Raw genomic sequence first — 106,404 nt, 5'->3', positions numbered from 1 at the left:
ACCACCTGGATCGAAACCGACTTCGACAACCAGATCACCCCCTACGCCGGCGGTCTGGGCGAGGCCGAAGAGGCCCTCGAGCGGCAGACCGTGGTGGTCGAGGTCGGCGGCAAACGCCTCAACGTCTCCCTGCCCGCCGGACTCGGCGGCCTCACGGTCGGCGGCGGCGGTGGCGGGGCCGGTGCTGCGAAGAAGCCCAAGCGGTCGGCGAAGAAGGCCGGAGCGGCCGCCTCCGGCGACTCCGTCACCTCCCCGATGCAGGGCACCATCGTCAAGATCGCCGTCGAAGAAGGCCAAGACGTCACCGAAGGCGACGTCGTCGTGGTCATCGAAGCCATGAAGATGGAACAACCCCTCAAAGCCCACAAGACCGGCACCATCACCGGCCTCAACGCCACCATCGGCGAAACCGTCGCCAACGGCGCGGTCATCGCCGAGATCAAGTAGCCGAAGGGATCCGTGATGACACCAGCGCCTGCAACTCTCCCGAGGCCTCAGTCACGTGGCAAAGTCGGCATGCAGTGGCTCGCGACGGCGCCTCAGACACAGCCGCGGCACTCTCGCGACCGACTGCCGTGGGGCACCGTCCACATCCGAAGGAACGGGTCCCAACGAACGGCCTGCGGAGAACCGACCGCGCTCTGGTTCACCTTCTGGGACCTGCCCGTCGACATGACGTCTGCAGAGATGTGCCGGTCCTGCGCTCAGCATGCCGCCGGCGATCACAGGAGCGTGGGGGCCGTCTGATGCGGATCATCATCATGGGCCCGCCGGGCGCGGGCAAGGGCACCCAGGCCAAGCACATCGCCCGGCACTACGGCATCCCGGCCATCTCCACCGGCGACATCTTCCGAGCCAACGTATCGCTGGCCACTCCGCTCGGTCTGGAGGCCAAGCGCTATCTGGACGCCGGCGAGTACGTCCCGGACGAGATCACCAACAACATGGTTCGCGACCGGATCGGTGAGCCCGATGCGGCCGGCGGATTCCTTCTCGACGGCTATCCCCGAACGCTCGCCCAGGTCGAGGAGCTCGACGGGATGCTCGAGCCCACCGGCCACGAGCTCGACGCCGTCATCAGCCTCGTCGTCGACGAGGACGAGGTCGTCACACGGCTGCTGCAGCGTGCCCAGATCGAGGGCCGCGCCGATGACACCGAGGACATCATCCGCCGCCGTCAAGAGATCTACCTCGAGCAGACCGCGCCGCTCATCGGCGCCTATCGCGAGCGGGGTCTCATCGTCGAGGTCGACGGCCTCGGCGAGGTCGACGAGGTCACCAAGCGGATTCTCAGCGCCTGCGACTCATCCGCAGACGCCATCTGCTGATACGCGAACAGCAACAGCGGTTGCCGCACACCGTGCCCATACCGGGCCGGGTGTGCGGCAACCGCTGAATCGCGTGGTGCGGGTTGGGCGACCAGGCAGAGTGGTTCGTAGCACTTGGCGTACCCTACCCTCCGACAGGAGACGTGAGATGGACACGACCACCGCGATCGCCCGCTTCGACGAAGTCCGAGCAGACACCGAACGACTAGCAGCACCTCTCTCCCCCGAGGACCAGACGGTCCAGTCGATGCCGGATGTCTCCCCCACCAAATGGCATCGCGCGCACGTGACCTGGTTCTTCGAGACCTTCGTGCTGGCGGAGAACGAGCCCGGCTTCACACCGTTCCAGGACAAGTACTGGTTCCTCTTCAACAGCTACTACGAGCAGGTCGGGCCGAGGTACGCGCGGCCGATGCGTGGCGTGATCAGCCGCCCCGGCGCGTACGAGGTCGGCGACTACCGACGCAACGTCGACGACCGGGTGCGGGACCTGCTCGACCGCGTGGACGAGGGCACCTTCGCCAAGCTCGCCCCGACCATCGAGCTCGGCTTCCACCACGAGCAGCAGCACCAGGAGCTGCTGCTGATGGACATCAAGCACGTGCTCTCGCTCAACCCGCTGCAGCCGACCTACGCCGGGCGTCCGGTCGCGGGTGCCGGGACCGACCGGCTGGGCTGGGTCGACGTCGACGGCGGTCTGGTCGAGATCGGGTCCGAGGGCGGTGGGTTCTGCTTCGACAACGAGCTGCCACGGCACCAGCAGTGGCTGGAGCCGTACCGGCTCGCCGACCGGCTGATCACCAACGGCGAGTGGCTGGAGTTCATCGCCGACGGTGGCTACCGACGCCCCGAGCTGTGGCTCTCGGACGGGTGGGCGCGGGTCAACGCCGAGGGCTGGGAGGCGCCCTTCTACTGGCGCGAGGCCGACGGAGAGTGGTTCGAGCACACCCTGCACGGCACCTCACCGCTCGACCCGGGGCTGCCGGTCTGCCACCTGAGCCACTACGAGGCCGATGCGTACGCCACCTGGGCCGGCAAGCGCCTCCCGACCGAGGCCGAGTGGGAGCACGCCGCCCGAACCTACGAGGTGGCCGGAAACCTCGCCGACCGGGACAGCTTCCACCCGCGCGCGGCCGGTCCCTCGACCGGCGGTCTGCGACAGCTCTTCGGGGACTGTTGGGAGTGGACCTCGTCGGCCTACCTGCCCTACCCGGGGTTCCATCCCGCCGCCGGCGCGATCGGTGAGTACAACGGAAAGTTCATGTCGAGCCAGATGGTGCTCCGCGGCGGCTGCGCGCTCACCCCGCCGGGACATACCCGAGCCTCGTACCGCAACTTCTTCCCGCCCGGTGCACGCTGGCCCGTCACCGGGCTCCGGCTCGCCGACGACGGGCGTCGTGCGTGACCTGGTCGGCCGCCGTCACCTGTGCCCATCGCGGCATCCTCGGACAGCCCCGGACGCACGTCGACTGGGCCTGTGATCACGACGACTGCCCCGCTCCGCTGCGACTCGGTCCCTGGACCGCCGCGGTCAGCGGCACCATCGACGACTCGTGGCGGCTCATCCTCGACAAGGCGCAGCAGGAGCGCCTGCCGATCGGCTCCGCCGTGGTCCAGATCGCCAACGAGCTGGCGGTCGGCGGCTTCTCGGTCCTCCTCAGCGACGGGGAGGACCTCGCCCTGCTGACCGGCGACGAGGGCGGCCACCTGGCCGAGCCGGCGTCCTGGGAGTACGTCGTCAGCAACCGTCCGCTCCCAGGAGCTCCGTCCACCTCGATCCCGCCGCGCACCATCGGGGTCCTCAGCCCGTGCGGGCCCACCTGGTGGCGGCTCGACACACCTCGTCGCAACTCGAATGACAACTCGAAGGAGAACCCCGCGTGACCCTCGACAGCAACGGCCAGGCCGGCACGACCACACCAGCCGGGGGCAGGCTCACCACCCTGTTGAGCGCCGAGGACCTACGCCGGAGCCTTGCGGAGGACGCCCGCACCGGCTTGAGCGCATCGCCGAAGTGGCTCCCGCCGAAATACTTCTACGACCAGCACGGCTCGGAGCTGTTCGAGGAGATCACCCGGCTGCCCGAGTACTACCCGACCCGCACCGAACGGGCACTGCTGACCGAGCACGCGCAGGCGATCGCCGAGGCCTCCGACGCCGAGGTGCTGCTCGAGCTCGGATCCGGTTCCTCGGAGAAGACGCGGCTCCTGCTCGACGCGCTGACGCGGACCGGTCGGCTGACGACGTACGTCCCCGTCGATGTCAGCGCCAGCGCACTCACCCAGGCGATGGACGCGCTCGCCGACGAGCGGCCGGGGCTCGCCCTGCACGGTGTCGTCGCCGACTTCGACCAGCATCTCGGGCAGCTGCCGACCCCAGGACGCCGGCTGATCGCACTGCTCGGCAGCACGCTGGGCAACTACGACCGCCCCGGGCGCGAAAGGTTCCTGGGATCGGTCGCCGCCGGCATGCGGCCCGGGGAGGGCCTGCTGCTCGGGCTGGACCTGGTCAAGGACCCCGGGCAGCTGGTCGCCGCCTACGACGATTCCGCCGGCGTGACCGCCGAGTTCAACCTCAACGCGCTGCGCGTTCTCAACCAGAGCCTGGGCGCCGACTTCGACACCGACCGGTTCCGGCACCTGGCACGGTGGAACACCGACGAGGAGCGGATCGAGATGCGACTCCTCGCCCAGGAATCCACCCGCGTGGAGCTGCGCGAGCTCGACCTCGTCATCAAGTTCGACGAAGGCGAAGAGCTCCTCACCGAGCTCTCCTGCAAGTTCCGTCACAGCAGCGCCGCCCGCGAGCTCGCCGCGGCGGGCTTCCGCGACCTTCGCTGGTGGACCGATCCGGAGGAGGCGTACACCCTCGTCCTGGCCACGCGCTGAGCGCGATGTCAGAGGGCTACGCGCTCGTCGGCGAAGCTGCCCATGCCTCGGCGGGGAGTCGCGCTCGTTCCGGGTAGTGCCAGTGCCTCCCTCGCCCCGAGATTCCCGCATACCGTGGTGCCATGACTGGAGTCGACCTGCGCTCGGAGATCCGGGAGTTCCTCAGCTCCCGGCGCGCCCGCATCACCCCGGAGCAGGCGGGTCTGCCCGCCTATGGCGGCAACCGGCGCGTCAAGGGGCTACGGCGGGAAGAGGTCGCGATGCTCGCCGGCGTCTCGGTCGACTACTACGTACGCATGGAGCGCGGCAGTCTCGCCGGGGCGTCCGAGAGCGTGCTCGACGCGCTCGCCTCGGCGCTCCAGCTCGACGAGGCCGAGCGCGACCACCTCTTCGCCCTCGCCCGTGAGTCGGGGACCGGCAGCCGGCGGCGCAAGAAGGCGGCCCCGGCCAACGTACGGCCCGTGCTCCAGCAGGTTCTGGACGCCATCACCGACGCCCCCGCATGGATCCGCAACGGGCGTCACGACATCCTCGCCATGAACCAGCTCGCGCGGGCGCTCTACTCCCCCGTGCTCGCCGACCCGCGGCGCCCCGCGAACACGACACGGTTCGTCTACCTTCACCCTGAAGCGGCCGAGAGGTTCTTCGTCGACTACGACCAGATCGCCCGCGACGCCGCCGCGATGCTCCGCCTCGAGGCGGGCCGCAACCCCCACGACAAGGCGCTCATCGAGCTCGTCGGCGAACTGTCCACCCGCAGCGAGCTGTTCCGCCAGCGCTGGGCCTCCCAGGACGTACGTTTCCACCGCAGCGGACGCAAGCGCCTCCACCACCCCGTCGTCGGACAGCTCGACCTCGACTTCGAGGCCATGGAGCTCCCCTCCGAGCCCGGCCTCCAGCTCAACATCTACACCGCGGCCGCCGGCACCCCCACCGCCGACGCCCTCAAGCTCCTGGCCTCCTGGGCTGCTTCCCAGGATCCGCTCCCCACCGAATCAGCCGCAGCGCCCACGAACTGACGCGGCCCGTGAGTCGGCGCGCACCTCATCGTGCGCCATTGCTGACTCCCTCCGGCTCGACGTCCTTCATCGCCTCCTCCCAGCGGGTCTTCTCCGCCACCTCTCGCGCCACCCGCGCAGTGCGCCACCGCTGCTTGGCCGGACTCCTCGTGAGAGACGTCATTCCCGACCTTCCCGAAAACCGTCGCCCGAGTCGAGCCATCCACTCAGGAGGGCCTCGGCGGCGCAGCCGACGAGATGACTACCGTCGGCGGCGCTCCGGTGCGAGCTCGGCTTCGCCGTAGCTGTTGTCGTCGGGGTTGATGGTCACCCCGGGCGCGACGATCTGGTCGATCCGGTCCAGCACGTCGTGGGTCAGGGACACGTCCGCGCCGGTGAGCTGGGACTCGAGCTGCTCCATCGTGCGCGGTCCGATGATCGCGGAGGTGACTGCCGGGTGGTTGATCACGAATGCGATGGCCAGGTCGATCAGGGTCATGCCGGCCTGCTCGGCCAGCTGCGCGAGCTCCTCGACGGCCTCCAGCTTCTGCTGGTTGGCCGGGCTGCTCATGTCGAAGCGCGCAGGGGGTCTCGCTGCCGATGTCGGTGCGGAGACGGAATCCTTGCGCCAGCGTCCGGACAACCAGCCGCCCGCCAGGGGGCTGTAGCTGAGGATGCCCATCCCGTGGCGCCGGGCGGTGGGGAGCACGTCGGCCTCGACACCGCGGACCAGGATGGAGTACGGCGGCTGCTCGGTGACGAAGCGCTGCAGGTGGCGCTCACGTGCGGTCCACTGCGCCTCGACGATCTGGCTGGCGGCGTACGAGGAGGACCCGATGGAGCGCACCTTCCCCTGCCGGACCAGGTCGGTGAGGGCGCCCAGGGTCTCCTCGACATCGGTGACCGGGCTGGGGCGGTGCACCTGGTAGAGGTCGATGTGGTCGGTGCCCAGGCGTCGCAGCGAGTCCTCCACCGATCGCATGATCCAGCGACGCGAGCCGCCGCCCTCGTTGGAGTCATCGCCCATGGGCATGAAGAACTTCGTCGCGAGGACGACGTCGTCGCGGCGGCCCTTCAGCGCCTTGCCGACGATCCGCTCGGACTCACCGGCGGAGTAGACGTCGGCGGTGTCGACGAAGTTGATCCCGGCGTCGAGGGCTCGGTGGATGATCCGGATCGAGTCGTTCTCGTCCTGATTGCCCCACGGACCGAACATCATCGTGCCCAGGCACAGCGGGCTGACGGACACTCCGGTCCGTCCGAGCTGGCGGCGTTCCACGGTCAAGATCCCTCTTTCATCGGGTTCATCGGGTTCAAGGCGTTCACGATGGCGCCTTCCTACCGGTTCGACCACCACGCTAGGCACCTCCGCCCACCTCAGGGAGGCCCTACGAGTCCCCCGTTCGTCAGGGTCTCCCTGCATCGGCCGAACCGACCTACCGTGTAGGTCATGAGCATTCCGACGATCACCCTGAACAACGGAGTCGAGATCCCCGCCCTGGGCTTCGGCGTCTACCAGGCCGCGCCCGAGGAGACCGTCACCGCGGTCGCCACCGCGCTGGCGAGCGGCTACCGGCACATCGACACCGCCGCGGCGTACGGCAACGAACGCGAGGTCGGCAAGGCGATCCGCGACTCCGGGGTGGCCCGCGAGGAGGTCTTCGTCGAGACCAAGATCTGGATCACCGACTACGGCTACGACCAGACCCTGCACGCGTTCGAGAAGTCCGTGGGCAAGCTCGGCGTCGACCAGCTCGACCTGCTGATCCTGCACCAGGCGCTCCCGGACGAGTTCGACCTCACCATCGGCGCCTACCAGGCGCTCGAGAAGCTGTACGCCGACGGCCGGGTCCGCGCCATCGGGGTCTCGAACTTCATGCCCGGACACCTCGACCGGCTCCTCGCGGAGACCGAGATCGTGCCGGCCGTCAACCAGATCGAGGTGCACCCCTACTTCAGGCAGTCCGAGCTGCTCGCCTACGACACCGAGCGGGCCATCCTCAACCAGGCCTGGTCGCCGATCGGCGGCGTCACCTTCTACCGGGACGGCAAGCACACCAGCACCCTGGAGAACCCGGTGGTCGGCGAGATCGCCGCAGCCCACCAGAAGTCCCCGGCCCAGGTGATGCTGCGCTGGCACCTCGACCAGGGCCGCCAGGTCATCCCCAAGTCGGTCACGCCCTCCCGGATCCGCGAGAACCTCGACGTCTTCGACTTCACGCTGTCCTCAGACGAGCTCAGCGCCATCGACGCCCTCGACACCGGCGTACGCGGTGGCCCGGAGCCCGAGGCCATCACCCGTGCCGCGTTCGGCATCGAGATCCCCGAAGCGTGACATCCGACCGGAACGAACAGAGGAGACGTCATGGGAGTCTGGACCGACGACGAGCTGACCCGCATCGGCGATGCCCGCGAGCTGTACGTCGCCACCCAGCGTGAGGACGGGAGCCTGCGCGACGCCATCCCGATCTGGCAGGTGCGCGTGGGCGAGGACATCTACATCCGCTCCGCGCGCGGGCCCGAGAACGGCTGGTTCCGTCGCGCCGTACAGAGCGGCTCGGGCCGGATCAGCTCGGGAGGTGTCGAGAAGGACGTGACCTTCGAGCCAACCGCCGAGCAGAGCGCCGAGATCACCGCGGCCTACCACGCCAAGTACGACCGCTACGGTCCCGGCCCGGTCGGCGCGGTCACCGGCGACGACGTACTCGAGACGACTCTCCGCGTCCGGCCGCGGGCTTGACCGGACACTCAGGGGCCGGCATGAACGGACTCGAGATCACGGTACTGCTCGGCACGGCGGTGCTCCTCGGCACGGTGCTCGCTCCGCGACTGCGGATCGCGCTGCCACTGCTGCTGGTGGTCTTCGGACTTGCACTCGGGTTCCTTCCCGAGCTGCGCGAGGTCGAACTGCCACCCGAGACGGTGCTGCTGCTCTTCCTCCCGGTGATGCTGTTCTGGGAGAGCCTGACCACGTCGCTATGGGCCATCAAGCGAGACCTGCGCGGCATCGTCATCATGAGCACCCTGCTCGTGGTCGCCAGCGCATTCGGCGTCGCCGGGATCGCCTACGCGCTCGGGATGCCGTGGGAGGCCGCCCTGGTCCTGGGTGCCGCCATCGCACCCCCGGACGCGACCGCGGCGGCAGCGCTGGGACGCACGCTGCCGCGCCGCCAGTTCATGGTGCTCAAGGCCGAGAGCCTGACCAACGACGGCACCGCGCTGGTCGTCTACGCCGTCGCTGTCGGGCTCGCGACCGGCGGGCACTACACCACCCTCGACGTCACCGGACTGGTGCTGCTCTCCTACCTCGGCGGCCTGGCCACCGGTGCCGCGGTCGCAGGTCTGGCCTACCTCGTGATGCGGCAGCTGCACGACGCGATGACCATCAACATCGCGCTGCTGCTGGTGCCGTTCACCGCCTACCTCGCGGCCGAGCTGGTCGGCGCCTCCGGGGTGCTCGCGGTCGTCGTCGCGGGGCTGATCGTCTCCTACACCTCCGCCCGGATCAGCACCGCCGCGTCCCGACGGCTCACCGAGTCCGCCTGGCCGCTGGGCTCCTATCTGCTCAACGGCGCCCTCTTCGTGCTCATCGGCCTCGAGGTGCAGACCGTCGCCCACGAGCTCGACGCCACCGAGCTCGTACGCCTCTCCGGCCTCGCCGTGGCGGTGTGGATCGCGCTCATCGTGATCCGCTTCGTCTTCCCGCAGCTCGCGGTCCTGGTCATCCGGCTCCTGGACCGGCGCCCCTCCCAGCGAGCACGCCGGATGAGCTACCGGTCACGCGTCGTCGGCGCCGTCGCAGGCTTCCGGGGCGCGATCTCGCTGGCGATCGCGCTCTCGGTTCCCGTCACCCTCGACGACGGGAGCGGGTTCCCCGCCCGCGAGGACATCGTCTTCGTCACCGCCTGCGTCATCCTGCTGACGCTGCTGGTCCAAGGCCCCCTCCTCCCCGCCGTCGTACGCTGGGCCGACCTGCCCGAGGACCACGCCGCCGAGACGGAGCGCCGACTGGCCGAGCGCGAGATCACCGAGGTCGCTGTGGCCGCACTCTCCGATCTCGCCGACGAGCACGGCGTCAGCGACGAGGTACGCGACCGGCTCGCCGGCGACTACCAGGAGCACCTCGCGCTGGTGCAAGCCAAGGAGAGCGCCGGAGGCGGCGATCCTGATGACGACCTGCTCGAAGCCATGCTCGAGCGACGTGGGGACACGGGACCCGTCGGCGCGGAAGCCCTGGCGCTGGACGCCGAGACGCCCATGACCGTCCAGGTCGACGAGTACTCACCGCTGGCACGCAACGAGGAGTACACCCGCCTCCGCATCGCCATGCTCGACCGCAAACGCGAAGCACTCCTGCGACTGCGACAGAGCGGCACCATCGACGACTCCGTCGCCCGAGACATCCAGACCCGCCTCGACATCGAGGAGCTCCGACTCACCGGGATCGACCCGATCGACTGACCCGCCGCGCCGCCGGACTCTCGGCTCAGCTCACGGCTCTTCGCTGTCGAGCAGGGGCTGCAGCTGGGCCTGGATGGCGGCGGGGGTGGCGGAGGTGCGCAGCACGACCACGGCGGAGGACGGCTCGAGCCCTGAGGGCTGATAGCGCTCGAGGGCGACCCGCATCGCCTGGTCGAACTCGCTCTCGGGGTCGGAGGTCTGGCCCCGGAGCCAGCGGCGGAGCACGTAGTTGTGCGCGGTCACGAGGTCGGCCGCCAGCAGGTCGGCGCGGAGATGTCCGTCAGGCAGGTCGGACATCCACTCCCGAAGCCACCGGGCGAACAGCCGCTGGTACTGCTGGATCCCACCCGTCTCACGGGCACGCAGGGCGGGAACCGAGCCGACCAGGCGGTAGCGCGCTCGCGCCAGCTCCCCCTCGTCCAGGTAGTGACGCAGCACGACCCGGGTGGCCTCGCTCAGCGCGAGCGCTCGCGTGGCCGGGGTCGCGGCGGCCAGACGCTCGTCGATGCGACCGAGCAGCTGGTCGTGCTCGGGAAAGATCACGTCGTCCTTGGACCCGAACGCGCGGAAGAAGGTCGTACGTCCGACGCCGGCGCGACGCGCGATGTCCTCGGCGGTCGTCGCGTCGAAGCCGCGTTCCTCGAACAGTTCGTACGCCGCGGCGACCAGGCGGTCCTTCGTCGTCGCTGATCGAGGCTTCTCGTTCATGACCTGAACCTACTTGTTGGTACGCCGTTCCGTCTATAAGGTACGGAGTACCAATACACAGGAGGCTGCACATGAACGGGTTCAACCGCGTCGGCGTCGTCGGCGCCGGACTGATGGGGGCCGGCATCGCCGAGGTCACCGCGCGCGCCGGCAAGGACGTCGTCCTCATCGACGCCAACCCCGCGGCCGCCGAGGCCGGTCTCGACCGCCTGCGGGCCTCCCTCCAACGGGCCGAGCAGCGCGGCAAGATCACCGATGCGGCCGAGGTGCTGCAGCGCATCACCGTCAGCAGCGACCTCGAAGCACTCGCCGACCGCGACCTGGTCATCGAGGCGATCGTCGAGGACGAGGCCGCCAAGACCGCGCTGTTCACCCGGCTCGACGCCATCGTCACCGACCCCGAGGCCGTGCTGGCCTCCAACACCTCCTCCATCCCGATCATGAAGCTCGCCGTCGCCACCGAGCGGCCGGCGCAGGTGATCGGGCTGCACTTCTTCAACCCGGTCCCCGTGCTCTCCCTGGTCGAGCTCGTGCCCAGCCTGCTGACCGCGCCGGCCACCACCGACCGCGTGCGTACTTTCGTCGAGCAGGACCTCGGCAAGCACCCCATCGACTCCCAGGACCGGGCGGGCTTCGTGGTCAACGCGCTGCTGATCCCGTTCGTGCTCTCCGCGATCCGGATGCTGGAGTCCGGGTTCGCGACCGCCGAAGACATCGACCAGGGCCTCGTACGCGGCGCCGCCCACCCGCAGGGACCGCTGGCGCTCGCGGACCTCATCGGGCTGGACACGACCAAGGCCGTGGCCGAGTCGCTCTACGAGGAGTTCAAGGAGCCGCTCTACGCCCCGCCGCCGCTCCTCGCGCGGATGGTCGACGCTGGTCTGCTGGGCCGCAAGACCGGCCGCGGCTTCTACCACTACTGACCCAAGCCATCGATCAAGGAGGCACCATGTCCGACGACCTTCCCTACCTCGAGCTCGCCGACCACCACCTCGACCTGCGCGAGGCCGTGCGCGCGATCGCGGCCAACAAGATCGCCCCGTACGCCGCCGACGTCGACGCCAACAGCCGATTCCCCACCGAGGCCTACGACGCTCTCGTCGCCTCGGGGTTCCACGCGGCGCACGTGCCCGAGGCGTACGGCGGTGAAGGCGCCGACGCACTGGCCACCTGCATCATCATCGAGGAGATCGCCCGCGTGTGCGCCTCCTCCTCGCTGATCCCCGCGGTCAACAAGCTCGGCAGCCTCCCGCTCATCCTCGCCGGCTCCGAGAGCCTCAACCAGCGTTACCTCCCGCCGCTCGCCGCGGGCACCTCGACGTTCTCCTACGCCCTCTCCGAGCGCGAGGCCGGCTCCGACACCGCCTCGATGAAGACCCGCGCGGTCCTCGACGGCGACAACTGGGTGCTGAGCGGCCAGAAGTCCTGGATCAGCAACGCCGGCATCTCCGACTACTACACCGTCCTGGCCGTCACCGACCCCGACGGCCGGCGCGGATCCAACATCAGCGCATTCGTCGTGGAGAAGAGCGACGAGGGGTTCACCATCTCCGCCCCCGAGAAGAAGCTCGGCATCAAGGGTTCCCCCACCTGCGAGCTGAACTTCGATGCCGTCTACCTGCCCGGCGACCGGATCATCGGCGACCCCGGCACCGGACTCCAGCTCGCCCTGCGCACCCTGGACCACACCCGCATCACCATCGCCGCCCAAGCCATCGGCATCGCCCAGGGCGCCCTCGACCACGCCCTGGCCTACGTCCAGGAGCGTCAGCAGTTCGGCAAGCACATCGCCGACTTCCAGGGGATCCAGTTCATGCTCGCCGACATGGCCATGAAGCTCGAGGCCGCCCGCCAGCTCGTCTACGTCGCCGCGGCCAAGTCCGAGCGCGACGCCGGCGACCTGTCCTTCTTCGGAGCGGCCGCCAAGTGTTTCGCCAGCGACACCGCCATGGAGATCACCGTCGACGCCGTCCAGCTCCTCGGCGGAGCCGGCTACACCCAGGACTTCCCGCTCGAACGCATGATGCGCGACGCCAAGATCACCCAGATCTACGAAGGCACCAACCAGATCCAGCGCGTCGTGATGGCCCGCCAGCTCCTCGGGAAGCGGTAGCCGCGACACCTCACCCCTCCGGGCGGTCGGTCACCTCAGCCACACCCGATTGCCGATCACCACGGCCAGCTCGTCGGTGCGCTGATCGGTCCATCCCGGGGGCGGCAGGATCTCCGCCCAGGCGTACACCGGCGCGGTGCCGAACTGGTGGCCCTGCCCGCGGGGCACCGAGTTGGCGGAGAACTGGTCGACACCCAGCTGCAGCATGGTCACCCCGGGGATCCAGCGTACGTTCGGGGAGACGCCGCGGCCGCGTTCCTCCTCCAGCCAGTCGGGGCGCTCCACCGCCAACGACGGCGACCACCAGGTGATCGGGTCGTTGGCGTGCTGGAGATACCCGATCCGGGTGCCGTCCCAGGCCCCGGGCAGGTCCCACTCCTCGGGCAGGTCCGCGAACCGTACGATCTCACCGCCGTCCAGGATCGGCGCCACCTGAGGGGTGCCCGGCTCGCGTTCCTCGGTGAACCGGCTCCAGAGCCGGTTGTCGGCGGTCGGACCCACGAACAGGGCTCCGTCGGTGCGGGTGGCGAGGTCCTGGGCCCCGCTGAAGGCGGCCTCGCCGCCGAAGCTGCCCAGGCTCTCCCCGCTCACCACCAGCAGCGGACGGTCGGCCTCGGGGATCTCCAGCCAGCGCCCGTAGACGGCGTCGAAGAGCGCCAGGCCGGCGTCCTGCGCGCGCTGCCGGTCCAGGACGAAGGACATCCAGCTCGGGAGGTAGGAGTACTGCAGGCTGACCGTCGCCGTGTCGCCACCCCACATGAACTCCAGCGCCTGGGCCTGGTTCTCGTTGATCCAGCCTCTACCGGTGCCGGTCGCCACGTTGATCACCGCGCGGTCGAAGCCGCCGAGCGCGTCGAGCTCGGCGACCGCGGCCTGCGCCTCCTCGCGGATGTGGACGCCCTCGTGGCCGGCCCCGATGTAGGCGCGCACCGGCTGCAGGGCGGGCTCCCGCGTGAATGCGCCGATGTCAGCGGCGGTGGGCGCGCTCGCGATGAAGACCCGTCCCTGGCGGCCCAGGTCCCCCCACTCCTGGGACGAGGCCGGGCCGGCCGTGAGCTCGGGCGTCTCGGGCGGAGGTACGTCGGTGCTGAACTCCTCGTTGATCGTGGCGAAGCTCGAGTCGAGCGCTCCCAGCAGCCGGTTGCCGCCCACCCCGATGGCCAGCTCGTAGATCAGGACCGCGGCGATCAGGCCGCCGATCACGGTCGACGCCGCAGCGGGAAGGTAGCGCCCGATGAACCGGCCTATCGTGCCGCCCAGCGCCCTGATCCCGCGCGAGATTCCGAGCAGCAGCACGAACAGCACCGCGGTGAGCAGCACGGTGAGCACCAGGTGCCACAAGCCCACCCGATCGACGCCGACCAGGTCGCGTACCTGGTTCTCCCAGCGCAACGACAACCCCAGCACGACTAGGGTGCCCACGCCGGCGACGCCGGCGAGAACCCGCCATGCGATCACCCGTGCCCGGCCGGCCAACCGGCCACCGCAGCTGCGGACCAGCCATCCGGCCAACGCGCCCGCGCCGTACCCGGCCAGCATGCACAGCCCGGTGAGCAGCGCCTGGAAGAGCGCGGTCCGCGGCATCAGCGACGGAGTCAGCGACGCCCAGAGAAGCACCACCATGCCGGCCGTCGCCGCGAACGGCGCTCGCAGCTGCCTTCGCAACCGCTCTCGCAGCACGTCGACCGCGTCACTTCTCGGGATGAACCATCGCATCGACCGCGACGGTGACGGCCAAAATGAGGGCTGCGTCCTCGCCGGGCGCGACCTCGACCCCGTAGGTGTCCCGGACGCGGAACCACTTCTTGGACACCTCCGCGATCTTGCGTCCATCGGCTTCGATGTCGTACTCGTGGTCGACGATGTTGCCCTGGACCGTCCAGTCCTCACCCTGCTCGCGGTCGACCTTCCAGCGATCACGCAGCGGCGAGATGAGCGCCTTGTGCACGAGGGCGAGCTTCTCGCCGTCCGCGTCCTCGATCGCCATCGAGTCCCGGATGTGCAGGACCCTGGTCTGGATGCGGCAGATCTTGTTGCCGTGGGCGTCCTCGAGATCGAACGTGTCCCGCAGCCGCAGCGCCTTGCCGTCGACCCGGAAGACGCGGTCGCCGTCCTCGTTCTCGATCCAGTAGTCGTCACCGATGGAAATCATCTTCTGGCGCATCTGGAAGCGGTTGGCGTTCCCGCCACGCCCGAAGGCCTCGCGTTCCTCCTGGCGCTTCTCGCGTCGGTCTCGAAAGCCCATAGTCGTCTCCCCCTTCACAGGACCATCCCAGCCTGGTCGCGGACGATTCGGGGCGGATCACACGTAATGGGTGAGGTGGACGGATCGGATCGGGCCTCAGATCAAGACCATGAGTTCGGAAGCTGCCACCACCGAGGCACCAGCTGCGGCGAAGATGAGTCTGCCCACCCTGACCGCGATGGTCGTGGGCGGCATGGTCGGTGCGGGTGTGTTCTCGTTGCCGGCGAGGTTCGGAGTCGCCACCGGCATCCTCGGCTCACTGATCGCGTGGGCGATCGCGGGCGCCGGGATGCTCATGCTTGCGTTCGTCTTCCAGACCCTCGCGATCCGCAAGCCCGAGCTCGACTCCGGGGTCTTCATCTACGCCAAGGCCGGCTTCGGCGACTACGCGGGCTTCAACTCCGCGATCGGCTTCTGGGCCAGCTCCGTGGCCGGCAACACCTTCTACTGGGTCTTCATCGGCGCCACCATCGGCGCGTTCTACGACGGCTTCGGGGACGGCGACACCGTGCTCGCGGTCGCGCTCTCGACCGTCGGGGTGTGGCTCTTCCACTATCTGATCGCGCGCGGCGTCCGGGACGCCGCGGTGATCAACCGGATCGTCACGATCTTCAAGGTGCTGCCGATCCTGGTGTTCATCGTGGTCCTGTTCATCTCCTTCGACGCCGGTGTCTTCGCCGACAACTGGGTCGCCACCGGCTACGGCGATCTCGGCAGCCTCGACGAGCAGATCCGCAACACGATGCTGATCACCACCTTCGTCTTCATCGGCATCGAAGGGGCCAGCGTCTACTCCCGCTACGCCAAGAAGCGCGAGGACGTCGGGAAGGCGACGGTGCTGGGCTTCCTCAGCGTGCTGTCGATCTTCGCACTGGTCACCCTCTCCAGCTACTCCGTCGTCCCGCAGCCGGAGCTGGCCGCCACCCGGCAGCCGTCGATGGTCGGGGTCTTCGAGTCGGTGGTCGGCGACTGGGGCGAGGTGTTCATCAGCGTCGCCGTGATCGTCTCGGTCCTGGGCGCCTACCTCGCCTGGACGCTGATGGCGGCGGAGGTCATGTACGTCCCGGCCCGCTCCGACGACATGCCCGCCTTCCTGGGGCAGGAGAACCGGAACGGCACCCCGATCACCGCGCTCGTGGTGACGTCGCTGGCCGTTCAAGGGCTCCTCGCCCTCACCCTGTTCGTCAACGACGCGCTCAACTTCATGCTCGATCTCGCCACGAGCCTGGCGATCCTGCCCTACCTCCTGGCCGCCGCGTACGCACTCAAGCTCGGCCTGACGGGCGAGGCGTACGAAGGGGTGTCGGCCGGCGTACGTCGCAAGGAGACGATCGTGGCCGGCATCGCGACGGCCTACACGATCTTCCTCTTCGACGCCGCCGGGATGAAGTTCGTGCTGCTGATGACGGTGATCCTCGCGCCGGCATCGCTGCTGTACATCAAGGCACGCAGCGAACGTGGCCGGAGGATCTTCAGCCCCACCGAGATCGCGCTGTTCGGCGCGATCCTCGTCGGAGCCGCGCTCGGCGTCTACGGGCTGTGGTCCGGCCGGATCTCCCTATGACCTCAGGCCCCGACATACCTCCGTCCCCGACAGAAAGGCATCCCATGTCCGAGCAGGAGCCCGCGTACGGCGTCCACTCCGAAGTCGGAAGGCTCAGGAAGGTGCTCGTCTGCGCACCCGGCCTGGCCCACCGCCGGCTCACCCCCAGCAACAACGACGAGCTGCTCTTCGACGACGTGATGTGGGTCGAGAACGCCCAGCGCGACCACGCCGACTTCGTGAACAAGCTGACCCAGCGTGGTGTCGAGGTCGTCGAGCTGCACGACCTGCTGGCGCAGACGCTGGCGGTGGCCGGCGCCAAGGACTGGATCCTCGATCGCAAGATCGTGCCGAACCAGGTCGGCCTCGGCCTGGTCGACGACACCCGCACCTACCTCGAGTCGGTCTCGGACCGGCAGCTGGCGGAGTTCCTCATCGGCGGCCTCGCCACCAACGACCTGCCCGGCGACTTCCGCTCCGACTACGTCGGCCTCGCGCGGGAGTCGACCGGTGCCCGGGAGTATCTGATGCCCCCGCTGCCGAACACGCTCTACACCCGGGACACGACCTGCTGGCTGTACGGCGGGCTGACCATGAACCCGCTGTACTGGCCGGCCCGCAAGGACGAGACGCTCCTCTACAAGGCCATCTACCAGCACCATCCCGACTACGTCGGCTCGACCGTGTGGTGGGGCGACCCCGAGAAGGAGTGGGGGCAGGCCAGCTTCGAGGGTGGCGACGTGATGCCGGTCGGCAACGGAGTCGTGCTCGTCGGCATGAGCGAGCGCACCTCCCGCCAGGCGATCACCCAGGTCGCCAAGGCCCTCTTCGAGCAGGGAGCCGCGGAGAAGGTGATCGTCGCCGGGATGCCGAAGCTGCGGGCCGCCATGCACCTGGACACCGTCTTCACGTTCGTCGATCGCGACATCGTCACGCTGTACCCGACGATCATGGACGCCGTACACACCTTCACCCTGGTGCCCTCCGACCTGCCACCCGGGGTCGAGGTGATCGACCACGGCGACGCGGCCTTCGTCGACGTCGTGGCGCAGGCGCTCGGGCTGTCCTCGATCCAGGTGATCGACACCGGCGGGGACGTCTACCAGTCCGAGCGACAGCAGTGGGACAGCGGCAACAACGCGGTTGCGCTCGAACCCGGCGTGGTGTTCACCTACGACCGCAACACCCTCACCAACACGCTGCTGCGCAAGGCCGGGGTCGAGGTCATCACCATCGTGGGCGCCGAGCTCGGCCGGGGCCGCGGTGGCGGACACTGTATGACCTGCCCGATCAGCCGAGATCCAGTGGACTTCTGAGCCATCGCGGCCACGCAGTGAGCACACCGGAGGGCCCCGACGTCAGCGACGCCCGTCCCGGACGTCGCGCCTGGATCACGCGCATCGTCCTGCTGGTGGTAGCAGCGGTCAGCACCGTCATCGTCGTACGCCTGGTCGGGCGGGTCGACTGGGAGGCGGCCCGGGACGCACTGAGGCACCTCAGCTGGTGGCACTACATCGTGCTGCTCGCCGTCGTGCTGGTTCGTCAGATCCTGCTGGCGATGCCTCTGAGCTTCTTCATCCGCGGCGTGACGTTCTACCGCGCCACCATCAACGACCTCGGCGCGACGATGATGTACCTCATCGGTCCACCACCGAGCGACATCGCGCTTCGGGTCGCGATGTTCAAGTCGTGGGGGGTGAGCCCCGCCAAGGGCCTCGCCGGCACGGTGATGAACTCGCTGACCTTCTACGTCGCGAGGTTCTCAGCCCCGCTCGTCGGATTCATCCTGCTGCTGATCATCGGCGAGGACCCGTCGTTCCGGTGGGTCGAGCTGCTCAGCATCGCGATCGCGGTCGCCGTCCTCGTGACCGTTCTCCTGGTCGTACGCAGCGACCGGCTCGCCCGCACCGTCGGAACCCGCAGCGGACGGATCGTGCGCCGGTTCCGGAGATCGGTCGACCCCGATCGCTGGGCCGACGCCTGCCAGAACTTCCGTGCCGACATCTCCGAGCGGTTCCACAGCGGGTTCCCCCTGGCCGTGCTCTCCCAGGTCGGCATGATGGTCGTCGACCTCGCCGCGCTCACGCTGTGCCTACGCTTCGTCGGGGTCACGGCGGACGAGGTGGGCCTCGTATGGATCGCGATCGCCTACTTGTTCGCCTTCCCGTTCACCGTGTTCCCCCTGTGGGGGATCGGCATCGTCGACGCCCTCATCCTTGCCGCCCTGGTCGAGGCGGGCGGCCATGAGGTCGAGGCGGCGGCCGTGGCCGGACTGATCGTGTGGCGGGTGTTCACCGTGGGCGTGCCCGTGCTGCTCGGCGCCGGCGCCGTCGCGGCGTGGCGGCGTGAGGTCGCTGTGGCCGATGCCTCCCGGGGTGGACCCACACCTTCCGGGTGAGTGACTGCTCGACGCTCCTGGCGACGACGCGACCCCGCGCTCCGATCGAGGCGACCCGAACCGGACCTGATACACGCTTGCCTCTCCCCCGGGGGGAGGCCCGAGGATGGCCGCATGAGCGATCCCCTGATGTCCATCGGGACGTTTTCGCGCGCCGCGAGCCTGTCCGTCAAGACGCTGCGCGCCTATCACGCGCAGGGACTGCTCACCCCGGCCGCGGTGGACCCGGAGACCGGATTCCGCCGGTACGCCGCGGGACAGCTCGCGGATGCGGCCGTGATTCGTCGGCTCCGCGAGCTGGAGGTCCCGCTCGTCGACGTCGCGACGATCCTGAATGCGCGTGACCCCGAGGTCACCGCGGCGACCCTCGCCCGCCACGCCGAGCAGATGCGTGAGCGCGCACGACGGGTCGAGCAGATCGTCCACGACCTGCACGCGGCGCCACCGGAGTCCTGGACCCCGCCGCGTCTCGCCGATCTCCCGGCGATGAGCGCGGTCGCGGTGACCGGCGTCGTCCGAGACGGCGCCTACGACGACTTCCTGGTGGCGGCGTACGCGCGCTTGGAGCAGGCCTGCCGGGACGCGGGTGTCGAGGTCACCGGCCCATCGTCTGCCCTGTACGACGCGGAGCTCCTCGACGACGCCGAGCAGGAGGTCACGGCGTACTTCCCCGTGGACGCGGACGTCGCCCCCGCGGGCACGACCCTGCTGCACCTGCCCCCGGTCACCGCCGCGGTGGTCACCCACGCCGGGGACCACCACGAGAGTCTCCCCGACACCTACGGGCTCCTCGGCGCCTGGGTCGCCCATCACGGGACCCCGACGGGGCAGCCGCTCCGGGAGGCGTACGTCCTCAACGTCTCCGACGGCGTACCGCCGTCGGCCTACCAGACCGACATCGTCTGGCCGCTCACCCCTCGAAAGGACACTCCATGACACTGACCCTTGCCGCGATCAGCTTCGACTGCTCCGATGCGCTGCGCACCGCGACGTTCTGGGCCGCCGCACTGGACCGGAGGCTCGACGAGGGCAGCACCGACGAGTTCAGCTCGATCGGACTGAAGGAGCCCACGCCCGGCGCGGCGGCGTGGCTGTTCGCGCGTGTTCCCGAGCCGCGCCGGGCGAAGAACCGCGCTCACCCCGACCTCGTCGCGCAGGATCGCCCGGCGGAGGTGGCCCGCCTGGTCGATCTCGGCGCCACGGTCCTCGACGAGCACGACGAGTTCGGTATCCAGTGGACGGTGCTGCGCGACGTCGAGGGCAACGAGTTCTGCGTCGCCACCGCGCACTGAATACCGCCCCGCGTATCAGGGCCTGCCGCTACCGCTCCTCGATAGTGAGGCTTCGGTTGTCGTTCTGGAAGGTCCGGAACCTGAGGCCCACAGGGGGAATGAACATGAACAACGAAGATCTGTTCATGGCACAGTCAGAAGCGGTGCCCGAGGAGCTCACGGCCGTGGCCGAGTCGAAGGCATCGGCCGAGGAGGGTCTGCTCGGCAGGGAGAACGTGGTCGGCGTCGGGGTCGGTCTCAAGATCAAGGGCGGCGAGCAGACCGAGACGCCGAGCGTGATGGTGCTGGTCAGCCAGAAGATGCCGACCGAGCTGGTCAGCCGCGCGAACACCATCCCGAAGACGGTCGACGGCAAGCCGACCGACGTCCTCGAGGTCGGGAACCTGTTCGCCGGCGGCAGCCAGCAGCTCATGGAGACCCAGGAGGTCGACGCCCAGACCCTGGCGACCCGGATCCGTCCGGCTCGTCCGGGATTCAGCGTCGGGCACTTCAAGATCACCGCAGGGACGATCGGCGCGGGCGCGTACGACCTGAGCCCGGTCCCGGGGATCCCGCCGCGCTACTACATCCTGAGCAACAACCACGTGCTCGCCAACTCCAACAACGCCAGCATCGGCGACCCGATCCTGCAGCCCGGCCCGTTCGACGGTGGAACCGCGCCGGCGGACGTGATCGGCCGGCTGGCCCGGTTCGTGCCGATCAGGTTCGACGGCACCTGCAACTCCGTCGACGCCGCGGTCGCAGAGGTGCCGTTCCACGTGATCGACCGCGACGTCTACTGGAACGGCTACCCGGCCACCGCCGCCAAGGCGGCAACCGTCGGGATGCTCCTGAAGAAGACCGGTCGCACCACGAACTTCACCACCGGCCGGGTCACCGCGATCGCGGCGACGGTGAACGTCAACTACGGCAGCGGCAAGGTCGCGAAGTTCTGCAACCAGATCATCACGACCAACATGTCGGCCGGTGGCGACTCCGGCTCGATGGTGCTCGACCTGCAGAACAACCCGGTCGGGCTGCTCTTCGCGGGATCGAGCGTGGCGACGATCCTGAACCCGATCGCGCTGGTCCAGCTCGCCCTTCAGGTGCGTGTCTGGCCGTGATCGGCTGAGGACCCGGAGATGCCGTCAGTCCTCGGTCCTGAAGGCGTCTCCGGTCTCCACCTTCACCGGTAGGCCCTCGCACTCCTGGGGCAGGGACCTCACCGCCGCCGAGGCCGGGTCGAGGGCGTAGACCACCACCGCCGGTCCCCCATCCTCGGCGGCACCGATCGCGACACCTGCGATGCCCTCCCCGATCCACTTCTCGGCGACCTCGAGCGCCCGCCGGGACCGCTCATCGAGGGATGGGATCTCGGCGTACAGGTCGTCGTCCGCGTTCATACCCCCAGGCTACGCCGGGCGCCCACAGACCACGGTCGCGCTTGCGGGCCGGCTCACGGGCCGGCCACTTCGCCGTCCAGGCTGAGCACGCTGCTGTCTCGCCGTAGCTCCTCGCGTGAGCGGAGGCCGAGCTTGCGCAGCGCGTGCGACATGTGCGTCTCGACGGTGCGAGGCGAGAGGAACAGCTCGGCGGCGATCTCGCGGTTCGTACGTCCTGCGGCGGCGAGCAGCGCGATCTCCCGTTCCCGGTCGGAGAGGTCGGTGCCGTGCCCGCGGCGCCCGCCTCGCCACGGGTAGGGAACGGCCACCCCGTGGCGACGCATGAGCTGGGTGACCCGGGCGATGTCACGCCGGGCGTCGAGTCCGCCGTAGGTGCGCAGCGCGCCTTCGAGGAGCGCCGGGCCGGAGTCCGCTGCCTGCGTACACCGCCAGTCGCCGAGCCGCTCCTCGACCTGTGCCGCGACGTAGACGAGTCCGGCGGCGGCCGCGGTGTGGCGCGCGGAGGCCAGCAGCCGCTCGACGGCCGCCGCCTCCCCGTCGGCCTGGGCGACCAGCGCCTCGCAGGTGCGCACCGCGGCGAGCGCGGCCGGAGCGTCGGCGTCGCCGAGATGGCGGGCCAGGTCGGCCACCTCGGCTCGGACCTCGGCCACCGTCCCGATCGCGACGGCCGCATCGACCAGGCAGAGCATCGGGGCGGCGGCCCAGGCGTAGAGACCCTTGCGACCGGCCTGGTCGACCGCGGCCCGCGCCTGGGCGAGGCTTCCGTGGGCGTCGCCGGTGGAGAGCAGGAGCCTCGACAGCGCTGTCTGGGCGGGGATGAGCGGCCAGACCGAACCGACCCGCTCGCACTCGGCGATCACCCCGGCCAGCTGCTCGCGCGCGTCGGTCCCGGTCGCGGTCGCGGTCAGCACGAGCCCGTGCAGCAGGCGGGCGTCCAGGGAGGCTGCCCCGAAGCCGAGCCCCGGCGTGGCGAGATCTCGTACGCGGTCCGCCAGCCCGTCCCAGCGGCCGCTCTCGTAGTCGGCCATCGCGCTGACCAGGGCATAGACCTCGATGACCCGCTCGAACCCGGCCGCCTCGGCGACCGCGCGGCCCTCGGCGACGAGCTCGTCGGCGCGTCGCAGGTGACCGCTGTGGAGCGCCCCCTGGGCCCAGTTCACCGCGGCCCGCGCGTGCTCACGCGGGTGGGCGATCAGCACGCCGTCGCGGCGTACGGCATCGATCAGGTCCCAGGCCTCCGGTCGCCCCTGCTCCAGGAGGAGCGAGCCGCGGGTGATCAGCACCGAGAGGCCGACGTCGGCCGCGCCGGCGCGCTCGGCCGCCGCCTCGGCCTGCTCGCAGCGCTCGAGATGGGTGGCGATCGACACGTCGACCACGGTCTCGGGCACCGCCAGGACGGCGAGGGCTCGCGCCTGTAGATCGGGGCGTGCCTCGAGGTCGGGGACCGCGCGCTCGATCGCTCGGAAGCCGGCGCGCGCATGTCCCTGCTGCCGCTGGAGCCGGCCGAGCGCGAACCGGAGCTCGCCGCGGGCCGGCGGCGGCAGATCCTCCTCGTCGAGCAGGCGGCCCAGGATCGGCATCGCCTCCGCGTGGGCGAGGCCGTCGACCGCGGCCCGGCCGAGCTTGGTCGCCAGGCGTACCCGGGTCTCGGGCGGCAGGCTCGCCATGTCCGCCGTCGCCTGACGCAGCAGGTCGGCGGCGACGGCGTCGTTGCCCCGCCGGATCGCCTCGTCCGCGGCGGCCTCGGCATGGCGTACGAACTCAGCCGGGCGACCGGCCCGCTGGTAGTGGTGCGCGATCCGCGCCGAGCGGGCCACGCCGTCGGACTCCTCCAGGACCTGGGCGGTGCGCAGATGGAGCCAGCGTCGCGTCTGCGGCGGCACGTCGTCGTAGACCACCTGCTGGGCGAGGACGTGACGGAACCGGCCCCGCCCCTCGTGGTCGTGCAGCAGCCCGATGGCGTACGCAGCGTCGAGCGCCCGCGCGACCTTCCGCAGATCGTGGCCGGTGACCTCGGCGATCAGCCCGGCATCGACGGTCTGGTCGGCGACCGCGGCCGCGCCCAGCACCTCGGCGGCCATGGCATCGAGGGCAGCCACGCGCTCACGTACGACATCGCGCAGGGCGGTGGAGACCGAGAGCGCGGCGATCGCGTCGGGATGCCGCGGGATCTCGGCGGCGGGCTCGCGTTCGAGCAGGGTGCGGAGCACCTCCTCCACGACGAACGGGACGCCACCGGTCACGTCGAAGAGCGCCGCGGCGGTCTCCTCGGGTACGTCGGTGGCCAGGATCGTCCGGGCGAGCTCGCCGACCGATTCCGGCCCCAGCTCGCGCAGCGTGACCGTGCGCGCCGGCCCGGAGACCCCCCGGGCGAAGGCCTCCCGAACCAGCGGGGCAGCGGCCTCGGGCCGGGTGGTGACGAGGATCGAGAGGTCGGGCGGCTGATTCGCGGCGAGGAACGCGAGGAAGTCGACGGTGACGCGGTCGGCCCAGTGCAGGTCCTCCAGGACGAGCACGCCCGGGGCCAGGTGTCCGAGCAGCTCGGTCGCCGCCCGGAAGGTGCGGTGCCGGGCCTCCTGCTGGTCGGCCAGCGGCTCCGGCGGCGGCGGGAGGCGGTCGGCGACCTCGGGGATCAGGGCACCCAGGGACCCGACCACCGGGCTCAGGGCCGACCGCTCGATCCGGTCGGCGTGACCACGCAGCGCATCGACCACCGGGCCGAGCGGAAACGGGTCCAGAAGATGCTGGCAGTGTCCCAGGAGGAAGAGCCGCTTCGGATCGTCATCGATGAGTTCACCGACGAGACGGCTCTTGCCGATCCCGGCTTCACCCTCGATGACTACGATCGCCGGTGCCGCATCGATCGCGGACCTGACCTGTGCCAGCTCAGCATCGCGCCCGACCAGGATTCGAGACGTGAGAGCGTCCATCAAGCGTCCTCCCACTGGTCTGAGCAATCCTCAGTGTAGGACACGGATGTGTCCCCTTCGTTTCCACGCATAGCCTCCCCACACCCCTTCCACGTGCCGTGGAAGCAGGATGCGAGGAGCAGGACATGCAGGGCAATCCCCCGATCCGACGGTGGGCCCGTCGTTCGCTGGCGCTGGCCGCGACGACGGCCCTCGTCACCACGATGGCCCCCGATGCGAGGGCTGACGAACCGGCCGAGAACCCCGAGGCCAACCGAACCAGCGCCATCACCAGCGGCGCGCTCAGCCGCGGCGACGGTGGCCTGAAGGTCACCAAGGCGGCCGACATCGCGGCGGCCAAGGCGAAGGGCGACAAGCGCGGGACGTACATCGTCCAGATGGCGCTCGACCCGGTCGCCACCTACGACGGCGACGTCAAGGGCTACTCGGCGACGAAGCCGGGCGAGGACGCCAAGGTCGACCCCGACGCCAGCGAGACGGTCGACTACGCCGACCACCTGCGCGGGCGGCAGCGGTCCGCCCTGACCAAGGTCAAGGGTGGCGAGCCGACCCAGGAGTACGTCTACTCCTTCAACGGCTTCACCGCCGACCTCACCGGCGACCAGGCCGCGAAGCTCGCCTCGCAGCCCGACGTCGTGGCGGTCCACGAGGACACCAAGGTCGAGGTCGACACCTCCTCGACGGCCAGCTTCCTCGGTCTCGACTCCCGCGACGGCCTGTGGGCCAAGCTCGGTGGTCCCGAGGGCGGCAAGCACGGCGACGGCGCGGGCGAGGACGTCGTCATCGGCGTGATCGACAGCGGGATCTGGCCGGACTCGAAGAGCTTCTCGGACCGCGACAAGCGGGGCAAGAAGGTCTACCACGGCAAGCCGAAGGGGTTCCGCGGCACCTGCGAGACGCCCGAGACCGTCGGCGACGACTCCTGGAAGGCCAGGAGCTGCAACAGCAAGCTGATCACGGCTCGCTACTTCAACGACGGCTGGGGCGGCGACGCCGGGATCGCCGAGCAGCTGCCCTGGGAGTTCAACTCACCGCGCGACTACAACGGGCACGGCACCCACACCGCGTCGACCTCCGGTGGCAACCACGGCGTCAAGGTGACCGGAGCCGCGGCGGCGTTCGGTGAGATCACCGGCATCGCGCCCCGGGCACGCATCGCGGCGTACAAGGCCCTGTGGTCCACCGAGGACGGCTCGACCGCGACCGGCTACAACTCGGACATGGTCGCCGCGATCGACCAGGCCGTCGCCGACGGCGTGGACGTCATCAACTACTCGGTCTCCGGCACCAGCACCGACTTCCTCGAACCGACCGAGGTCGCGTTCCTCAACGCCGCCGCGGCCGGGATCTTCGTGTCTGCCTCGGCCGGCAACTCCGGCCCGACGGACTCGACCGTCGCCCACCCGGGACCGTGGCTGACCACCGTCGCCGCCGGGACGCACGACCGCAGCACCACCGGAGCGGTCACTCTGGGCAACGGCACCCGCTACACCGGCGCCTCGGTCGCCCCCAACGGTGTCGGACCGGCTCCGCTCATCACCGGCGCTTCGGCCCGTCTCTCGGGGGTGTCGATCACCGCCGGCTCGCGCTGCTACCCGGCCAGCGACAACAACGGCAAGCCGGCGCTCGACCCGGCCAAGGTGGCCGGCAAGATCGTCCTGTGCCAGCGCGGCGGTGACATCGCGCGGGTCAACTCCAGCCGCGCGGTCGCCGAGGCCGGCGGGGTCGGGATGATCTTCGTCAACGCCTACGAGAACTCGCTCAACTCCGACTTCCACTCGGTCCCGACGGTGCACCTGGCCGACACCGAGTGGAGCGCGGTGAGCGCGTACGCCGCCACGGCGGACGCCACCGCGACGATCGAGGCCGCCACCATCCAGCGCGGTGCGGATGCGCCTTACACAGCCGAGTTCTCCTCCCGCGGGCCGCTCGTGGCCGGTAACGGCAACCTCCTCAAGCCGGACGTGATCGCACCCGGGCAGGACATCCTCGCCGCGGTCGCTCCCCCGGGACAGGGCGGTATGGACTTCAACCTGATGAGCGGCACCTCCATGTCCGCGCCGCACGTCGCCGGCCTGGCCGCGCTGCTCCATGACCTGCACCCCGACTGGTCGCCGATGGCGATCAAGTCCGCGCTGATGACCACCGGCTCCGACGTACGCGACGGGGCGGCCACCGACCCGAAGGTGATCTTCAAGCAGGGTGCCGGGCACGTTCAGCCCAACACCGCCGCCGACCCGGGGCTCGTCTACGACAGCGGCACCGACGACTGGACGGCTTTCCTGTGCGGATCCACCAACGGCGTGCTCGACAGCGTCTGTGACGGCCTGGAGACCGCCGGTCTCTCGCTCGACCCCAGCGACCTCAACACGCCGTCGATCGCCGTCGGCCTGCTCGACGAGACGAAGACCGTCACCCGCACCGTGACCAACGTCGGCCGCAAGAAGGCGACCTACAAGGCGTCGGTGACCGGCCTGGAGGGCGTCGACGTCACGATCGAGCCGAGCACCCTGACGATCAAGCCCGGCGAGAGCAAGTCCTTCACCGCGACCTTCACCCTCGAGGACGCCGCGCTGTTCCGTTACCTCGGCGGCCAGCTGTCCTGGACCGACGGATCGCACAAGGTTCGCTCCCCCATCGTGCTGCGGGCCAAGCGGCCGGGCTCGGAGGACTGGTCCACGCGGTACGACGGTCAGCGCACCGACTTCGGCGCCTCGACCGACTCCGGCGGCGAGGTGCTCCTGAACCCGGACGGCACGCGGCTCTACATGAGCGGCTTCAGCCGGCCTGCCGCGGCGGGCGGTCTCGCGCCCGACTTCCTCACCGCCGCCTACGACCCCGAGACCGGTGACCCGCTCTGGGAGGTCCAGTGGGACGGCTCGAACGGCGGCTCGGACGAGCCGGCCGGCTTCGGGATGAGCCCCGACGGTGACACGGTCTACGTCGCCGGCACCAGCGGCAGCGACATGGTCGCGATCGCGTACGACGGGGCCAACGGCGCCGAGAGGTGGAACATCAGGCTCGACGGCCCCGGGCAGGCCACGGACACGGTCAACGACCTGGTGGTCAGCCCCGACGGCAAGCGGATCTACGTCACCGGCTACCAGAACGTCGGCGACACCCATCTCGACTACGCCACCGTGGCCTTCGACGCCGCGACCGGCGAGCAGCTGTGGGTCTCGCGCTACGACGACCCGGTGAACGGCACCGACGACGCCCGGGCGATCGCGGTCAGCGAGGACGGTGGCACCGTGGTCGTCACCGGTCAGAGCCGGGGCGAGGGCACCGGTCTCACCGACTGGGGCACCGTGGCCTACGACGCCGAGACCGGCGAGCAGCTGTGGGACGTGCTCCGCAACGGGAGCGCCAACGGGATCGACATCTCCGACCAGGTCCAGATCGCAGGGTCCACGGTGATCGTCTCCGGCGGCGTCGGCAACACCGACCGCCAGACCGACTGGGCCACCGTCGGCTACGACCTCGCCACCGGCGAGGAGAAGTGGTCGGCCGAGCACGGCGGCGCCGGCACCGACGTGCCGCAGGCCACCGAGCTCTCCCCGGACGGCAGCAAGGTCCTGGTGACCGGCAACGTCGACGGCGCCACGAACATGGACTACGCCACCGTCGCGTACGACGTCACCACCGGCGAGCAGGTCTGGGCGGCGACGCACGACGGCAACGCCCACGGCTCCGACATCCCCTGGGACGTGACGATCTCCGAGGACGGCACCCGTGCGGTCGTCACCGGCGAGTCGACGGACACCGAGACCGACCTCGACTACATGACCATCGCCTACGACATGAGCAACGGCGAGAAGGTGTGGTCGTCGAGCTACGACGCCACCGCGGCATCGGACGGCGGCAACGGCGTCGTGCTCGACCGCGGGCCCGACGGCAAGCGACGCGTGTACGTCACCGGTGCCAGCACCATCGGGTTCGACCCGGTCGGTATCGACAGCAACATCGACGCGGCCACGGTCGCCTACTTCGACCCGTTCGAGTAGACCCGCGGGTGCGACTGCGGCCGGCCGCCGGACGAACTCGATCGTCCGGCGGCCGGCCCGGTTCCGGCCCCGGTCCGGTTCGAGGCGGTCCTGGCGTCACCGTGCCGTGACTACCCGGCGGCGCGCGCCCACGAGCTCGGCGCCTGGCCGTACTGGCGGCGGAAGGCGCGGCCGAAGGTGCCGAGCTCGCTGAAGCCGCTCGCGCGGCAGGCATCGGAGACGGCGGCGCCGCGGGCGAGCAGCGTGCCGGCGAACTCGAGGCGGGCGCGGCGGATCTCGGCCGCCGGCGATCGACCGTCCTCTGCCAGCAGCGCCTGGACCGAACGTACGGACAGGTGCAGCTCGGCGGCGAGGGCGGCCGCGGTGAACTCCGGGTCCCGGAACCGCTCGCGCACCCGCTGGTCCACCGCTGCCCGGAGCGCGTCACGCGTGGTGAGGTCGACCTCCTCGACCTCGTCGAGCGCGAACCCGGAGACGTTGGCGGCGTGGGCGAAGGAGAGCAGCCGGGCCCCGGCGGTGCCGACGGCGCGGGTGGACCAGGCGACCGGCACAGGCCGGCCCTGGCGGGTGAAGAACCACGCCGGCGCCGTGGTGGTGCTCGGTCCGGGCCGGCCGAGGATCGGGCAGGCCTCGGAGGGGTACGCGGTCCCGTCGGGGCGATGGTCGTGGAGGGTCTCGTGGCTGGAGGCGCCGATGACCTCGTCGGCCGAGCTGTAGCCGAGCAGGGACAGCGCGGCCTGGTTGGCCAGCTGGACGGTGCCGTCGGCGCCGATCACCCACAGCGCGGTCGGGGTCACGTTGACCACCGCGGCCAGCAGGTCCTCGTCGAGCCCTTCCATCCGCCCAAGGGTGGCTCGTCCCGGTTTCAGGCTCGTTCACCTGCTTGTGTCGCTCCGGTTAACCCGAGCCATCTGGGCCGGCCCCGCGCAGATCGCCGCAGATCGTGCGCGGATGGCCTACTCGGAGGGTCGCCTCTGGTGGTGGCATGGGGCGTGGGTCAACGGCGATCCGAGGTCCTGTCGTTCACGCCCGAGGAGGCGACCCCATGTCCTATGTGAGCCCGAAGGAGCTCGCCGGCCGCATCATCAGCTCCGGCGAGTCCAAGGTCTTCATGTCGACCAGAGATACCTTGATCCGCGCCTACATGGCGGGAGCCATCTTGGCGCTGGCGGCCGCGTTCGCGGTCACCATCGGCGCCAAGACCGGCGAGCCGCTCATCGGCGCGGTGCTCTTCCCGGTCGGTTTCTGCATGCTCTACCTGCTCGGGTTCGACCTGCTGACCGGCGTCTTCACCCTGGTCCCGCTGGCCTGGCTGGACCGGCGCCCCGGCGTCACGTTCGGCGCCATGATGCGCAACTGGGGCCTGGTCTTCGTCGGAAACTTCGCCGGCGCCCTGACCACGGCAGTGATGATGGCGATCTACTTCACCTACGGATTCTCGGTCGAACCCGATGCGGTCGGCCAGGCGATCGGTGCCATCGGCGAGGGCCGGACGCTGGGCTACGCCGACCACGGTGCCGCAGGGATGCTGACTCTCTTCGTACGCGGCGTGATGTGCAACTGGATGGTCTCCACCGGCGTGGTCGGAGCGATGATGTCCGACAGCCTGCCGGGCAAGGTGATCGCGATGTGGATGCCGATCATGGTCTTCTTCTACCTGGGCTTCGAGCACTCGGTCGTCAACATGTTCCTCTTCCCCTCCGGGCTGATGCTCGGTGGCGACTTCACCGTCGGCGACTACCTGCTCTGGAACGAGATCCCGACCGTCCTCGGCAACCTGGTCGGTGGCCTGACCTTCGTCGGGCTGGTCATCTACGCCACCCATCACCGCACCGGCACGGAGCGGACGCGCCCCGCTGCCGTGACCCCTGACAAGTCGACCGTCGTGAGCGAGGCCTGAGCAGATGACCCAGCCCATCTTGAGCAAGACCGAGGCCGCCGAGGCGGTCACCTCCGCCCGGCTGCGGGCCGGGATCACCTGGGCCCAGATCGCCGAGCATGTGGGCCGTGCGCCGGTGTGGACGACCGCCGCCCTCCTCGGCCAGCACCCGATGAGTGCCGCCGAGGCGGAGGCCGCCGGCGAGCTGCTCGGCCTGGAGCCCGCGGTCGTCGAAGCGCTGCAGGTCCAGCCGTACCGAGGCGCGGCGCCCGGCGTGGCGTCCGATCCCACGATCTACCGCTTCCACGAGGCCCTGGCCGTCTACGGCCCGGCGCTCAAGGAGCTGATCCACGAGGAGTTCGGCGACGGCATCATGAGCGCGATCAACTTCAAGGTCGACATCGCTCGTCGTTCCGACCCCGGCGGGGACCGGGTGGTGGTCACCTTCGACGGGAAGTTCCTCGACTACAACTGGTGAGGCCCCGCAGCGCATCTCAGCCGGCGTCGGCGTCGATGTCGAGCAGAACCAGGGCCCGGGGCCCGCTGCGACGGTGCAGCAGGCCCCGCAGGGCATAGACGCACATGCTCACGGTTCCGAGGACGATCAGGTGGATCCCGGCAGCCTGGGCGACGGCCAGCGAGGCGGCCGCCCCGGGTCCCGCCACGGCCCAGCTGCGCACCTGTCGGCTTGCGGCCGAGCCGGTCGAGGCCCAGGTCGCGAAGTGCTCGCAGTTGTTCCGGACCAGGTGGTAGCCACGCGTTCCGAGACGAGACTCCGCACGACGGATGATCTCCTCGGTCGGCAGTCGGCTGCGGTAGGTGCGCACGTATACGGGCCCACCACAGGCGAAGGACTCGAGCGATGTCCGCTCCACACGCCGACCGGTGGCCGCCGTGCCCGTGTAATGGATGACGGTCCCGTCACCGGCGTCTATGGCGTGGTGGGTGTAGTAGCGACCCCGGCGGGCGTAGATGTGGTCACCGCGTGCCACCGGAGCACCTGCCTTCTCGGGTTCTCACGCCGCAGGCCTGGACGGCTCGCGAACCACGGGCTGGTTGAACACGAAGCGCCGGAACACCCAAAAACGCGTCGCGGTGCTGATCCCCAGCCCGATCACGTTGGCCGAGACATTGTCCGCGATCGGGCTGGACAGCCCCAGGACGTAGCGGCTGAACCACAGGCACACGACCGGAATGGCCATCGTGAGCGCACCCAGGACGAAGAACCTGACCACACCGGTCACCTGATCAGGAGCGTCACGATCCCGGAACGCCCACAGCCGCGTCCCGACGTACGCCACGACTCCAGCGACGACGTTGGCCACCACGTACGCGACGATCGGAGCGTTCCGCAGCGGAGCCGTGCCGAGGAGCAGGCCGTGCGCCAGTGCGTTGAAGCCCACGAACGACACCACGGTCGCCAGGCCGCCCACCACCATGAACCGAACCACCTCGCCGAGCAGCCGAAACGCCCGATGTCTCCAGCTCGATGCGACGGTCACCTTTACGATGCTACCGACGAAGTGGGTCCGACTGACTTCTCTTTTTGCGAGAGTCGCCGACACAGACCACCGACCAAATCCCTAGCCGGTCGGGCAACGCAAGAGGGTAGAAGGTCCCGTCTACCCCAATATTGAGTAGATGAAGAGAACTCTCGCAACCCGCTGAGACAGCGCCGGGAGACCCTCTTCTCACAGGCCTCGCCGAGGCGGCCCACGCGCCGCACTTGCTCCTCGGTTTCAAGAGGTCCTCACGATCCACCCGAGATCAGCCCAGACCGACGGCGACAGGCATCCCTGTCCGCCCACCGGTCTCGGGCACCTCAGCCCTGCCTGCTCACCACAGGCGCAGACCACGACAACCCATGAAGGAACCAACCCATGAACATGCACAGCTCCACCAAGATCGGCCTCGCGGCGGTCGCCGTTGCCGGGGTCGCCACGGTCGTGGCAGCCCCTGGGGCTCAGGCCGCGCAGGACTGCACGACGACCACCGTGACCTCTCAGGTCAAGGTCGCCGACGAGAAGACGACCACCGAGGTCACGCCTGCGGTCACGCACGTGGAGCACACCGACGCGCTGTCCCACGAGGAGTCCCGCTTCTCGAAGGTGGTCAGGGGTGAGGGCCACGAGGCTGTCAACGAGGACCAGTTCCGCAACTCGGTCTACACCCGGACCTACACGCCCGGCACCGACGCGGTGACCGACACCATCGAGCACCCGGCCGAGACCCACACGGTCGAGCACCCGGCCGAGACCCACACCGTCGAGCACCCGGCCGAGGCCCACACGGTCGAGCACCCGGCCGAGACGCACGTCGTCCACCACGAGGCGGTCACCCATGAGGAGACTCGCGTCAAGGACGGTGGCTACGCCTACAGGCAGAAGACGACCGGCAAGGTCCGCTACCTGAACTCGCCGGACTGGAACGGTGAGGACGAGCACGGCGACAAGGGCTGGGTCCGCTTCGCCGCGGGCGACCTGACCGAGACCGTCACCGTCGTGGACAAGGAGGCGTGGGACGAGACGGTCGTGGACAAGGAGGCCTGGACCGAGACCGTCGTGGACAAGGAGGCCTGGACCGAGACCGTCGTCGACAAGGAGGCCTGGACCGAGACCATCGTCGACAAAGAGGCCTGGACCGAGACCATCGTGGTCGAAGAGGCCACTCCCGCCGTCTTCGGCTCGTGGCAGTGGGACCACTTCACCGCCTGGACCACGACGTCGGGCACCCCGGCCGATGAGGATGGTCAGGACGGCGAGGACAACCCGCTGAACCTGTCCCAGATCGGCGAGCAGTACCAGCAGACCGTCATCAAGAACGAGGCCTACGCCGACCCCGACGTCACCCTCTACTTCGTCGAAGACGGTGAGCCGACCATGAATCTGGCCGACGCATCCTGGACCGCCGACGCGCCTGAGGGTTGGGACCTGGTCGACACCCGCACTGTGGAGGACAGCCCGGCATCGGACGTCACCGTCGAGGACTCGCCCGCCTCTTCGGTCACGGTCGTCATCCCGGCTGTCTACGAGACCGAGACCAACACGTCGGAGAAGTGCGCGGCGGTCGTCAAGGACGCCAGCACCAAGGTCGACTCCGAGGTCCCGAACCGGATCGATGCCGGTCTGGCTGGGAACCTGCCGAACACGGGCGGTCCGAACGGAGCGCTCCTCGCCGTCGGCGGGCTGCTCGCCGGCACCGGAGGCATCATGACCTTCCTCGCCCGCCGCCGGAAGAACGCCTGACCCACACTCCCAGGCGGGCGTGACTCCGTGCTGGGGGCGGGACAACCTGTGGTGGTGAGCAGCCTCACGGCCGCGCGGTCGATGTCCCGGGCGGACGAATTTTCGTTCGCCCGGGGCAGCCTTCGGGGGCGTACGGCGAGGGCTTCAATTCGTCGGCGAGATCGACGACATCCTTGCCAACACAACCGCGTTGTTCTCGCCGCCTGCTCGAAGCATCATTCTGCTTATGCCAGATCTTCGCTGGGAAGAGGTCAGGGACTTCTTTGACCCGGAACTGATGGGATCCCTCCCGGATCTCTTCGTGCCTGACACGACTGTCGATGACTGGCAGAACCTCTTGAACCTGGTGACCACAAGCGGTTGGACGTGGAGGTATGAGCAGGGGGAGACGGAACTGCCGTTACCCAGTGCCAAGACGGTGCTAGCGCGGCCAACCGACTTAGCGACGGCCCATCTAAGGGTCTGGCCTGTCTCCGGTGTGCTTGCGATCTTCCGGTTCACGTCTGAGCACGAGATCGACTTCGACGTCGACCTCCGCGAACTCCAGGGCCAGGAGGGCGTCGACACCCTCTGTTTGTTCCTCCGCGAAATCTGGCACGGCGTCGGGAAACCGGTTCTGATGACGAACGAGGGAGGTAGCAAAGAGCATCCGGTTCTTGGCTATGACCCGGTGATGGACAAGGTGACAATGCTCGCCGAGGACTCGGCGGTCAACCCATGAGACGGTTGACGCAGCCAGAGGCCGCCGTTCAACTGGAGTGGCTCGCGGCTCAGCCGGAAGACGAGCGCACGACGGGCTATTCTCCCGCCGGCTGGGAAGCCGAGACCTGGCTCCTACATTCGATGTACGAGAATCCCGATCTGCACGGACTCGGCACTCACGACGACGTACGTCGACGAGCCCTTGACGATGGCGAGGCGACACCGGACGTCGTCGGGGGCATCGACCTGGATGAGGTCACCACGTCGACTGGCACGCCGCTCGGTTTCAGCACAAAGCCGGCACGCCCTTGGCAGCGGCTGACGTGGTCGTCTTACCTCTCCCGATTCCCAGAACTCGTCCCGAACCGCATGTTCCCGCCATGCTTCCGATGGTTCCCCGCTGGAAGTTGGCCCGCTGCTATCGAGCCCCCGCCGGAAGGGTCGCTGGACGAGAACGCACTCCACGCCCTGATAGAGATCCTCACCGATGCACCCAGCCCCACCCCCGAACCTTGGTGCTTCGCGTTCTATGCAGCACTGCCGGCGAGTGACTTCGACGACGTGCACATCTGGCAGGCCCGGATCGACGAGATCCCTTCTTTGCTCAGTGTGTACGGCGGCGACTACGAGTTCACTCCAACGAACCTCTGGGCCCCGGATCGTTCGTGGTTCGTCTGGACGGACTACGACCTTCAGGCGACCAGGATCAGCGGCCGCCGAGAACTCGTTGAGATGGTCGAACAGCACCCAACGCTCGAGTCGACAACCTGGCCTTCTCGACACGTTGACCTTGAGACTTAATCAATACCGCGATAGCGAATGCGGCTGATCCCTTGAAGCTCTCGGGCGAGGCGATCGGCCAATAACCTGCCGTCGGCTGCGAAACCTTGCGGATCGGACATCTTGGAACGCGACGGATCGCTCCTGTTCAGGCTTGCGTCGTATCGGGCAGCCCACGCGTTCAGCTGCTGAACGCACTGCCTCGTGATCGGGAGCGAGCCAGGATCGACGTTCCGCCCTGTCTCGTCATCCCATGTCGGCCAACAGTCGTATTCGGACATCACGCGGATTGTGGGCGGAACGTTGAGCGGATGGTGTCGATGCCAGACGGCCAGGACCCTCTGAGCGAGCGCCGCGTACTTGGAGGGGCTCCCTGCCAAGTCCGCGTCGAACCAGTGCACGAACTCTTGGTGGATCACCTCACGGAGCTGGTCGAGATCATCGACCTCTGGAAGCCGTAGGGCAATGGTCTGCGCCTCCGCGGCGTACTCGTCGGTGTTGGTCTCGAAGTTGAGACCGATCGGATCTGCTTCGAAGAGAACAGCCGTGAGCTCATCGACAAGAGGCTCCTGTCCTTCAAGCGCGGAAAGACGGCGTTCCCGCGACGCGCGCACCTCCGTGGACACCCGTTCCCAGTCCGCATCTCCGTTCGTCGATGCCTCTGGTCTCCGCCACCAACGCGCCATAAGGAAGCAGCCTGCCACCCAACGCCCATCGCCGCATGCCGGCCGCGGATATCGACCCCGCAGATCTCGGGGCAGTCCAGCGGCCGGCGGCGCAGGCGATTGGGATCAGTGCACGCCGGCCATCAGCCGCCGGATGGGCCGGTTGCCGATGAGCAGCAGGACGCCGACCACGACGGAGGCGAGCCCGACCCACCAGAAGAAGCCGCTGTCGTCGCTGACGTCGTAGAACTCGGCGAGGCGACCGGACATCGCGGTGCCGAGGGCGACGGAGAGGAAGAAGAGCGCCATCATCTGGGTGCGGAAGCGCTCGGGGGCGAGCTTGGTGGCCAGCGAGAGACCGACCGGGGAGAGCAGCAGCTCGGCGAGGGTGAAGAGCAGCAGGATGAACGCGAGGCCGATCAGCGGCACCGTGTGCTCACCGCTCGGCATCAGCAGGAACACCCAGAACGCGATGCCCATCAGGATCGTGCCGATCGCGAACTTCACCGGCGTCGACGGCTGACGGGAGCCGAGCTTGGTCCACAGAGCCGCGAAGACCCCGGAGAGCAGGATGATGAAGACCGGGTTGATCGAGTTGACCCAGGAGACCGGCATCTCCCAGCCGAGGATGTCGCGGTCCAGGCGCTGGTCGGAGTAGACCACCATCACGGTGAACTGCTGCTGGTACAGCGACCAGAAGACCGCGGAGGCGACGAACAAAGGCACCATCGCCCACACCCGGCTCCGCTCGATGGCGGTGACCTGGCTGCTCAGCAGGATGACGGCGAAGAGCGCGACCGCGGCGACCGCGCTGATGCCGATCACGATGTTGGCCAGACGGGGCGCGGTGATGACACCGGTCAGGCAGAGCACCACGATCGCCGCCACGGCGGCGACGGCGATGGCGATCCAACGGCCGCGCTCGGCGGCGGGAAGCGGGTTGGGGACGACGCGGCTCTCGTCGGGAAGCGCGCTGCGGCCCAGGGCGTACTGCACCAGACCGAGGATCATGCCGATCGCGGCCAGCCCGAAGCCGACGTGGAAGCCCCACTGCTTCTGCAGCAGCCCGGTCAGCAGCGGACCGACCAGGGCGCCCAGGTTGATGCCCAGGTAGAAGAGGGAGAACCCGGCGTCGCGGCGCTCGTCGTCGGCGGCGTACAGGGTGCCGACCAGGGAGGAGGCGTTCGCCTTCACGCCGCCCGAGCCGAGCGCGATCAGCACCAGCCCGACCCCGACCCCGGCGATCCCCGGGATGAGGGCGAGCCCGAGGTGGCCGAAGACGACCAGCCAGGCAGAGGCGAAGAGCGTACGCTCCGCGCCGAGCAGGCGGTCGGCGATCCAGGCCGCGATGATGGTCGAGAGGTAGACCGCACCGCCGTACGCACCGACGATCCCGAGCGCGACCGGCTCACTGATCCCGAGGCCGCCCTCGGCCGCGGAGTAGTAGAGGTAGATCGCCAGGATGCCCTGCATGCCGTAGAAGCTGAACCGCTCCCACAGCTCGACGCCGAACAGGTTGGCCAGGACGCGTGGCTGCCCCAGGAAAGACCGCTCGCCGGCATCGCCGGCGGTGGCCTCACTTTTGACTTGACTCATTACCTCAGGTTCACAAGCCCTCGCTTCCCCGCCCAAATCGCGAACGGCCGATAACCGCCGGATGTGACCACTACCACGCGAGTTCGCCGTCCTTGTCCTGGAGCGTCCCGGTGGGTCCGTCGGCACCCAGGGTGGCGAGGCGTACGACGGTCTTCGCGCTCTCCGCGGGCGACGCGGCGATGTCGTCGATGCCGAAGCCGGCGGTCATGTCGGTGGCCGTGGGGCCGGGCTCGACGGCATTGAACCTGATGTCGGGGTTCGCCTTGGCGTACTGCACGGTCAGCATGGTCGCGGCGGCCTTGGACGCGGCGTACAGCGGCAGGAACATGCCCTGCTCGACCCGGCCCGGCGTGGTGTTGGCCCAGAACGAGCCCATGCTGCTGGACACGTTGACCACCCGCGGGTTCTCCGAGCGGCGCAGCAGCGGCAGCGCGGCCTCGGTGACGCGGAGGATCCCGACCGCGTTGATGTCGAAGACCCGCAGCGCGGTCGGGCCGTCGAGCGGGTCGGCGACGAGGACGCCGGCGTTGTTCACGAGTACGTCGAGGCGGCCCTCGGCGGCCTCGATGGTGGCCAGCGCGGCGGTGACCGACACGTCGTCGGTGACGTCGAGCTGTACGAAGCGGGCGCCGAGCTCGGCGGCAGCCTTCTCCCCTCGTTCGACGTCTCGGGCTCCGACGTAGACGTCATAGCCGGCCTCGACGAGCTGGCGGGCGGTCTCGAAGCCGATGCCCTTGTTGGCGCCGGTGATGAGTGCGACGGTCATCTCTGTTTCCTTCTCGGTAGGTGGCCCGGTCGGGCCGTCTCCGACGCTAGGCACGCTCGCGCCGACCACCCAGAGCCCTGGTCAGACCGGGTCCTGACAGGACCCCCGCTGCCCGCTCGCCGCCGACCTAGGCTGGAGACATGAGGATGCACACATGAGCGAGGCGACGAATCCGCTGGGCGCGTTCCTCCAGGCCAGGCGGGCGCTGGTGACGCCGGAGGCGGCGGGCATCCCGGTCTCGGGCGTACGCCGGGTCACCGGGCTGCGCCGCGAGGAGGTCGCGATGCTGGCCGGGATCAGCGCGGACTACTACCTGCGCCTGGAGCGCGGCCGCGACCGCAACCCGTCGGTGCAGGTGCTCGAGGCGATCGCCCGGGTGCTCCAGCTCGACGACGACCACACCGCCCACATGATGTCGCTGGTCGCCGAGGCTCCACGTCGTCGGCGGCGCCGGCGCAAGGAGACCGTCCCGGCCGGGGCGCTCAAGCTGCTCGACTCGATGGTGCAGCCCGCGTTCATCGAGGGGCGCTACTTCGACATCCTGGCCGCCAACGATCTGGCTCGCGCGCTCTCGCCACGGCTGGCCGCGGGCGGCAACCAGCTGCGCGACCAGTTCCTCGACCCGGGCCAGCAGTCGTTCCACCCGGAGTGGGAGTCGATGACCGAGTGCTTCGTCGGCAACCTGCGCCAGGCCGTCGGCACCGACATCGACGACCCACGGTTCATCGAGCTCATCGGCGAGCTCTCCCTGGCCAGCGCCCGGTTCCGGCAGCTCTGGGCACGCCATGACGTACGCGCCCAGACCGGCGCCCCGATCCGCATGGACCATCCTCTGGTCGGCGAGCTCACCCTCAACCGGGAGCGGCTGTCGATCGGCGGCACCGACGACCTGATGCTCGTCGTCTACCACCCCGACGCCGGCTCACCTGATGCGGAAAAGCTGGCTCTGCTGGCGTCCGCGGGGCTGCCCACCCGGCCCGTCGCGTCGGAGGCTCGATCGGCCTGACGCCGGCTAGGAGGGTCGGGGCAGCAGGTCGGCGTCGCGGTGCTCGACCAGCTCCGTTCGCTCGCGGACGAGGCGGTCCATGCCCCAGGCGCCGAGCGGCCCGAGCGCGGCGTTGAGGCTGCGGCCGTGCTCGGTCAGCGAGTACTCCACCCGCGGCGGCACCTCGGCGTACACCTCGCGGTGCACCAGCCCGTCCTGCTCCATCTCACGCAGGTGCTGGGTCAGCATCTTCTCGCTGACTCCGGGCAGGCCGCGGCGCAGCTCGGCGAAGCGGCGTACGCCATAGTTGTCGAGCTCCCACAGGATCAGCCCCTTCCACTTCCCGCTGACCACGTCGAGCGCGGCGTCGATGCCACAGATGTAGGGACCGCTTCGGGCCGACTTCGTCACGGGACCGCTCCTCACTCACCTTTTGGTAAGTACCCCAGTAAATAGTGGGTACTCCCGCAATCGTAGGCGAGTCGTGAGGATGAATCCATGAACGCAACTCGCACCCCCGTCACCCTCATCGGCCTCGGCCCCATGGGCCAGGCGATGGTCCACAGTCTGCTCGCCGCCGGGCATCCGGTGACCGTATGGAACCGCACCGCATCGCGCGCCGACGACGTCGTCGCCGCCGGCGCCCAGCTGGCCGACTCCCCCGCGAAGGCCGTCGCCGCCGGCGACCTGATCGTGCTCAGCCTGACCGACTACCAGGCGATGTACGACGTGCTCGGCTCCGCCACCGACGAGCTCGCCGGACGTACGGTCGTCAACCTCAGCTCCGAGGCCCCCGAGCGCACCCGGCAGGGCAGCGAGTGGGTCACCGGCCACGGCGCCACCTTCCTGACCGGCGGCGTGATGGTCCCCGCCCCGATGGTCGGCACCCCCGATGCGTACGTCTATGTCAGCGGTCCCGCCGAGGTGCTCTCGCGGCACGAGGACGCGCTGGCCCGGATCGGGTCCGTCCGCTACCTGGGTGAGGACCCCGGGCTCGCCCAGCTGATGTACCAGGCCAACCTGGACATCTTCCTCACCTCCCTCTCCTCGCTGCTCCACGCCGTGGCGCTGCTGGAGACGGGCGGCATCAAGCCCTCTGCTGCTCTGCCCGAGCTCATGCAGACCCTCGCCGGCATCCCGCCGATGCTCGCCGCCGGCGAGGACCTCGGCGCCCAGCTCGAGGCCGGCCACCACCCCGGCCACCTGAGCACCGTCACCATGATGGGCGCCACCACCGACCACCTCGTCGAGGCCAGCGAGGCCGCCGGCATCGACACCGACCTCCCCCGCGCCGTCCAAGCCCACTACACCTGGGCCCGCTCCCGTGGGTACGGCGCCGAGAACTGGTCCCGCATCATCGACGCCATCCGGCCGTACGCCTGAGGTGATCGCCGGCGCCTGAGCGACCTTCAGGCGCCGGTGATCATCCATTCAGGCAGATCTCCGAGCTCCACACGCCGGGCATGGCGCTCCTCGCCCCATGCGAACGTCGTCTCAGACACCCAGCCCTCGAAAGCCCAGCCGAACTGGAAGAGAGCATTGATCAGCTCGGACGAGTCATGGAGATCCTCAGAACGCCCCAACCGCCACGCCCCACCCTCGCTCGTCGGCTGATACGTGACATGCACCCAGACGTACTCATGCCCATCGTCCGGGTATGTCCAGCGCGTTTCCCCGGGCTCTCTCAGTGAGCTGTAGAACTCCGTGCCGACCACGACCGCAACGGTGACCTCGGGAATCTCATGCTCTGCCAGCGCGCTGTGGACGAGGGGCCGAACGACCTGGTCGCGAAGCCTGCTCACGAACGAGGTCCGACTCATCTCGCGCCCCTTCAGTCAGGTGAATCAGGAACAGTCATCGTCGCGTACGCCTCCGAGCATGTGCTAGCCGAATTCGAGCATCGCGCTCGAATTCATCCGACCTGACCGGAAGGTCGCGAAATACTCGATGGTGCTGCAACACCTGCAGAGCACAGAATGACGGCGTGTTCGCGCTAGGCCCCAGTCCCCACTCCCGCTTCTACGACGCAGCGGCTCGCTGGGACGAGGGAGAGGAGCACAAAGTCATCATCGACGCGGCCACACAAGCGCTTGTCGACGATCTCGATTCTCCCGCTCTTCGCACACTTGCTGGGCTTACGGCGGACCTACGCCGTGACGAGATCGAACCGGTCTTGGTCGACGCGCTCGATGAGCTTGGTCTCCCGTTCCCAGGGCAAGCGGACAGCCCGGCGCGAGATCGCTCCTCTGAGGTGTATGACCGGCTGCCGAGCGACGTGATCAGGTTCGCCGTATCTCCAGCCCCGAAGGACCTAACGGACGGGTTCGAGCTCCAGGTCTTCGTCAACGAAGTCGAGATGACGTCCAGAGCTGCAGGAATGGGCATGGACCCCTTCGACCTGATCGTTCCGGTCACCATGCTCCGTGCCGAAACCACACCTCGGCAGGTTCCGATCGCTCGATGTGAGTGTGGAACATACGGCTGCGGCTCAACCGATGTTCTCATCCGTCGTGACGGCGACGTTGTCCACTGGGATTGGCTGCTCGAGAAGCCGGCTTCGAGCGGTGCGAGCTTCGTCGCCGAACAGTACGACGCCGAGGTCGAGCGGCTCATCGCCGACCGTTCCTGGGAGCGCCCCTCGGACACCGCCACAAGGCTGATCCTCCAGCAGGTCGACCATGCCTGGCTGGCCAAGCATCACCTGCAGTTCTCCTGGGGCGCCCGCCACTTCCGGGAGCCTGACCAATTCCTCGTGTCCCTCATGGCCGACGACACTGCGTTCCAAGTCTTTCTCACCTTTCCGTTCATCAACAGGAGCCCCGAAGACGTCGCAGTGACTGTTCTGGAGGCCCTTTCCTCGCCGCCGTCAAAGTGGCGCGCCACGTACACACCCACCATGCGCGAGCAACGAGGAAGGCCGTCGATGAGCAGCAGACGGTGGCGCGTTGGCGGCCCCTAACCTGACCACCCCGTCGAGGCCAGCGAGGCCGCCGGCATCGACGCCGGCCTCCCCCGCGCCGTCCAGGCCCACTACACCTGGGCCCGCTCGCGTGGGTACGGCGCCGAGAACTGGTCGCGGATCATCGACGCCATCCGGCCGTGCGTCTGAGGTGAGCTGCGACGGACAGGTGGCTTCGCATATGCGAAACCATCTGTCCCCGACCGTGCTGCAGTCAGGAATGAGCCGTGAGCCAGTCGATCACGTCGGCGGTGATCGCATCGCGGTTGGTCTCGTTGAAGATCTCGTGGCGCGCCCCGGGGTAGAGCGTCACCGTCACATCCTTCAATCCGGCCTCGCGGTAACGCTCCCCCAGCAATTCGACCAGTGCGCCACCTCCGGCAAGCGGGTCGGCGTCGCCGGAGACGACGAGAATCGGCAGATCGGAGCGGATCCCACCGATGGCTGCCGGGTCGGCCAGATGCTCGGCGCCGGCGAACAGCTGAGGCACGGCGGTGTCGGGCAGATCGAACCCGGACAACGGGTCTGCGACGTACGCATCGACCTCGACCTCATCGCGCGAGAGCCACTCGTATCCGGTCCGGTGCTCGAACCCGGCGTTGAACGCCTCCAGCCCGACCGGACCCTCGGCGCTCGAGAGCGCACCGGCGAGTACGTCGAGGGCGGTCGAGCCTGACAGCACCACAGCGTCGTACAGGTCGGACCGGTCCAAGATCACCGTCTGCGCCGCGAAGGACCCCATCGAGTGCGCCACCAGGAACACCGGGATCCCGGGGAAGTCATCGCGCAGCGAGGCACCCATGGCCGCGACATCGGCCACCAGCGCCTCGAAGTCGAAGTGACCGAGCTGGTCGGCCGACGTGACGGACCCGCCGTGACCGCGGTGGTCGACCGCCCGCACGACGTACCCAGCCGCGACGAGAGCGCGAGCGAGCCGGTCGTAACGCTGCCCGTGCTCGGCGATGCCGTGGGCGATCTGAACCACGCCCCGCGGCGCGGACAGCTCCTCTCCCCATGTCCGGATCGCGAGCGCGGTGCCGTCGGTCGGCGAGACGAATGTGGCTGTGGTGGGCATGGGGCCTCCTGGTGACGGGGTGCCCATGCTGCCATTCCTAGGTCCGCCACATACGCGATCAGCGCGATCCCCTGAGGAAGACACCGGGCCTGTTCAAAGGGCGCAAGTCGACGTCGTACCGAGCCCACGGACCGCCGGCCTGCTCCCTCATCGCGCTCTCGCCCGGCTCGAGGTCCAGGACAGTCACGAGCGTCGGGTCCGTGTCCACGAGGTGGGTGAGGTGTCCCACCCGGTTGTTGTCGATGGTGGCTTTCGACGGCCCGATCAGCTGCCACAAACCGTCGTCGGCATCGCGCGAGACGAAGAGGGCAGGCTCCTCGCCCGTCAGGACCGGTGCCGTCGTGATGATCTTCGTTCGACGCAGCCAGTGGCGCAGCCACACCGCGCGACTGTCGAGCTTCATCACGGCATCGACCACCGTCCAGATGAGCGCTATGTCCCGGTGTGCATGGGCTGCGGCAGCGGTCAGATGCGGACCTCCTTGGGGCACGTCCTCGAACGGCTCATCGATCAGCGCATACCCGATGCGACCGTCACGCTCGACAACAGCCGCATGAAACGTACCGCCGCCTTCGTTTCCGGCCCCGACACCGATCGAGATCCGCCCCTCATCCGCTTCCGACGTCCACCCGAAGGCGTACGAAGCCAGCTCACCGCGCGCCCCGATGAACTCCCCGAACATCCGGCGGTCAGTACCGTGCTCGGTCTCCCGCTCGACGAACCGCCCCTCTTCTACTCTTACCTTCACGCCGCAAGCCTAGTGATCGCGCGACTGGCCCGACGGCTGATCACCTCGCGCGCCATTCGCCGGCATGGTCTGGGAGGGACTCCGCGTGAACCTGCCGCGAGCGTTGGGCAGGAGACGCTGTACGCCGCGGACGCCACTGCTGTACGCACCGCTATGACTTGGAGACGAACGCCCTGTGGATCCAAGTGACCGGACGCCTTCTTCTGCTCCGCGACCCTTCTGTCCCGTACCGCGAGAGCCCGCTGGAACGCGGTGTCGCTCCATTCGTTGCGACGGGCCTCGGGAGCAATTTCAGCGCGTCGCACTACTTCAAGTAGATCGAGCGCGCCCTACCCCTAAGCTCATGGACCACAAGGCTCGTAGCTGCAGGCTGCCCACACCATCCGGAACAATCCGCTGCCGCGCCGCATGCGCCATACTCTCCTCATGGCGATCCAGCGACCCCCTCAATGGACCTACTCGTTTGAGAAACTTCGACCCGTTGCGCTCGACCGCCAAGACCTCCGCGACATCGTCGCGCTCCTCGAACCCTTGGTCGGACAGCACGGACCGTCAGACGTGCGGATCTCAGTCAACGACTATACGGCCGAGACATTGACTGATGTATTCGAGTTCGAGCGGACGGTCGAGGAGGTTCGGCTGCATTCACCAGATCTTTCAATCACTCTTACTTTGCGTGGCGACTTTCTGACACTCCTGTTCTGGGACACTGCCAAGCCACCGACGAGTGCTGCGGTCACCGAGATCAAGAAGATCCTGGATGCCCGATCCCATCGCCCAACCTCGAAGGCTCCAGCCAGCGTCGTTCGAGCTCTCCTGATGATGCTCGTCGGCGGCTCGCTCGGATGGACGATCGCGCAACAAATCGGACTTTCTCCAGCCAGCGGGTATGCCCTCGCCGGGCAGGTCACCGGCGCAGTTATTGGGCTAGCACTTAGCGTGCGGGCGGCTCGTCAGGTCACAGTGGTGCCACTGCTGATCGAACAACAAGATAAAAGCCCATGGTGGAAACGGAACGAGTCAGTCCTAATGCTTCTTATGACGGCGGCAGGCGTCATCGCAGGGATTATCGGAATCTTTGCTTAATCGAACGACAACTGGTTCACTTCACAGTCCTTGGCGCAGTTGCGGTCTGAAACCTCCAGACTGGAGCAGGCCTCTGGCGAGGGAGTTGGTCAGGTTGCGGAACCCGAGGGCGAATCCTAGTGGGTTCTCAAGCCGACCATTGATCGCCTCCGTTGAGCCGTTGGGCGTGCCGCGCCCGCCGAAGTAGGCAAGCACGTCGGCGGATCGCTTCTTCAGGGCGCGACCCAGCGCGTTGGTCTCGCCGGCACGTCGCGCAGGCCGTGGCAGATCGAGTCGATCAGGGCGGCCATCAGCGCGTGACCGCAGCGAAGGTCAGGTTCACGGCAGGAAGCGACCATGCGCTCGCAACTTCAAGATCCCGGACCCTCCGCGAGGTAGTCATACAAGTGACCGAATTTGCGTTGCTTGGTGACTAGATACGGCAGCGAATCCGGGGTGGCATCAATCTTCAGGGCCACATGGTCGATGTCGATTCCCGCCTCTTCCAGACCAGTTATCTTCCGTGGGTTGTTCGTAAGCAGACGAATAGACCGCAGACCTAGATCGGCTAGCACTAACGCAGGACGGCGGTAGTCTCGGGGGTCCGGCTCTACACCAAGCGCCTTGTAGGCGTCCCACGTGTCCATGTCGTGCGTGTCGCCGAGAGCTAGGCCCCTCACCTTAGTGAGAAGTCCCGCACCTCTGCCATCGCAGATCATGTACAGAACAAACCCACCCTCGCGGTGTACACGCTTGAGACTCTCGTCGAGTTGCTCATGACAGTCACAATCCGTCGCTCGGAAAATCTCGGCCGTGTAGCAGGCGCTCTGAACCCTAACAAGGGGCACACTCATGTGAGCACCGTCCGTTGGGGGTGGCACCTCGATGCAGACGATGTTGTCTTCTTCATGCTCACCAAAACTGTATATGTGCAGGGTTCCTGACCCGTAGTGGCTCTTGAAGTCGCATGACGCATGTTCGAAAATTTCCGCACTCACCTGCTATGCCCCTCTTTGGTCACTGCTGCGACATCGGAACTTGTTGGAATAAGGCCCTCCCACTCGGCCTGAAGATCCAACTCATACTGAGCGACCCTTGCGGCAAGGATGCGGTCTCGGTCTGAATCATCGAAGGGCTCAATCCGATACCTGTATCGCTTCGCATCCGCCTCAAGTATCCGCTGGTAGCGCCGATACAAGCTCCAACGTTCATGTGGTCGCTCGATCTGACCGAGCGCAACAACGGTCGCGGTTAGAGCAGCCAAGATGCTCGGGACCACCTTGCCCGTCACGAAGTCATCGCCCGACAAGCCGATGAACACCGGGATCGCCGCGGTGGCGGCCGTGGTGAACATCGTGAGCACCCTGGCGCGGACCTTGTTCTTGTTAGCCTTATCTCTGATCGATCTGGCGACGGTAGAGCAAAGGTCTAACGCACTTTCAGAAGCCTTGTCTAGCGGGCGGCCAGGGGGAGGACTTGACTCGGTCACCCAGGTAGTTTGTCTCACACGGGCGTGCCGCGTGGGTGAATCAAGAACTCCCCCTAAGACGAACGACTGCCTTGGGTCGCCTGTAACTCGAGCGCCACGGTGGCAACTATGCCACCCCCACGCCACCACTCTCGTACGCGCGTGGGTCGCCCAAGATAGGGAACCGGATCCTTCTGCTGGTCTGTTGCAGCCACATGACGCCGTGAACATGCAGAGCGATCTCCTCGGGAGCGTGGTCTGAGGAGGTGGCGTCGAGAACCGCTTCGCCGACTACAGCCGGCCGACCTGCTTCTCGCAGGTCGCGATCAATCGCTTCGACCACCCAGATGTATCTAGGGAGCCTCGCGAGTGCGTACTCCTGGACGATGCTGGCATGGAGACCTCGGCCAGCGAGGTTTCTTTTGAAGTCGTTCGATCGGATCGCGTAGGTACGGAGTGAGAGCCGGCCGGCAGCGATGAGATCGTCGATCGGCTCGAACGGCAATGACGGCGCAACTGCGGCTATCTGCCTAGAGGCCTTGACAAGGTAGAGCCCCCCTTTGCGTTCTGCCGCTTCGGGCGCAAGCCAGAGCTTCTCAGGGACGGGTACGTGCATAGTGCGCCAGGCTCCGTAGACCTTGCCGCTTCTGGGGTCGATGTCGTTGAGCACATTGGTGACCAGGAGGTAAGGACCTGCTTGGTCGTCGTGACGAATGAACTCGATCCAGCCCCTCTGGGGCGCGTCGGTGCGGCGGTATCCGCAAAGGACGAAGGCGTGGTCGTGGGTGCCAACCAGGACCGGATTTCCGGAGTTCAGGTGACGGCACGCAACAGGAATAATTCGATGGTCCCAACTGCCAGGAGGCGAGGCTGACGGGCCATCCAGGGTGGGCGGAATGGGATCATCAGGTTGCCAGGGGAGGTGAGGGCTGGGGAGGTCGCCGACAGAATAGAACATCGCGGGGAGTTCGAACCGTCGAAACAGATCGCTGAGTTGCACCACCGTGAGGCCGCCGGAGGGTAAGCCGCGATTGGGTTGGAGGCTGGCGTCAGCCATGAGCGAGAAGTCGGCCTTGGTTCGTCGGGCGGTGTCCCCGCGAACGTGAGCGCTGTAGTGACACATCCATGCGGCAGCCTGCGCACAAGCGCCGAGTTGCGCATCCTGTTGTGCAAATGGGACTCCGGTTATCGTCAGTTGTTGACCAAAGAAGCTCACCTTCTCCGTCACACAGGTCCGGACTGCTTCCGCAAGGTCCGGAGGCGGAGGCAGCAGGGCGCGTGACACGAGGCCCGTCGAGGCCGGCCGCACCACGACGTAGCCCAGGTATCCCGCTTGAGCCGCGTCTTGCCAAAGCGATCCGGCACTCAAGTTCTCGAAGAAGAAATGGAGGCGGTGCGTTGAGTCCGGGATGTCTGCGAACTGGCGAGAGTAGTAAGCCGAGTACTCACTTCGAAAGTCGAGATCGAGGTACCTCGTTTCGATCACGAGTGTCCTCGCTCCGAGCGAACGCGCCACCTCTGTGCATCGTCGAAGAGGAGCATCGTTGAGCGATCCCCAATACCGCCTGAGCGCTGCATCCCACTCAGCGTCAAAAGTCGGGTGGAGGACTTCCGCTGGATCAGGCTCGTTCCAGTCCTTGAGTTCCACTGCTCGGGCTCTCAGGCCAGCCTGAGACTTGCAGACGCTGTCTCGGCCTCTCGTCGAAGCCGGGCTAGTTCTGCAAGGTCGTCGTCAAGCTTCCGCCGCTCGGCGCCGGTGAGCAGATCATTGGGATCATGGGGCAGCTTGTCGGTCACTGAGTCGGGCGAGAGCGGCGGGAGAACGGTTTCGGACACTGTCGGCCCTCTCTGATGCGTTGCGTGTGACAGTAGCAGGTGCGCATCATGTCGGTTCAGGGATCTAGGAGAGACGTCCGCGGAGTGGCGTAGAGCCTCCTGAGCTATAGGGGATGTCAGAGAGGTTGTCTTCAGGGCGGAATAGCTTAGCCAAGGCTGAGCCGGGGACGGGCCCTGTGCCGCGCGATGAACCTCTCCCGACCGGGGCGCCAAAGGAGCACGAACGTGCGGTACGAATTGGTGAACGACTGGACCCTCAAGTCGTGTGGAATCCCCATCAGATCTGTCATGCGCCACTCCGTCGACAAGTTGGATGGAAACGGCGGCGCGACGAAGCGGTGGTCGGGGGCGGCCAAGCGCCTTGGGAAGCGGTTGCCACCGAACTTGGCATCCCAGGACAGCGAGCTGACGACCTCGAAGCGTTGGAAAGTCAGCGGAGCGATGCTAACTGGCGTCGGGTCGAGAACGATTCCGCAAAGCCGCCCGCTGTGCGTCTCGATCCACCGGCGAAACGTCGAGTGCAGCGACGCGCCGAACATGGTTGCGAGCTGAACTGGCGTGCTCACATCGACTGGGTAGTCCCTCGCCATGCGCGTCATGAGGTCGACTTGGAAGAGCAACTCCGCGCCCCCTTGATTGGCCTCACGTTCGAACCTCAACTCGATCTCGGGTGAGAGGGTTTTGTGAGTGCCACCAAGCACCAGGAGATCCCTTTGCCAAGGCAGCGCGTCATGCATGATTTCGTGGCACTCCACGAACTTGCGCTGCGCCGGCAGCTCGATCTCTGGATTGATGTGAAGGATCCGTTCACGGCGATCCAGGGCACCCCGGATCTTCCGAGCCGCGCTGCGCAGAAGTTTGCGCAATTCCCGGGGCGCCTGACTGATCTTGCTTTCGGAGAGCACGTAGTCGTCGACCTCCAGCAAACCCGCAGCGGCGACGATCTCAGGGACCGGGGTCGGGAGTCGCTCGTTGACGTCAGCTAGCCGCAACAACGATTGGGCAACGCCTTGAATCTCGGCGACGTTCCCGAGAGGTCTCATCGGAGTGGGTCTCCTTAAGTACGGGGCACTCGCTGATATGCGGGCGAGTCATTGCGGTTACTGCGAGCGCTGCTGCCGCAGCAGTGCGACGTATGCCGCGACAGCCTTGCGCTCCTCCGCCGTCAAGTCGGAGCTGTTCAGGGCGTGGTCGAAGGTGTTCGCGGCGAGTACGCCGTCGCTTTGTGGAATGACGTATCCGGCGAGTTCCATCAGCGCCGCGTACGGAACCTCTAGGACCTGACTCAAACGATGGAGCACATGCGGGGACGGCTGCTGGACGTCTCCGCCCTCCAGTTTCTGGAGATAGGCGACCGAGATCTCCGCCGGCGCAGCCACAGCCTTCAGCGAAACCCCTCGAATCTTGCGCACCTCGCGCAGGCGGTCTCCGAGCGAACTTCCCATGCCAACTCCTGAAAACTCGTGTCACTACTGTAGTGAACATACACCATAGTGTTGACAACAGTCGAGTATGCCACCATAGTGGACGCATCGCACCATGGTGGACATCGGGGATCCGATGGCCCTGAATGCGAAGACGGCGCAACCGTCGTCGCCAGCCAAGGCTGGCCCACACGATTGACCGAAGGAGTTCAGGATGAATAACTCATCCCCTGCTGAAATGAGCGAGCCAGGGAAGAAGCCCGGCAGCGACGGATCGACGCTGGAGGTCACGGTGTTCTCGCCGAGGCACCCCGAGCCGGCGCCGTTCAGCTTTCCCAACGCGATGTCCGTAGGAGAGGCTGCGCAGCAGGTCGCGCAGCACTTCGGGTATGCCGCTGGCACGCCCACGTTCAAGAGCGCTGACGGTGAGGTCCTCGACCGCGATAAGCCGCTGCGTGGCGAGCACGTGCGCGACGGAGCCGTCCTAGAGCTGGTCGACGTCGGCGGTGGCGTCTGATGGTCAGCATCACCGAGGCGGTGTTGGCGGACGAGTTGCCCGCCATCACCGCCTGGGCCGAACGGCACGGCTGGGAATTCAACTACGATTCGATCACGCTCAGAGGACGGGCCGTCGTCGAGCATCCGCGCGTCGCCGACCTGAGGGTTGTTTTCTGGTTCGACGCGTCGGGATACCCGAACAGGCAGCCGCCCGCGTGGTGGTGCGGCGGCGACGGCGCCACGATCTGCACGGAGAGGGCGGGGTACCCCCGTCCATCGCCGACTCCGCCGCCTGGACCGCCGCACGGCTCGATCTTCCACACGAACCCGGTGATCTGCGCGCCATGGAACCGCCTCGCCTACAGCATTCACGGAGGGCCCCACGCGGATTGGCCGGCGCTAGCGGCCTGGAGGACATGTGGCGTCGGCTACACCCAAGCGCACACCATCGCCGACATGCTGTCGGCGCTCGAAATCCATTTGGCTCGGAGCGACGGGATGCAGACCTGATGACCGTTCACCGAATCACGCCGCTGCCCGAGACCACTGCCCGCGGGCGCCTCATCGTCAGCGAAGGCGTCGTCGCGCCGACCCGGGCCGCACTCCAGGCAAGCAGCACCGATGGCAGACCCGACGAGGGAATGGTCCTTTGGCTTGGCAGGAACATCGATGACACCTCTGTAGTGCTTGCCTGCGTCGCACCGCGGACCAACCACAACTGGGGTCGCGTCGAGATCGACGAACGCGCCGTCGGCGCCGCAGCGTCCGTAGGTCGCGCGCACGGCCTCGGGGTCGTCGCCCAGGTGCACTCCCATCCCGGATGGGACACGCGACACTCCGATGGCGACGACAAGATGGTGCTCATGCCATACGAGTCGATGTTCTCTCTCGTGGTCGCCGACTACGGAATCGGCTCCCTCGAACCCAACGATGGCGCTGGCCTCCATCAGTTCCAGGACGGCCGATGGATCAAAGTCTCCAATGCGGAGTCGCTCGTCGTTGTACCCCATTTGCTCGGAGACAGGGCATGACACCGCGCCAGCAGCAGGCGCAGGCGTTCTACGCCGCTCGCGACAAGCGAACCGCCCAGTACGGAGCTGAGGAGGGCGCCCTGAACCGGCCGATCGTTCTTAGCGTTGACGAGGTGACCGCTGCCGATCGGCCTGCCCAGGTAGCCATCCTGGCATTGGTCGACATGCTGTTCCGAGTGCACCGTAAGGTCCGCCTTGACCTACCCGACGTGACCATGGCGACCGGGGAACGGCTAGAAGATGTGGCGATTGCGGCCGCCTTCGCCATCGACCCGTTTCAGCGCCCCAAAGGTCTGCCAGTCGACGGTGAGGTCCGACTCCATCTCACGACCACAGGAAGCTCCGAGGCGGCGGACGTAATGGGCACCTGGAACGGAGGGCGAGCAGAGGTTCACATCCGCGGCGCAGGTCCACTCGGTGCCGAGGCAGCCAGGCACAGCGCTAACGCTGGGCACACTGATGTACTCGGAGCCGCCACCACTGCGTGTCTAGTTGCTGCGGCCGCCTTCGCGATGGTGCATGGTCGCGAGCCGACTCCGGCCGCGATCAATCTGCTTACCAGGACATCTGGAATCGGCGCCGGAACCGACTCGGCCATCGGACCGCTCGACGTCGGCAACGTCGATGTGATCGGCGGCGGAGCCGTGGGCCACGCGCTCACATACTGGGCAAACGTGTTCGGTGTCATCGGCACGTGGAACGTCATCGATGGTGACGACGCGGAGATACACAACACGAACCGGTGCGCGGGGATGACCGTCGCCGATGCCGGGTGGCCCAACGGAGTTCCAGTCGGTGTCGCGAGAAAGAAGGCGGAGACAGCAGCCCGGAACAACGGCAGTCGCGCGACGACGGCCTGGTTCCACGAACTCCCGGCCGAGCGACCTCGCCCCGACCTCCTCCTAGTTCTCGCTAACGAGCACGGAGTCCGGGACGCTGTTGCCCAGCGCGGCGAACCCCTGCTTCTGCACGCGACAACATCGGCAAACTGGACCGCCGAACTGCACCGGCACATCCCAGGCCGCGATGACTGTCCTGCATGTCGCCTCCCAACGAAGACCCAAGCGTCGTTCGCATGCTCCGAGGGCCATGCAGACCCAACCGACGGCCAAAGCGGCGACGCAGCGTTGCCCTTCCTGTCGGCGGCCTCAGGCCTGTTGCTGTGCGCCGCATTGCTCGACCTACGCACCGACCGGCACTTGCTGGAGGGCAGAGACAACCACTGGCTCGCGCATCTTGAACTGCCGTTGGGCTCTCCCATTCAATCCGCCATCCATCGAGGCACCACGTGCGTGCACCATCTGCCGCCGCGTGCCCGCAAGACCATCCAGGCAGCTCAGCCCCGACGGTGGGACCATATCGACGACCTTACGTAGGGATGGCCTTTGCTTCGCCACGAGGTGGGTGACACCGCGACGTATGACGCAGCCTCTGGATGCGACGCCCGATGCCAACGTTCGCATAGCGTCCAAGCCAGACCTAGGGAGCAGAGTCGAAACCATCGCACCCATTGGACCCGCCCGTCCCAACCCAATGAGAACTCACCCTCGACGACCAGAAGCGCTCTGCGTGTCGTGTGGAAAGATCCAGATCCATGATCCGTGCGGTGGTGTTCGACGTCGGCGAGTGCCTAGTCAACGAGACTCGGGAGTACGGCACATGGGCGGACTGGCTGGGGGTGCCGCGGCACACCTTCTCTGCGGTGTTCGGGGCTGTCATCGCGCGCGGGCTGGACTATCGCGAGACGTTCCAGGTGTTCCAGCCGGGGTTTGATCTGACCGAGGAGCGTCGGAAGCGGGATGAGGCTGGGCAGCCGGAGTGGTTTGGGGAGGACGACATATATCCCGACGTACGTCCTGCGCTGAAGGAACTCCGAGCGGCCGGACTGTGGTTGGGGCTGGCCGGCAACCAGACCGTCAACGCTGGCCGGATCCTTCGGGAGCTGGGCTTTCCCGTGGACATGGTCGCCACGTCTGATGACTGGGGTGCGAGCAAGCCGGATCTGGCGTTCTTCGAGCACGTAATCCGGGCGGCCTCGCATTCGGCGGAGGAGATCCTCTACGTCGGCGACCGGCTCGACAATGACATCCGACCTGCTTACGAGTCGGGGATGGCGACCGCGCTGATCCGTAGAGGTCCGTGGGGCGTGATCCAGGAGCACGACCCGGGGGCCGATGAGATCGCGACGATCCGGATCTCGTCGCTCGACGAGCTGCCCGGGCGGATCGCGGCTCTCAACAAAGGTCAGTGACGTAGCGCGCTCAAGGTGTTGTGCCAGCCGTAGAGGCGGTCGTCGAGGCGGCGTACGCAGTCGAGGTCGGCGTGGGCGTCGAGGGCCTTGCGTACGGTCATGATCCGTTCCATGCCGGTGGCGTACCAGTTGACCGCGAGGCTGTCGAGGGCTTGCTCGGCGTAGCTGCATGCCGCCTCGGGGTCGCCGGCGGCCGCCTCGACAGCAGCGAGGTCGCCGAGGATGACCGGGGACTGTTTCTCGTCGCCGGTGGTGGCTGAGTCCAGGGCCCATTGCAGGGTCGCGCGGGCCTGAACGAGGCGGCCGGCCTTGAGCTCGATGTTGCCCTTGAACGCGGCCAGCCGCATCGGCGAGAACCAGGTGAACCAGTCGGGTGGCTGGTGCTCGTTGGGTTCGGCCATCAGGTCCTCGGCGTGGTGGATCAGTTTCAGGGCCTTGTCGTAACTGCCGGCGATGGTGGCGCATTCGGCTTCAACCGCGTCAAGCCATGCGAGGTGCTCGACCGAAGCTGGAGCGCGGCGGGCATAGACCCGTGCTGCGCGGATCCGATCCGCGGTGAGGTCGGTGTCCTTGACCCAGCCTGGAACAAACGCGGTGTGGGCCAAGATGGCTGAGCCGAGCAGCGAGTCGTCGGCGACCGCCGCCATCTGAAGCGCGTTGATGTAGGTGGCATCCGCATCCGCCGGCCGCTGTAGGGAGAAGAACTCGATCCGCCCAGCGAGCAACAGTGACTCCGCCAGTGACATAGCAAGCCGTTCGCGGGCCGTCCCGGTGGCCTCCTCCAGCAGGCCGGCGACCATGTGGTTGTGTTCGACCAGCACAGCCAACAGGTGCCCGGGCGCGACGGTGGGGTACATGCGACGGTATGCAGCCATGATGGCCGCGACGTCTGCAGCAATGGTCAGGGGCTGAGCGCCCGACGCCGGGGTGGTTGGCCGTGAGGACCGACGGGCCGACTCCCGCTTTCGCGGCTGCTCGGGCGTAGAAGGCGCTGTCGGCAGTGTGTCCCAAGGAGCGGTGAATCCCAGCTGCTCGATCGGGAGGTTCAGGACGTGGGTGAGCAGCCGCTGATAGTCCGAGCGTGGCCACGGCGGCGTAGCCGACTCCCATCGACGTACCTGCCTGACGCTGATCTCCACGTGGCCCAGCCCCAACTGCGGTGCAGCGCGCGTCAACGCGTCAGCCAGAGCTTGTTGAGAGCCGAACCCTGCATGTTGCCGGGCGGCCTTCAGCAGGACGTTTCCAATCCCGTCGCTCATTACCTTCCTCCGATATCGCCAGACCTCGCCTCATCAACTGTATCTCGTACCACTGAATGACCGCTAAAAGTCTTCTTTAAGTCCTCATTCACTCGACTCGCTTCGAGGATGCTGAAGGCATCCGGGCGGCCGGATGGACCTCGACGCCGCTGTCCGCCCGGATTCCAGCCACATGGGGAAGCGACAGAGAGACTCGGATGTCATCGCTCAGCAAGGCCCGACCAGGCAGACCACGCCACATGCCGGACAACGGCGTAGGCACCCCGCGCGAACAGGTCCTGGAGGCCGCCGCGCGCCTGTTTACCAGCAAGGGGTTCGCCGCGACCTCGACCCGGGAGATCGCCGAAGCAGTCGGGATCCGACAGGCATCGCTCTACTACCACTTCGCAGGCAAGGACGAGATCCTCGCAGCGCTGCTCTCCATGACAGTGAGGCCGACCCAGATGGTGGTTGAGGAGATCGTGGGCGTGGTCCCTCCGGAGCGCGTCGAAACCGCACTGTTCCTACTTGCCCTGGTCGACATCGACACGCTCGCACGGGTGCCGCACAACATCGGCGTTCTCTACCAACTGCCCGACGTCGTGTCCGCCACCAACCTCGACTACGCCAGCTTCCGACATGCCCACGGGCAGCTCACCGAGGCGTACGCCGATCTCGGGTCCCGTCTGGCATCTCGTCACGGAGTGACCGTTCCTCCCCCAGCACTTGGCCCGATGCTGATCCAGCAGGTCGAAGGTGTGATCACGCTGCGTGCCGACGGCCACATCGTCGACCGCACCCGCGCGATGGAGATCGCGGCCGGCTGCTTGCGGCTGTGCGGCTGCACCCAGAGCGAGGTCGATGGTGCGTCTCAGCGCGCGGCAGCTCTCCAAGAACAGACCTCGTTGGGCGCGCGAGGTGCGTAGAGGCGACTCGGCACGAACTAACGGCGTTCGCCATGACCTGTGTTGGTCTCGACACGATCGCTGCGCTCGCGGCTCGACCAGCGGTACGCAGCGTTCAAGCCTGCCGACGTACTGGGCAGGCGATGCTGGTGCACCATACGGACCTACGAGGAGGGCCCGATGACAGCAGCGCCGACAAGCAGCGACGAGCTCGATGTTGTGCACCGCGCTGCATCACAACTGGGGTTGGACCCAGCTGACGCTCGCCTGCTGCGGAACGGCACCAACGCCGTCTACCTGCTCTCGAAGGCGGGGGTCGTGGCCCGCGTCGGCCGACCAGGAACCGTACGAGAGGCCGAGCGGCAGGTGAAGGTCGCCGCCTGGATGTCCGCCCATGGAATCGAGGTGAATCTTCCGATCGCTGGATTGGACATGGTCGTTGTTGGGGGTCGCCCGGTGACCTGGTGGGCACCCATCCCGGCGCATCGCCACGCCACGCCTTCCGAGCTGGGGGCAGTGCTTCGTAGACTCCACGACCTTCCGGCACCAACCAGCTTCGACCTGCCGAGACTCGACGTGGTCGCTCACATCGCCCAGCGCATTGCGTCGGCCGGAACGCTGTCCATCGACGACCGCGACTGGCTCCGAGACCGCCTCGCCCAAACAGCCGCGGACATGGCAGCGACCGACCTACTCCAAGCCCGCTATGTCGTGCATGGTGACGCATGGCAGGGCAACCTGATCGTCCCTGACGGCAGCCCTCCGATCCTCCTCGACTTCGACAACGTCTCGATCGGGCATCCAGCTTGGGACCTGATCCCACTTGCCGTCGACCGCGAAGACTTCGGCCGCATCAGCAGCGACGACTACCAGGCATTCGTCACCGCCTACAGCGGCTGCGACGTACGCGACGCGCCCTGGTTTCGAACCCTCGCAGACCTGCAAGAACTGCGCTGGACCGCGTACGTCGCAGACAAGGCGGCGACCAACCCCGCCGCGGCGGCCGAGGTCTCCCATCGACTCGCCTGCCTACGAGGCGAGATCCCCCGACCTTGGAAGTGGTGCGCCTTCTGACGGGAGCGAGAGATCAGGCGGCAGGACGGACGAGGGGACGGTCCAGCCGCACGGCTGCCACAATGCGCAGGTGACGAGTGATCTGGAACGCGCCGTTGAAGCCGGGCGCGATGAGCTCGAGGCCTCGGGCTACACGGATCAGGAAGCTTGGACAGCCCTTCAGCGAGCGGAACGACGACTCGCTGCCGCGAGAGGCGAGCCCTGGGCGGAGCCCATGGACCTTGGAGTCGATTGGGATGCCGGAGCGCCACTGCCGCACCTCGTGTCGAACGGGTCCAAGGCAGTTCTGATCTGTTATGCCTCCGTCGAAGACCCGCAGTGGGATGGCAGTTACGCCACAGTTGTGTCTCCGGCTGACACCAGCCCTGCCACGTTGATCGAATTCACCTTCGAGGGTTGCTACTCCACGCGGTTCGGTGGGCCGAACGACGAGGTGCTGCACGGCCATCCTCTGGATGGCCGGGGACTCGAGGCGTACCGACCCCACCTCGTTCACAACTCGCCCTGGATCAGCGAGGAGGAGCGCATCAATTCGGTGCATGCCAATCACCGAGGTGGATGGCACCAACGGCTCAATCATTACTTCTTCGTCTTCCACGACGAAGTATTTGAGGCCCTGGCTGAATCGGTGAGCGTGCGGAGAGTACGCGCAACGATCGCCGAGGCCCTAGCCCGGGCGGCCCACGAAATCGTTGTGGAATGACTCGGTGAGAATCGTGGGACTCCGACCCTGGGCGTGGGCCGCATTCTGAGCGTCCTATCAACCGCGGAGACTCGCGACGATGGTCGGGAGGCGGGTGCCGAACATCTCGACCCGGTCGACGGATCGGATGGGCAGGTCGACGGACGTACCCCAGGCGCCCGTGCCGTCTCGGACGGTGCACGTGCCGAGCCACTGGACGCGGCCGTCGGTGCCGACGAGGCGTACGTGGTAGGTGCCGTTCGGGGCGTCTTGGACGGACATGAACAGCCACGAGGGCCGTCCTTGGTAGGCGAAGACGGTTCCGGCGTCAGCACCGTCGATCTGAAGGTCAGCGGCGCGGAGGTAGCTTCCGTCGGCGGTGGTGAGTACGTCGCGGTACTGGTCGGCGACGTCGCGGTCGTCCGCACCACGCCACCAGGTGAGTCCGGCGGCGAGGGTCGCGACCAGCACCATCGCCGCCGCGACGAGGAGGCCGGTGCGGAGCCTGTTCCGGGGGGCTCGCTGATCCAGCGCCGCCAGCACTCTGACGTCGAACCCGGCCGGCGGCTCGCGCTCGGGCACGAGCAGCAGCAGGGCGTCGACGGTGCCCGAGACCTCCTCGAGCTCGCGTCGGCAGCTCGCGCAGTCGGCGAGGTGTGCCAACGCACGAGCGCGGGACTCGCCGGACGCCACCCCCATCGCCAGCTCCGGGATCAGGTCTCGCACCTCCCGGCAGCGTTCTGACTCAGGCATCGCGAACCCCCATTCGTTGCCGCAGCTTCTGAAGGCCACGGCGTACGCGGGTCTTCACCGTGCCCGCCGGTATGTCGTCGCGGGTGGCGATCTCCCGCGCGGTCAGCCCGAAGTAGGTCATCAGCACGATCGGAGCGGCCATCTCGGAGGGGAGCTCCGCCAGCGCCTGCCGCAGCGCGAGGTTGGTGTCCGGGTCATCGCTCGAGTCGCTCTCGTCTCGTACCGTCAGCAGAGCCACCAGCAGCTCCGGGTCCATCGGATCGTCATGGCGGTAGCGGATGGCATCGATCGCCGCGTTCCGGGTGATGGTCAGCAGCCAGGTGGAGGCACCCCCGCGTCGGGGGTCGTACGTGGCAGCGTGTCGCCACGCCTTGACGAAGGTGTCCTGGGCGACGTCCTCGGCGAGGGCGGGCTGCTGGACGATCGTGAGGGCAAGGCCGTAGACGCGAGCCTGATGGCGGCGGACGAAGGCCGCCGCCGCGTCCTGGTCGCCGCTGGCCATCGCGGCCAGCAGCGACTCGTCCGACACGGCCACCGTTGGTCCTAGGATCCGGTCGGACGACGGCGAGTCATACGAAGAAACCGTACGCCGTCAGTAGCCATAGCCACCTCCGCCGTCATCCGGAGTGGACGACTTCGAGGGGGTCGAGGACCCATCGGTCCGCGCTGCCGCCCACACGAACTGGGTGCCCTGGAAGTCATCGGTGAAGCCGTCACCCTTGAGCTCCCCGGCGCCCTCCTCGGCGAAGGTGTACAGCGGCAGGCCGTCGTGGGTCAGCTGGGACTTTCCGTCGGGACGGTCCACCATCGCGAACTCGTCACCCAGCGCGGAGTTCGCCGCGTCGACGTCGGCCTCGGACGCGACGACCGGCTTCCAGAAGTCCGCGCAGGCGTCGACGCAGTGGATCTTGCCGTCCTTCTCGACGTCGGCGGTGTAGAGCGTGTGCCCGTCGGCATCGGCGAGCACGCCGGTTCCGTCGACCTCGGCCGACGAGACGAGCGCTGCTCCCCCACCGCCGTCCTCGCTGCCGTCGCCACTGCCACAACCCGCGGCGAGAAGTGCGAAGGCAGCAGCCGCGACCACGGCTCTTGCCACGTGCGAAGTCGAACGTCTCATGCCAGGTATTACGGGCCGAGCCGCCCCACGGGATTCATCCAACCTGAAACTCGTGGTCGCGCTCGAGCGTGTCGAGCACATCGGCGGCGTCGAAGATCTCCCCCGGTGCCCCGGCACCAAAGCGACGGCGACGGCCGTCGAGGAGACGGACGGCGCCCTCGACCACGATCGGCGCGGTGACGGCGTAGATGTCGCGGCCGGTCGCGGTGATCCGCTTGACGTCGGCGCCCTGACGTACGCGGACGTCCACGGCGAACCGCTGGGCCGATCGTCCTGACTCGTCGCTCGCGGCCGGCTCGGGTGTCGCCTCGTCGCGGAGCTCGGCGAGCGGAGCGCTGTTGAGGTAGGAGCGGAGCGTACCGATGTCGAGGTGGTTGTTGATGGTGATCACCTCGGAGAACGGCAGCTCCACCACGGACTGCTCGCCCAGCGGCTCCGGGTAGGACCAGGCGCCGGTCGGCGCGGGGCTGGGCAACGGGACCAGGGAGCCGTCGCGGATGACCAGACGAGTCGCGGTGTTGCGGGCTCCGGTGATCCGGGTGCCGGCGGTCGGCCACCAGCGGTCCAACCCGATGGCGACCTCGACCTCGTCGGCCGAGGAGCCGCCGAGGACGGCGGTCACGAGCAGGTCGGCGAGGCCACCGTAGAACGCCATCGCCGGGACCACGGAGACGTCCATGTCTCGGGCTGGGGCGTCCAGCTCGCGATAGAGCGACTGTACGACCGGCTGCTCGGCGGTGACGTCGAGATAGTGGGCACCGGACTCGACCGCGGCCCGGGCCAGTGGGAGCGCGGTGTCGAGGAAGGGCCCGGCGCAGTTTATGACCGCGGCAACACCCGCGATCGCGTGCCGCAGCCGCTCGGGGTCGCCGAGGCCGACGACTCGGCTCTCCAGGGCGGCATGGCGGGACGGGACGTCGGCGAGGCGCTCCGCGCTGCGGCCGGCGAGGACCGGGGTCAGCCCGCGGCGTACCAGCTCATCGACAACGAAACGCCCGGTGTGACCAGTGGCGCCATAGACCAGGACTCGCTCATCTGTGTTCATGGCTCCATCCTCGGGCGGGAGACCCAGCCAAACGAGTGTCTGAAACGACGTACTACGTACACTTTGCGACATGCCTCGCATCGCCCTCGTCCTGCACGGCTCCTCGATGCTCTACGAGGTCGCGATCGCCTCCGAGATCTTCGGCGGCGACCACTCCGGCCTCGCTCCCGGCGGTGAGTGGTACGACCTCGTCGTCTGCACCCCCGACGGCGCACCGCATCCCTGGCTGGCCGACCTGCCGACGGCCTCGTACGACGCGATCGCCGAGGTCGACACCGTCGTCGTCCCGTCCTCGAACGATCTCGACCACAACCCCGACCTCGCGCTCCTCGACGCGCTCCGCGCCGCCCACGAGCGCGGCGCGCGGATCGCGTCCCTGTGCACCGGCTCGTTCGTGCTGGCCGCAGCCGGGCTGCTCGACGGGCGGATCGCGACGACCCATTGGCTGCACGCCGACGAGCTCGCCCGGCGCTACCCGCGGGTCGACGTCCGCCCGGACGTTCTCTACGTCGACGAGGGCGACGTGCTCACCTCGGCCGGCAAGACCGCCGCGCTCGACCTCTGCGTCCACGTCGTACGCAGCGACCTCGGCGCCGCCGCGGCCAACGGGATCGCCCGCAACCTCGTCGTCCCTGCCCACCGCACCGGCGGGCAGGCGCAGTTCATCACCCCACCCGCACAGCCCCGTGTTCCCGACGGTCTCGCACCCACGCTGGAGTGGGCGCGCGCCCGACTCGACCAGCCCCTGACGGTCCGCGAGCTGGCAGCCCACGCCGGCCTCAGCACCCGCCAGCTCGCCCGGCGGATGCAGGCCGAGCTGCAGGCCGGGCCTCTGGACTGGCTGCACCACCAGCGCATCTCGCGCGCCCAGGAGCTCCTCGAGCGTACCGACGCCTCGATCGACCAGATCGCGGCCAGTTGCGGGATGGGCACGGCAGCCACGCTGCGCCGTCACTTCCACCGCACTCTCGGCGTGACACCCACGACCTACCGGACGACCTTCCGGCTCGCCGACTGATCAGTGGCCGCGGCCGAGTGCCATCCGCCCGAGGGTGCGGTCCAGGTCGTCGAGGACATCGGGCCAGGTGACCTCGCTCGCCGGCTCGCTGTGGGCGAAGCTGCCGGCGAGCTCGAGAGTGATGTAGCCGTGGATGAGACTGGACATCAGCCGGACGGCGTACGTCTCGTCGGCCTCGGTCACTCCGTAGCTGCGGACGACGGCGAGAGCGAGGTCGGCGTTGCGGCGGCCGGCGGTGATCGCCTCGTCCACGGAGTCAGGCCGGGACTCCCCCGCCGGAACGGGCGGGACACGCTGGCGGGTGGTGGCGTCGTAGCGGCCGGGTGAGCGGCGGGCGAAGTCGCGGATGGCGTTGGCGTACGCGACGAGGAGGTCGCGGCCCTCCCCCGCGGCCGTCGCCTGGGTCGTGGCGTCGGCGAGCTCGTCGAGGACGTACGCGGTGACGGCTGTGCGGAGGTCGGTGCCGCTGGAGATGTGGGAGTAGAGGGTGGGCGACCTGACGCCGAGGCGCCGAGCCAGGACCGAGACAGTGACGGCGTCGAAGCCGAGCTCGTCGGCCAGGTCGGCGGCGGCCGCGATCACGTCGGTCCGGTTCAGTCCAGGACGACCCATCGGATTCCTCCCGATAACGAGTTGCCTACGAGTTGTAGGAAACCTAGCATCGATGGCATGAAGCCGCTGACCGAGACCGACGTACGCTCCTCGTTCGTCAACCTCACCAAGGGTGCGACCAAGCGCCTCAACCTCCCCGCCGACCTGGCCGAACGGCCATGGGAGGACCTCGACTACCTCGGCTGGCAGGACCCGAAGGCCCCACAGAACCACTACCTCGTCACCGAGCACGACGGGCGGCTCTGCGGCGTCGCCCTGCGGGCATCCCGCGAGTCGCGCGGGCCGCGCAAGACCATGTGCGCGCTGTGCACCACGGTCGGTGAGGTCGCACTGCTGGTCGCCTCCCGCGCCGGACGTGCGGGGCAGGACGGCAACTCCGTCGGCACCTATATCTGCGCCGACCTCGACTGCTCCCTCAAAGCGCGCGGCAAGCGCAAGCTCGACAGCCCGGTCATCCACGAGACCCTCAGCGTGGAGCAGAAGATCGACCGGCTGCTCGGCAACCTGGACTCGTTCGTTGCGCGGGTGCTCCGGCCCGCCTGACAGGCTCACCCCGAGCGAGTTCAGCTCTTTGGGTGTCGAGTGGCCCCGCTGGTCGAGCCGCCGGAGCCGCTAGGCGGAGGCGTGTCGAGACCAACACAGTCCCCTGTCACGCTGGATGGGACTGTGTTGCTCTCGACACGCTCGGCCGCGGGCGGCCTCGCGGCTCGACCAGCGGGGGCGATCAATGCCTACGCCGCAAGTGTGGACGTCTGGCATCGCCCGACATGACCGCCTATAGCAAGAACTACTATCGATCGGGCCGCACTCAGCACTCGATGACGTTGACCGCGAGGCCGCCGCGGGAGGTCTCCTTGTACTTGATCTTCATGTCGGCACCGGTCTCGCGCATCGTCTTGAGCGCCTTGTCGAGGCTGACCTTGTGGGAGCCGTCGCCGTTGAGGGCGAGGCGGGCGGCGTTGATGGCCTTCACGCTGGCGATGGCGTTGCGCTCGATGCACGGGATCTGTACGAGCCCGCCGACCGGGTCGCAGGTGAGGCCGAGGTTGTGCTCGATGCCGACCTCGGCGGCGTTCTCGACCTGCTCCGGGCTGCCGCCCAGCACCTCGCACAGCGCACCGGCGGCCATCGCGCAGGCGGAGCCGACCTCGCCCTGGCAGCCGACCTCGGCGCCGGAGATCGAGGCGTTCGTCTTGCACAGGATCCCGATGGCGGCCGCGGTGAGCAGGAACCGGACGATGCCGTCCTCGATCGCGGCCTCGGCCAGCCCGGCGTCGGGCGCCACGAAACGTACCCAGTAGTGCAGGACGGCGGGCACGATGCCGGCCGCGCCGTTGGTGGGAGCGGTGACGACCCGGCCGCCCGAGGCGTTCTCCTCGTTCACCGCCAGGGCGAACAGGTTGACCCAGTCCATGACCCGGAAGGGGTCCTGGGCACCGGCCCCGGAGGACAGGTCGCGGTAGAGCAGCGGCGCCCGGCGCGGGACCCGCAGACCACCAGGAAGTACGCCGTCAGTGACCGGGTCACGGTCGCAGCCGGCCTGCACGCAGTCCGCCATCACCCGCCAGATCTCCAGGAGACCGGCGCGGATCTCGTCAGGCGTACGCCAGGTGAGCTCGTTGGCGAGCATGAGGTCGGAGACCCGGAAGCCCTCGCGCTCACAGGTGCTGAGCAGCTCGGCTCCGGTGGTGAAGGGGAAGCGGACCGGCGAGTGGTCCGGCACGACCCGGGCGGCGCCCGAGGCGTGCTCATCGACCACGAAGCCGCCGCCGACGGAGTAGTAGGTGCGCTCCCGGCGTACGTCTCCGGAGGCGTCGTAGGCGGTGAACACCATGCCGTTGGGGTGGCCCGGCAGGCTCTTGCGCCGATGCATCACCAGATCGGTGTCGCCCTCGAAACGGATCAGGTGATGGCCGCCCAGCGACAGCTTCCCGCGCTCTCTGATGGCCGCCACCCGCGCGGACGAGGCCCGGGTGTCGACGGTCGCCGGCTGCTCCCCCTCGAGGCCGAGCAGCACCGCGCCCTCCGATCCGTGACCGTGGCCGGTGGCGCCGAGCGACCCGAACAGCTCCGCCTTCACCCGCGTGACCGCGTCCAACTGCCCGTCGTCGACGAGGCCGTCGACGAACGTCTTCGCGGCCCGCATCGGACCGACTGTGTGCGAGGACGACGGCCCGATCCCGATCGAGTACAGGTCGAAGGTGCTCAGGGCAATCGCCACGACCTGGGTCCCGCTGAGATCAGCGGTCACGACAGTTCACTCCTCGATCAGAGCGTCGTAGGCCGCGGCGTCGAGCAGGTCGGGAGCGCCGGAGACACGCATCTCGAAGAGCCAGCCGGCGCCGAACGGGTCGCTGTTGATCAGCGCGGGATCCTCGACGACGGCCGCATTGATCTCGAGGATCTCGCCGTCGGCGGGCGCGAAGAGGTCGCTGACGGACTTCGTCGACTCCAGCTCGCCGCAGCTCTCTCCCCCGGTGATCGTGCTGCCCACCTCGGGCAGCTCGACGAAGACGATGTCACCCAGCGCCTCGGTGGCGAAGGCGGTGACGCCGACGCGTGCGACGTCGCCGCGGGTCTCGATCCACTCGTGCTCGGCGGTGTAGGACAGGTGGGTGGGGTTGCTCATGGCAGTGCTCATTTCTTGGAGTAGAAGGGAAGGTCGACGATCTCGGCGTCCTCGCGGCTGCCGCGCACGTCGACGTGGACCTTGGTGCCGGCGGCGGCGAGAGACGGCCGGACGTACGCCATCGCGATGGGACGTCCGAGAGTCGGCGACGGGGAGCCGCTGGTGACGGTGCCGATCTCGTCGCCGGTGTCCGGGTCCACTACCGCGTAGCCGGCCCGCGGCGAGCGACGCCCGGCGGCCACCAGGCCGACGAGCACGCTGCGCGGGCCCTCGTCGCGGCGTACGGCCAGGGCGGCGTCGCCGACGAAGCCGTCGGGCTTGTCGAAGGAGACCACTCGCCCGAGGCCGGCCTCGAAGGGCGTGGTCTCGCGGTTCAGCTCGTGGCCGTAGAGCGGCATGCCCGCCTCGAGCCGGAGGGTGTCGCGGCAGGCGAGCCCGGCGGGCTGCAGCCCGTGCGGCGTACCTGCCTCGGTGATCGCCTCCCAGACGGCAGTGGCCGACGAGGGTGCGCAGTAGATCTCGAAACCGTCCTCGCCGGTGTAGCCGGTGCGCGCGAGCAGGACCTCGACCCCGGCGACCGTGCCGGCGTCGATGGCGTAGTACTTCAGGGAGGAGGCGTCCAGATCCGTCACAGGCGCCAGGATCGCCGCCGAGGCAGGACCCTGGACCGCGATCAGCGCCCACTCCGCGGAGGCGTCCCGGACCACGGCGTCATAGCCGCGGGCCCGCTCGACCAGGGCCGGAGCGACGACACCGACGTTGCTCGCGTTGGCGACGACGAGGTAGCGCTCCTGCTCGAGCCGGTAGACCACCAGGTCGTCGATGATGCCGCCGTCCTCGGCGCAGATCATGGAGTAGCGGGCGCGGCCGATGCCGATGGCCGACGGCCGGCCGACCAGGGCGTGGTCGAGGGCACGCCCGGCCTCGGGACCGGTCACCTCGATCTCGCCCATGTGGGACAGGTCGAAGAGGCCAGCGGTGGTGCGTACCGCATGATGCTCGGCGGTCTCCGAGCCGTAGCGCACCGGCATGCTCCAGCCGGCGAAGTCGGTGAACGAGGCACCGAGCGCCTGGTGGATCTCGTGCAGAGGGGTAGGGACGGGTGAGGTCATGTGCGGGAGGCTCCCTGCTGATGGGTGCCGACAGCCGCGGCACCCGTGGACGGGTGACCTCCCCGCTCTGTCATCGCTACCTGAGAGCTTCACCGCCCGAGGGGGCGATTTGCACCGTGGGTGCAGGATCCAGCGGATCCTGTCTTTCCAGAGGTCGCCTCACCACAGCGGTCATTGGGCCTGAGAGATTCTGGGGAGGTTTGCTCCTTCGGCGCCTCACCCGGGATGGGCAAGGACTCTCCCGCTGCGGTTCAAGTGGCGGATGTGAAGTTGTGCGGCAAACCTAGGTCTGCCCACCTCGGCCGTCAAGATGACGACCTACGATGGCCCGATGCCACCGACCAGCGCCAGCAACCGGGTTCCCGTGGTCATCCTCACCGGCCATCTCGGGTCGGGCAAGACCACGCTGCTCAACCATCTGCTGCGCCAGCCCGGCGCTCGGGTGGGCGTGGTCGTCAACGACTTCGGCGACATCAACGTCGATGCCGGTCTCGTCACCGGCCAGATCGACGAGCCGGCCTCGATCGCCGGCGGCTGCCTGTGCTGCCTGCCCGACGCCGGCGGTCTCGACGACGCCCTCGAGAAGCTGACCCACCCGCGGCTCGCGCTCGACGTCGTCATCGTCGAGGCCAGCGGGATCGCCGAGCCCGGCACCTTGGCCAAGCTGGTCCGGTACAGCGGCGTCGAGCGCGTACGCCGAGGTGGGCTCATCGAGGTCGTCGACGCCGCCGCCTACTTCGACACCCTCGACGACGGCCGGGGCCCGGCGCCGGTCCGGTTCGCGGCCGCCTCGCTGGTCGTGGTCAACAAGACGGACCTGGTGCCGGCTCCTGACCGGGACGAGATCCTCGCCCGCATCGAGCAGCGCGTGCGGGAGCACAATCCCGAGGTCCACATCGCGTACGCCGTGAGTGGTCGCATCGACCCGCGGCTCGTCTACGACGCCGCGGTGCCCGAGGACCCGCCCGACGAGCTGCCGATCGGCGCGCTGCTGCGCGAGGCGGCCGCCGAACACCAGGCCCATCAGCACGCCCGCGCGGTCACCGTGACGACGCCGGGCAGCATCGAGCCGGCTCGTCTGGTCGACCTGCTCGAGGAGCCGCCGGCGACGGCGTACCGGGTCAAGGGGACCGTCTCCGTCGCGACCGGTCAGGGACCGCGCAGCTACCAGGTGAACCTGGTCGGACGCAGCGCCCATGTCGCCGCCGCCCGGACACCCAGCGCAGCGAGCGAGCTCGTGGCCATCGGCCTGGAGCTCGAGACCGACCCGGTCCGGCAGCGCCTCACCGACGCCCTCGCCCCGGCCGAACGGCCGAGCACCGAGGGCCTTCGCCGGCTCCGCCAGCTGGTCCGGGTCAGCCTCTGACCAGCAGAATCACCCCGCGCGGCGCACGATCCGTTCCATGTCGGTGATGATCACCGAGCGCGACTCCAGCTTGACCCAGCCCTTGGCCGCGAAGTCGGCGAGCGCCTTGTTGACAGTCTCCCGAGCCGCGCCCACCAGCTGCGCGAGCTCCTCCTGGGTCAGGTCGTGGCGTACGCGGAGGCCCTCCTCGGTCTGCTCACCGAACCTCTCGGCGAGGTCGAGCAGCGCCTTCGCCACCCGGCGAGGTGCGTCGGAGAAGACCAGGTCACCGATCACGTCGTTGGCCCGGCGCAGGCGACCCGACAGCAGGGCGAGCAGCCCACGGGTCACGCTCGGGCGTCCGTCGAGCAGGCCCAGCAGGTCGTCGTGGGACAGCGAGGCGAGCTCGACCTGGTCGGTGACGGCCGTGACCGTGGAGGAGCGCCGACCGGGGTCGAAGAGCGAGAGCTCGCCGAACACCTGGCCCGGCCCCAGGATCGCCAGCAGGCTGTCCTGCCCGTTGGCCGCGGCACGGCTCAGCTTCACCTTGCCGTCCACGACCGCGTAGAGCCGGTCGGCGGCGTCACCCTCGTGGAACAACACCTCGCCGCGCCGCAGGCGTGTCTGACCCATCGTCGCGAGCAGCGCCGTCATCGACTCGTCGTCCAGCTCGCTGAAAAGCGGTGCGTGCCGAAGCACGTCTTGATCCATTACCCAGGCGCTCCTGTCATTGCTTTACCGAAGACATCAGCCTAGCCAGATCCAGGCCCTCCACATCGGTTGTGTGTCCCGCATCGCACCCCTGTCGAGTGCGTTCTTCGCCACACCGGACCCGGCGGGAAGCCTCGGGGCGTCTGCGTCGTTGAACCTGGCGTGAAGCTCTCCATGCTCGACCGGTCCCGCACCCGGGTGGGGTACGCCGCGGGTGCCGCGCTGACCCACACGATCGAGCGGGCGGTGGCGGCCGAGCGGCTCGGCCACCACCGGTTCTGGGTCGCCGAGCACCACGCGGTGCCAGGGATCGCGTCGGGGTCGCCGCCGGTGCTGCTCGGTGCGCTCGGCGCGCACACGTCCACGATCCGGCTCGGGTCGGGCGGGGTGATGCTGCCGCACCACCAGCCGCTGGTCGTCGCCGAGCAGTTCCTGATGCTCGACGCCCTCTACCCGGGCCGTCTCGACCTGGGGGTCGGGCGCACCCTGGGCTTCACCGCACCCGTACGCCGCGCCCTGCGGCAGGATCTCGACGACCCGGACACGTTCGCCGAGGACATCGAGGAGCTCCGCGGGTATCTCGACCGCACCGCGGCGGTCACCGCTCGGCCGGCCGCCGCTCACCAGATCCCGCTGTTCGTGCTCGCGACCGGACGCGGGGTCGCGCTCGCCTCGCGGCTCGGGCTGCCGGTCGTCGTGGGCGGTCCGGTGCTCGACAGCCCGCGGCTGAACGAGCTGCTGGGGGCGTACCGGAAGGACTTCCGGCCCTCTCCTCGAGCGTCCGAGCCTTCGGTGATGATCTCCGTCGACGTGCTCGTCGCCGACACCGACGCCGAGGCCGCCGAGCTCGCCCTGCCGGAGGCGTGGGCGATGGCCCGGTCGCGGCAGACCGGCGAGTTCGGTCCGCTCGAGCCGGTCGCGGCGATCCGGGACCAGGCCTGGTCGAACCAGGTGCGCGAACGGGTCGAGGCACATCTCGCGCGGACGACCGCCGGCTCCCCCGAGACCGTCCGGCGCCGGCTCGACCAGCTCGCCGAGGCCACCGGATCCGATGAGCTTCTCGCCTTCACCTCGACCTATGACCGCGACGCCCAGCTCGCCTCCGACGCGGCGCTCGCCGGGATCATGACCGGTACTACGAGCCGGCGCTAGTGGTCAGGGTGTGGGCCGCATCCAGGAGGAGGCGGCCGAGCTCGGCCTGGCGGGGTGGGGCGAGGCGGGCCTCGATGCCGGTGATGCTCAGCGCTCCGTACGGCTGGCCGTGGGCGTCGAAGACGGCGGCACCCAGACCCCAGCTGCCGACCACGATGAGGCCCGGGTTGACCGCGAAGCCGCGCTCGCGAGTCGCGGCGATGCGCTTCCGCAGAGCGGACGCCGAGTGGTCCTCGCCGTAGGTGGGAACCAGGTCGGTGCGGGCCAGGTAGGCCTCACGACGCGACTCGGGCATGAGGGCGAGGATCGCCAGGCCGGCCGAGGCGACACCGAGCGGGAACCGGATCCCCTCGTGGAGCACGTGGGAGCGGATCGGGAAGCTGCCGTCCTCGCGCAGGACGCAGACGGTCTCGTCGCCGCGCCGGATGGAGAAGAACGCGCTCTCCCCCGTCTCCCGGGCGATGCGCAGCACCGCCGCCCGGGCCGCCGGGGTGATGTCGTGACGGGTGGTCGCGGCGGCGCCGAGCAGGAAGCACTCCGGGCCCAGGTGCCACGCGCCGGTGTCGTTGTCGCGCTCGACCAGCCCCTCCTCCTGCAGCGCGCTGAGCAGCCGGTGGGCGGTCGGGCGCGGGATGGCGGCGGTCGTCGCGAGATGGGTGGTCGTCGCGCCCTCCGGCTCGCGCGCGGCGAGCAGCCGCAGCAGGTGTGCGCTGCGGCGGATCACGCTGGGACCAGGTTCCATGAGACGTACGATAGGCGACGTCCACTCAGCGGACGCATCCGCGGCAGGGGGGTCGTTGATCGAGAGATCGAGCGTGAAATGGCGCTCACCTATTGACCGAACCCACCGCCCGTCCTTGACTGATCATCATGGACAAGGTCATCTCCTCAGCCGCCGAGGCGGTCGCGGACATCCCGAACGGAGCGACCCTCACGGTCGGCGGCTTCGGGTTGTGCGGCATCCCCTCGGTGCTCATCAATGCTCTGCTCGAGGCCGGCGTGACCGACCTCGAGGTGGTCTCCAACAACGCCGGTGTCGACGACTGGGGCCTGGGCCTGCTGCTCGGCGCCGGACGCCTGCGCCGGGTCGTCGCCTCGTACGTCGGTGAGAACAAGGAGTTCGCGCGGCAGTACCTCTCCGGCGACCTAGAGGTCGAGCTGACCCCGCAGGGCACGCTCGCCGAGCGGATGCGCGCCGGCGGCTCCGGCATCGCTGCGTTCTACACCCGCACCGGCGTCGGCACGCAGGTGGCGCAGGGCGGGCTTCCGTGGAAGTACGACGACGCCGGCAACGTCATCAAGACCTCGCCCGAGAAGCCGGTGATGACCTTCGAGACGCCCGACGGCGAGAAGGAGTTCGTCCTCGAGGAGGCCATCGTCGCCGACTTCGGCATCGTCCGCGCGTGGAAGGGCGACCGCCACGGCAACCTCGTGTTCAAGGACTCCGCCCGCAACTTCAACCCGCTGGCCGCGATGGCCGGGCAGATCACGATCGCGGAGGTCGAGGAGCTCGTCGAGCCCGGCGAGCTCGCGCCCAACGACATCCACCTTCCGGGGGTCTACGTGCACCGTGTGGTGGCGTTGACGCCGGAGCAGGCCGCCGACAAGCGGATCGAGAAGAGGACGGTGCGCTGAGATGGCATGGACACGTGAAGAGATGGCCGCCCGCGCCGCCGCGGAGCTCGCCGACGGCGACTACGTCAACCTCGGCATCGGGCTGCCGACGCTGGTGCCCAACTACGTACCCGACGACGTCGAGCTGGTGCTGCAGAGCGAGAACGGCATCCTCGGCACCGGCGCCTACCCGACCGAGGACGCCGTCGACCCGGACCTGATCAACGCCGGCAAGGAGACGGTCACCGTACGCAAGGGGGCCAGCTTCTTCGACTCCGCCACCAGCTTCGGGATGATCCGCTCCGGCAAGATCGACGCCGCGATCCTCGGCGCGATGCAGGTCTCCGCGGGCGGCGACCTGGCCAACTGGATGATCCCCGGCAAGATGGTCAAGGGCATGGGCGGCGCGATGGACCTCGTCCACGGCGCCAAGAAGGTCGTCGTGCTGATGGAGCACGTCGCCCGCGACGGCTCCTACAAGATCGTCGAGGAGTGCTCGCTCCCCTACACCGGTCTCGGTGTCGTGCAGCGCATCATCACCGACCTGTGCGTCCTCGACATCACCCCCGAGGGCCTGCGCCTCGTCGAGCTCGCTCCGGGCGTCACCTTCGGTGAGGTCGAGGAGAAGACGGAGCCCCGCATCCTCCGCTGATCGGCGAGTCGGCGCATCCTGACCACACCCGACGCCGAGTCGGCTCGTCCTAACGAGCCGACTCGGCGTGATTTCGTGTCAGGACCAGCCGACTCGGCGTGTCTTCTTGTCAGGACGCGCCGAGTCGGCGGGTTGGGGGTGACTTCTCGGCCGACGTATGTGACGCCTCGGCGGGTCTGCGACAATGTCCGGCGTGGATCTGAGGGTGGTGCGGCCGACGCACGGGAGCGTGTGGCTGGCGCTGCTCGCGGCCGTCGAGATCACCACCGGGTCCAGCCTGGCCCACCTGGCCGGCGGCGGGGAGCTGCCGGACGCGTTGTGGCTGGTGGCGACCGGGTTCGCCGCCTTCGGCGCCGGGATCGTGGTGCTGCAGCGGAGGGTCGGGATCGTCCTGGGGGCGGTGCTGGCCGGCGCGGCGCAGCTGGGGATGCACGAGGCCTTCGAGGCGTACGCGACTCCGGCCGCCCACATGCACGACAGCGGCACGGGCGACACCTCGATGCTGGTCGCGCACACCGCGGCCGCGGTGCTCACCGTGGTCGTGTGGCTGCTGCACCGCCGGGCATGGCAGGTCATCTCCCGGACGCTCCCCGCGCCCCGGATCCCGATCGCCTTCCGCCAGCCGAGCCCGGCGCAGCCGATGGTGCTGCGCAACCACCTGTGGACGTACGTCGCTGCCGGCCGGGGTCCGCCGGTCCTCGCCTGAGGACCCGACCCCGATAACTGGGCATCGCCCAGCAGCAGACACTCCACAGAAAGCAACAACCATGTCTCGACGTACCCTCGCGCGCTTCGGCGCGCCCGCCATCGCCGCCGCGGGCATCACCTTCCTCGTCGCCGCCCCGGCCTCCGCGCACGTCACGGTCACCCCGACCGAGACGGCGGCCGGCGCCTACTCGGTGCTGACCTTCAGCGTCGGCCACGGCTGCGAAGGCTCCCCGACCAACAAGATCACCATCCAGGTGCCGGAGGGGATCAACACGGTCACCCCGACGCGTCAGCCGTTCTACGACGTGAAGGTCACCACCGAGAAGCTCGCCGAGCCGGTCAAGGACGCCCACGGAAACGAGCTGACCGAGCGCGACTCGACCATCGTCTACACCGCCAAGACCCCACTGCCCGACGGTCAGCGCGACGCCTTCGAGGTTTCGCTGCAGCTGCCGGAGGAGGAGGGCACCCTCGCCTTCCCGACGGTCCAGACCTGCGAGAAGGGCGAGACCGCCTGGGTCGAGGAGACTCCGGAGGGCGCCACGGAGGAGCCCGAGAGCCCGGCCCCGGCCTTCGAGGTCACCGCGGCCGAGTCCGAGGACGGTCACGGCCACGGTGCCGAGGAGTCCGCGGAGAAGGCCGAGCCGGCCGCCGCGGAGATCGAGGACGACAACAGCAACCTGTGGGGTGCCATCGGTGCCGGCGCCGGCATCCTCGGCCTGATCGCGGGCACGACCGCCCTCGCGCTGGGGCGTCGTAAGGCGTGAGTGCTCCCGTGACGCGCCGGCCCGGCCTCGACCGGCCGGGACGGCGCGCCCTGGGGCGGCTGCTGGTGGCGCTTGCAGCCGCTGCGTACGCCGTCCTGCTCAGCACCTCCCCGGCCCAGGCGCACGCGACGCTCATCGGCACCGACCCCGAGGAGGGGGCGGTCCTGGACCAAGCGCCGGAGACGATCACCTTCACCTTCGACGAGGCGGTGTCGCTGCCTCCGGCGGGCGTGACCGTCTACGACGCGAAGGGCCAGGAGGTCACCTCCGAGGCGACCGCGAGCGGCACCGAGATGCAGGTCGCGCTCGCGGAGGCGAGCAGCCTGGGCGACGGCACCTACGTCGTCGCCTGGCGCGCGGTCTCGGCCGACGGCCACCCGATCTCGGGCTCGCTGACCTTCGCGGTCGGCGCCCCCAGCCTCAGCGTCGCGCCACCCCCGTCCACGGAGCCGTCCCGGGCGACGGCGGTGATCCACGGCGCGCTCCAGTTCGTCCAGTACGCAGCACTGCTGCTGGTCGTGGGCCTGGTCTGGTTCCGCGCCGTGATCGTGGGTGAGCACCGCGTCCCCGACCGCGCGATCGCGCGGGTCCAGCGCCTGCAGATCCTCGCCGGCATGGTCGCCGTGGTCGCGTTGGTCGCGCTGGCCCCGGCCAGCGGTGCGTTGCAGAGCGAGAGCGGACCCGGAGCGATCCTCACCTTCGACGCCTGGTCGCCGGCCTCGGTCGGCAAGGAATGGCTCAGCGCGCTGGTCGGGATCGTGGGCATCGCGGCCGCGCTCGCGCTGCGCGAACGGCCCCGCCTCGCCGCGGCCGCGGGGCTGGTCGCGATCAGCTCGCCGGCGCTCGTGGGCCACTCCCGAGCGGTCGTACCCGCCTGGCTGGTCACCGTCACCGATGTCATCCACCTCGTCGCCGGCGCGCTCTGGCTGGGCGGGCTCGTCGGTCTCGCGCTGACCCTGCCGCTGATCACCCGACGCGGGTCGGTCGCGGCCGAGATCGTCACCCGGTTCTCCACCCTCGCCGCCGCGTCCCTGGCCGCCCTCGCGGTCTCGGGCGTGCTGATGGGCTGGCGGATCCTCGGCTCCTGGGACAACCTGCTCAACAGCACGTACGGCACGCTGCTGATGACCAAGATCGCCCTGGTCGTCGCGGTCGCCGTGATGGCGGCAGGCAACCGCCTGCTGGTCCTCCCCCGCGTACGCCAGGCGGCCGGCCACGACGACACCGTCGAGGCCGGCTCGATGCTGCGCCGAGCGGTGCTGATGGAGGCGGGCGTGCTCGTCGTCGTCCTCGGCGTCACCGGCTTCCTGGTCGACCAGCCGCCGCAGGCCGGGGCCAGCTCGACCGGGGCCGGATCGGCCACCGTCGCACAGACCAACACCCAGGCCGCGGAGCTGGGCGACGACCACCGGGTCTACGCGACGCTGACCCCGTCAGGTCCGGGCCCGAACGTGCTCCGGCTGCAGATCCAGGACGCGGCCGGCGAGCCCGTCGAGGCGGCGGCGGTCCCGACCGCCAAGCTGAGGTCAGGCGATGTCGACCTGGGCAGTCTGACCCTGAAGACGGTCGCTGCCGGCACCTGGGAGGCGGACGTCGTACTGCCCAAGGGCGGCGTCTGGGAGGCGACCGTCGGACTGCGTCTGGGCGAGTTCGAGAGCCCGCTGGGACTGGTGAAGTTCTCCGTCAGACAGTGACGGTCAGACCGTGACCGGGAGCCGGAGCGTGTGGATCATCCCGTCGACACGCACCTGCACGAAGAAGACGTAGTCACCCGCCCTCGGCGGCTTCACGTGGATGCCGAGGCGGGTGCCGTCCTCGCCGTTCTCGGGGCCGCCGAGCGGGTGCAGGTGGATCACCTCGCCCGTCTCGCGGCTGAACGCGGTGACGTGTGCGTAGACCCCGAGGTAGGTGCCGAGGTTGACCGGCTTGCCGGCCGGGTCGGAGATCAGGACGCCGATCTCCTGGTCGATCCCGGGCTTCGGGGTCTCCTCCAGGGCAGCGATCACGGTGCCGTCGTCGGAGCCGGGTACGTCCACCTCGGAGGCCCCCGCGACCTTCGCCGTCGTGCCGAGCATCGCCTGCTCCCCCTTGCCGTCGGCGGTCCGGGCCGCGAACTCGACGACCACCCGATAGGTGCCGCCCGCGGGCAGCGTCAGGTCGCCGGACCACGCCCCGGGCTCACCTTGGGTCGGGTGCAGGTGCCGGAAGACCTCCAGGTCGTCGCGGACGACGTAGAGGTGGAGGTCCTTGGTCTGCTCCTCGATGTAGTCGGTGACGGGGTCGCCCTCCTTGGTGATCGTGAAGCTCACCTTCCCCGGGGTGCCCGCCTCGGCGGGCAGGCTGACGTCACCGAGGGTGTAGCCGCCCGCGGTCGCGGAGGTGCCGTCGGCGCCCTTGATGGCGGTCACGACCGTCGCCGCGCTCGGAGTCGAGGTGGGGTCCGCCGCCTCCGGTTCGCCGCCGCAGGCGATCAGGGTGATCGCGAGGCCGAGGGTCAGGACGACAGCAGCAATTCCGACACGCACGGGGCCAAGAGTGTCATGTCCCTGGTCAGAACCCGACACCAGGATTGAGAATCCCCAGCGGATCCAGGGCCGCCTTGATCCGGTGCTGCACGTCGATCGAGTCGGCACCGATCTCGGACTCGAGCCACTTCTGCTTGAGCCGGCCGACACCGTGCTCGCCGGTCGTGGTGCCGCCGAGCTCGATGGCGAGGGCGAAGATCTCGTCTCCCGCGGCGGTCTCTTCCGGCGGCATCACCCCCGGGACATCGTCGGGCGACGGATCCCAGCCGATGACCGGGTGGAGGTTGCCGTCGCCGGCGTGGGCGATGGTGTAGATGCGTACGCCGTGCCGGTCCGCGATCTCGGAGACCCGCTCGACCGCCTCGGCGAGCCGGGACCGGGGCACGCAGATGTCCTCGATGAAGAAGGCGCCCTCGGCCTCGATGGCCGGCAGGACCTGGCGACGGGTCGCGACGAGGCGGTCGGAGGACGCCTCATCGACGCCCTGCTCGACCCAGGTGGCTTCCTTGCCGAGGACGGCCGCGATCGCCTCGATCTCGCTCTCCGCCGCCGGGCCGTCGGCCTGGGCGATCACCAGGGCGTCGCCCCGCGCGGCGTAGGAGGTGCCCGCGAACCGGTCGATCGCCTCCAGGCAGCGCCGGTCGACGAGCTCCAGCATCGACGGCACCCGCCGGGCGGCCGCGATCGCGGCGCAGGCGCGGGCGGCCGCCGCCACCGAGGCGTACGCAGCCGACGCCGTCAACGTGGAGACCGGCCGTGGCTTGAGCCGCAGGGTCGCGCCGACGACGACGCCCAGGGTGCCCTCGGAGCCGACGAAGAGCGCGGTGAGGTCCAGACCCGCGACGCCCTTCATGGTGCGGCGGCCGGTGTGGATCAGGGTGCCGTCGGCGAGGACGACGTCGAGGCCGAGGACCGCCTCGCGGGTCACCCCGTACTTCACGCAGCGCAGCCCGCCGGCGTTGGTAGCCACGTTGCCGCCGATCGAGCAGATCGCCGCCGAGGCCGGGTCGGGTGCGTAGCGCAGTCCCACCTCCGCGGCCGCCGCGTCCAGGTGCGCGGTGAGGACGCCCGCCTCGACGACCGCGATCTCGTCGACCGCGTCCAGCTCGATGATCCGGTCCATCGCGGAGAGGTCGACGACGAGGTGGCCGGTGCCGGCCACCGCTCCCCCGGCCAGCCCGGTGCCCGCACCGCGCGGGACCACCGGCACCCGGTGCGCCGAGGCGACCCGCATCGCCGCCTGGACGTCCGCGACGCTGTGGGCCCTCACCACCGCCAGCGGCAGGCCGGCGGCGACCGATCCGGACCGGTCGGTCGAGGCCGCCAGCCGCGAGATCTCATCGGTCACCACCTCCGAGACACCGGCGGCGAGATCATCGATCAGGGGAAGCACGGACTCCGTCGTCATCCCGACATCCTCTCGTGAGATGGCCGATTGCGAACCCCTTCGCCGATACCGATACGCTTTACCTCGAGGGGAGTACCTCACCAAGCTCATTCCGGTCAGTACGTCGGTGCCGACACCGTCCCGGAATGACACCCCGATCCGGGGTGAGGGAGACCTCAGACGTTCATCGACACGCCTGAGGAACCTTCATGCTCGATACCATCGGTACGCCCACGCTCTGGGCCGTCACCATCGGCGCCGTCGTGGCGCTGATCGCCCTCGACTTCGTCCTGACCCGCAAGCCCCACGACGTCTCCATGAAGGAGGCGCTGGGCTGGTCGGCCTTCTACATCGCGCTTCCGCTCGCCTTCGGCGTCTGGGTCTGGAACGCCCACGGCAGCCAGACCGGCTTCGAGTACTACACCGGCTACATCGTCGAGAAGTCGCTCAGCGTCGACAACCTGTTCGTGTTCATGCTGCTGCTCGCCGCCTTCGCGGTGCCACGGCACCTGCAGCAGAAGGTGCTGCTCTTCGGCATCGTCGGCGCGCTCGTGCTGCGGGGCATCTTCATCGCGCTGGGCGCCGCGGCGCTGTCCCAGTGGGACATCGTCTTCCTGATCTTCGGTGCGATCCTGCTGGTCACCGCCGTGAAGCTCTTTGTCGAGGCTCTCCAGGGACACGACCAGAAGGTCGACCCCGAGGAGATGCTGGCGGTACGTCTCGGCCGCAAGATCGGCCTGAAGCCGATGGCCATCGTGGTGCTCGCCATCTTCGCCACCGACATCATCTTCGCGGTCGACTCGGTGCCGGCGGTCTACGGCATCACCGGCGACCCCTACCTCGTCTTCGCCACCAACGCGTTCGCCCTGCTCGGCCTGCGGGCCCTCTACTTCGTGCTCGAGGGTGCCCTGTCCAAGCTGGTCCACCTCTCCTACGGTCTGGCCGCGATCCTCGCCTTCATCGGCGTCAAGCTCGGCCTGCACTGGGCCCACGGCCACTGGGACAGCGTCCCGGTCATCCCGACCTGGCTCTCGCTCGTGGTCATCATCGGCATCCTCGCCGTCACCGTGACCACCAGCCTGATCGCCTCCGCGCGCACGCAGACTCGTGAGGAGAACGAGGCTCTGGAGGAGACGAACGCCTAGGCGACTGTGTTGGTCTCGACACGCTCGGCCGCGGGCGGCCTCGCGGCTCGACCAGCGGACGTACCGGCGGCTCGACCGACGGGGGCTCCCGTCGGTCGAGCCGGACTCGTGAGGAACGAACGAGTCCGTGTCGAGACCAACACATCCCTAGCCGCGGTCAGTCCAGCGCGAGTCCCTCCGCCGGGCTGACCTTGGTGGCCCGCTTGGACGGTGCCACGCAGGAGACCAGGCCGGCCAGGCCCGCGGCCACGACCACCGCCACCAGCTGCAGCACCGGCAGCTCGAAGGTGGCGTCGGGCAGCATGTCGCCGACCAGGATCTCGCTGCCGCCCCAGGCGAAGAAGACGCCCAGCGCGGTGCCGACGAGGGCCGCCACCGCCGAGAGCAGCACCGCCTCGGCAGCCAGCGTCCGCCGCAGCTGGCGCCGGGTCAGGCCCAGCGCCCGTAGCAGCGCGTGCTCGCGACCACGCTCGAGCACCGAGAGGCCCAGCGTGTTCGCGATGCCGGCCAGCGCGATCAGCACCGAGATCGCCAGCAGCCCGATCACGGCCCAGGTGAACACGTCCAGCTGCAGCTCGACCCAGGCACGCTGACCCTTGCCGTTGGTGAGCTCGGCGTCGGGGGCGAGCACCCCGAGCGCGCCCGCCAGGTCCTCTGGGTCGGCGCCCGCGTCGGCACGGACCCAGACTGCGTACGTCTGCGGGTCCTCGGTCAGCGTCCGCAGCGTGGCCGCGGAGATCTGCGGTGCCCCGTCGATCTCGCGTACGTCCAGGGTCACCGTCGCGGTCCGGTCACCGACGACCAGCTCGACCTTCTCGCCGGTCGCCTCGAACTCGTCCTCCACGAAGGCCGAGGCGGCCGCCGGGGAGATCACCATGGTGCCGGGCTTCACGCTCAGGTCCTCGAGAGCGATGTCTCCGCCCGGCGGGGCGACGACGGGCAGCGGAACGGGCTTGCCGTCGGTCCGCACCGATGCCATGGCTCCCGGTACGGCGACCGCGTCCGCGACGCCCGGGACCGCCTTCGCGTCCCCTGCCACCGAGTCCGGCAGCGGCTTCGACTCGGCCTGGAGCGCGATGTCGATCGGGTGCTGCTTGGCCATCTCGTCCAGGGTGGCGCCGCGGATGGTCGCCATCCCGGTGAGCACGCCGGTGGTGAGGGTGACGCCGACGAGAAGCGACGCAGCGGTGGCGGCGGTGCGCTTCGGGTTGCGTCCGGCGTTGGCCGCGGCGAGCTTCGCCGGGGAGCCGGCGACCACGGCCAGCGCCGACCCGGCCAGTCGCACCAGACCCGGCACCAGCGCGGGCCCGAGGAGCATCACGCCGATGAAGGTGACCCCGCAGCCGAGCAGCACGATCAGCATCCCGGTCTGGGCGTCGTCCCAGCCCACGGCCACGAAGATCGTCGCGATGCCGGCCAGGGCCACGACCAGACCGAGACCGATCCGGAACATCCCGGCGCCGCGTACGTCGAATCCCTCCTGCGGCCGCAGCGCGGCCAGCGGGCTCAGCCGCATCAGCCGGCGAGTGGGCAGCCACGAGGCGACCAGCGTGGTGAGCACGCCGAGGACGAACGCACCCACGAGCCAGGGCCACTCGAAGGCCACCGCACCCAGCGGCGCGGTCTCGGCGAGCTGCCGCACCAGCGCGACGATCCCCCAGCCGAGCAGGACGCCGACCACCAGGCCGAGCAACGAGGCGATCACCCCGAGAGCGAGCGCCTCGCGGCGTACCGATCTCAGGACCTGACGCTTCGTCGCGCCCATCGCGCGCAGCAGCGCGAAGTCGCGCATCCGCTGGGCGAACAGGATCGAGAAGGTGTTGGTGATGACCAGCACGGAGACGAACAGCGCGATGAAGGCGAAGATCAGGACCATGTACGCCACGACGTTGACCTCCTTGTTGAGCTGGGTCTGCAGCTCGGTGAGGTAGTCGTCGGCGTTCAGCCAGTTGTCGGCCTCGGCGCCGGCTCCGGCGGTCATCACGGCCTGGACGTACTGGTCCCCCCAGCCCTGCATCTCGGGCCAGGTGACGTAGATCGGCGAGGACCACATCGACGGGGCGTCCACCAGGCCGACGACTGTCGTCTCGACCGCTGTCGTACCGCTGCCGACCTTCAGCGTGTCGCCGATGGCGATCTTGTTGGTCTTGGCGGCGTTGGCATCGACCACGGCCTCGCCGGCGCGGGTCGGGAAGCGGCCCTCCTCGAGATCCTGCCATTGCCAGCGCTTCTCGGTGGAGACAGCGCCGACCATGATGTCCTGGCCGAGCATGGTCTCGTCGGTGCGGACCGGCTGCATCGAGAGGGCCAGGGCCCAGCCGCCCTTCTCGACGTACTTGTCGGTGATCTCGTCGGAGGGGAGGTCGACCGCGCCCACCGCGTTGCGGAACGGCGCGTCGATGCCCGCGAACAGGCCCGACTTCGTCGCCGAGGTGAGGGCGTTGGTCACCACGATCAGCGCGACCGCGGCGATGACCGCCACGACTGCCGCGGCGTACCGGCGGGCGTAGGTCCGCAGGGATGCGAACAGCACCGTCCGCATCAGCGCGTCACCCCTTCGCTCTGCCGAATTTCTAGGGTCCCGTCCTTCACGGTGACGATCTCGTCGGCGTACGCCGCGGCGGAGGCCTCGTGGGTCACCATGACCACGGTCTGACCGAGCTCGCGGACGCTGCGGCGCAGGTGGTCGAGCACCTCGGCCGACGTCTCGGAGTCGAGGTTTCCGGTGGGCTCGTCGGCGAAGAGGATCGCGGGCTGGGTGACCAGCGCACGGGCGATGGCCACGCGCTGCTGCTGGCCGCCGGAGAGCTCGGAGGGCTTGTGGCCCAGGCGCTGGCCGATGCCGAGGGTGTCGGCGATCATCTGCGCCCGGGCGCGGGTCTCGTCGGTCACCCGCCTGCCGGCCAGCTCCAGCGGCAGCTGGATGTTCTGCCCGGCGGTGAGCATGGGCAGCAGGTTGAACGCCTGGAAGACGAAGCCGATGTTCTCGCGCCGGAAGATGGTCAGCTGGTCGTCGTTGAGGTTCTGCAGCGGTTGGCCCGCGACCGTCACCTCACCGGTGGTGGGACGGTCGAGGCCGGCCAGGCAGTGCATCAGCGTCGACTTGCCCGAACCGCTCGGGCCCATGATCGCGGTGAAGGCACCGCTGCGGATCTCCAGGTCGACCCCGCGCAGTGCGTGCACCTCGGTGGCACCCTTGCCGTAGGTCTTGGTCAGGCCCACCGCCCGCGCGGCGGCCGTCATCGTGGGAACAGAGGTCTGTGTCATGCCACCGACCCTCTCGCCCGGAGGCGTAGGTGCACATCGGGCTGGGGGCTGATCCGGGCGTACGACCTGGGGTTGATCGGCCAGGGTCGGCTCAGGGTCTTCCCCGGGTCAGGGTCACCCCGTCGGCCAGGCGGTAGGGGTTGGTCGAGACCAGGGCGCCGATCGAGCGGCGCAGCCGGGAGACCTCGGCGCGCACCGTGACCACGTGCTCCGCGTCGCCGAAGACGGCTTCGCTGAGCCCGCGCGCGGTGAGGCCGGCGGGGCCGGCCGCGTCGACGAGGGTGAGGATCTCGACGTGGCGGCGGGTCAGGGTGGTGCGCCAGCTGCCCGACCCCGAGACGACCTCGAGGGTGCCGTCCGGATCGAGGCGGGCGGTCAGGCTGCCCGACCCCGAGGAGGTCGGCCGGACCAGCCAGCCGCGCTCGCCGACCCGCTCGGGCAGGCACAGCCCCAGGCCCGGGACGGTCAGCATCTTGTCCTGCCGCGGCGCCGCGATCCGGTCCCGGGCGGCCATCCCGGCGTGATGGGCGACCCAGCCGTCGTCGTCGACGACCAGCAGCGGTCCCTCGACGGCCGATACGACGTGGTCGGTCTCGCGACGCAGCCGCTCCAGCCACTCCTGGTGGTGGCGCCACAGGCTCATCTCGGCCAGACGAACCGCGCTCTCGACCAGGGCGCCGATCGCCGGATGGAGGGTCAACGCGGGCCCGCTGACGTCGACAACGCCGAGCAGGGCGCCGGTGCGGGGGTCGTGGATCGGGGCGGCGGTGCAGTACCAGGGATGCTGGGCCTGCTCGAAGTGCTCCGCGGAGAAGAGCTCGACCGGGGCCGCCTCGGCCAGCGCGGTGCCGATCGCGTTGGTGCCGACCGCTCGCTCGGTCCACAGCGCGCCCTCGACGAAGCCGAGCTGGTCGGCGATCCTGAGCACCCGCGCCGAGCCCTCGCGCCACAGCACCACGCCCTCGGCGTCGGTGACCACCATGAGGTACGTCGCGGCATCCGCCGCCGAGGTCAGCACCGCGCGCAGGTCGCCGATCACCGTCGCCAGCGGCGAGCGGGCTCTCCGCGCCGCGCACTCGGCGGCCGAGGGCGTACGCCTGCCGTTGCTGCTGCCGGGCTCCAGGCCCATGCTCATCACACGGCGCCAGGAGCGCTCTACCAGGATCCGGGGTGTGCTCGGCGGGCGGCTGCCCGACAGGACGGCGTCGTGGACACGTACGAGGTCACGGGCGAGGCGCGGCAGGTCCGCTCCCGCCGGGACTGCTCCGGTCGCTGTCATCTGCCGTCCACCTCCGCCTCCGAGGGTAGGTGCTCGCTGTGACCGGCGCCACATGCAATCCGTTGCAACCCTTTCTCCCGCGCCCGCGCGGCGGTGTGCTGGAGGCATGACGCAGACACTCGACTCCCCTCCCCCGGCCGTGCAGAACGGCCCGGCGCAGACCTGGCTCGCCGACTTCGAGGCGGCCCTGAAGGCACGCGACATCCCCCGGGCCGCCGGCCTGTTCGCCACGAAGAGCTTCTGGCGCGACCTGGTCGCCTTCTCCTGGAACATCACCACCGTCGAGGACCCGACCGGGGTCGCCGACCTGCTCTCGGCCACGCTGGAACGCGTCGACCCCTCCGGGTTCGCGCTCGAGGAGCCGGAGGCCACCGACGCCGGCGTGACCACCGCCTGGTTCACCTTCGAGACCGCCATCGGTCGCGGCCGCGGGCTGCTGCGCCTCAAGGTGGAGGATGACCGCGCGAAGGCGTGGACGTTCCTGACCACGCTCTACGAGCTCAAGGGCCACGAGGAGCCCCGCGGCGAACGTCGCCCGAAGGGTGCCGAGCACGGCTTCAACCGCGACCGGGTGACCTGGGCCGAGAAGCGGCAGGAGGAGGCCGAGACGCTGGGCCTGACCGAGCAGCCGTACGCGGTGATCATCGGTGGCGGTCAGGGCGGGATCGCGCTCGGCGCGCGGCTTCGCCAGCTAGGGGTGCCAGCACTCGTCATCGACCGCTACGAGCGGCCGGGTGACCAGTGGCGCGGCCGCTACAAGTCGCTGTGCCTGCACGACCCGGTCTGGTACGACCACCTGCCCTACCTGAAGTTCCCCGACAACTGGCCGGTCTTCGCACCCAAGGACAAGATCGGCGACTGGCTGGAGTCCTACGTCAAGGTGATGGAGGTGCCCTACTGGTCCTCGACCACGGCCACCAGCGCCTCCTACTCGGAGGAGGCCGGGGAGTGGACGGTCACCGTCTCGCGCGGCGGGGAGGAGATCACCCTGCACCCGAAGCAGCTCATCATGGCCACCGGGATGTCCGGCAAGCCGAACATCCCCGACCTGCCCGGGATGTCCGACTTCCAGGGCGAGCAGCACCACTCCTCCAAGCACCCGGGCCCGGACGCGTACGAGGGCAAGCGGTGTGTCGTGATCGGCTCGAACAACTCCGCCTTCGACATCTGTGGGGCGCTGTACGAGCACGGCGCCGACGTGACGATGGTGCAGCGCTCCTCGACCCACATCGTGAAGAGCGACACGCTCATGGACATCGGCCTCGGTGACCTCTACTCCGAGCGTGCGCTCGCCTCCGGGATGACCACGGAGAAGGCAGACCTGGTCTTCGCCTCGCTGCCCTACCGGATCATGCACGAGTTCCAGATCCCGCTGTACGAGCAGATGGCCGAGCGCGACGCCGACTTCTACGCTCGGCTGGAGAAGGCCGGGTTCCAGCACGACTGGGGCGACGACGGCTCCGGGCTGTTCATGAAGTACCTGCGCCGCGGCTCGGGCTACTACATCGACGTGGGCTCTGCCGACCTGGTCGCCGACGGGTCCGTCAAGCTTGCTCACGGCCAGGTGTCCCACCTGACCTCCTCGGCTGTGGTCCTCGAGGACGGCACCTCGCTCGACGCCGATCTGGTCGTGTACGCCACCGGCTACGGCTCCATGAACGGCTGGGCCGCCGACCTGATCAGCCAAGATGTCGCCGATCGTGTCGGGAAGTGCTGGGGGCTGGGCTCGGACACCACCAAGGATCCTGGGCCGTGGGAAGGTGAGCAGCGCAACATGTGGAAGCCGACTCAGCAGGACGCACTATGGTTCCACGGCGGCAACCTGCACCAGTCGCGCCACTACTCGCTCTATCTCGCGCTGCAGCTCAAGGCTCGGTTCGAGGGGATCGAGACGCCGGTCTACAACTTGGCGCCTGTGCATCATCTCGCCTGAGTGGCCTCCGCTGGTCGAGCCGCCCCGCTGGTCGAGCCGCCCCGCTGGTCGAGCCGCCCCGCTGGTCGAGCCGCCCCGCTGGTCGAGCCGCCCCGCTGGTCGAGCCGCGAGCGCTAGCGAGCGTGTCGAGACCAACACGGTCGCTCTGCGTCTGATCCCCGAGAGTTGGGGTTGTGGCGGCCATATGAAGCACATCGGTTGACGACTGTTTCTTCATGGGCGCCGTGGGCCGCCGACCCTTGCTTTGAGGGTGTTCTCGATCTGGACCGGCGTCAAGGACGGGCCTTCGGCCCGCCGGCTTCGCCGGCCGCTTCGCGGTCCTGGACTCCGGACCAGATCGAGAAAAGATTTGGCTGGCTATCGGGGCGGCGGCCCGGGTGTGGCGCAGCGGATTCGTGCTTCGGATGCGTGGGGTTGATGGGGTGGAGGGTGGCCCTTCGGGCCACTTACCATCCACAGAAGCGATGCCGTTCGCTCACCGCGAAAGTGCAGTCTGAGCAGGGAAAATAGATGGATGAATGAGGGCAGAAGGCGTAGAATCAGACACATCACAGCACACCTCTGAAAGAGAGGGCAGCGATGAGTCTCGGCCGCGACATCGACCCCTGGGGCACCAACCCCGGTGATGCGATCGAGGCTGCCTTGGCCGCCATCGAGACCACCCTCGAAGAACTCCTCGCCTCCGACCCTGTCTATTGGCGCACCGGGCAGAAGAAGGACCTGCTGGAGCGGTTGGAGAAGCTCCAAGCCCAACAGACCGCGTTGAAGCTCCGGGTGCTCGCCACGGCCGGCGACATCGCCGCGGAGACCGGCGCGAAGGACGCCTCGGGGTGGATGCGGACCGAGCTCCTCGTCGACAAGGCGGTGGCCCGCTCCCAGATCAAGCTCGCAGCGGCAGTCGCGAAGTACGACCTCGTGGCTGACGGACTCGCCGAGGGGATGGTGTCCCAGGACAAGGCCCGGGTGATCACCCAGGCGCTCGATGCCATCGAGGTCGGCCCGGCCGCCAGTGCCGAGGACCTGATCCTCGCCGAGAAGCTCCTCGCGGATTACGCCGGTCGCCTGACCGCCAACGAACTGCGGATCGTCGGCAAACGGATCCTGGCCGAGATCGACCCCGAACGATTCGAGGCCGCCGAAGCCAAAGCTTTGCAGCGGGAAGAGGAGCACGCCCAACGGCGCACCTTCTACTCCTCCCGCGACAACGGCGACGGCACCATCGACATCCAGGCGAGGGTCTCCCGCGCAGTCGGGCTGCGGCTCCGCACCCTCTTGGACTCCCTCGCGCAGCCCCGGAAACTCTCCGCCGAGGGCAAAGGCCGCAAAGCACCCTACGACCGGCTCCTCGGCCAGGCGTTCGCCCGCGTCATCGAGACCTACGACGTCGACCAGCTCCCCCGCCACGGTGGCCACGGCACCACGGTGTTCATCACCATGAGCCTCGACCAGCTCCGTGCCGACCTCGGCACCGCGGCCCTCGGGTTCGACGGCGAGCAGATCACCGCCGCGGAGGCCCGCCGAATGGCCTGCAACGCAGATCTGGTCCCGGTGGTGCTGGGCACCGACTCCGAGATCCTCGACCTCGGCCGAACCGCCCGGTTGGCGTATCCGGTCCAACACCGAGCACTCCGGCTGAGAGACAAGTGCTGCCAGGCCGAGGACTGTGACGCCCCGGCGGCCTGGACCGAAGCCCATCACCTGAAACCCTGGTCCGAGGATGGGAAGACCGACCTGGCGAACATGGTCCTGTTGTGTGCGAGCGACCATCGCCGGATCCACGATCCCGACTACACCTATGAGCGGCTCCCGGACGGTCGGATTCGGTTCAGCCGCCGCATCTGAAGCAGCCCGACTGAGCTGGGATCCAGCTCGAGAGACGATCGCCGATCATCCGATCGGCTATCCGAACGTGGCCCGTTGCCAGATGGCCGCGGGCCACGATCGGGCGATCGTTGAGGCATGAAGAATTCCACGTTCACCACTCGCCCCGTCCGTCTCCTCGCGACCTCCGTCGCCGCCCTCGCCACCGCGGCTGTGCTCGCCGCCTGCGGCGCGACCGACGACGGTGCCGCCTCGGGCTCCGAGCAGGCCGGGTCGTCCCAGCAGGCCGCTGAGTCGACCCGGACCGCGACCCCCTCCGACGTCCTCGCCTCGACCGCGTGGGAGACGACCGGCGCGGTGGACCAGGACGGGAAGGACGTACCTCTCGAGGACGAGAACGTGTCGACCTTCGTCGGCTGGGCCTACTTCGACGGGGGCGGCACGTTCACGATGTACAACCTCGACGACTCCCCGAAGATGCAGGGCGACTGGACCGTTACCGAGGACGGCAGCACCCGCCACATCGTCGCCAAGGACGAGGCCGGCGAGGTCATGTTCGAGCGCGACTCGGATATCGTCACCCTGACCGAGGACGAGTTCACCTACCGGGTCTTCCCCGACGAGAACGACAAGTCCGTCTACTTCGACATCGTCCACACGCCCACCGACCACGCGGAGCCGACCAGTTGACCTGGTCCGACGGGGTCAGCGGCCGACCAGGCCGGTCTCGTAGGCCAGCACCACCAGCTGGACGCGATCACGAGAACCCGTCTTGGCCAGCAGCCGGCCGACGTGGGTCTTCACGGTCGCCTCGGCGACCACGAAGGTCTCGGCGATCTCGGTGTTGGACAGGCCGCGACCGACCAGCGTGAGCACCTCGCGCTCACGCTCGGTCAGCGTCTCCAGCCGCCCCTCGACAGCCGGTCCGGCGGTCGCGGGCGCGGCGGCGGCGAAGTGCTCCAGCAAGCGCCGGGTGGTGCTCGGCGCGACGACCGAGTCGCCGGCGTGCACGGTGCGGATCGCGGTGAGCAGGTCCTCGGGCCGCGCATCCTTGAGCAGGAACGCCGCGGCGCCCGCCCGGATCGCGGCGAAGGCGTACTCGTCGAGGTCGAAGGTGGTCAGCACGATCACCCTCGGTGCGCCTTCGCGGCCGGCGATCAGACCGGTCGCCTCGACGCCGTCCATGCGCGGCATGCGTACGTCCATCAGGACCACGTCGGCCCCGGTCCGGCCCAGCGCGGCGACCGCCTCCTGGCCGTCGCCGGCCTCACCGACGACGCTCAGGTCGGGCTGGGAGTCGATGAGCATCCGGAAACCGGCCCGGACCAGCTCCTGGTCGTCCACGAGAAAGACACGGATCGTCATAGCGGGAGTCTTGCGTAGACACGGAAGCCACCGCCGGATGCCGGGCCGGTCTCGAGCGTGCCGTTGTGGGCCGAGATGCGCTCCTGCATGCCGACCAGCCCAAGCCCGCCTGGCTCATCGGTCGCGTTCGCGGCGGCACCTCGACCGTCGTCGATGACCTCGATCGTGAGGCTGCCCTCCTCGGCCGTCACGGTGACCCTGGCCGCGGCGCCCGGACCGGCGTGCTTGCGTACGTTGCTGAGGGACTCCTGCACCACCCGGAAGGCGGTCAGCGCGACCCCCTCCGGCACAGCGAGTCCCGGCTCGGGAAGATGCGCGGCCAGCTCCATGCCGCCGGCCCGGGTCTCCTCGACGAGGGTCGCGATGTCGCCCAGCCGGGGTTGTGGACGGGTCAGCGCGTCCCCGTCGCGCAGCAGGCCGAGCAGCTGCCGCATCTCGGCCAGCGCCTCCCGGGCGGTCTGCGCGACGGTCTCCAATGCCTTAGGGGCGAGGGTCGGATCCTGCTCGGCGGCATAGCGCGCGCCGTCGGCCTGGACCACGATCACGCTCAGCCCGTGGGCCACGACGTCGTGCATCTCACGCGCGATCCGCGCCCGCTCCTGGGTCGCCCCGAGCTCGGCGCGCTGCTCGGCCTCGCGGCGCAGCTGCTCGTTGCGCTGGATCAGGGAGTCGACGTACGCCGCCCTCGTGCGGGCCAGCGCGCCGAGCGCCCAGGCGGCCACCGGGAAGGTGGCCAGCGAGAGCACGACCGGGACGTACGTACTCCAGTTGATCTCGTCCTGGGCGGTGCCGTTGGAGGCGGCATCGACGGCGCCGAGCCAGTCGTAGGCGCCGAGGAAGGAGCCGAAGAGGCCCACCGCGAGCGCGGCCAGGCCCCAGCGCGGCCGGGCGTAGCGCGCCACCGAGTAGACGGCGATCGGGAAGGAGACCTGGGAGACGAGCGGATAGTCGAGGAGGAGCACCTGCAGGCCGCAGGCTCCGGCCACGATGGCGTAGACGATCACCGGGTGCCGGCGGCGCCACAGCAGCGGTACGAGCTGGATCACCACGAGGACCAGATCGGCGACGTGGTTCGTGCTGGAGACGTCCTTGGCCGCGCCGCCGCTGACCATGGCCTGGATGGCGTAGAACGGGATGATCAGGAACAGAGTGCCGGCGAGCAGGACGTCGAACCACCGTCGCCCTCGCGGGCCGAGCCGCCAGGGCCGTACCAACTCCTCCACGCACCCCACCGTAGAGGAGCCGAGGCAGCTGCGACGTCAGCCCAGGGACGGATGTCACGGTCAGACCCCGGGCGGACTAGAATCCAGAGGCTGGCAATGGATCTGGCAACGGTTGACTGGGTTGGAGGACTCGTGGAGGCAGTGCGCTACGTCGCGATCGGCGACTCGTTCACGGAAGGAGTCGGCGACGAGACCGCTACCGGTCACGTACGCGGCTGGGCCGATCTGGTCGCCCAGGGCTGGGCGGCCTCGGGCACTCGGGTGGAGTACGCCAACCTCGCCATCCGCGGGCGCCTGATCCGCCCCATCGTGGAAGAGCAGCTCCCCGCCGCGCTGGCGCTGAAGCCGACCCACCTCTCCTTCAACGGCGGCGGCAACGACATGCTCCGCCCGAAGGCCGACGCGAACGCGATCGCCGACCTCCTCCAGCCGGTGCTCGAGGCCTGCGACGCCAACGGGATCACGCTGATCCTGCTCTCCGGCGCCAACCCGTCGGCCCGGCTGCCGCTCGGCAAGGTCTTCCAGCGTCGCGGCGACGAGCTCTGCGACCTGGTCGAGCAGCGCGTCGCCCACCGCGACGACATCGTGCGCGCCTACAACTGGCCCGACACCACCCTCATGGAGGGTCGTTTCTGGTCCGAGGACCGGCTCCACATGAACGCCCGCGGCCACCACCGCGTCGCCGCCCGCGTCCTGGACTCGCTCGGCGTCGAGGTCCCGCAGGGCTGGTGGGACCTGGACTTCGAGGCCGCGGCGGGCAAGAAGGGACTGGCCTACTACCGCGAGTTCGTCGGTCCCTGGATCCACCGCCGACTCACCGGCCGCTCCTCCGGCGACGGCCGCACCGCCAAGTTCCCCACCTGGACGCCTACCGCGGAAATGTGAGACCCGGCCGCGGCATCTCGCCGGCGGCCGGGTGTCAGGAGGCGTACGGGATCAGGGCTTGCTGAGCTTCAACGCGTACTTCTTGAACGCGGCCTGCGTCTTCGGCCCGGCGTCACCGTCGATGGTGAGCTTCGCGCCGACCTGGTGCCTCAGCAGGCGCTGCAGCGCCTTGATCGTGTTCTTCCCCGGGTCGCCGTCGATCTTGCCGGCGTAGCCGTAGTCCTTCTTCAGGTAGACCTGGAACGCCTTCCAGCTGTTGGTCCCGAGCTTGCCGTCGATCTTGCCCGGGAACTTCGTGCCGGTGTAGCCGTACTTCTTCAGCACCTTCCCCTGGATGACCTTGGCCTCGGTCGTGGAGAGACCGAAGTTCTGGGTCGCCTGGGCGGAGACCGAGGAGGCGGCGGTGTTGCCGGTGCCGACCTCGGCGTTGGCGATGCCGGACATGGCGAATGTGCCGGTGGCGGCGAGGCCGGTGGCCACGACGGCGCCGACCATGCGTCGGGTGATGGTGGAGGTCACGATGTTTCCCTTCAGTGGGTGGGTTGTCGTGACAAGCCAACCGATCGGCTCCGTCTGGGATCAGTCCAGATTCTGGCACCGGTGTCCACGATCTGACAGAAACCTGTCGTCCCGGGGGCCAGAACGCGGGCGATGTGAGGAACGGGCTCTCAGAGTCGTCGGACGCGGAGCACGCAGGTCACCATCGGAAGGGTGAACTCGCCCGCCGTCTCCGCTCTGGTGGCGAGGTAGCTCCGGATGCCGGAAAGGGCGGACGTCCGCTCGGCCTCGGGCATGACCAGCATCCCGGCCCTGGTGCCGAGCGTCGCCACGAGCGAGTCGGCCGTGCGGCGCTGGCCGTGCGGGAACCCGCGCTGCTCCGGGGAGCCGAACCGGGCCGGGGCGGTCGTCGTCGGCAGATGCAGGGCCGCGGTCTCGGTACGCCAGCTCGCGGGTGTGTCCCGGGGCCCGATCGCGGCGGGGCCGCTGACCCGGGCCAGCTCGGCCACCCAGTCCACGTCGTCGTCCAACGTGTTCCACAACCCGGCGAGCACGCCGCCGGGTGCCAGCACCCTGGCGATCTCGGGTCCGGCGACCGCCATGTCGAACCAGTGCATCGCGTTGCCGGCCACGACCGCGTCGACCGACGCGTCCGGGAGGGGAATCGACTCGGCGCTCCCCGGCAGCGCCACGATCTTCGGGAGCCCTCGCCGCAGCTCGCCGAGCATCTCCGGATCGGGTTCGACGGCCGTGACGTCGGCGCCCACCGCTGCGAGGGTCGCGGTCAGCTTGCCCGTGCCGGCGCCGAGGTCGAGGACCCGCGTCCCGGGGGCCGGGTGGAGAGCCCATCGGACGGCGTCGTGGGCGTAGTCGGGGCGATGTGCTGCGTACGCCGTCGCGGCCGTGCCGAAGGAGGACGCGTGCAGGTGCCGGGTGTCGGGGTCCATGCGTTCAACCCTCGGACCGCTCGCCACAGCTGACAACTCGATCGCCAGAACTGACGTCTCGGCCGACGTAGCCGACGTCTCGGCCTCAGGACCAGTGGCGGCGGATGACGGCGGTGACGTCGAAGGGGTCGGTGCCGCGCTGGGCAGTGAGGACGCCGGCGCCCTCGGGGGAACCGGTGTAGAGCAGGCCGGAGCCGCCGACCCAGTGCTCCCAGGCGGCGTGGAACGCCTTCGCGTCGGCGGCGCGACGGCCGAGGGCGACGGGGACCGCGTGCCAGGCCTCGGCGTTCGCGGCGTGCCTGCCCGAGACTCCCAGCCGCAGCCTCTCCAGGGCGTCCAGGTCACCGACGACCGGACGCGCGACCAGGTAGCGGGGCGCGGCGATCGGTGCCAGGGCCTCCTCGAGCGAGGCGGCGAAGAGCGCCGACTCCTCCTCGGGAACCCCGGCCAGATGCAGCCGGTAGCTGCCATCGGTGTCCACCGCGATCTCGAGCCCGGCGGCGCCGACCGAGGTCTGTCCGGTCGTGTTCAGCGCGTCGGCGACCGCCGCCCCGACCGCCCCGACCGTCGGGCGCCGGCGAAGCTGGGAGGCGATCCGGGTGCCATCCCGATAGACGTACGCGACCCACAGCGCCCACAACCCGCCGACCAGCCCACCGACCGCCCCCGCGATCCCGCCGGCGGCACCGAAGGCGAGCGCCAGGACCAGCCCGATGCTGAGCAGCGCCGCAGGCGCGAGGACGGCCTTGGCCGGGAGGTGCCACTCCGGCACCCGGCCCTCCAGCAGCCGGAACGCAGGTGGCCGGGGAGCGAGCACGGCCCCCGACGGCATGCGCAGCACGCCCGCCCGGCGGAGCCGGATCCTGACCGTGCGGCCGGCGATGTCGGCGTACGGCTCCCCGATCCGCCACCGCTCCCGGATCGCCGTGCGATCCTCCGAACGCGCGACCATGCGGGCGTTGACCGTGTCGAAGCCGGACTCCGGCGGGGCGGCGTACGGGGAGAAGGACTCGTCGATGTGGCCGACGCCGTCGACGACGGAGCCGTCCTCGTCCGCACCGAAGAAGCCGGTGTGCTTGCGGACCAGGCGCTTCCAGTCGTTGTCGCCGCGAGGGTGCTCCTCCTCGACGCAGACGACCGTCCAGTTGACCGCGACCTTGTCGGGCCGCCCCGGATCCGTACGCAGCGACCGGCCACGCAGCTGCACGACCGCCGTCGTGGTCGTGGCCGCGGTGAGGTCGACGATTCCGGTCACCGAGCGGGCGTCCCAGCCCTCGCCGAGCAGGCCGCGCGTCCCGACCAGGATCCGGCACCCGCCGGCTTCGAAGAACCGGGTCACGTGCCCGACCCACTGCCGGCTTCCCCAGCGCCCCACGAGGGTGGCGTACGCCTCCTCCTTCTCGACCGCCAGGCCCTCGGCCAGAACAGGGTCGGCCTCGGCGATGTGCGCCAACAGCGCGGCCAGGGTCGCCGGCGGCCCGGCGACGGTGGCGCCGGTGACCAGCAGGACGTCGTCGTGATCCCTGCAGAGGGTGGCGAGCACCGCCCGCGCGGAGCCGGACTGCTCGGCGATGACCCCGCGCAGGTCGACCGGCAATGTCGCCGAGGCCCGCTCGTGGTCGGTGACGACGAGCAGTCGCAGCGAGTCACCGTGCGCGAGGCGCTCGTGGTCGACGATGGCGGCGGTCGCCGTGGTCTTGGTCTCGGAGCGTGCCAGCACCCGGTCGACGGGCGAGCGGCCGGCCCGGATGCCGCGCCGGGTCAGCGAGTAGCCGACGGCCGGCAGTGCCTGCTTGATCGCTGCCAGCGCCTCTTGGTCGGCCTCTGACTCGGACGAGGTCAGGTGACCGCGTACCCAGTCACCGATCAGCGCCACCCAGTCCTCGGCCGAGGGATCCCGACGGTGCGCCTCGGTCAGGGTCGCCCCCTCGGGCAGGGCGAGCAGCCCGCGATGGTGCGCCCGCAGCGCCGCCGTGGTCACGTCGGGCATCGCCTTCGCGAGCTCGGCCCAGGACGGAGCCCCTTCCGCCCGGGACACGAACCGCCGGTCCAGCCAGGCCAGGAACGGCACGCTGCCCAGATCGGCCGAGGTCAGCGCGGTGAGCAGCTCCTCGAACCGCTCCGCGCTCCCCCGCAGCCAATCCCGCTCGCTCGGCGTCGGCGCGGTCAGCCAGACCAGGTCCGCGAACGGCGCCAGGTCGCCCTCGCGCACCACGGCCGGGATCGAGGTCGAGAAGACGATCTCGCCGAACAGCAACCCGACCAGCGCGGACTCCTCCTTGGTCAGCGCCTCGGGTGGAGTCGCGGTCAGCCCCAGCACCCGCGCGTCCGGCAGCAGCAGGAGGATCTCGCCGAGCAGCTCGCCCCAGACCTCGAGCAGGTGGTGGCACTCGTCCAGCACGAGCAGCAGCGGCCCGGCCGTACGCAACGCCGAGACCAGTGCCCGGCCGTTGTCGTGCAGCCTCGCCAGGTGGCTCTCCCCGGTCTCCGCCTCGTCGTCGGGGTCACCGAAGACCGCGACCGACTGGTAGGTCAGTGACGTCAGCGGCGCGTGCAGATCCCGCGACGAGGACGCCTCCAGACCCAGCGAGGCCGCCTGGCGCAGCCACTGCCCCTGGATGGCCGTGTTGGGGCTGAGCACGACGACCTTCGCCCCGTCCGCGATCGCGTCGCGTGCCGTCTCCAGTCCGACGAGCGTCTTCCCGGCCCCTGGAGGCAGCACCACCCACGCCCGCGTACGCCCCGCGTCCCAGGCCTCCCCCAGAGCGGCGAGCGCACGCTGCTGATGGACCCGGAGCTTCATTCCACGAAGCCTAGCCAGCGCCGAGAAGTCAGCCGCGTCGTCCGAGGCGTCAGGTACGTCGGTCGAGTGGGCACCACCGTGCCCACTCGACCGACCTGAGTGACGTCTCGGCAGGCTTGCTAGGCCGCGGTGGCGAACGCCGCCTCGGACTCCGGGTTGCGCGCTACCGAGCGGCGGGCGAGGGAGAAGGCGATCGCGCCGAGGACCGAGGTGACCACCATGGTGATCGCCAGCGGCACCGCGGTGTGCTCGCCCGCGACGGCACCGAGCGGCGAGGCGAGGCCGCCGCCGAGGAACATGATCCCGCCCATCAGCGCCGATCCGGCGCCGACAGAGGGCCGCGCCTGCTCGATGGCGAGCGCACCGGTGTTGCCCATGATCAGCCCGACGCAGGTGGTGACGACCAGGATCGGCAGCAGGATGAGCACCTTCGGGACCGGCAGCACGGCGACCACCAGCACGAGCAGCGCACCAGCAGCCAGCACCGGCTGCGCCGACCGGATGATCCGCGCCGGGTGCACCTGCCGCTTGGCCAGCCGCGCCGAGACGAGCCCGGCGACGGTGAGGAAGGCGGCGTTGACGGCGAAGCCGATGCCGTACACGGCCGCCGACGTGCCGATCACCGACTGGTAGAGGAACGACGAGGAGGAGACGTACGTCATCAGGGTGGCGAACGTGAGCGACTGCGTCAGCGTGTAGCCGAGGAAGGCGGGCTTGGCGAGGAGGCGGCCGAGGTCGGCGTACTCGACCCGGGGGCTCCGCCGCTCGGCCGGGAGCGACTCCCGGATGACCACGACCACAACGACGACCTGCAGAACGGCGATCGCGGCGACGATGCCGAGCACCCCGCGCCACGGCACGAACCCGGCGATCGCGCCACCGATCACCGGGGCCAGGATCGGCGCGATCCCGCTGATCGACATCATGATCGACATCGCCCGAGCGGCCGCGAAGCCGTGGAGCACGTCGGCCACGATCGCCCGCGCCATCACGATCCCCGCCGCGGCGGCGAGCGCCTGGACGAAGCGGGCCGCGATCAGCAGCTCGACGGTGGGCGCCAGCGCGGCCAGCACCCCGGCCACCGCGGCCACGACCGAACCGATCAGCAGCGGCTTGAGCCGCCCGAAGCGGTCCGAGATCGGCCCCCAGGCGATCTGCCCGAGCGCGAGCCCGATCAGAAAGGCGGTGAGGGTCAGCGGCACATTGCTCGCCGCGGCGCCGAGGTCGGTGCCGATCTGCGGGAAGGAGGGTAGGTAGAAGTCGATCGCCAGCGGCGCGGATGCCGAGAGCAGGGCGAGGGCGAGCAAGAGCCGCGGCGGGACTGACGTCACCGAGTGAACCTCCGGAGAGCTTGGTTGAAGAAGACAACCAACCGAACGTCGTCGTCCCGCCGGGCATTCCTCACCAGAGCGTGATGGACCTCTCGAAGATCCCGGTCAGATCCTCCGCCGACGGCTGCTTCGGCGCGGTGGCGAGCAGCCGCTGCTGCTTGAGCGCCCCCTCGACCAGATCGGGGATGTCGGCAGCGACGTAGCCGACCTCGCCGATCCCGGCCGGGATCCCGATGTCCCGCATCAGGTCGCTCAGCACCCGGGGCAGTACGTCACGCGGTTGCTCCTTCGACTCGTCGAAGCCGGGAGCCAGCAGCCGGGCCGCCCGGAGGTGGCGCTCGGGAGCGGCGTCGAAGGTGTAGCGGAAGGCCTCCGGAGCGGTCAGCGAGACCGCCATCCCGTGCGGCACCATCGCCTCGTCCCCGGGGTAGTCCGCCGGGTGGAAGTCCCGCACCCGCCCGGCGATCGGGTAGGCGCACGCGTGCGGGATGTGTACGCCGGCGTTGCCGAAGCCCAGGCCGGCGAAGGTCGCCGCGAACGCCATGTCACCGCGCGCGAGGGTGTCGTCTCCGTGCGCGACGGCCTGCCGGAACGAGCCGGCCAGCAGCGAGAGCCCCTTCTCCGACCACATGTCGGAGATCGGGTTCGCGCCGCAGTAAGGGACGCGCTGCGAAGGCTCCTTGCGGTCGTAGGAGGTGTAGGGGCGGGCCGTGTAGCTCTCCAGCGCGTGACACAGGATGTCCATCCCGGACGCGGCGGTCACCCCGGCGGGCTGGGTCATCATCAGGTCCGGGTCGACGACGGCCAGCGTGGGCCGCAGGCGCGCGTGCGAGATCCCGGTCTTCACCTTCAGCGACAGCACGTCGAGCACGCACACGGTCGTCGACTCCGCGCCGGTCCCGGTCGTGGTCGGCACCGCGACCAGCGGCAGCAGCGGCTTCGCCGGGGCGAGCCCACGGCCCACCGGCGCGTTCAGGTAGTCCTCCAGCGAACCGTCGTTGGTGGTCAGCAGGTTGACCGCCTTGGCGGTGTCGATGCTCGACCCTCCCCCGACGGCCACGACGGCGTCGAACGGCCCGTTCTCGCGGGCGAACTCGACCGCGGCCAGCATGCTCTCGTCGGTGGGCTCGACATGGACGCCGTCGAAGACGACCGCCGTGACGTCGTACGCCTTCATCTGCTCGGCAACCCGCTGCGGCAGTCCGGTCGCGGAGATGCCGGGATCGGTCACCACCAGGGCGCGGCGGGCGCCCAGCGAGGCGAGGTCGTAGCCGATCTCGGCCGATGCGCCGGTGCCGAACTTGAGCTGCGGGGAGCCATAGGTGAACACGGTCTCAGGTGTGGCGTGCGTCATGAGCGCACGATATCGACCGCCTCCCATCCGGATCATCGGTCGGAGTGCTCAAAGGTCTCGTGAGACACCCGTGGTCTTAAGTCATGTATTTCACTAGACTTTATTCAGATCAAGCCGACGCCGTCAGAGGAGACCACGAATGACCATCACCGAAGCATCCCCCGTCAACGAGCTGACCGTCCACAAGGTGGGTGGCCGGATCGGCGCCCGCATCGACGGCGTGACCCTCTCCGGCGACCTCCCCGCCGAGACGATCGCCGAGATCCGGTCCGCCGTCCTGGAGAACAAGGTCGTCTTCTTCCGCGGCCAGGACCACCTCGACGACCGCGCGCAGATCGCGTTCGGTGAGCGCCTGGGGCCGCTGACGACGGCCCACCCGACCGTGAACACCGGCAGCGCCCGCGTCCTGACCCTCAAGGCCAACCGCGGCATGGCCGCCAACTCCTGGCACACCGACGTCACCTTCGTCGACCGGCCGCCGGCGTTCTCGATCCTCCGCGGCGCGGAGATCCCCGAGTACGGCGGCAACACCGTCTGGGCCAACACCGTCACCGCCTACGAGCGGCTCCACCCCCAGCTCAAGGCGCTCGTCGACAACCTGTGGGCTATCCACTCCAACGACTACGACTACGTACGCCCCGACCAGGCCGATTCCACCGACGACGTGGCCGCGCGCAAGCGCGAGGAGTTCGTCTCCACGATCTACCGGACCGAGCACCCGGCGGTCCGGATCCACCCCGAGACCGGCGAGCGCGCGCTCGTCCTGGGCCACTTCGTCAAGCACTTCAGCGGCCTGAACCAGAAGGAGAGCGCGACCCTCTTCAACCTCCTCCAGGACCGGGTCACCGCCCTGGAGAACACCGTCCGCTGGCACTGGCAGCGGGGCGACGTCGCGATCTGGGACAACCGCGCCACCCAGCACTACGCCGTCGCCGACTTCGACGAGCTGCCGCGCGAGGTGCGCCGCATCACCGTCCAGGGTGACGTTCCCGTCTCGATCGAGGGTGAGCACAGCCGGGTGATCGAGGGCTCCGCCGAGGTCTACAACCGCCTCGACGAGCTGATCTCCTGACAGACGTACGTCCGGGAGGTCAGTCGATGGTGAAGCTGACCTTCCGGGCGACGACGTCGGCCGTCTCGAGCCGCACCTCGACCTCCTCGCCGAGCGGGAGGGCCGTCGTGCCGGTGGCCCGGGCCTCGATGGCGGGCTCCTCGACCGTGATCGAGCCCTTCTGCTTGTCCTCGTCGTCGACCTCGACGACCACCGCGGCGAACCTCTCCCCGACCCGCTGGGACAGCAACCCGGCCTCGACCAGGTCGACGACGCCGCGCTCGTAGGCACCGCTGGTGCGCGAGGAGGCGCGCATGGTCTCCGGGAGGGTGGTGAATGCGCTGGTCACCCAGTCGGGTACCGGCTGGTCGGCACAGAGCGCCAGGCAGACCTCGCCGGCGTAGCGGTCGATCAGCCGGCGCAGCGGCGCCGTCACGTGCATGTACTCGTTGGCCAGCGCCGAGTGCTCGGTCAGCTCGGGGAGCTCACCGTTGAAGGAGGCGTACCCGCTCCCGCGCAGCAGCCGGGTGCACGCGATCGCCATCGCGGCGTGCTTGCCGTTCCTGCCGTCCAGGGAGCGGATGAAGTCGGGGTAGAGCATCTCCGCGGGCCACTCCAGGCCGAGCGCGCGAGCCGTGCGGTGCAGCCGCTGGACGTCTCGGGGGTCGGGCTCGGGCAGGGTCCGCAGCAGCCCGACCCGGGCGTAGACCATCAGGTCCGCGGCGGCGAAGCCGGTGAGCAGCGAGATCTGGGCGTTCCAGTCCTCGACGGGCAGCAGGTCGCGGTACTCCAACGACCACCGATCGCCCTCGACCGAGATCTCCTGGTCGCGCAGCGGCAGGTTGACCCCGCCGCGGGCCGCCTCCAGGGCGATCCGCTTCTCGCCGATCTCCTTGAGCAGCTCGAGGGAGTCGGCGTAGTCGGCATCACCGAAGCCCTCACCGTCGAACATCTTCTGCACGCCCTCGTAGGAGAGCTTGGCCCGCGACCTGACCAGCGCCCGCTCGACGACGGTGTCGGTTCCCTCGCCGGTCGCGTCGAGCTTGTGGGTCCACAGCAGGGCGGGACGTACCTGGTCCGGGAGCAGCGAGGCGGCGCCCTCGGAGAGCACCTTGGGGTGGAGCGGGATCTTCGCGTCGGCGGCGTAGAGCGACTCGCCGCGCCTGTTGGCCTCGATGTCGACCGGGTCGCCGGGCGCCACGAAGGCGGCCACGTCGGCGATCGCGTAGTGCACCACGTAGCCGTCGCCGTCGCGCTCCAGGTGGAGCGCCTGGTCGAGGTCCATCGACGTCTCGGGGTCGATCGTGACGAACGGCAGGTCGGTGCGGTCCAGCTCCGGGAGCCTGGGGTCGGCCGCGGCGGCGGCCGCCGCCTCCTCCACCTCCGGCGGGAACTCGGCGCTCACCCCCAGCTCGGCCTGGAGCGCGGCGATCCCGTCTCGGAGCGTGGTGGCGGCGACACCGCTATCGGCCCTGGCCACCCGGATGATGCGTGCGGAACCCATGGCCGGAATGCTAATGGCTATTTCTTCTTCTTCGAGTCCTTCGATGCCTTGTACGCCTTGTGAAGCGCCGCCGCCTCCTTGCTGAACGCCTTCGGGTTTCCCTTGAACGCACCGAACTGGCCGTTCAGCTCCTTCGTGGACCCGTTACCGGACTTCGCCGCCCTGTCGATCTTCCTCAGTAGCTTGCGCTGCGTGGCGGTCAACGACCGCTTCGCCCGGAGGCGTTCCGACCGCGCCCTGGACTTCTTCGAGAGGTCCTGCATCAGCCAGATCACGCCGAGGACGATGATCACGACAAGGATGCCGGAAACGCCTGTGGAGGACGTCGGTTCGGCAGCCAGAACGATCATCCCTGGAATGTAGGCTCACGCGTTCCCCCAGGTCACGGGCACTTTGGAAGATACCCAATCCTCGATTCGGCCATCCTGGTCCCGGGCGGCACGATAGTCCCTGTGCTGATCCTGCTGCCGCCCTCGGAGGGCAAGACCGCGGCCGTACGCGGCAACCCGCTCGCGCTCGACTCGCTCTCGCTCCCCGTCCTGACCCCGGCCCGCGCCAAGGTCATCGACGCACTCGTCGAGCTCTGCGCCACGCGCCCCGACGAGGCAGTCGACATCCTCGGCATCCCGAAGACCCAGCCCGAGCTCGTCACCTTGAACGCCGGACTGAACGATGCCCCCACCGCGCGTGCCGACCGGATCTACACCGGCGTCCTCTACGACGCCCTCTCCCCCGCCACCCTGTCGCCGGCCGCCAAGCGCCGCGCGACCAGCCGGGTCATGGTGACCAGCTCCGTGTTCGGCCTCGTCGGCCTCGCCGACCGCATCCCCGCGTACCGTCTCTCGGGCGACACCACCCTCCCCGGCATCGGCGGCATCCAGTCCCACTGGCGCGCTCACCTCGGCGCCGGCATCACCGAGGCCCTCGGCGACGGCCTGCTCGTGGACCTCCGGTCCGGGACGTACGCAGCCTTCTGGCGCCCCGAGGAGGTCGCCGCCCGCACCGCCACCGTCCGCGTCCTCCACGAGCACAACGGCCAGCGCAAGGTAGTCAGCCACTTCAACAAGGCCACCAAGGGCCGCCTCGTCCGAGCCCTCCTCGAGTCCGGCGCCAACCCCCGCACCCCCGCCAAGCTCGCCGACGCCTTCCGCGACCTCGGCTGGACCGTCGAGGAGAGCGCCCCGACGAAGACGGGCACCCAGCTGGACGTAGTCGTCACCGAGATCTGAGCCCAGCTCACCGTCCTCGTCGGTCGAGCCGCGGGGCCGCCCGTCACTCGAGCCGCCAAACCGCCCGTCGGTCGAGCCCGCCAAACCGCCCGTCGGTCGAGCCCGCGGGGCCGCCCGTCGGTCGAGCCGCCGGAGCCGCTAGGCGTAGGCGTGTCGAGACCAACACAGTCGCCGTCGGCGAAACTGTCGGTGGTCGCGCCCAGAATCGGGCCATGCCCTACACGTACATCCTCCGCTGCCGCGATCACATGCTCTACGTCGGAAGCACCTACGACCTGGAGAGACGCATCGCCGAGCACAACGCCGGCCTCGGTGCAGAGTTCACGGTCCGACGACTGCCGGTCAGGTTGGCATACGCCGAGGAACACCAGACGATCGACGACGCCTACCGACGCGAGAAACAGATCCAAGGATGGAGCCGGGCCAAACGCGAAGCCTTGATCGCCGGTGACTTCGAACGGCTTCACGACCTATCTCGCAGGCGTGGCAAACGAGCACCATAGGCGACTGTGTTGGTCTCGACACGCCTCCGCCTAGCGGCTCCGGCGGCTCGACCAGCGGATCACCGTCGGTCGAGCCGCGAGCGCCAGCGAGCGTGTCGAGACCAACACAGTCGCTTTCGCGCGTTGATCCGCGACCCGACCAGGTCAGAAGGTGCCAGCGGCGAAGGGGTCGCGGGAGACGGGGAGGCCGTTGAAGAGGCGCATGGAGGCGCGGTCGTCGGCGAAGAAGGAGATGACCGTGACGGAGGCGGGCGAGAGCTCCATGCTGAAGACTCCGCCGATCGGGGCTCCCAGTGCGTGAGCGACGATCAGCTTGATCGGTGACACGTGCGAGGTGACCACGACGGTCTCGCCGGCGCGCTCCTCGAGCACGCGGGACAGTCCCGCGAGCACGCGCTTCTGTGCGGCGTCGAACGACTCACCGCCCGGCGGCGCGACCTCGGTCGCGCCCATCCATACCCGCATCTCCTCGGGGAACTGCTCGGCGACCTCACCGAAGGTGAGCCCTTCCCACTCGCCGAACTCGATCTCCGCGAAGCCCGGCTCCTCGGTGATCCGGGCGCCCAGGACACCGGCGACGAGCTCGGCGGTCTCGACGGTGCGCAGGACCGGCGAGGTGACGACGGTCGACACGGACGCGGCGAGCGGCCGCAGCCACTCCGCGGTCAGCAGCACCTGCTCGCGGCCCTCCTGGGTCAGCGGCGGGTTGTCGCCGCCGAGACCACCGGAGAACGCCTTGGCGGCGGTGTGCTTGGTGACCCCGTGGCGTACGAGGACCAGGGTCGTCGCCGCCGCGCCGGCCCCCCAGCCACGCGCAGTCTTCTCGCTCACAGACCCGACTCGGCGGTGCGGACCAGGATGCGGGAGCACTCCTCGCAGCGCACGACCTCGTCGGCGGCGAGGCCGCGGATGCGGGAGATCTCGGCGGGGTCGAGCTGGAGGTTGCAACCGCCACAGCGGCGGGCGCGCAGCTCGGCGGCACCGACACCCATCTTGTCGCTCAGTCGCGTGTAGAGGGCGAGCAGGTCATCGGGGATACCTTCGAGCGCCGGCGTCCGCTCCTCGGCGACCCCGGCGAGCTCGCCGTCGATCTTGGAGGTCTCGACGTCGACGGAGTCGACCGCGACCGCGAGCTTCTCGCTGATCTCGGCGAGCTCGGCCTCGAGCCGGGTCACGCTCGCCTGAGCCTCCTCGAGCTGCTCCATGACCTCGAGCTCCTCGTCCTCGAGCACCGAGATCCGGCGGTCGAGGGTGGCCAGCTCGTGCTGCATGCGCTCGAGGTCCTTGGCGCTGCTGATCGCCCCCGAGTCCATCCGCTCCTGGTCGCGCCGGCGGCGGGTCTTGACCGCCTCGACGTCGGCGTCGGCCTTCTTCTGCACTCGCTCGAGGTCGTCGCGCGTGACCCGGGCGTCGCGTACGGCATCGTCGGTGGTCTTCTTCGATGCCTGCAGCTCCGCCACGACGGCGGCCTGCGGCAGATGCGCACGGCGGTGGCGGAGCTGGAGCGCACGCGAGTCCAGCTCACAGACGTCGAGCAGCTTCACCTGGGCGAACGGGTCGGCTTTCAGCGGATTCTCCTCAATTATTCACAATCGCAAAGTCCACGGGTCCGTGACGATCTGCGAGACCCGGGTCTCCACCGTATCTCCGAATGCCTCCCGAAGTCGCCTCGCCAGCACAGGGAGCCAGGTCCACTCCGCCGCCCAGTGCGGGATGTCGATCAACGCACCGCCCCTCTCGAGGAACTCCGAGGCCGGATGGTGGCGCAGATCGCTGGTCACATAGACGTCGTACGCAGCCACCTGGTCGAGCAGGAAGTCACCCGCGCCGCCGCACAGCGCCACCGAGGACACCGGCCGGTCGAGGTCGCCGGCGACCCGGATCCCGGCCGTGGTCGCGGGCAGCGCGGCCGCCACGGACTCGGCGAAGGCACCCAGCGTGGTTGGCTCGACGGTCCCCGAACGGCCCGTCCCGACCTCGGGGGACTCCCCCGGCACCAGCGGTCGCAGCGAGCTCAGTCCGAGCGCGAGCGCCAGCGACTCCGAGACGCCGCCGAGCGCCTGGTCGGCGTTGGTGTGAGCGGTGAGCAGCCCGCACCCCGCGGAGACGAGCGTCGAGAGCGTACGCCCTTTAGGGGTCGTCGGCGCGAACCCGTGCACACCCTTGAGGAAGAGCGGATGATGGACGACGACCAGGTCCGCACCCCACGCGGCCGCCTCCTCGGCGACCGGGAGGGTCGGATCGACAGCGAGAAGCACCTTCGAGACCGGCTGCGATGGCTCGCCCCACACCAGGCCGACGGCATCCCATTCGTCGGCGGTGGCGGGCGGGTACCACTCGTCGAGCAACGAGGTGACGACAGACAGCGGTGGCGGGGTCGGCATGGGGTCAACCCTAGATCCCGGGACCGGGGCCACACTCACCGGAGACGGCATACACGAAATCGAGTTCGTAACCGTACTTTTACAACCGATTCCGTACTTTTCCCCGATTCTTGTGGTGGAATGCAGCGCTAAGTGAACAATCGACTGGAGCAGCGATGACCACGACAGCTACCCCGGACCCACCCTCCGGCTCGGTAACCATCACCGGCCTGACCAAGACCTATGGCCAGGCCACGGCGGTCGACGGCCTGGATCTGGAGATCCGGGCCGGCGAGTTCATCTCGCTGCTCGGGCCCTCGGGCTGCGGCAAGACCACGACGCTACGCATGATCGCCGGCTTCGAGAAGCCCGACTCCGGCAGCATCACGATCGGTGGCAAGGACGTGATCAGGCTCGCGCCCTACCAACGCGACGTGAACACGGTCTTCCAGGCGTACGCGCTCTTCCCGCACAAGTCCGTCGCGGAGAACGTCGCCTACGGGCTGCAGCAGCGCAGGACCCCCCGGGCCGAGGTCCGCGAGCGGGTCGTCGAGGCGCTGCGGATGGTGCGGATGCTCGACTTCGCCGACCGCGGCCCGGCGCAGCTCTCCGGCGGCCAGCAGCAGCGGGTGGCGCTCGCCCGGGCGCTGGTCAACCGCCCCGGTGTCCTCCTCCTCGACGAGCCGCTGGGCGCCCTGGACCGCCAGCTGCGCGAGGAGATGCAGGTCGAGCTCAAGCTGCTCCAGTCCCGCCTCGGGATCACCTTCGTCTTCGTCACCCACGACCAAGGCGAGGCGCTCGCGATGAGCGACCGGATCGCGATCATGCGCGCCGGGCGGATCGAGCAGCTCGCCGACGCCGACACCGTCTACAACCAGCCCGCCAGCGCGTACGTCGCGGGCTTCGTCGGCCAGCAGAACTTCCTGCACGGCGAGGTCAGCGCCGACGGCACCACCGTCGAGACCCCGTCCGTGATGATCGAGGGTCCGGCGAAACCCGACGGGAAGCCAGGCGAGCCGCACCAGGCGGCCGTCCGTCCCGAGCTGATCTCGATCGAGTCCAGGAACGGGACCCACCTGACCGAGGGCCGCAACACCGTCGCCGGCGAGGTCCTCCAGGTCTCCCCCCTGGGCGAGGTCATCCAGTACCTCGTCAAGGTGACCGAAAGATCCGACCGTCTCGGGCTCCGCTTCGACCAGACCAGCCTCCTGATCCGCCGCCCCACCCACGGCGCCGCCCGTCTCGCCCCCGGCGACCAGGTCCTCTGCAGCTGGGCCGCGGAGGACGTACGTCTCTTCCCCCTCGACACCCCGTCCACCGCTAGGAGCCCACAATGAACAAGCCTGTCAACAAGAGCGGCAACGTACGCATCCTGGCCAGCCATGCCGGCGCGCGAGCGATCCGCCAGGAGCTCTCGCGGCGCCACTTCCTGAGCCTGGCAGCCCTCGCCGGGGCAGGCGTGGCGCTCAGTGCCTGCGGCACCGGTGACGGCGAGACGTCGAGCGCGGTCGAGCCGGGCGCGGGCGCGACCGGCGGACCGATGGAGAAGTCGCTGTCGATCTACACCTGGGGCGACTACGACTCCCCCGAGGTGATCGACTCCTTCGCCAAGACCGGTCCGAAGGTGACGCTCGACTCCTACGGCTCCAACGAGGAGCTGATCTCGAAGCTGGTCGCGGCCGAGGGCACCAGCGGCTACGACATCGTCGTGCCGACCGGGGTCTACATCCCGCAGCTGATCGAGAACGAGATCATCGTCCCGCTCAACAAGGACCTGATCCCCAACATGGCCAAGGTGGACCCGAAGTTCCTCGGCCAGGACTGGGACCCGGAGAACGAGTACTCGGTGTGCAAGTGCTGGGGCACCACCGGGTTCGTCTACGACACCACCCTGATCAAGCGCGACCTGGTGACCTGGAACGACTTCATCGACGCGATGCAGAACGAGGCCTCGGGCAGGACCTCGCTGCTCGACGACCCGCAGGGGGTCGCGGGCCTCTACTTCTGGGCCAACGGCATCGACTGGAACACCGAGGACATGGCCGACTACGACGCCTACGAGGCCGAGGCGGTCGAGAAGTGGGCACCGCACATCGCCGGCTTCGACTCCTACCCGGCCACCGGCGCGATGCAGCAGAACACCTTCGCGCTGATGCAGAACTGGAACGGCGACTCCCGTCTCGGCATCCTCGAGCACAAGCAGCCCGACCGCTGGAAGTGGGTCCTGCCCGGCCCGACGACCGAGCTGTGGATGGACAACTGGTGCATCCCGACCGGCGCACCGCACCCGGAGGCCGCGCACGCGTTCCTCGACTACGTGCTGGAGCCGGAGAACTCGTTCCTGGAGATGGACTACATCGGCTACAACACCGGCGCGCTCGGCATCGAGGAGATGGCCGCGGAGCGCAAGGTCGAGCTGCCCGAGATGATCTTCTTCACCGACGAGCAGCTCGCCACCATGAAGAACGGTGCCGTCAACGAGGCTCAGGACCGGCGTACGGAGGTCTACGACAAGCTGAAGGCCGCCGCCAGTGCGTGACGAGGCCCATTCCAGACGCGCGGCGAAGCGCCTTCCGGGTTTCGTCCTCGCCGTCCCGGCGTGGCTGTGGCTGACGGTCTTCTTCGTGGTGCCGTTCCTGCAGATCGCCTGGTTCAGCCTCGGTGAGAAGCCCGGGATGTTCGGCACCCACAGCAACGCGGTGATGTCGCTGGACCGCTACGCCGAGGCGTTCAGCCCGACCTTCTTCACGATCTTCCGGGCGACGCTGTGGATGAGCGTGCTGGGGACGATCGCCTGCCTGCTGATCGCGTTGCCGGCTGCGTACTTCATGGCGATGAAGGTCCCCGCGCACCGGCGCGGGCTGCTGGTCGCGCTGGTGATGGTCCCCTACTGGACCTCGTTCCTGATCCGGACGATCGGCTGGAAGGTGATCCTGTCCTCGGAGGGGGCCCTGGCCGGGTTCCTGACCGACGTCGGCCTGGTCGCCGACCCGCACGACCTGCTCAACACCCGCGGTGCGGTGCTGCTGGGTCTGATCTACAACTACCTGCCGCTGATGATCCTGCCGATGTACGTCGCCTTCGACCGCGTCGACAGCGCGCTCGGCGAGGCGTCCAAGGACCTCGGCGCCGACCGGTTGCGTACGTTCTTCCAGGTCACGCTGCCGTTGGCGCGGCCCGGCATCATCGCCGGCATCATCTTGGTCTTCATCCCGATGATGGGCGACTACGTCACCCCGGCGGTCCTCGGCGGCGCGAAGGGCACGATGGTCGGATCGCTGATCGCCAGCCAGTTCCTGACCGCGCAGAACTGGGCGCTGGGCTCGGCCATGGCGGTCGTCCTCATCCTGCTCACCATGCTCATCGTCGTCATCGCCATCGCCCTGATGTGGTGCGTGGGATGGCTCCTGCACAGACGCAGCAAGCTGGTCATCGGAACCGTCCCGCCTCCGGACACGAGGCCGCACACCCAGGAGGTGGTGACCGCATGAGCAGGCCCTCCGGCACCAATCTCGCGCTCGGCGCGTGGACCACGCTGGTCTTCCTCTTCCTGTTCGCCCCGATCATCGTGATCGGCATCTACTCCTTCAACGG

Annotated in this window: 106 protein-coding genes, 2 pseudogenes and 1 riboswitch (1 of these 109 running past the window's edge); of the genes and pseudogenes, 57 read left to right on the top strand and 51 right to left on the bottom strand. The window is 69.0% G+C overall.

Features of this window, described 5'->3' with window-relative positions; translation table 11 throughout:
- The 6 genes from BLT25_RS26215 to BLT25_RS26190 all read left to right on the top strand — a co-directional run.
- The coding region (locus tag BLT25_RS26215) for an acyl-CoA carboxylase biotin carboxyl carrier protein subunit (protein ID WP_143033872.1) at window positions 1-447 on the top strand (447 nt) is incomplete at its 5' end.
- Window positions 448-746: 299 nt separating this feature from the next.
- Window positions 747-1,328: an adenylate kinase gene (locus tag BLT25_RS26210; protein ID WP_091052286.1), complete on the top strand. Its 582-nt coding sequence runs from the start codon at window positions 747-749 to the stop codon at window positions 1,326-1,328.
- A 148-nt stretch (window positions 1,329-1,476) separates the two neighbouring features.
- The gene (gene egtB, locus BLT25_RS26205; protein WP_091052284.1) at window positions 1,477-2,733 is read left to right on the top strand and encodes an ergothioneine biosynthesis protein EgtB; all 1,257 of its coding nucleotides are present in this window, start codon (window positions 1,477-1,479) and stop codon (window positions 2,731-2,733) included.
- A complete protein-coding gene (locus tag BLT25_RS26200; RefSeq protein ID WP_091052283.1) occupies window positions 2,730-3,212 on the top strand; it encodes a hypothetical protein in 483 nt (160 codons plus the stop codon). Before egtB ends, BLT25_RS26200 begins: the two co-directional genes overlap by 4 nt.
- Entirely contained in the window at window positions 3,209-4,216 is a 1,008-nt protein-coding gene (gene egtD / locus BLT25_RS26195; protein ID WP_091052281.1) for an L-histidine N(alpha)-methyltransferase, read from the top strand. The genes BLT25_RS26200 and egtD overlap by 4 nt, the downstream gene beginning before the upstream one ends.
- Window positions 4,217-4,338: 122 nt before the next feature.
- On the top strand, window positions 4,339-5,235 hold the full coding sequence (locus BLT25_RS26190) for a helix-turn-helix transcriptional regulator (protein WP_091052280.1): 897 nt from the start codon (window positions 4,339-4,341) through the stop codon (window positions 5,233-5,235).
- A gap of 25 nt (window positions 5,236-5,260) precedes the next feature.
- Here BLT25_RS26190 and BLT25_RS30085 read toward each other — a convergent pair whose 3' ends face one another.
- Both BLT25_RS30085 and BLT25_RS26185 read right to left on the bottom strand, forming a co-directional pair.
- Window positions 5,261-5,398, bottom strand: coding sequence for a hypothetical protein (locus tag BLT25_RS30085; RefSeq protein ID WP_176884295.1), 138 nt, complete (start codon window positions 5,396-5,398; stop codon window positions 5,261-5,263).
- Between the two features lie 78 nt (window positions 5,399-5,476).
- A complete protein-coding gene (locus BLT25_RS26185; protein WP_091052278.1) occupies window positions 5,477-6,493 on the bottom strand; it encodes an aldo/keto reductase in 1,017 nt (338 codons plus the stop codon).
- A 171-nt stretch (window positions 6,494-6,664) separates the two neighbouring features.
- Here BLT25_RS26185 and BLT25_RS26180 point away from each other — a divergent pair, with 171 nt between their 5' ends.
- From BLT25_RS26180 to BLT25_RS26170, 3 genes are read left to right on the top strand one after another with little or no spacing between them, the layout of a single operon-like run.
- Window positions 6,665-7,549, top strand: a complete 885-nt coding sequence (locus tag BLT25_RS26180) for an aldo/keto reductase (protein ID WP_091052276.1) — start codon at window positions 6,665-6,667, stop codon at window positions 7,547-7,549.
- Window positions 7,550-7,579: 30 nt separating this feature from the next.
- A complete protein-coding gene (locus BLT25_RS26175) occupies window positions 7,580-7,954 on the top strand; it encodes a DUF2255 family protein (RefSeq protein WP_091052274.1) in 375 nt (124 codons plus the stop codon).
- Window positions 7,955-7,974: 20 nt separating this feature from the next.
- Entirely contained in the window at window positions 7,975-9,675 is a 1,701-nt protein-coding gene (locus BLT25_RS26170; protein ID WP_091052272.1) for a Na+/H+ antiporter, read from the top strand.
- A 30-nt stretch (window positions 9,676-9,705) separates the two neighbouring features.
- Here BLT25_RS26170 and BLT25_RS26165 read toward each other — a convergent pair whose 3' ends face one another.
- On the bottom strand, window positions 9,706-10,383 hold the full coding sequence (locus BLT25_RS26165; protein ID WP_091052271.1) for a TetR family transcriptional regulator: 678 nt from the start codon (window positions 10,381-10,383) through the stop codon (window positions 9,706-9,708).
- A 71-nt stretch (window positions 10,384-10,454) separates the two neighbouring features.
- On the opposite strand from BLT25_RS26165, the gene BLT25_RS26160 reads away from it, so the two are divergent.
- Window positions 10,455-11,306 carry a 3-hydroxybutyryl-CoA dehydrogenase gene (locus BLT25_RS26160; protein WP_091052269.1) on the top strand — a complete coding sequence of 284 codons (852 nt, stop codon included), beginning with the start codon at window positions 10,455-10,457 and terminating at the stop codon, window positions 11,304-11,306.
- Between the two features lie 26 nt (window positions 11,307-11,332).
- Complete coding sequence (locus BLT25_RS26155; protein WP_091052267.1) at window positions 11,333-12,496, top strand: acyl-CoA dehydrogenase family protein; 1,164 nt, start codon at window positions 11,333-11,335, stop codon at window positions 12,494-12,496.
- Window positions 12,497-12,526: 30 nt separating this feature from the next.
- Here BLT25_RS26155 and BLT25_RS26150 read toward each other — a convergent pair whose 3' ends face one another.
- Window positions 12,527-14,212 carry an alpha/beta hydrolase gene (locus tag BLT25_RS26150; protein WP_091052266.1) on the bottom strand — a complete coding sequence of 562 codons (1,686 nt, stop codon included), beginning with the start codon at window positions 14,210-14,212 and terminating at the stop codon, window positions 12,527-12,529.
- Window positions 14,187-14,741: an LURP-one-related/scramblase family protein gene (locus BLT25_RS26145; RefSeq protein WP_091052264.1), complete on the bottom strand. Its 555-nt coding sequence runs from the start codon at window positions 14,739-14,741 to the stop codon at window positions 14,187-14,189. Before BLT25_RS26145 ends, BLT25_RS26150 begins: the two co-directional genes overlap by 26 nt.
- Before the next feature lie 109 nt (window positions 14,742-14,850).
- Between BLT25_RS26145 and BLT25_RS26140 the strand changes: the two genes are divergently transcribed.
- The 6 genes from BLT25_RS26140 to BLT25_RS26115 all read left to right on the top strand — a co-directional run bounded on the left by BLT25_RS26140 (window position 14,851) and on the right by BLT25_RS26115 (window position 21,077).
- A complete protein-coding gene (locus BLT25_RS26140; RefSeq protein WP_256328803.1) occupies window positions 14,851-16,305 on the top strand; it encodes a basic amino acid/polyamine antiporter in 1,455 nt (484 codons plus the stop codon).
- 44 nt (window positions 16,306-16,349) lie between these two features.
- Window positions 16,350-17,600, top strand: a complete 1,251-nt coding sequence (locus BLT25_RS26135) for an arginine deiminase (RefSeq protein ID WP_091052262.1) — start codon at window positions 16,350-16,352, stop codon at window positions 17,598-17,600.
- Between the two features lie 17 nt (window positions 17,601-17,617).
- A complete protein-coding gene (locus BLT25_RS26130) occupies window positions 17,618-18,682 on the top strand; it encodes a lysylphosphatidylglycerol synthase domain-containing protein (protein ID WP_176884293.1) in 1,065 nt (354 codons plus the stop codon).
- Window positions 18,683-18,796: 114 nt separating this feature from the next.
- A complete protein-coding gene (locus tag BLT25_RS26125) occupies window positions 18,797-19,618 on the top strand; it encodes a MerR family transcriptional regulator (protein ID WP_091052259.1) in 822 nt (273 codons plus the stop codon).
- On the top strand, window positions 19,615-19,974 hold the full coding sequence (locus BLT25_RS26120) for a VOC family protein (RefSeq protein WP_091052257.1): 360 nt from the start codon (window positions 19,615-19,617) through the stop codon (window positions 19,972-19,974). The genes BLT25_RS26125 and BLT25_RS26120 overlap by 4 nt, the downstream gene beginning before the upstream one ends.
- Before the next feature lie 125 nt (window positions 19,975-20,099).
- Window positions 20,100-21,077: a S1 family peptidase gene (locus BLT25_RS26115; protein ID WP_256328802.1), complete on the top strand. Its 978-nt coding sequence runs from the start codon at window positions 20,100-20,102 to the stop codon at window positions 21,075-21,077.
- A gap of 24 nt (window positions 21,078-21,101) precedes the next feature.
- Here BLT25_RS26115 and BLT25_RS26110 read toward each other — a convergent pair whose 3' ends face one another.
- Together BLT25_RS26110 and BLT25_RS26105 are read right to left on the bottom strand one after the other, a co-directional pair.
- Window positions 21,102-21,356, bottom strand: coding sequence for a hypothetical protein (locus tag BLT25_RS26110; RefSeq protein ID WP_091052255.1), 255 nt, complete (start codon window positions 21,354-21,356; stop codon window positions 21,102-21,104).
- A gap of 53 nt (window positions 21,357-21,409) precedes the next feature.
- Entirely contained in the window at window positions 21,410-24,286 is a 2,877-nt protein-coding gene (locus BLT25_RS26105; protein ID WP_091052253.1) for an ATP-binding protein, read from the bottom strand.
- Window positions 24,287-24,411: 125 nt separating this feature from the next.
- On the opposite strand from BLT25_RS26105, the gene BLT25_RS26100 reads away from it, so the two are divergent.
- Entirely contained in the window at window positions 24,412-28,290 is a 3,879-nt protein-coding gene (locus BLT25_RS26100) for a S8 family serine peptidase (protein ID WP_091052252.1), read from the top strand.
- Window positions 28,291-28,400: 110 nt separating this feature from the next.
- Here BLT25_RS26100 and BLT25_RS26095 read toward each other — a convergent pair whose 3' ends face one another.
- Window positions 28,401-29,129: a helix-turn-helix domain-containing protein gene (locus tag BLT25_RS26095; RefSeq protein ID WP_091052250.1), complete on the bottom strand. Its 729-nt coding sequence runs from the start codon at window positions 29,127-29,129 to the stop codon at window positions 28,401-28,403.
- Window positions 29,130-29,335: 206 nt separating this feature from the next.
- Here BLT25_RS26095 and BLT25_RS26090 point away from each other — a divergent pair, with 206 nt between their 5' ends.
- Both BLT25_RS26090 and cynS read left to right on the top strand, forming a co-directional pair.
- Window positions 29,336-30,190: a formate/nitrite transporter family protein gene (locus BLT25_RS26090; RefSeq protein ID WP_091052248.1), complete on the top strand. Its 855-nt coding sequence runs from the start codon at window positions 29,336-29,338 to the stop codon at window positions 30,188-30,190.
- Between the two features lie 4 nt (window positions 30,191-30,194).
- On the top strand, window positions 30,195-30,647 hold the full coding sequence (gene cynS, locus BLT25_RS26085) for a cyanase (RefSeq protein ID WP_091052247.1): 453 nt from the start codon (window positions 30,195-30,197) through the stop codon (window positions 30,645-30,647).
- A gap of 16 nt (window positions 30,648-30,663) precedes the next feature.
- Here the strand turns inward: cynS and BLT25_RS26080 are convergent, their stop codons facing one another.
- Both BLT25_RS26080 and BLT25_RS26075 read right to left on the bottom strand, forming a co-directional pair.
- Window positions 30,664-31,161 (bottom strand): lecithin retinol acyltransferase family protein, encoded by a 498-nt coding sequence (locus BLT25_RS26080; protein ID WP_091052245.1) that lies wholly within the window; start codon window positions 31,159-31,161, stop codon window positions 30,664-30,666.
- A gap of 24 nt (window positions 31,162-31,185) precedes the next feature.
- Window positions 31,186-31,671: a GtrA family protein gene (locus BLT25_RS26075; protein ID WP_143033871.1), complete on the bottom strand. Its 486-nt coding sequence runs from the start codon at window positions 31,669-31,671 to the stop codon at window positions 31,186-31,188.
- A 378-nt stretch (window positions 31,672-32,049) separates the two neighbouring features.
- Between BLT25_RS26075 and BLT25_RS26070 the strand changes: the two genes are divergently transcribed.
- From BLT25_RS26070 to BLT25_RS26060, 3 genes are all read left to right on the top strand, one after another.
- A complete protein-coding gene (locus BLT25_RS26070; RefSeq protein ID WP_091052242.1) occupies window positions 32,050-33,414 on the top strand; it encodes an LPXTG cell wall anchor domain-containing protein in 1,365 nt (454 codons plus the stop codon).
- A gap of 226 nt (window positions 33,415-33,640) precedes the next feature.
- Entirely contained in the window at window positions 33,641-34,135 is a 495-nt protein-coding gene (locus BLT25_RS26065; protein WP_091052240.1) for a hypothetical protein, read from the top strand.
- A complete protein-coding gene (locus BLT25_RS26060; RefSeq protein WP_091052238.1) occupies window positions 34,132-34,917 on the top strand; it encodes a hypothetical protein in 786 nt (261 codons plus the stop codon). Before BLT25_RS26065 ends, BLT25_RS26060 begins: the two co-directional genes overlap by 4 nt.
- On the opposite strand, the gene BLT25_RS30080 is transcribed toward BLT25_RS26060, so the two are convergent.
- The 3 genes from BLT25_RS30080 to BLT25_RS26045 all read right to left on the bottom strand — a co-directional run bounded on the left by BLT25_RS30080 (window position 34,914) and on the right by BLT25_RS26045 (window position 37,923).
- On the bottom strand, window positions 34,914-35,522 hold the full coding sequence (locus BLT25_RS30080) for a hypothetical protein (RefSeq protein WP_176884290.1): 609 nt from the start codon (window positions 35,520-35,522) through the stop codon (window positions 34,914-34,916). The genes BLT25_RS26060 and BLT25_RS30080 overlap by 4 nt on opposite strands.
- Window positions 35,523-35,687: 165 nt before the next feature.
- Window positions 35,688-37,157: a peptide MFS transporter gene (locus BLT25_RS26050; RefSeq protein WP_091052237.1), complete on the bottom strand. Its 1,470-nt coding sequence runs from the start codon at window positions 37,155-37,157 to the stop codon at window positions 35,688-35,690.
- A gap of 70 nt (window positions 37,158-37,227) precedes the next feature.
- Window positions 37,228-37,923 carry an SDR family NAD(P)-dependent oxidoreductase gene (locus BLT25_RS26045; protein ID WP_091052235.1) on the bottom strand — a complete coding sequence of 232 codons (696 nt, stop codon included), beginning with the start codon at window positions 37,921-37,923 and terminating at the stop codon, window positions 37,228-37,230.
- Between the two features lie 154 nt (window positions 37,924-38,077).
- Between BLT25_RS26045 and BLT25_RS26040 the strand changes: the two genes are divergently transcribed.
- Window positions 38,078-38,929 carry a helix-turn-helix transcriptional regulator gene (locus BLT25_RS26040; RefSeq protein WP_091052233.1) on the top strand — a complete coding sequence of 284 codons (852 nt, stop codon included), beginning with the start codon at window positions 38,078-38,080 and terminating at the stop codon, window positions 38,927-38,929.
- Window positions 38,930-38,935: 6 nt separating this feature from the next.
- On the opposite strand, the gene BLT25_RS26035 is transcribed toward BLT25_RS26040, so the two are convergent.
- Complete coding sequence (locus BLT25_RS26035; RefSeq protein ID WP_091052231.1) at window positions 38,936-39,319, bottom strand: winged helix-turn-helix transcriptional regulator; 384 nt, start codon at window positions 39,317-39,319, stop codon at window positions 38,936-38,938.
- Window positions 39,320-39,406: 87 nt separating this feature from the next.
- Between BLT25_RS26035 and BLT25_RS26030 the strand changes: the two genes are divergently transcribed.
- Window positions 39,407-40,291 (top strand): NAD(P)-dependent oxidoreductase, encoded by an 885-nt coding sequence (locus BLT25_RS26030; RefSeq protein ID WP_091052229.1) that lies wholly within the window; start codon window positions 39,407-39,409, stop codon window positions 40,289-40,291.
- A gap of 26 nt (window positions 40,292-40,317) precedes the next feature.
- On the opposite strand, the gene BLT25_RS26025 is transcribed toward BLT25_RS26030, so the two are convergent.
- On the bottom strand, window positions 40,318-40,728 hold the full coding sequence (locus BLT25_RS26025) for a hypothetical protein (protein WP_091052227.1): 411 nt from the start codon (window positions 40,726-40,728) through the stop codon (window positions 40,318-40,320).
- 164 nt (window positions 40,729-40,892) lie between these two features.
- Between BLT25_RS26025 and BLT25_RS26020 the strand changes: the two genes are divergently transcribed.
- Both BLT25_RS26020 and BLT25_RS30755 read left to right on the top strand, forming a co-directional pair.
- Window positions 40,893-41,867 (top strand): hypothetical protein, encoded by a 975-nt coding sequence (locus BLT25_RS26020; RefSeq protein ID WP_091052226.1) that lies wholly within the window; start codon window positions 40,893-40,895, stop codon window positions 41,865-41,867.
- 15 nt (window positions 41,868-41,882) lie between these two features.
- A pseudogene (locus tag BLT25_RS30755) lies at window positions 41,883-42,017 on the top strand (NAD(P)-dependent oxidoreductase); the annotation flags it as partial.
- Between the two features lie 64 nt (window positions 42,018-42,081).
- Here BLT25_RS30755 and BLT25_RS26015 read toward each other — a convergent pair.
- Both BLT25_RS26015 and BLT25_RS26010 read right to left on the bottom strand, forming a co-directional pair.
- Window positions 42,082-42,942, bottom strand: coding sequence for an alpha/beta fold hydrolase (locus tag BLT25_RS26015; protein ID WP_091052224.1), 861 nt, complete (start codon window positions 42,940-42,942; stop codon window positions 42,082-42,084).
- A gap of 58 nt (window positions 42,943-43,000) precedes the next feature.
- On the bottom strand, window positions 43,001-43,624 hold the full coding sequence (locus tag BLT25_RS26010; RefSeq protein ID WP_176884288.1) for a hypothetical protein: 624 nt from the start codon (window positions 43,622-43,624) through the stop codon (window positions 43,001-43,003).
- A gap of 492 nt (window positions 43,625-44,116) precedes the next feature.
- Between BLT25_RS26010 and BLT25_RS29585 the strand changes: the two genes are divergently transcribed.
- Complete coding sequence (locus tag BLT25_RS29585; RefSeq protein WP_143033870.1) at window positions 44,117-44,776, top strand: hypothetical protein; 660 nt, start codon at window positions 44,117-44,119, stop codon at window positions 44,774-44,776.
- A gap of 21 nt (window positions 44,777-44,797) precedes the next feature.
- On the opposite strand, the pseudogene BLT25_RS30750 reads toward BLT25_RS29585, so the two are convergent.
- From BLT25_RS30750 to BLT25_RS25985, 6 genes and pseudogenes are all read right to left on the bottom strand, one after another.
- Window positions 44,798-45,120: pseudogene (locus BLT25_RS30750) on the bottom strand (transposase); the annotation flags it as partial.
- Between the two features lie 6 nt (window positions 45,121-45,126).
- Window positions 45,127-45,753 (bottom strand): GTP cyclohydrolase II, encoded by a 627-nt coding sequence (locus BLT25_RS26000; RefSeq protein WP_091052221.1) that lies wholly within the window; start codon window positions 45,751-45,753, stop codon window positions 45,127-45,129.
- Entirely contained in the window at window positions 45,750-46,454 is a 705-nt protein-coding gene (locus tag BLT25_RS30535) for a DUF4231 domain-containing protein (protein ID WP_091052219.1), read from the bottom strand. The genes BLT25_RS26000 and BLT25_RS30535 overlap by 4 nt, the downstream gene beginning before the upstream one ends.
- Window positions 46,351-47,709 carry a hypothetical protein gene (locus BLT25_RS29580; RefSeq protein WP_143033869.1) on the bottom strand — a complete coding sequence of 453 codons (1,359 nt, stop codon included), beginning with the start codon at window positions 47,707-47,709 and terminating at the stop codon, window positions 46,351-46,353. Before BLT25_RS29580 ends, BLT25_RS30535 begins: the two co-directional genes overlap by 104 nt.
- A 496-nt stretch (window positions 47,710-48,205) precedes the next feature.
- Window positions 48,206-49,102, bottom strand: coding sequence for an ImmA/IrrE family metallo-endopeptidase (locus tag BLT25_RS25990; protein WP_091052217.1), 897 nt, complete (start codon window positions 49,100-49,102; stop codon window positions 48,206-48,208).
- A gap of 57 nt (window positions 49,103-49,159) precedes the next feature.
- Window positions 49,160-49,504: a helix-turn-helix domain-containing protein gene (locus tag BLT25_RS25985; RefSeq protein WP_091052215.1), complete on the bottom strand. Its 345-nt coding sequence runs from the start codon at window positions 49,502-49,504 to the stop codon at window positions 49,160-49,162.
- A gap of 217 nt (window positions 49,505-49,721) precedes the next feature.
- Here BLT25_RS25985 and BLT25_RS25980 point away from each other — a divergent pair, with 217 nt between their 5' ends.
- The 5 genes from BLT25_RS25980 (at window position 49,722) to BLT25_RS25965 (ending at window position 53,263) form a co-directional block, all read left to right on the top strand.
- Window positions 49,722-50,000 carry a hypothetical protein gene (locus BLT25_RS25980; RefSeq protein WP_091052213.1) on the top strand — a complete coding sequence of 93 codons (279 nt, stop codon included), beginning with the start codon at window positions 49,722-49,724 and terminating at the stop codon, window positions 49,998-50,000.
- Window positions 50,000-50,491: a hypothetical protein gene (locus tag BLT25_RS25975; RefSeq protein WP_091052211.1), complete on the top strand. Its 492-nt coding sequence runs from the start codon at window positions 50,000-50,002 to the stop codon at window positions 50,489-50,491. Before BLT25_RS25980 ends, BLT25_RS25975 begins: the two co-directional genes overlap by 1 nt.
- Window positions 50,491-51,012, top strand: coding sequence for a Mov34/MPN/PAD-1 family protein (locus tag BLT25_RS25970; protein WP_091052209.1), 522 nt, complete (start codon window positions 50,491-50,493; stop codon window positions 51,010-51,012). The genes BLT25_RS25975 and BLT25_RS25970 overlap by 1 nt, the downstream gene beginning before the upstream one ends.
- Window positions 51,009-52,388, top strand: coding sequence for a ubiquitin-activating E1 family protein (locus BLT25_RS29575; RefSeq protein WP_143033868.1), 1,380 nt, complete (start codon window positions 51,009-51,011; stop codon window positions 52,386-52,388). The genes BLT25_RS25970 and BLT25_RS29575 overlap by 4 nt, the downstream gene beginning before the upstream one ends.
- A 218-nt stretch (window positions 52,389-52,606) precedes the next feature.
- A complete protein-coding gene (locus tag BLT25_RS25965) occupies window positions 52,607-53,263 on the top strand; it encodes an HAD family hydrolase (RefSeq protein ID WP_091052208.1) in 657 nt (218 codons plus the stop codon).
- Here BLT25_RS25965 and BLT25_RS25960 read toward each other — a convergent pair.
- Window positions 53,257-54,522, bottom strand: coding sequence for an NsdA family TPR-like regulatory protein (locus BLT25_RS25960; RefSeq protein ID WP_091052206.1), 1,266 nt, complete (start codon window positions 54,520-54,522; stop codon window positions 53,257-53,259). The two genes, BLT25_RS25965 and BLT25_RS25960, sit on opposite strands and share 7 nt — an antisense overlap.
- Before the next feature lie 239 nt (window positions 54,523-54,761).
- Here BLT25_RS25960 and BLT25_RS25955 point away from each other — a divergent pair, with 239 nt between their 5' ends.
- The 3 genes from BLT25_RS25955 to BLT25_RS29570 all read left to right on the top strand — a co-directional run bounded on the left by BLT25_RS25955 (window position 54,762) and on the right by BLT25_RS29570 (window position 57,183).
- Complete coding sequence (locus BLT25_RS25955) at window positions 54,762-55,427, top strand: TetR/AcrR family transcriptional regulator (RefSeq protein WP_256328801.1); 666 nt, start codon at window positions 54,762-54,764, stop codon at window positions 55,425-55,427.
- Between the two features lie 159 nt (window positions 55,428-55,586).
- Window positions 55,587-56,480 carry a phosphotransferase enzyme family protein gene (locus BLT25_RS25950; RefSeq protein ID WP_218131487.1) on the top strand — a complete coding sequence of 298 codons (894 nt, stop codon included), beginning with the start codon at window positions 55,587-55,589 and terminating at the stop codon, window positions 56,478-56,480.
- Window positions 56,481-56,550: 70 nt separating this feature from the next.
- On the top strand, window positions 56,551-57,183 hold the full coding sequence (locus tag BLT25_RS29570) for a hypothetical protein (RefSeq protein WP_143033867.1): 633 nt from the start codon (window positions 56,551-56,553) through the stop codon (window positions 57,181-57,183).
- 57 nt (window positions 57,184-57,240) lie between these two features.
- Here the strand turns inward: BLT25_RS29570 and BLT25_RS25940 are convergent, their stop codons facing one another.
- The 4 genes from BLT25_RS25940 to BLT25_RS25925 are packed head-to-tail and all read right to left on the bottom strand — an operon-like array spanning window position 57,241 to window position 60,077.
- Window positions 57,241-57,915, bottom strand: coding sequence for a zf-HC2 domain-containing protein (locus tag BLT25_RS25940; protein ID WP_091052201.1), 675 nt, complete (start codon window positions 57,913-57,915; stop codon window positions 57,241-57,243).
- Window positions 57,908-58,450 (bottom strand): RNA polymerase sigma factor, encoded by a 543-nt coding sequence (locus BLT25_RS25935; protein ID WP_218131486.1) that lies wholly within the window; start codon window positions 58,448-58,450, stop codon window positions 57,908-57,910. Before BLT25_RS25935 ends, BLT25_RS25940 begins: the two co-directional genes overlap by 8 nt.
- 57 nt (window positions 58,451-58,507) lie before the next feature.
- Window positions 58,508-59,011, bottom strand: coding sequence for a COG4315 family predicted lipoprotein (locus BLT25_RS25930; RefSeq protein WP_143033866.1), 504 nt, complete (start codon window positions 59,009-59,011; stop codon window positions 58,508-58,510).
- A gap of 55 nt (window positions 59,012-59,066) precedes the next feature.
- Window positions 59,067-60,077, bottom strand: coding sequence for a saccharopine dehydrogenase family protein (locus BLT25_RS25925; protein ID WP_091052198.1), 1,011 nt, complete (start codon window positions 60,075-60,077; stop codon window positions 59,067-59,069).
- Window positions 60,078-60,147: 70 nt separating this feature from the next.
- On the opposite strand from BLT25_RS25925, the gene BLT25_RS25920 reads away from it, so the two are divergent.
- Window positions 60,148-61,095 carry a GlxA family transcriptional regulator gene (locus tag BLT25_RS25920; RefSeq protein WP_091052196.1) on the top strand — a complete coding sequence of 316 codons (948 nt, stop codon included), beginning with the start codon at window positions 60,148-60,150 and terminating at the stop codon, window positions 61,093-61,095.
- Here BLT25_RS25920 and BLT25_RS25915 read toward each other — a convergent pair whose 3' ends face one another.
- Window positions 61,096-61,707, bottom strand: a complete 612-nt coding sequence (locus tag BLT25_RS25915; protein ID WP_091052194.1) for a TetR/AcrR family transcriptional regulator — start codon at window positions 61,705-61,707, stop codon at window positions 61,096-61,098.
- Window positions 61,708-61,764: 57 nt separating this feature from the next.
- Between BLT25_RS25915 and BLT25_RS25910 the strand changes: the two genes are divergently transcribed.
- Window positions 61,765-62,250 carry an FBP domain-containing protein gene (locus BLT25_RS25910; RefSeq protein ID WP_091052193.1) on the top strand — a complete coding sequence of 162 codons (486 nt, stop codon included), beginning with the start codon at window positions 61,765-61,767 and terminating at the stop codon, window positions 62,248-62,250.
- 265 nt (window positions 62,251-62,515) lie between these two features.
- On the opposite strand, the gene BLT25_RS25905 is transcribed toward BLT25_RS25910, so the two are convergent.
- Genes BLT25_RS25905 through gcvT form a run of 3 tightly spaced genes read right to left on the bottom strand, consistent with a single transcriptional unit; the run spans window position 62,516 to window position 65,448 of the window.
- Window positions 62,516-63,928: an L-serine ammonia-lyase gene (locus BLT25_RS25905; RefSeq protein WP_218131491.1), complete on the bottom strand. Its 1,413-nt coding sequence runs from the start codon at window positions 63,926-63,928 to the stop codon at window positions 62,516-62,518.
- A gap of 36 nt (window positions 63,929-63,964) precedes the next feature.
- The gene (gene gcvH / locus BLT25_RS25900; protein WP_091052191.1) at window positions 63,965-64,336 is read right to left on the bottom strand and encodes a glycine cleavage system protein GcvH; all 372 of its coding nucleotides are present in this window, start codon (window positions 64,334-64,336) and stop codon (window positions 63,965-63,967) included.
- An 8-nt stretch (window positions 64,337-64,344) separates the two neighbouring features.
- Window positions 64,345-65,448, bottom strand: a complete 1,104-nt coding sequence (gene gcvT, locus BLT25_RS25895; RefSeq protein WP_091052190.1) for a glycine cleavage system aminomethyltransferase GcvT — start codon at window positions 65,446-65,448, stop codon at window positions 64,345-64,347.
- Between the two features lie 158 nt (window positions 65,449-65,606).
- Window positions 65,607-65,702: riboswitch (glycine riboswitch) on the bottom strand.
- 77 nt (window positions 65,703-65,779) lie between these two features.
- On the opposite strand from gcvT, the gene BLT25_RS25890 reads away from it, so the two are divergent.
- Window positions 65,780-66,814 (top strand): CobW family GTP-binding protein, encoded by a 1,035-nt coding sequence (locus BLT25_RS25890; protein WP_091052305.1) that lies wholly within the window; start codon window positions 65,780-65,782, stop codon window positions 66,812-66,814.
- A 9-nt stretch (window positions 66,815-66,823) separates the two neighbouring features.
- On the opposite strand, the gene BLT25_RS25885 is transcribed toward BLT25_RS25890, so the two are convergent.
- Window positions 66,824-67,504 (bottom strand): Crp/Fnr family transcriptional regulator, encoded by a 681-nt coding sequence (locus tag BLT25_RS25885; protein WP_091052188.1) that lies wholly within the window; start codon window positions 67,502-67,504, stop codon window positions 66,824-66,826.
- A 162-nt stretch (window positions 67,505-67,666) separates the two neighbouring features.
- On the opposite strand from BLT25_RS25885, the gene BLT25_RS25880 reads away from it, so the two are divergent.
- Window positions 67,667-68,656, top strand: coding sequence for an LLM class flavin-dependent oxidoreductase (locus BLT25_RS25880; protein ID WP_091052187.1), 990 nt, complete (start codon window positions 67,667-67,669; stop codon window positions 68,654-68,656).
- On the opposite strand, the gene BLT25_RS25875 is transcribed toward BLT25_RS25880, so the two are convergent.
- Window positions 68,640-69,398, bottom strand: a complete 759-nt coding sequence (locus tag BLT25_RS25875) for an IclR family transcriptional regulator (protein ID WP_091052185.1) — start codon at window positions 69,396-69,398, stop codon at window positions 68,640-68,642. The two genes, BLT25_RS25880 and BLT25_RS25875, sit on opposite strands and share 17 nt — an antisense overlap.
- 128 nt (window positions 69,399-69,526) lie before the next feature.
- Between BLT25_RS25875 and BLT25_RS25870 the strand changes: the two genes are divergently transcribed.
- The 5 genes from BLT25_RS25870 to BLT25_RS25850 all read left to right on the top strand — a co-directional run bounded on the left by BLT25_RS25870 (window position 69,527) and on the right by BLT25_RS25850 (window position 74,091).
- Window positions 69,527-70,291, top strand: coding sequence for a CoA transferase subunit A (locus BLT25_RS25870; protein WP_091052184.1), 765 nt, complete (start codon window positions 69,527-69,529; stop codon window positions 70,289-70,291).
- A 1-nt stretch (window position 70,292) separates the two neighbouring features.
- Window positions 70,293-70,922: a 3-oxoacid CoA-transferase subunit B gene (locus tag BLT25_RS25865; RefSeq protein ID WP_091052182.1), complete on the top strand. Its 630-nt coding sequence runs from the start codon at window positions 70,293-70,295 to the stop codon at window positions 70,920-70,922.
- A 184-nt stretch (window positions 70,923-71,106) separates the two neighbouring features.
- Complete coding sequence (locus BLT25_RS25860) at window positions 71,107-71,628, top strand: cell division protein FtsQ (RefSeq protein ID WP_091052180.1); 522 nt, start codon at window positions 71,107-71,109, stop codon at window positions 71,626-71,628.
- Between the two features lie 61 nt (window positions 71,629-71,689).
- Window positions 71,690-72,397 carry a YcnI family copper-binding membrane protein gene (locus BLT25_RS25855; protein WP_091052178.1) on the top strand — a complete coding sequence of 236 codons (708 nt, stop codon included), beginning with the start codon at window positions 71,690-71,692 and terminating at the stop codon, window positions 72,395-72,397.
- A gap of 8 nt (window positions 72,398-72,405) precedes the next feature.
- Window positions 72,406-74,091, top strand: coding sequence for a copper resistance CopC/CopD family protein (locus tag BLT25_RS25850; RefSeq protein WP_176884284.1), 1,686 nt, complete (start codon window positions 72,406-72,408; stop codon window positions 74,089-74,091).
- 3 nt (window positions 74,092-74,094) lie between these two features.
- Here BLT25_RS25850 and BLT25_RS25845 read toward each other — a convergent pair whose 3' ends face one another.
- Together BLT25_RS25845 and BLT25_RS25840 are read right to left on the bottom strand one after the other, a co-directional pair.
- Window positions 74,095-74,922 (bottom strand): hypothetical protein, encoded by an 828-nt coding sequence (locus tag BLT25_RS25845; RefSeq protein WP_091052175.1) that lies wholly within the window; start codon window positions 74,920-74,922, stop codon window positions 74,095-74,097.
- A 25-nt stretch (window positions 74,923-74,947) separates the two neighbouring features.
- Window positions 74,948-76,330 carry an FAD-binding oxidoreductase gene (locus BLT25_RS25840; protein ID WP_091052173.1) on the bottom strand — a complete coding sequence of 461 codons (1,383 nt, stop codon included), beginning with the start codon at window positions 76,328-76,330 and terminating at the stop codon, window positions 74,948-74,950.
- Between the two features lie 188 nt (window positions 76,331-76,518).
- Here BLT25_RS25840 and BLT25_RS25835 point away from each other — a divergent pair, with 188 nt between their 5' ends.
- Window positions 76,519-77,454: a TerC family protein gene (locus BLT25_RS25835; RefSeq protein ID WP_091052172.1), complete on the top strand. Its 936-nt coding sequence runs from the start codon at window positions 76,519-76,521 to the stop codon at window positions 77,452-77,454.
- A 157-nt stretch (window positions 77,455-77,611) separates the two neighbouring features.
- Here the strand turns inward: BLT25_RS25835 and BLT25_RS25830 are convergent, their stop codons facing one another.
- The 3 genes from BLT25_RS25830 to BLT25_RS25820 form a co-directional block, all read right to left on the bottom strand.
- A complete protein-coding gene (locus tag BLT25_RS25830) occupies window positions 77,612-79,996 on the bottom strand; it encodes an ABC transporter permease (RefSeq protein WP_091052170.1) in 2,385 nt (794 codons plus the stop codon).
- Window positions 79,996-80,721 (bottom strand): ABC transporter ATP-binding protein, encoded by a 726-nt coding sequence (locus BLT25_RS25825; RefSeq protein ID WP_091052168.1) that lies wholly within the window; start codon window positions 80,719-80,721, stop codon window positions 79,996-79,998. The genes BLT25_RS25830 and BLT25_RS25825 overlap by 1 nt, the downstream gene beginning before the upstream one ends.
- A 91-nt stretch (window positions 80,722-80,812) precedes the next feature.
- A complete protein-coding gene (locus BLT25_RS25820; RefSeq protein ID WP_091052167.1) occupies window positions 80,813-82,000 on the bottom strand; it encodes a GAF domain-containing protein in 1,188 nt (395 codons plus the stop codon).
- A 106-nt stretch (window positions 82,001-82,106) separates the two neighbouring features.
- Between BLT25_RS25820 and BLT25_RS25815 the strand changes: the two genes are divergently transcribed.
- The 3 genes from BLT25_RS25815 (at window position 82,107) to BLT25_RS25805 (ending at window position 86,444) form a co-directional block, all read left to right on the top strand.
- Window positions 82,107-83,933: a flavin-containing monooxygenase gene (locus tag BLT25_RS25815; protein WP_091052165.1), complete on the top strand. Its 1,827-nt coding sequence runs from the start codon at window positions 82,107-82,109 to the stop codon at window positions 83,931-83,933.
- Window positions 83,934-84,512: 579 nt separating this feature from the next.
- Complete coding sequence (locus BLT25_RS25810) at window positions 84,513-85,775, top strand: HNH endonuclease signature motif containing protein (protein ID WP_091052163.1); 1,263 nt, start codon at window positions 84,513-84,515, stop codon at window positions 85,773-85,775.
- A 117-nt stretch (window positions 85,776-85,892) separates the two neighbouring features.
- Entirely contained in the window at window positions 85,893-86,444 is a 552-nt protein-coding gene (locus BLT25_RS25805) for a DUF4822 domain-containing protein (RefSeq protein WP_091052162.1), read from the top strand.
- Window positions 86,445-86,459: 15 nt separating this feature from the next.
- Here the strand turns inward: BLT25_RS25805 and BLT25_RS25800 are convergent, their stop codons facing one another.
- Complete coding sequence (locus BLT25_RS25800) at window positions 86,460-87,119, bottom strand: response regulator transcription factor (protein ID WP_091052160.1); 660 nt, start codon at window positions 87,117-87,119, stop codon at window positions 86,460-86,462.
- Complete coding sequence (locus BLT25_RS25795) at window positions 87,116-88,342, bottom strand: sensor histidine kinase (protein ID WP_091052158.1); 1,227 nt, start codon at window positions 88,340-88,342, stop codon at window positions 87,116-87,118. The genes BLT25_RS25800 and BLT25_RS25795 overlap by 4 nt, the downstream gene beginning before the upstream one ends.
- A gap of 132 nt (window positions 88,343-88,474) precedes the next feature.
- Between BLT25_RS25795 and BLT25_RS25790 the strand changes: the two genes are divergently transcribed.
- Window positions 88,475-89,227, top strand: a complete 753-nt coding sequence (locus BLT25_RS25790; RefSeq protein ID WP_176884282.1) for an SGNH/GDSL hydrolase family protein — start codon at window positions 88,475-88,477, stop codon at window positions 89,225-89,227.
- Window positions 89,228-89,278: 51 nt separating this feature from the next.
- Here the strand turns inward: BLT25_RS25790 and BLT25_RS25785 are convergent, their stop codons facing one another.
- The 5 genes from BLT25_RS25785 to BLT25_RS25765 all read right to left on the bottom strand — a co-directional run bounded on the left by BLT25_RS25785 (window position 89,279) and on the right by BLT25_RS25765 (window position 96,160).
- Complete coding sequence (locus tag BLT25_RS25785) at window positions 89,279-89,746, bottom strand: peptidoglycan-binding protein (protein WP_218131485.1); 468 nt, start codon at window positions 89,744-89,746, stop codon at window positions 89,279-89,281.
- Between the two features lie 149 nt (window positions 89,747-89,895).
- On the bottom strand, window positions 89,896-90,672 hold the full coding sequence (locus tag BLT25_RS25780) for a class I SAM-dependent methyltransferase (protein ID WP_091052157.1): 777 nt from the start codon (window positions 90,670-90,672) through the stop codon (window positions 89,896-89,898).
- 85 nt (window positions 90,673-90,757) lie between these two features.
- Window positions 90,758-93,475: a DEAD/DEAH box helicase family protein gene (locus BLT25_RS25775; protein WP_091052155.1), complete on the bottom strand. Its 2,718-nt coding sequence runs from the start codon at window positions 93,473-93,475 to the stop codon at window positions 90,758-90,760.
- A gap of 119 nt (window positions 93,476-93,594) precedes the next feature.
- Window positions 93,595-94,806 carry a multidrug effflux MFS transporter gene (locus BLT25_RS25770; protein WP_091052153.1) on the bottom strand — a complete coding sequence of 404 codons (1,212 nt, stop codon included), beginning with the start codon at window positions 94,804-94,806 and terminating at the stop codon, window positions 93,595-93,597.
- Between the two features lie 70 nt (window positions 94,807-94,876).
- Window positions 94,877-96,160 (bottom strand): hydroxyacid-oxoacid transhydrogenase, encoded by a 1,284-nt coding sequence (locus tag BLT25_RS25765; RefSeq protein WP_091052152.1) that lies wholly within the window; start codon window positions 96,158-96,160, stop codon window positions 94,877-94,879.
- Window positions 96,161-96,299: 139 nt separating this feature from the next.
- Between BLT25_RS25765 and BLT25_RS25760 the strand changes: the two genes are divergently transcribed.
- A complete protein-coding gene (locus tag BLT25_RS25760) occupies window positions 96,300-97,232 on the top strand; it encodes a TauD/TfdA dioxygenase family protein (RefSeq protein WP_091052150.1) in 933 nt (310 codons plus the stop codon).
- A 19-nt stretch (window positions 97,233-97,251) separates the two neighbouring features.
- Here BLT25_RS25760 and BLT25_RS25755 read toward each other — a convergent pair whose 3' ends face one another.
- Together BLT25_RS25755 and BLT25_RS25750 are read right to left on the bottom strand one after the other, a co-directional pair.
- Window positions 97,252-98,715 carry an RNB domain-containing ribonuclease gene (locus BLT25_RS25755; protein WP_176884280.1) on the bottom strand — a complete coding sequence of 488 codons (1,464 nt, stop codon included), beginning with the start codon at window positions 98,713-98,715 and terminating at the stop codon, window positions 97,252-97,254.
- 17 nt (window positions 98,716-98,732) lie between these two features.
- On the bottom strand, window positions 98,733-99,065 hold the full coding sequence (locus tag BLT25_RS25750) for a hypothetical protein (protein ID WP_091052148.1): 333 nt from the start codon (window positions 99,063-99,065) through the stop codon (window positions 98,733-98,735).
- Window positions 99,066-99,167: 102 nt separating this feature from the next.
- On the opposite strand from BLT25_RS25750, the gene yaaA reads away from it, so the two are divergent.
- Together yaaA and BLT25_RS25740 are read left to right on the top strand one after the other, a co-directional pair.
- Window positions 99,168-99,944 carry a peroxide stress protein YaaA gene (gene yaaA, locus BLT25_RS25745; protein WP_091052146.1) on the top strand — a complete coding sequence of 259 codons (777 nt, stop codon included), beginning with the start codon at window positions 99,168-99,170 and terminating at the stop codon, window positions 99,942-99,944.
- Between the two features lie 212 nt (window positions 99,945-100,156).
- Entirely contained in the window at window positions 100,157-100,447 is a 291-nt protein-coding gene (locus tag BLT25_RS25740; protein ID WP_091052145.1) for a GIY-YIG nuclease family protein, read from the top strand.
- A gap of 144 nt (window positions 100,448-100,591) precedes the next feature.
- On the opposite strand, the gene BLT25_RS25735 is transcribed toward BLT25_RS25740, so the two are convergent.
- From BLT25_RS25735 to BLT25_RS25725, 3 genes are read right to left on the bottom strand one after another with little or no spacing between them, the layout of a single operon-like run.
- A complete protein-coding gene (locus BLT25_RS25735; protein WP_176884262.1) occupies window positions 100,592-101,278 on the bottom strand; it encodes a histidine phosphatase family protein in 687 nt (228 codons plus the stop codon).
- Window positions 101,275-101,991: a zinc ribbon domain-containing protein gene (locus BLT25_RS25730; RefSeq protein ID WP_091052143.1), complete on the bottom strand. Its 717-nt coding sequence runs from the start codon at window positions 101,989-101,991 to the stop codon at window positions 101,275-101,277. The genes BLT25_RS25735 and BLT25_RS25730 overlap by 4 nt, the downstream gene beginning before the upstream one ends.
- 42 nt (window positions 101,992-102,033) lie before the next feature.
- On the bottom strand, window positions 102,034-102,831 hold the full coding sequence (locus BLT25_RS25725) for a Nif3-like dinuclear metal center hexameric protein (protein WP_091052141.1): 798 nt from the start codon (window positions 102,829-102,831) through the stop codon (window positions 102,034-102,036).
- Between the two features lie 155 nt (window positions 102,832-102,986).
- Between BLT25_RS25725 and BLT25_RS25720 the strand changes: the two genes are divergently transcribed.
- The 4 genes in view from BLT25_RS25720 to BLT25_RS25705 are tightly spaced (each overlapping or abutting the next) and all read left to right on the top strand, a layout consistent with a single transcriptional unit that may run on beyond the window.
- On the top strand, window positions 102,987-104,147 hold the full coding sequence (locus BLT25_RS25720) for an ABC transporter ATP-binding protein (RefSeq protein ID WP_091052139.1): 1,161 nt from the start codon (window positions 102,987-102,989) through the stop codon (window positions 104,145-104,147).
- Window positions 104,144-105,349 (top strand): polyamine ABC transporter substrate-binding protein, encoded by a 1,206-nt coding sequence (locus BLT25_RS25715; protein WP_091052137.1) that lies wholly within the window; start codon window positions 104,144-104,146, stop codon window positions 105,347-105,349. The genes BLT25_RS25720 and BLT25_RS25715 overlap by 4 nt, the downstream gene beginning before the upstream one ends.
- Entirely contained in the window at window positions 105,342-106,301 is a 960-nt protein-coding gene (locus tag BLT25_RS25710) for an ABC transporter permease (protein ID WP_091052135.1), read from the top strand. The genes BLT25_RS25715 and BLT25_RS25710 overlap by 8 nt, the downstream gene beginning before the upstream one ends.
- On the top strand, window positions 106,298-106,404 hold the start of the coding sequence (locus tag BLT25_RS25705) for an ABC transporter permease (protein ID WP_091052133.1). The gene runs 727 nt beyond the window's last position; 107 of the gene's 834 nt are visible here — the first part of the coding sequence; the start codon lies at window positions 106,298-106,300; the stop codon falls past the right edge of the window. The genes BLT25_RS25710 and BLT25_RS25705 overlap by 4 nt, the downstream gene beginning before the upstream one ends.

Origin of the sequence: Nocardioides sp. YR527 (assembly GCF_900101045.1) — a bacterium.
GTDB lineage: Bacteria > Actinomycetota > Actinomycetes > Propionibacteriales > Nocardioidaceae > Nocardioides.
This window is presented reverse-complemented; position numbering and strand designations above follow the sequence as displayed.

Excerpts from the sequence above, each read along its gene's own strand:
- BLT25_RS25860 (WP_091052180.1), top strand. The coding sequence starts at position 71,107 with ATGTCCGGCGTGGATCTGAGGGTGGTGCGGCCGACGCACGGGAGCGTG.
- BLT25_RS26050 (WP_091052237.1), bottom strand. The coding sequence starts at position 37,157 with ATGAGTCAAGTCAAAAGTGAGGCCACCGCCGGCGATGCCGGCGAGCGG.
- BLT25_RS25950 (WP_218131487.1), top strand. The coding sequence starts at position 55,587 with ATGACAGCAGCGCCGACAAGCAGCGACGAGCTCGATGTTGTGCACCGC.
- BLT25_RS26065 (WP_091052240.1), top strand. The coding sequence starts at position 33,641 with ATGCCAGATCTTCGCTGGGAAGAGGTCAGGGACTTCTTTGACCCGGAA.
- BLT25_RS26070 (WP_091052242.1), top strand. The coding sequence starts at position 32,050 with ATGAACATGCACAGCTCCACCAAGATCGGCCTCGCGGCGGTCGCCGTT.
- BLT25_RS25725 (WP_091052141.1), bottom strand. The coding sequence starts at position 102,831 with ATGCCGACCCCGCCACCGCTGTCTGTCGTCACCTCGTTGCTCGACGAG.
- BLT25_RS26060 (WP_091052238.1), top strand. The coding sequence starts at position 34,132 with ATGAGACGGTTGACGCAGCCAGAGGCCGCCGTTCAACTGGAGTGGCTC.
- BLT25_RS25875 (WP_091052185.1), bottom strand. The coding sequence starts at position 69,398 with ATGGAACCTGGTCCCAGCGTGATCCGCCGCAGCGCACACCTGCTGCGG.
- BLT25_RS26170 (WP_091052272.1), top strand. The coding sequence starts at position 7,975 with ATGAACGGACTCGAGATCACGGTACTGCTCGGCACGGCGGTGCTCCTC.
- BLT25_RS25750 (WP_091052148.1), bottom strand. The coding sequence starts at position 99,065 with ATGATCGTTCTGGCTGCCGAACCGACGTCCTCCACAGGCGTTTCCGGC.
- BLT25_RS25965 (WP_091052208.1), top strand. The coding sequence starts at position 52,607 with ATGATCCGTGCGGTGGTGTTCGACGTCGGCGAGTGCCTAGTCAACGAG.
- BLT25_RS26100 (WP_091052252.1), top strand. The coding sequence starts at position 24,412 with ATGCAGGGCAATCCCCCGATCCGACGGTGGGCCCGTCGTTCGCTGGCG.
- BLT25_RS25800 (WP_091052160.1), bottom strand. The coding sequence starts at position 87,119 with ATGACGATCCGTGTCTTTCTCGTGGACGACCAGGAGCTGGTCCGGGCC.
- BLT25_RS26165 (WP_091052271.1), bottom strand. The coding sequence starts at position 10,383 with ATGAACGAGAAGCCTCGATCAGCGACGACGAAGGACCGCCTGGTCGCC.
- BLT25_RS25780 (WP_091052157.1), bottom strand. The coding sequence starts at position 90,672 with ATGGACCCCGACACCCGGCACCTGCACGCGTCCTCCTTCGGCACGGCC.
- BLT25_RS25805 (WP_091052162.1), top strand. The coding sequence starts at position 85,893 with ATGAAGAATTCCACGTTCACCACTCGCCCCGTCCGTCTCCTCGCGACC.
- BLT25_RS25865 (WP_091052182.1), top strand. The coding sequence starts at position 70,293 with ATGGCATGGACACGTGAAGAGATGGCCGCCCGCGCCGCCGCGGAGCTC.
- BLT25_RS26110 (WP_091052255.1), bottom strand. The coding sequence starts at position 21,356 with ATGAACGCGGACGACGACCTGTACGCCGAGATCCCATCCCTCGATGAG.
- BLT25_RS29585 (WP_143033870.1), top strand. The coding sequence starts at position 44,117 with ATGGCGATCCAGCGACCCCCTCAATGGACCTACTCGTTTGAGAAACTT.
- BLT25_RS26120 (WP_091052257.1), top strand. The coding sequence starts at position 19,615 with ATGACACTGACCCTTGCCGCGATCAGCTTCGACTGCTCCGATGCGCTG.
- BLT25_RS26145 (WP_091052264.1), bottom strand. The coding sequence starts at position 14,741 with ATGGGCTTTCGAGACCGACGCGAGAAGCGCCAGGAGGAACGCGAGGCC.
- BLT25_RS26150 (WP_091052266.1), bottom strand. The coding sequence starts at position 14,212 with ATGCGATGGTTCATCCCGAGAAGTGACGCGGTCGACGTGCTGCGAGAG.
- BLT25_RS25985 (WP_091052215.1), bottom strand. The coding sequence starts at position 49,504 with ATGGGAAGTTCGCTCGGAGACCGCCTGCGCGAGGTGCGCAAGATTCGA.
- BLT25_RS25760 (WP_091052150.1), top strand. The coding sequence starts at position 96,300 with ATGACCATCACCGAAGCATCCCCCGTCAACGAGCTGACCGTCCACAAG.
- BLT25_RS26010 (WP_176884288.1), bottom strand. The coding sequence starts at position 43,624 with ATGTTCGGGGAGTTCATCGGGGCGCGCGGTGAGCTGGCTTCGTACGCC.
- BLT25_RS26025 (WP_091052227.1), bottom strand. The coding sequence starts at position 40,728 with ATGAGTCGGACCTCGTTCGTGAGCAGGCTTCGCGACCAGGTCGTTCGG.
- BLT25_RS25765 (WP_091052152.1), bottom strand. The coding sequence starts at position 96,160 with ATGACGCACGCCACACCTGAGACCGTGTTCACCTATGGCTCCCCGCAG.
- BLT25_RS26030 (WP_091052229.1), top strand. The coding sequence starts at position 39,407 with ATGAACGCAACTCGCACCCCCGTCACCCTCATCGGCCTCGGCCCCATG.
- gcvT (WP_091052190.1), bottom strand. The coding sequence starts at position 65,448 with ATGACCTCACCCGTCCCTACCCCTCTGCACGAGATCCACCAGGCGCTC.
- BLT25_RS30535 (WP_091052219.1), bottom strand. The coding sequence starts at position 46,454 with ATGTTCACGGCGTCATGTGGCTGCAACAGACCAGCAGAAGGATCCGGT.
- BLT25_RS25940 (WP_091052201.1), bottom strand. The coding sequence starts at position 57,915 with ATGCCTGAGTCAGAACGCTGCCGGGAGGTGCGAGACCTGATCCCGGAG.
- BLT25_RS26190 (WP_091052280.1), top strand. The coding sequence starts at position 4,339 with ATGACTGGAGTCGACCTGCGCTCGGAGATCCGGGAGTTCCTCAGCTCC.
- BLT25_RS26140 (WP_256328803.1), top strand. The coding sequence starts at position 14,851 with ATGAGTTCGGAAGCTGCCACCACCGAGGCACCAGCTGCGGCGAAGATG.
- gcvH (WP_091052191.1), bottom strand. The coding sequence starts at position 64,336 with ATGAGCAACCCCACCCACCTGTCCTACACCGCCGAGCACGAGTGGATC.
- BLT25_RS25855 (WP_091052178.1), top strand. The coding sequence starts at position 71,690 with ATGTCTCGACGTACCCTCGCGCGCTTCGGCGCGCCCGCCATCGCCGCC.
- BLT25_RS25755 (WP_176884280.1), bottom strand. The coding sequence starts at position 98,715 with ATGGGTTCCGCACGCATCATCCGGGTGGCCAGGGCCGATAGCGGTGTC.
- BLT25_RS26135 (WP_091052262.1), top strand. The coding sequence starts at position 16,350 with ATGTCCGAGCAGGAGCCCGCGTACGGCGTCCACTCCGAAGTCGGAAGG.
- cynS (WP_091052247.1), top strand. The coding sequence starts at position 30,195 with ATGACCCAGCCCATCTTGAGCAAGACCGAGGCCGCCGAGGCGGTCACC.
- BLT25_RS25990 (WP_091052217.1), bottom strand. The coding sequence starts at position 49,102 with ATGAGACCTCTCGGGAACGTCGCCGAGATTCAAGGCGTTGCCCAATCG.
- BLT25_RS25925 (WP_091052198.1), bottom strand. The coding sequence starts at position 60,077 with ATGAACACAGATGAGCGAGTCCTGGTCTATGGCGCCACTGGTCACACC.
- BLT25_RS25980 (WP_091052213.1), top strand. The coding sequence starts at position 49,722 with ATGAGCGAGCCAGGGAAGAAGCCCGGCAGCGACGGATCGACGCTGGAG.
- BLT25_RS26095 (WP_091052250.1), bottom strand. The coding sequence starts at position 29,129 with ATGGAAGGGCTCGACGAGGACCTGCTGGCCGCGGTGGTCAACGTGACC.
- BLT25_RS25830 (WP_091052170.1), bottom strand. The coding sequence starts at position 79,996 with ATGCGGACGGTGCTGTTCGCATCCCTGCGGACCTACGCCCGCCGGTAC.
- BLT25_RS26210 (WP_091052286.1), top strand. The coding sequence starts at position 747 with ATGCGGATCATCATCATGGGCCCGCCGGGCGCGGGCAAGGGCACCCAG.
- BLT25_RS26155 (WP_091052267.1), top strand. The coding sequence starts at position 11,333 with ATGTCCGACGACCTTCCCTACCTCGAGCTCGCCGACCACCACCTCGAC.
- BLT25_RS26115 (WP_256328802.1), top strand. The coding sequence starts at position 20,100 with ATGGCACAGTCAGAAGCGGTGCCCGAGGAGCTCACGGCCGTGGCCGAG.
- BLT25_RS26090 (WP_091052248.1), top strand. The coding sequence starts at position 29,336 with ATGTCCTATGTGAGCCCGAAGGAGCTCGCCGGCCGCATCATCAGCTCC.
- BLT25_RS26045 (WP_091052235.1), bottom strand. The coding sequence starts at position 37,923 with ATGACCGTCGCACTCATCACCGGCGCCAACAAGGGCATCGGCTTCGAG.
- BLT25_RS26105 (WP_091052253.1), bottom strand. The coding sequence starts at position 24,286 with ATGGACGCTCTCACGTCTCGAATCCTGGTCGGGCGCGATGCTGAGCTG.
- BLT25_RS25820 (WP_091052167.1), bottom strand. The coding sequence starts at position 82,000 with ATGACAGCGACCGGAGCAGTCCCGGCGGGAGCGGACCTGCCGCGCCTC.
- BLT25_RS26125 (WP_091052259.1), top strand. The coding sequence starts at position 18,797 with ATGAGCGATCCCCTGATGTCCATCGGGACGTTTTCGCGCGCCGCGAGC.
- BLT25_RS25810 (WP_091052163.1), top strand. The coding sequence starts at position 84,513 with ATGAGTCTCGGCCGCGACATCGACCCCTGGGGCACCAACCCCGGTGAT.
- BLT25_RS25870 (WP_091052184.1), top strand. The coding sequence starts at position 69,527 with ATGGACAAGGTCATCTCCTCAGCCGCCGAGGCGGTCGCGGACATCCCG.
- BLT25_RS25910 (WP_091052193.1), top strand. The coding sequence starts at position 61,765 with ATGAAGCCGCTGACCGAGACCGACGTACGCTCCTCGTTCGTCAACCTC.
- BLT25_RS25885 (WP_091052188.1), bottom strand. The coding sequence starts at position 67,504 with ATGGATCAAGACGTGCTTCGGCACGCACCGCTTTTCAGCGAGCTGGAC.
- BLT25_RS25815 (WP_091052165.1), top strand. The coding sequence starts at position 82,107 with ATGACGCAGACACTCGACTCCCCTCCCCCGGCCGTGCAGAACGGCCCG.
- BLT25_RS25890 (WP_091052305.1), top strand. The coding sequence starts at position 65,780 with ATGCCACCGACCAGCGCCAGCAACCGGGTTCCCGTGGTCATCCTCACC.
- BLT25_RS26015 (WP_091052224.1), bottom strand. The coding sequence starts at position 42,942 with ATGCCCACCACAGCCACATTCGTCTCGCCGACCGACGGCACCGCGCTC.
- BLT25_RS25915 (WP_091052194.1), bottom strand. The coding sequence starts at position 61,707 with ATGGGTCGTCCTGGACTGAACCGGACCGACGTGATCGCGGCCGCCGCC.
- BLT25_RS25740 (WP_091052145.1), top strand. The coding sequence starts at position 100,157 with ATGCCCTACACGTACATCCTCCGCTGCCGCGATCACATGCTCTACGTC.
- BLT25_RS26040 (WP_091052233.1), top strand. The coding sequence starts at position 38,078 with ATGAGCGAGGCGACGAATCCGCTGGGCGCGTTCCTCCAGGCCAGGCGG.
- BLT25_RS25775 (WP_091052155.1), bottom strand. The coding sequence starts at position 93,475 with ATGAAGCTCCGGGTCCATCAGCAGCGTGCGCTCGCCGCTCTGGGGGAG.
- BLT25_RS26175 (WP_091052274.1), top strand. The coding sequence starts at position 7,580 with ATGGGAGTCTGGACCGACGACGAGCTGACCCGCATCGGCGATGCCCGC.
- BLT25_RS25955 (WP_256328801.1), top strand. The coding sequence starts at position 54,762 with ATGCCGGACAACGGCGTAGGCACCCCGCGCGAACAGGTCCTGGAGGCC.
- BLT25_RS29575 (WP_143033868.1), top strand. The coding sequence starts at position 51,009 with ATGACACCGCGCCAGCAGCAGGCGCAGGCGTTCTACGCCGCTCGCGAC.
- BLT25_RS25920 (WP_091052196.1), top strand. The coding sequence starts at position 60,148 with ATGCCTCGCATCGCCCTCGTCCTGCACGGCTCCTCGATGCTCTACGAG.
- BLT25_RS26160 (WP_091052269.1), top strand. The coding sequence starts at position 10,455 with ATGAACGGGTTCAACCGCGTCGGCGTCGTCGGCGCCGGACTGATGGGG.
- BLT25_RS30085 (WP_176884295.1), bottom strand. The coding sequence starts at position 5,398 with ATGACGTCTCTCACGAGGAGTCCGGCCAAGCAGCGGTGGCGCACTGCG.
- BLT25_RS25825 (WP_091052168.1), bottom strand. The coding sequence starts at position 80,721 with ATGACACAGACCTCTGTTCCCACGATGACGGCCGCCGCGCGGGCGGTG.
- BLT25_RS25960 (WP_091052206.1), bottom strand. The coding sequence starts at position 54,522 with ATGAGCGACGGGATTGGAAACGTCCTGCTGAAGGCCGCCCGGCAACAT.
- egtB (WP_091052284.1), top strand. The coding sequence starts at position 1,477 with ATGGACACGACCACCGCGATCGCCCGCTTCGACGAAGTCCGAGCAGAC.
- BLT25_RS25975 (WP_091052211.1), top strand. The coding sequence starts at position 50,000 with ATGGTCAGCATCACCGAGGCGGTGTTGGCGGACGAGTTGCCCGCCATC.
- BLT25_RS25840 (WP_091052173.1), bottom strand. The coding sequence starts at position 76,330 with ATGACGACGGAGTCCGTGCTTCCCCTGATCGATGATCTCGCCGCCGGT.
- BLT25_RS26180 (WP_091052276.1), top strand. The coding sequence starts at position 6,665 with ATGAGCATTCCGACGATCACCCTGAACAACGGAGTCGAGATCCCCGCC.
- BLT25_RS25970 (WP_091052209.1), top strand. The coding sequence starts at position 50,491 with ATGACCGTTCACCGAATCACGCCGCTGCCCGAGACCACTGCCCGCGGG.
- BLT25_RS25720 (WP_091052139.1), top strand. The coding sequence starts at position 102,987 with ATGACCACGACAGCTACCCCGGACCCACCCTCCGGCTCGGTAACCATC.
- BLT25_RS25715 (WP_091052137.1), top strand. The coding sequence starts at position 104,144 with ATGAACAAGCCTGTCAACAAGAGCGGCAACGTACGCATCCTGGCCAGC.
- BLT25_RS25835 (WP_091052172.1), top strand. The coding sequence starts at position 76,519 with ATGCTCGATACCATCGGTACGCCCACGCTCTGGGCCGTCACCATCGGC.